100 protein-coding genes and 3 pseudogenes are annotated in these 102496 nt (G+C 61.9%); 50 read left to right on the plus strand and 53 right to left on the minus strand.

Annotated features, from left to right (window positions below; all coding sequences use genetic code 11):
- Window positions 1-227 precede the first annotated feature (227 nt).
- The 6 genes from VC35_RS22865 (at window position 228) to VC35_RS22890 (ending at window position 6933) form a co-directional block, all read left to right on the plus strand.
- Window positions 228-743: a flavin reductase family protein gene (locus tag VC35_RS22865; protein ID WP_046042741.1), complete on the plus strand. Its 516-nt coding sequence runs from the start codon at window positions 228-230 to the stop codon at window positions 741-743.
- A gap of 9 nt (window positions 744-752) precedes the next feature.
- On the plus strand, window positions 753-2432 hold the full coding sequence (locus VC35_RS22870) for an FAD-binding protein (RefSeq protein WP_046042742.1): 1680 nt from the start codon (window positions 753-755) through the stop codon (window positions 2430-2432).
- A complete protein-coding gene (locus VC35_RS22875) occupies window positions 2420-3175 on the plus strand; it encodes a glucose 1-dehydrogenase (protein WP_046042743.1) in 756 nt (251 codons plus the stop codon). Before VC35_RS22870 ends, VC35_RS22875 begins: the two co-directional genes overlap by 13 nt.
- A gap of 13 nt (window positions 3176-3188) precedes the next feature.
- The gene (locus VC35_RS22880) at window positions 3189-4271 is read left to right on the plus strand and encodes a ferredoxin--NADP reductase (protein ID WP_046042744.1); all 1083 of its coding nucleotides are present in this window, start codon (window positions 3189-3191) and stop codon (window positions 4269-4271) included.
- A gap of 262 nt (window positions 4272-4533) precedes the next feature.
- Window positions 4534-5280 carry an SDR family NAD(P)-dependent oxidoreductase gene (locus tag VC35_RS22885; protein WP_046042745.1) on the plus strand — a complete coding sequence of 249 codons (747 nt, stop codon included), beginning with the start codon at window positions 4534-4536 and terminating at the stop codon, window positions 5278-5280.
- A 72-nt stretch (window positions 5281-5352) separates the two neighbouring features.
- Complete coding sequence (locus VC35_RS22890; protein ID WP_046042746.1) at window positions 5353-6933, plus strand: FadD3 family acyl-CoA ligase; 1581 nt, start codon at window positions 5353-5355, stop codon at window positions 6931-6933.
- Window positions 6934-7182: 249 nt separating this feature from the next.
- On the opposite strand, the gene VC35_RS22895 is transcribed toward VC35_RS22890, so the two are convergent.
- On the minus strand, window positions 7183-8061 hold the full coding sequence (locus VC35_RS22895; RefSeq protein ID WP_046042747.1) for an SDR family NAD(P)-dependent oxidoreductase: 879 nt from the start codon (window positions 8059-8061) through the stop codon (window positions 7183-7185).
- Window positions 8058-9800 (minus strand): FAD-binding protein, encoded by a 1743-nt coding sequence (locus tag VC35_RS22900; RefSeq protein ID WP_046042748.1) that lies wholly within the window; start codon window positions 9798-9800, stop codon window positions 8058-8060. The genes VC35_RS22895 and VC35_RS22900 overlap by 4 nt, the downstream gene beginning before the upstream one ends.
- A 326-nt stretch (window positions 9801-10126) precedes the next feature.
- Between VC35_RS22900 and VC35_RS22905 the strand changes: the two genes are divergently transcribed.
- The 3 genes from VC35_RS22905 (at window position 10127) to surE (ending at window position 14103) form a co-directional block, all read left to right on the plus strand.
- Entirely contained in the window at window positions 10127-11644 is a 1518-nt protein-coding gene (locus VC35_RS22905; RefSeq protein WP_311132823.1) for a DUF1302 domain-containing protein, read from the plus strand.
- A gap of 23 nt (window positions 11645-11667) precedes the next feature.
- Entirely contained in the window at window positions 11668-13047 is a 1380-nt protein-coding gene (locus VC35_RS22910; protein WP_046042750.1) for a DUF1329 domain-containing protein, read from the plus strand.
- Between the two features lie 78 nt (window positions 13048-13125).
- Window positions 13126-14103 (plus strand): 5'/3'-nucleotidase SurE, encoded by a 978-nt coding sequence (gene surE / locus VC35_RS22915; RefSeq protein ID WP_046042751.1) that lies wholly within the window; start codon window positions 13126-13128, stop codon window positions 14101-14103.
- A 144-nt stretch (window positions 14104-14247) separates the two neighbouring features.
- Here surE and VC35_RS22920 read toward each other — a convergent pair whose 3' ends face one another.
- The 3 genes from VC35_RS22920 to VC35_RS22930 are packed head-to-tail and all read right to left on the minus strand — an operon-like array spanning window position 14248 to window position 17106.
- Complete coding sequence (locus VC35_RS22920) at window positions 14248-15357, minus strand: 3,4-dihydroxy-2-butanone-4-phosphate synthase (protein WP_046042753.1); 1110 nt, start codon at window positions 15355-15357, stop codon at window positions 14248-14250.
- Entirely contained in the window at window positions 15354-16280 is a 927-nt protein-coding gene (locus VC35_RS22925) for an alpha/beta hydrolase (protein ID WP_046042754.1), read from the minus strand. The genes VC35_RS22920 and VC35_RS22925 overlap by 4 nt, the downstream gene beginning before the upstream one ends.
- On the minus strand, window positions 16267-17106 hold the full coding sequence (locus VC35_RS22930; protein WP_046042755.1) for an SDR family NAD(P)-dependent oxidoreductase: 840 nt from the start codon (window positions 17104-17106) through the stop codon (window positions 16267-16269). The genes VC35_RS22925 and VC35_RS22930 overlap by 14 nt, the downstream gene beginning before the upstream one ends.
- A gap of 146 nt (window positions 17107-17252) precedes the next feature.
- Here VC35_RS22930 and VC35_RS22935 point away from each other — a divergent pair, with 146 nt between their 5' ends.
- The 4 genes from VC35_RS22935 (at window position 17253) to VC35_RS29635 (ending at window position 20501) form a co-directional block, all read left to right on the plus strand.
- Window positions 17253-18296, plus strand: a complete 1044-nt coding sequence (locus VC35_RS22935) for a 3-ketosteroid-9-alpha-monooxygenase, oxygenase component (RefSeq protein WP_046042756.1) — start codon at window positions 17253-17255, stop codon at window positions 18294-18296.
- A 135-nt stretch (window positions 18297-18431) separates the two neighbouring features.
- Window positions 18432-19562, plus strand: coding sequence for a helix-turn-helix transcriptional regulator (locus VC35_RS22940; protein ID WP_008048786.1), 1131 nt, complete (start codon window positions 18432-18434; stop codon window positions 19560-19562).
- Window positions 19563-19649: 87 nt separating this feature from the next.
- Window positions 19650-20198, plus strand: coding sequence for an ADP compounds hydrolase NudE (gene nudE / locus VC35_RS22945; protein ID WP_046042758.1), 549 nt, complete (start codon window positions 19650-19652; stop codon window positions 20196-20198).
- 135 nt (window positions 20199-20333) lie between these two features.
- Window positions 20334-20501: a hypothetical protein gene (locus VC35_RS29635; RefSeq protein WP_185754840.1), complete on the plus strand. Its 168-nt coding sequence runs from the start codon at window positions 20334-20336 to the stop codon at window positions 20499-20501.
- A 62-nt stretch (window positions 20502-20563) separates the two neighbouring features.
- Here the strand turns inward: VC35_RS29635 and dmpG are convergent, their stop codons facing one another.
- The 4 genes from dmpG to VC35_RS22965 are packed head-to-tail and all read right to left on the minus strand — an operon-like array spanning window position 20564 to window position 24170.
- Complete coding sequence (gene dmpG, locus VC35_RS22950; RefSeq protein ID WP_046042759.1) at window positions 20564-21598, minus strand: 4-hydroxy-2-oxovalerate aldolase; 1035 nt, start codon at window positions 21596-21598, stop codon at window positions 20564-20566.
- A gap of 13 nt (window positions 21599-21611) precedes the next feature.
- Entirely contained in the window at window positions 21612-22520 is a 909-nt protein-coding gene (locus VC35_RS22955; protein WP_046042760.1) for an acetaldehyde dehydrogenase (acetylating), read from the minus strand.
- A gap of 19 nt (window positions 22521-22539) precedes the next feature.
- The gene (locus VC35_RS22960) at window positions 22540-23331 is read right to left on the minus strand and encodes a fumarylacetoacetate hydrolase family protein (RefSeq protein ID WP_046042761.1); all 792 of its coding nucleotides are present in this window, start codon (window positions 23329-23331) and stop codon (window positions 22540-22542) included.
- The gene (locus VC35_RS22965) at window positions 23328-24170 is read right to left on the minus strand and encodes an alpha/beta fold hydrolase (RefSeq protein ID WP_046042762.1); all 843 of its coding nucleotides are present in this window, start codon (window positions 24168-24170) and stop codon (window positions 23328-23330) included. Before VC35_RS22965 ends, VC35_RS22960 begins: the two co-directional genes overlap by 4 nt.
- A 266-nt stretch (window positions 24171-24436) precedes the next feature.
- On the opposite strand from VC35_RS22965, the gene VC35_RS22970 reads away from it, so the two are divergent.
- Both VC35_RS22970 and VC35_RS22975 read left to right on the plus strand, forming a co-directional pair.
- Window positions 24437-25213: an SDR family oxidoreductase gene (locus VC35_RS22970; RefSeq protein ID WP_046042763.1), complete on the plus strand. Its 777-nt coding sequence runs from the start codon at window positions 24437-24439 to the stop codon at window positions 25211-25213.
- Window positions 25214-25226: 13 nt separating this feature from the next.
- Window positions 25227-25727, plus strand: coding sequence for an SRPBCC family protein (locus tag VC35_RS22975; protein ID WP_046042764.1), 501 nt, complete (start codon window positions 25227-25229; stop codon window positions 25725-25727).
- Here the strand turns inward: VC35_RS22975 and VC35_RS22980 are convergent.
- The 10 genes from VC35_RS22980 to VC35_RS23025 form a co-directional block, all read right to left on the minus strand.
- Window positions 25703-26137 (minus strand): nuclear transport factor 2 family protein, encoded by a 435-nt coding sequence (locus tag VC35_RS22980; protein WP_046042765.1) that lies wholly within the window; start codon window positions 26135-26137, stop codon window positions 25703-25705. The genes VC35_RS22975 and VC35_RS22980 overlap by 25 nt on opposite strands.
- Window positions 26134-26523, minus strand: coding sequence for a nuclear transport factor 2 family protein (locus tag VC35_RS22985; protein WP_046042766.1), 390 nt, complete (start codon window positions 26521-26523; stop codon window positions 26134-26136). The genes VC35_RS22980 and VC35_RS22985 overlap by 4 nt, the downstream gene beginning before the upstream one ends.
- Entirely contained in the window at window positions 26524-27726 is a 1203-nt protein-coding gene (locus tag VC35_RS22990) for an acetyl-CoA C-acyltransferase (protein ID WP_046042767.1), read from the minus strand. It lies immediately after the preceding gene.
- Window positions 27727-27755: 29 nt separating this feature from the next.
- Complete coding sequence (locus VC35_RS22995) at window positions 27756-28214, minus strand: MaoC family dehydratase (RefSeq protein ID WP_046042768.1); 459 nt, start codon at window positions 28212-28214, stop codon at window positions 27756-27758.
- A 2-nt stretch (window positions 28215-28216) separates the two neighbouring features.
- Window positions 28217-28999, minus strand: a complete 783-nt coding sequence (locus VC35_RS23000; protein WP_046042769.1) for an SDR family oxidoreductase — start codon at window positions 28997-28999, stop codon at window positions 28217-28219.
- A gap of 13 nt (window positions 29000-29012) precedes the next feature.
- Window positions 29013-30206 (minus strand): acyl-CoA dehydrogenase family protein, encoded by a 1194-nt coding sequence (locus VC35_RS23005; protein ID WP_046042770.1) that lies wholly within the window; start codon window positions 30204-30206, stop codon window positions 29013-29015.
- Window positions 30203-31375 (minus strand): acyl-CoA dehydrogenase family protein, encoded by a 1173-nt coding sequence (locus VC35_RS23010; RefSeq protein ID WP_046042861.1) that lies wholly within the window; start codon window positions 31373-31375, stop codon window positions 30203-30205. The genes VC35_RS23005 and VC35_RS23010 overlap by 4 nt, the downstream gene beginning before the upstream one ends.
- A gap of 150 nt (window positions 31376-31525) precedes the next feature.
- Window positions 31526-32935: an ArnT family glycosyltransferase gene (locus VC35_RS23015; protein ID WP_046042771.1), complete on the minus strand. Its 1410-nt coding sequence runs from the start codon at window positions 32933-32935 to the stop codon at window positions 31526-31528.
- A gap of 3 nt (window positions 32936-32938) precedes the next feature.
- Entirely contained in the window at window positions 32939-33217 is a 279-nt protein-coding gene (locus tag VC35_RS23020; protein ID WP_046042772.1) for a lipid-A-disaccharide synthase N-terminal domain-containing protein, read from the minus strand.
- A complete protein-coding gene (locus VC35_RS23025; protein ID WP_046042774.1) occupies window positions 33214-33954 on the minus strand; it encodes a glycosyltransferase family 2 protein in 741 nt (246 codons plus the stop codon). Before VC35_RS23025 ends, VC35_RS23020 begins: the two co-directional genes overlap by 4 nt.
- Before the next feature lie 304 nt (window positions 33955-34258).
- Between VC35_RS23025 and VC35_RS23030 the strand changes: the two genes are divergently transcribed.
- Window positions 34259-34903: a YceH family protein gene (locus tag VC35_RS23030; protein ID WP_046042775.1), complete on the plus strand. Its 645-nt coding sequence runs from the start codon at window positions 34259-34261 to the stop codon at window positions 34901-34903.
- Between the two features lie 140 nt (window positions 34904-35043).
- Here VC35_RS23030 and VC35_RS23035 read toward each other — a convergent pair whose 3' ends face one another.
- Window positions 35044-35562: a cupin domain-containing protein gene (locus VC35_RS23035; protein ID WP_008052993.1), complete on the minus strand. Its 519-nt coding sequence runs from the start codon at window positions 35560-35562 to the stop codon at window positions 35044-35046.
- 9 nt (window positions 35563-35571) lie between these two features.
- The gene (locus VC35_RS23040; RefSeq protein ID WP_046042776.1) at window positions 35572-36390 is read right to left on the minus strand and encodes a shikimate 5-dehydrogenase; all 819 of its coding nucleotides are present in this window, start codon (window positions 36388-36390) and stop codon (window positions 35572-35574) included.
- A 246-nt stretch (window positions 36391-36636) separates the two neighbouring features.
- Here VC35_RS23040 and VC35_RS23045 point away from each other — a divergent pair, with 246 nt between their 5' ends.
- The 3 genes from VC35_RS23045 (at window position 36637) to VC35_RS23055 (ending at window position 37732) form a co-directional block, all read left to right on the plus strand.
- The gene (locus VC35_RS23045) at window positions 36637-36996 is read left to right on the plus strand and encodes a hypothetical protein (RefSeq protein WP_046042778.1); all 360 of its coding nucleotides are present in this window, start codon (window positions 36637-36639) and stop codon (window positions 36994-36996) included.
- Between the two features lie 234 nt (window positions 36997-37230).
- Entirely contained in the window at window positions 37231-37425 is a 195-nt protein-coding gene (locus VC35_RS23050; RefSeq protein ID WP_008052996.1) for a hypothetical protein, read from the plus strand.
- Window positions 37426-37540: 115 nt separating this feature from the next.
- Window positions 37541-37732, plus strand: a complete 192-nt coding sequence (locus VC35_RS23055) for a hypothetical protein (RefSeq protein ID WP_046042862.1) — start codon at window positions 37541-37543, stop codon at window positions 37730-37732.
- Here the strand turns inward: VC35_RS23055 and VC35_RS23060 are convergent.
- The gene (locus VC35_RS23060) at window positions 37729-38790 is read right to left on the minus strand and encodes an AI-2E family transporter (RefSeq protein WP_046042779.1); all 1062 of its coding nucleotides are present in this window, start codon (window positions 38788-38790) and stop codon (window positions 37729-37731) included. The two genes, VC35_RS23055 and VC35_RS23060, sit on opposite strands and share 4 nt — an antisense overlap.
- A gap of 160 nt (window positions 38791-38950) precedes the next feature.
- On the opposite strand from VC35_RS23060, the gene trhP reads away from it, so the two are divergent.
- Window positions 38951-40276: a prephenate-dependent tRNA uridine(34) hydroxylase TrhP gene (trhP, locus tag VC35_RS23065; RefSeq protein ID WP_046042780.1), complete on the plus strand. Its 1326-nt coding sequence runs from the start codon at window positions 38951-38953 to the stop codon at window positions 40274-40276.
- Between the two features lie 35 nt (window positions 40277-40311).
- Here the strand turns inward: trhP and VC35_RS23070 are convergent, their stop codons facing one another.
- Complete coding sequence (locus VC35_RS23070; protein WP_046042781.1) at window positions 40312-41175, minus strand: LysR family transcriptional regulator; 864 nt, start codon at window positions 41173-41175, stop codon at window positions 40312-40314.
- A 96-nt stretch (window positions 41176-41271) separates the two neighbouring features.
- On the opposite strand from VC35_RS23070, the gene VC35_RS23075 reads away from it, so the two are divergent.
- Window positions 41272-42183 (plus strand): DMT family transporter, encoded by a 912-nt coding sequence (locus VC35_RS23075; RefSeq protein ID WP_046042782.1) that lies wholly within the window; start codon window positions 41272-41274, stop codon window positions 42181-42183.
- A 147-nt stretch (window positions 42184-42330) separates the two neighbouring features.
- Here VC35_RS23075 and VC35_RS23080 read toward each other — a convergent pair whose 3' ends face one another.
- Entirely contained in the window at window positions 42331-43041 is a 711-nt protein-coding gene (locus tag VC35_RS23080; protein WP_046042783.1) for a FadR/GntR family transcriptional regulator, read from the minus strand.
- A 279-nt stretch (window positions 43042-43320) separates the two neighbouring features.
- Here VC35_RS23080 and VC35_RS23085 point away from each other — a divergent pair, with 279 nt between their 5' ends.
- The 3 genes from VC35_RS23085 to ampC all read left to right on the plus strand — a co-directional run bounded on the left by VC35_RS23085 (window position 43321) and on the right by ampC (window position 47288).
- On the plus strand, window positions 43321-44667 hold the full coding sequence (locus VC35_RS23085) for an MFS transporter (protein WP_046042784.1): 1347 nt from the start codon (window positions 43321-43323) through the stop codon (window positions 44665-44667).
- A 24-nt stretch (window positions 44668-44691) separates the two neighbouring features.
- Window positions 44692-46035, plus strand: coding sequence for a glucarate dehydratase (gene gudD, locus VC35_RS23090; RefSeq protein ID WP_046042785.1), 1344 nt, complete (start codon window positions 44692-44694; stop codon window positions 46033-46035).
- 143 nt (window positions 46036-46178) lie between these two features.
- On the plus strand, window positions 46179-47288 hold the full coding sequence (gene ampC, locus VC35_RS23095) for a class C beta-lactamase (RefSeq protein WP_404942370.1): 1110 nt from the start codon (window positions 46179-46181) through the stop codon (window positions 47286-47288).
- A gap of 134 nt (window positions 47289-47422) precedes the next feature.
- On the opposite strand, the gene VC35_RS23100 is transcribed toward ampC, so the two are convergent.
- Window positions 47423-47974 carry a DUF4174 domain-containing protein gene (locus VC35_RS23100; RefSeq protein WP_046042787.1) on the minus strand — a complete coding sequence of 184 codons (552 nt, stop codon included), beginning with the start codon at window positions 47972-47974 and terminating at the stop codon, window positions 47423-47425.
- Window positions 47975-48154: 180 nt separating this feature from the next.
- Between VC35_RS23100 and VC35_RS23105 the strand changes: the two genes are divergently transcribed.
- Window positions 48155-48523, plus strand: coding sequence for a VOC family protein (locus VC35_RS23105; RefSeq protein WP_046042788.1), 369 nt, complete (start codon window positions 48155-48157; stop codon window positions 48521-48523).
- A gap of 20 nt (window positions 48524-48543) precedes the next feature.
- Here the strand turns inward: VC35_RS23105 and VC35_RS23110 are convergent, their stop codons facing one another.
- Window positions 48544-49329 (minus strand): sulfite exporter TauE/SafE family protein, encoded by a 786-nt coding sequence (locus VC35_RS23110; protein ID WP_007988000.1) that lies wholly within the window; start codon window positions 49327-49329, stop codon window positions 48544-48546.
- A gap of 128 nt (window positions 49330-49457) precedes the next feature.
- A complete protein-coding gene (locus tag VC35_RS23115; RefSeq protein WP_046042863.1) occupies window positions 49458-50207 on the minus strand; it encodes a hypothetical protein in 750 nt (249 codons plus the stop codon).
- A gap of 208 nt (window positions 50208-50415) precedes the next feature.
- Here VC35_RS23115 and VC35_RS23120 point away from each other — a divergent pair, with 208 nt between their 5' ends.
- The gene (locus tag VC35_RS23120; protein ID WP_046042789.1) at window positions 50416-51237 is read left to right on the plus strand and encodes an aldo/keto reductase; all 822 of its coding nucleotides are present in this window, start codon (window positions 50416-50418) and stop codon (window positions 51235-51237) included.
- A gap of 29 nt (window positions 51238-51266) precedes the next feature.
- Entirely contained in the window at window positions 51267-51737 is a 471-nt protein-coding gene (locus VC35_RS23125; RefSeq protein WP_046042790.1) for a DUF1810 domain-containing protein, read from the plus strand.
- Here the strand turns inward: VC35_RS23125 and VC35_RS23130 are convergent.
- Window positions 51702-54062 (minus strand): DNA polymerase II, encoded by a 2361-nt coding sequence (locus VC35_RS23130; protein WP_185754841.1) that lies wholly within the window; start codon window positions 54060-54062, stop codon window positions 51702-51704. The two genes, VC35_RS23125 and VC35_RS23130, sit on opposite strands and share 36 nt — an antisense overlap.
- A gap of 234 nt (window positions 54063-54296) precedes the next feature.
- Between VC35_RS23130 and VC35_RS23135 the strand changes: the two genes are divergently transcribed.
- Window positions 54297-54737, plus strand: coding sequence for a CBS domain-containing protein (locus VC35_RS23135; protein WP_046042792.1), 441 nt, complete (start codon window positions 54297-54299; stop codon window positions 54735-54737).
- Window positions 54738-54797: 60 nt separating this feature from the next.
- Here VC35_RS23135 and VC35_RS23140 read toward each other — a convergent pair whose 3' ends face one another.
- Complete coding sequence (locus VC35_RS23140; RefSeq protein WP_046042793.1) at window positions 54798-55421, minus strand: glutathione S-transferase; 624 nt, start codon at window positions 55419-55421, stop codon at window positions 54798-54800.
- Window positions 55422-55682: 261 nt separating this feature from the next.
- Between VC35_RS23140 and VC35_RS23145 the strand changes: the two genes are divergently transcribed.
- Entirely contained in the window at window positions 55683-56045 is a 363-nt protein-coding gene (locus VC35_RS23145; RefSeq protein ID WP_046042795.1) for a hypothetical protein, read from the plus strand.
- Window positions 56046-56123: 78 nt separating this feature from the next.
- Here the strand turns inward: VC35_RS23145 and VC35_RS23150 are convergent, their stop codons facing one another.
- Window positions 56124-57215 (minus strand): DUF1615 domain-containing protein, encoded by a 1092-nt coding sequence (locus tag VC35_RS23150; RefSeq protein ID WP_046042796.1) that lies wholly within the window; start codon window positions 57213-57215, stop codon window positions 56124-56126.
- Between the two features lie 136 nt (window positions 57216-57351).
- Between VC35_RS23150 and VC35_RS23155 the strand changes: the two genes are divergently transcribed.
- Window positions 57352-58887 (plus strand): FAD-dependent oxidoreductase, encoded by a 1536-nt coding sequence (locus tag VC35_RS23155; RefSeq protein WP_046042797.1) that lies wholly within the window; start codon window positions 57352-57354, stop codon window positions 58885-58887.
- A 122-nt stretch (window positions 58888-59009) separates the two neighbouring features.
- Here the strand turns inward: VC35_RS23155 and hemB are convergent, their stop codons facing one another.
- Both hemB and VC35_RS23165 read right to left on the minus strand, forming a co-directional pair.
- Window positions 59010-59984, minus strand: coding sequence for a porphobilinogen synthase (gene hemB, locus VC35_RS23160; protein ID WP_046042798.1), 975 nt, complete (start codon window positions 59982-59984; stop codon window positions 59010-59012).
- 157 nt (window positions 59985-60141) lie between these two features.
- On the minus strand, window positions 60142-60852 hold the full coding sequence (locus VC35_RS23165) for a glutathione S-transferase family protein (RefSeq protein ID WP_046042799.1): 711 nt from the start codon (window positions 60850-60852) through the stop codon (window positions 60142-60144).
- A 368-nt stretch (window positions 60853-61220) separates the two neighbouring features.
- On the opposite strand from VC35_RS23165, the gene VC35_RS23170 reads away from it, so the two are divergent.
- Window positions 61221-61892 (plus strand): hypothetical protein, encoded by a 672-nt coding sequence (locus VC35_RS23170; RefSeq protein WP_046042800.1) that lies wholly within the window; start codon window positions 61221-61223, stop codon window positions 61890-61892.
- Between the two features lie 136 nt (window positions 61893-62028).
- Here VC35_RS23170 and mnmH read toward each other — a convergent pair whose 3' ends face one another.
- From mnmH to VC35_RS23190, 5 genes are all read right to left on the minus strand, one after another.
- Window positions 62029-63132, minus strand: coding sequence for a tRNA 2-selenouridine(34) synthase MnmH (gene mnmH, locus VC35_RS23175; RefSeq protein WP_046042801.1), 1104 nt, complete (start codon window positions 63130-63132; stop codon window positions 62029-62031).
- On the minus strand, window positions 63132-64166 hold the full coding sequence (gene selD, locus VC35_RS23180; protein WP_046042802.1) for a selenide, water dikinase SelD: 1035 nt from the start codon (window positions 64164-64166) through the stop codon (window positions 63132-63134). The genes mnmH and selD overlap by 1 nt, the downstream gene beginning before the upstream one ends.
- Window positions 64167-64264: 98 nt before the next feature.
- Window positions 64265-65221, minus strand: a complete 957-nt coding sequence (locus VC35_RS23185) for a quinone oxidoreductase family protein (RefSeq protein ID WP_046042803.1) — start codon at window positions 65219-65221, stop codon at window positions 64265-64267.
- A gap of 27 nt (window positions 65222-65248) precedes the next feature.
- A complete protein-coding gene (locus VC35_RS29185) occupies window positions 65249-65422 on the minus strand; it encodes a DUF1427 family protein (RefSeq protein WP_008049832.1) in 174 nt (57 codons plus the stop codon).
- A gap of 106 nt (window positions 65423-65528) precedes the next feature.
- A complete protein-coding gene (locus tag VC35_RS23190; protein WP_046042804.1) occupies window positions 65529-66308 on the minus strand; it encodes an AraC family transcriptional regulator in 780 nt (259 codons plus the stop codon).
- Window positions 66309-66455: 147 nt separating this feature from the next.
- On the opposite strand from VC35_RS23190, the gene VC35_RS23195 reads away from it, so the two are divergent.
- A complete protein-coding gene (locus VC35_RS23195; protein WP_046042806.1) occupies window positions 66456-66683 on the plus strand; it encodes a DUF6555 family protein in 228 nt (75 codons plus the stop codon).
- A gap of 33 nt (window positions 66684-66716) precedes the next feature.
- The gene (locus tag VC35_RS23200) at window positions 66717-66995 is read left to right on the plus strand and encodes a hypothetical protein (RefSeq protein WP_046042807.1); all 279 of its coding nucleotides are present in this window, start codon (window positions 66717-66719) and stop codon (window positions 66993-66995) included.
- Window positions 66996-67018: 23 nt separating this feature from the next.
- On the opposite strand, the gene VC35_RS29190 is transcribed toward VC35_RS23200, so the two are convergent.
- From VC35_RS29190 to VC35_RS23210, 4 genes and pseudogenes are all read right to left on the minus strand, one after another.
- The gene (locus VC35_RS29190; protein ID WP_080925374.1) at window positions 67019-67183 is read right to left on the minus strand and encodes a metallothionein; all 165 of its coding nucleotides are present in this window, start codon (window positions 67181-67183) and stop codon (window positions 67019-67021) included.
- 101 nt (window positions 67184-67284) lie between these two features.
- Window positions 67285-68106: a methyl-accepting chemotaxis protein gene (locus VC35_RS30375; RefSeq protein ID WP_404942371.1), complete on the minus strand. Its 822-nt coding sequence runs from the start codon at window positions 68104-68106 to the stop codon at window positions 67285-67287.
- A gap of 36 nt (window positions 68107-68142) precedes the next feature.
- Window positions 68143-68967 (minus strand): annotated as a pseudogene (locus VC35_RS30380) (cache domain-containing protein); the annotation flags it as partial.
- Window positions 68968-69078: 111 nt separating this feature from the next.
- On the minus strand, window positions 69079-70395 hold the full coding sequence (locus tag VC35_RS23210; RefSeq protein ID WP_008049824.1) for a Na+/H+ antiporter family protein: 1317 nt from the start codon (window positions 70393-70395) through the stop codon (window positions 69079-69081).
- Between the two features lie 459 nt (window positions 70396-70854).
- Between VC35_RS23210 and VC35_RS30385 the strand changes: the two are divergent.
- The 3 genes and pseudogenes from VC35_RS30385 to VC35_RS23220 all read left to right on the plus strand — a co-directional run.
- Window positions 70855-71925, plus strand: a pseudogene (locus tag VC35_RS30385) (methyl-accepting chemotaxis protein); the annotation flags it as partial.
- Between the two features lie 264 nt (window positions 71926-72189).
- A pseudogene (locus VC35_RS30390) lies at window positions 72190-72783 on the plus strand (methyl-accepting chemotaxis protein); the annotation flags it as partial.
- A 261-nt stretch (window positions 72784-73044) separates the two neighbouring features.
- The gene (locus VC35_RS23220) at window positions 73045-74721 is read left to right on the plus strand and encodes an MFS transporter (protein ID WP_046042810.1); all 1677 of its coding nucleotides are present in this window, start codon (window positions 73045-73047) and stop codon (window positions 74719-74721) included.
- 120 nt (window positions 74722-74841) lie between these two features.
- Here the strand turns inward: VC35_RS23220 and VC35_RS23225 are convergent, their stop codons facing one another.
- Genes VC35_RS23225 through VC35_RS23235 form a run of 3 tightly spaced genes read right to left on the minus strand, consistent with a single transcriptional unit; the run spans window position 74842 to window position 77147 of the window.
- A complete protein-coding gene (locus tag VC35_RS23225; protein WP_046042812.1) occupies window positions 74842-76158 on the minus strand; it encodes a sensor histidine kinase in 1317 nt (438 codons plus the stop codon).
- The gene (locus tag VC35_RS23230; RefSeq protein WP_046042814.1) at window positions 76155-76823 is read right to left on the minus strand and encodes a response regulator transcription factor; all 669 of its coding nucleotides are present in this window, start codon (window positions 76821-76823) and stop codon (window positions 76155-76157) included. The genes VC35_RS23225 and VC35_RS23230 overlap by 4 nt, the downstream gene beginning before the upstream one ends.
- Before the next feature lie 3 nt (window positions 76824-76826).
- Window positions 76827-77147, minus strand: coding sequence for a PepSY domain-containing protein (locus VC35_RS23235; protein WP_046042816.1), 321 nt, complete (start codon window positions 77145-77147; stop codon window positions 76827-76829).
- A 250-nt stretch (window positions 77148-77397) separates the two neighbouring features.
- Between VC35_RS23235 and VC35_RS23240 the strand changes: the two genes are divergently transcribed.
- The 4 genes from VC35_RS23240 (at window position 77398) to codA (ending at window position 81208) form a co-directional block, all read left to right on the plus strand.
- Entirely contained in the window at window positions 77398-78477 is a 1080-nt protein-coding gene (locus tag VC35_RS23240; RefSeq protein ID WP_046042817.1) for a patatin-like phospholipase family protein, read from the plus strand.
- A 75-nt stretch (window positions 78478-78552) separates the two neighbouring features.
- A complete protein-coding gene (gene queD / locus VC35_RS23245) occupies window positions 78553-78909 on the plus strand; it encodes a 6-carboxytetrahydropterin synthase QueD (protein WP_046042818.1) in 357 nt (118 codons plus the stop codon).
- Between the two features lie 128 nt (window positions 78910-79037).
- Window positions 79038-79868 (plus strand): alpha/beta fold hydrolase, encoded by an 831-nt coding sequence (locus VC35_RS23250; RefSeq protein ID WP_046042819.1) that lies wholly within the window; start codon window positions 79038-79040, stop codon window positions 79866-79868.
- 95 nt (window positions 79869-79963) lie between these two features.
- Window positions 79964-81208 (plus strand): cytosine deaminase, encoded by a 1245-nt coding sequence (gene codA, locus VC35_RS23255; protein ID WP_046042820.1) that lies wholly within the window; start codon window positions 79964-79966, stop codon window positions 81206-81208.
- Between the two features lie 111 nt (window positions 81209-81319).
- Here codA and VC35_RS23260 read toward each other — a convergent pair whose 3' ends face one another.
- Window positions 81320-82312 (minus strand): DeoR family transcriptional regulator, encoded by a 993-nt coding sequence (locus VC35_RS23260; protein WP_046042822.1) that lies wholly within the window; start codon window positions 82310-82312, stop codon window positions 81320-81322.
- Window positions 82313-82477: 165 nt separating this feature from the next.
- Here VC35_RS23260 and VC35_RS23265 point away from each other — a divergent pair, with 165 nt between their 5' ends.
- Complete coding sequence (locus VC35_RS23265; protein WP_046042823.1) at window positions 82478-83629, plus strand: MFS transporter; 1152 nt, start codon at window positions 82478-82480, stop codon at window positions 83627-83629.
- A 38-nt stretch (window positions 83630-83667) separates the two neighbouring features.
- Here the strand turns inward: VC35_RS23265 and VC35_RS23270 are convergent, their stop codons facing one another.
- The 3 genes from VC35_RS23270 to VC35_RS23280 form a co-directional block, all read right to left on the minus strand.
- Window positions 83668-86091: a TonB-dependent siderophore receptor gene (locus VC35_RS23270; RefSeq protein WP_046042824.1), complete on the minus strand. Its 2424-nt coding sequence runs from the start codon at window positions 86089-86091 to the stop codon at window positions 83668-83670.
- A gap of 98 nt (window positions 86092-86189) precedes the next feature.
- A complete protein-coding gene (locus tag VC35_RS23275) occupies window positions 86190-87173 on the minus strand; it encodes a FecR family protein (RefSeq protein WP_046042825.1) in 984 nt (327 codons plus the stop codon).
- A gap of 40 nt (window positions 87174-87213) precedes the next feature.
- Complete coding sequence (locus VC35_RS23280) at window positions 87214-87714, minus strand: sigma-70 family RNA polymerase sigma factor (protein WP_046042826.1); 501 nt, start codon at window positions 87712-87714, stop codon at window positions 87214-87216.
- A 233-nt stretch (window positions 87715-87947) separates the two neighbouring features.
- Here VC35_RS23280 and tynA point away from each other — a divergent pair, with 233 nt between their 5' ends.
- Window positions 87948-90236, plus strand: a complete 2289-nt coding sequence (gene tynA / locus VC35_RS23285; RefSeq protein WP_046042827.1) for a primary-amine oxidase — start codon at window positions 87948-87950, stop codon at window positions 90234-90236.
- Between the two features lie 79 nt (window positions 90237-90315).
- Here the strand turns inward: tynA and VC35_RS23290 are convergent, their stop codons facing one another.
- Both VC35_RS23290 and VC35_RS23295 read right to left on the minus strand, forming a co-directional pair.
- Complete coding sequence (locus VC35_RS23290; RefSeq protein WP_046042828.1) at window positions 90316-90624, minus strand: cupredoxin domain-containing protein; 309 nt, start codon at window positions 90622-90624, stop codon at window positions 90316-90318.
- Between the two features lie 14 nt (window positions 90625-90638).
- A complete protein-coding gene (locus VC35_RS23295; protein ID WP_046042829.1) occupies window positions 90639-91607 on the minus strand; it encodes a metallophosphoesterase family protein in 969 nt (322 codons plus the stop codon).
- A 155-nt stretch (window positions 91608-91762) separates the two neighbouring features.
- Between VC35_RS23295 and VC35_RS23300 the strand changes: the two genes are divergently transcribed.
- On the plus strand, window positions 91763-92275 hold the full coding sequence (locus tag VC35_RS23300; RefSeq protein ID WP_046042830.1) for a sigma-70 family RNA polymerase sigma factor: 513 nt from the start codon (window positions 91763-91765) through the stop codon (window positions 92273-92275).
- Window positions 92268-93005 carry an anti-sigma factor family protein gene (locus tag VC35_RS23305; protein WP_046042831.1) on the plus strand — a complete coding sequence of 246 codons (738 nt, stop codon included), beginning with the start codon at window positions 92268-92270 and terminating at the stop codon, window positions 93003-93005. The genes VC35_RS23300 and VC35_RS23305 overlap by 8 nt, the downstream gene beginning before the upstream one ends.
- 32 nt (window positions 93006-93037) lie before the next feature.
- Here VC35_RS23305 and feaR read toward each other — a convergent pair whose 3' ends face one another.
- The 3 genes from feaR to paaY all read right to left on the minus strand — a co-directional run bounded on the left by feaR (window position 93038) and on the right by paaY (window position 95641).
- A complete protein-coding gene (gene feaR, locus VC35_RS23310) occupies window positions 93038-93952 on the minus strand; it encodes a transcriptional regulator FeaR (protein WP_046042832.1) in 915 nt (304 codons plus the stop codon).
- A gap of 101 nt (window positions 93953-94053) precedes the next feature.
- On the minus strand, window positions 94054-94977 hold the full coding sequence (gene paaX, locus VC35_RS23315; RefSeq protein WP_008003007.1) for a phenylacetic acid degradation operon negative regulatory protein PaaX: 924 nt from the start codon (window positions 94975-94977) through the stop codon (window positions 94054-94056).
- Window positions 94978-95044: 67 nt separating this feature from the next.
- Window positions 95045-95641 carry a phenylacetic acid degradation protein PaaY gene (gene paaY / locus VC35_RS23320; protein ID WP_046042833.1) on the minus strand — a complete coding sequence of 199 codons (597 nt, stop codon included), beginning with the start codon at window positions 95639-95641 and terminating at the stop codon, window positions 95045-95047.
- Between the two features lie 348 nt (window positions 95642-95989).
- Between paaY and paaF the strand changes: the two genes are divergently transcribed.
- The 6 genes from paaF to paaK all read left to right on the plus strand — a co-directional run bounded on the left by paaF (window position 95990) and on the right by paaK (window position 102198).
- Complete coding sequence (gene paaF / locus VC35_RS23325; RefSeq protein WP_046042834.1) at window positions 95990-96763, plus strand: 2,3-dehydroadipyl-CoA hydratase PaaF; 774 nt, start codon at window positions 95990-95992, stop codon at window positions 96761-96763.
- A 51-nt stretch (window positions 96764-96814) separates the two neighbouring features.
- Window positions 96815-97606, plus strand: coding sequence for a 2-(1,2-epoxy-1,2-dihydrophenyl)acetyl-CoA isomerase PaaG (paaG, locus tag VC35_RS23330; protein WP_046042835.1), 792 nt, complete (start codon window positions 96815-96817; stop codon window positions 97604-97606).
- A gap of 3 nt (window positions 97607-97609) precedes the next feature.
- A complete protein-coding gene (paaH, locus tag VC35_RS23335; protein WP_046042836.1) occupies window positions 97610-99127 on the plus strand; it encodes a 3-hydroxyacyl-CoA dehydrogenase PaaH in 1518 nt (505 codons plus the stop codon).
- Window positions 99120-99569, plus strand: coding sequence for a hydroxyphenylacetyl-CoA thioesterase PaaI (paaI, locus tag VC35_RS23340; RefSeq protein ID WP_046042837.1), 450 nt, complete (start codon window positions 99120-99122; stop codon window positions 99567-99569). Before paaH ends, paaI begins: the two co-directional genes overlap by 8 nt.
- Window positions 99562-100773, plus strand: coding sequence for a 3-oxoadipyl-CoA thiolase (pcaF, locus tag VC35_RS23345; RefSeq protein WP_046042839.1), 1212 nt, complete (start codon window positions 99562-99564; stop codon window positions 100771-100773). The genes paaI and pcaF overlap by 8 nt, the downstream gene beginning before the upstream one ends.
- A 99-nt stretch (window positions 100774-100872) precedes the next feature.
- Window positions 100873-102198, plus strand: coding sequence for a phenylacetate--CoA ligase PaaK (paaK, locus tag VC35_RS23350; protein ID WP_046042841.1), 1326 nt, complete (start codon window positions 100873-100875; stop codon window positions 102196-102198).
- Window positions 102199-102496 lie beyond the last annotated feature (298 nt).

The following is a 102496-nucleotide window of genomic DNA, read 5'->3' on the forward strand; positions in this document are numbered from 1 at the left end:
AAGGGGCGAGACCTTTTGGTTACTTTTGGGGCGTTTGCCAAAAGTGACCCGCTGTAAGAGCGGAACCGTAAGCCGCCATTACCGCAGAAATGGATATGTACTCAACCCAAACCACCAGCCTGGTCGGCCCAGAGGCCGCCAAGGCCTAGTCCCCTCGGACGATGTGACGACTGGACGTCAGAGCAAGAATCCATCGCACTCCCCAACCAACAAAAAGGCCCAGTGCGATGAACGACGTCAATCTCAAAGCCGACATGCTCCAGGCCATGCGCCGCCTGGCCAAGTCAGTCACCATTATCAGCACCAGCAACGGCTCCGAACGCTTCGCCATGGCCGCCACGGCCGTCGACTCGCTGAGCACCGAGCCGCCATCGCTGCTGATCTGCGTGAACAAGACCGCCTCGCCCCACGCCGCACTGGCGACCGGCGCCGACTTCTGCGTCAACATCCTCGGCGTCGAGCAACAAGACCTCGCCAACCTGTGCAGCGGCGCGATCAAGGGCGAAGCACGCTTCGACCGGGGCAACTGGCTGACCAGCCCCGGCGGCATTCCTTACCTGGGTGACGCGCAGTCGGCGATCCTCTGCCGCCAGGACGGCCACTTCAGCTACGGCACCCACACCGTGTTCATCGGGCGCATCCTGCAGATTCACACCACCGACGCCATCACCCCGCTGGTCTACCTCGACGGCAGCTACACCACCACCGCCAAACCCGCACCTTCTCTCGCTGCTGCTGGCTGAGGCCCGAACATGGACAGCCTGAACCGGTTGACGGCGTTGCGAGTGAACAGCGCCGACCAGTTGCCATGGGATGACCGCTGCGATTTGCTGATCATCGGGTTTGGCGGTGCCGGCGCCTGTGCCGCCATCGAAGCCAGCACTCGCGGCCTGTCGGTGCTCGCACTGGATCGCTTCGAAGGCGGCGGCGCCACGGCGCTCAGCGGTGGCGTGGTGTATGCCGGCGGTGGTACGCCGTATCAGCGTCAGGCTGGCTATGAAGACAGCAGCGAAGCCATGTTCAATTACCTGCGTCAGGAAGTCGGCGAAGCCGTCAGCCACGAGACATTGCGCAATTTCTGCGACGACAGCCGCGAGCAACTGGCCTGGCTGGAGCGACAAGGCGCGGCCTTCGAGGCCAGCGTGCCACCGCACAAAACCTCGTACCCGAGTGACCAGTACTACCTCTATTACTCCGGCAACGAAGCCGTGCCGGCCTATGCCGCCAGCGCCAAACCGGCGCCCCGCGGTCATCGCACCAAAGGTCCGGGCATGTCCGGCGCCAGTCTGTTCGCCCCGCTCAAGGCCAGCGCCTTGCGTCATGGCGCACGCCTGCGCAGCCAGTGCGAAGTGCGGCGACTGGTGCTCGACCTCGACGACAAGGTCATTGGCGTCGAAGCCTGGCAGTTGCCGTCGGGTAGCCGCGCGGCCAAACAACATGCGCGTCTGTCACGCTGGGCCGCCGCCATTCATATGTACGCTCCGGCGCTGGCCGACCGCTTGCGCGCCCGTCAGCGCCGCATCGAACAGACCAGCGCCATTCGGCAATTGATTCGCGCCGAACAGGCGGTGTTGCTGAGCAGCGGTGGTTTTATCTTCAATCGCGAGCTGGTGCGCCAGTACGCGCCGCAGTACCTGGCCGGTCTGCCGCTGGGCGCCACCGGGTGCAATGGCAGCGGCATCGCCCTGGGCCAGAGCGTCGGTGGCAGCGTGGCGCGGATGGACAAGGTCAGCGCCTGGCGTTTCATCAATCCGCCACTGGCCTGGGCGCGCGGGCTGATCGTCAATGCCCGCGGACAACGTTATGCCAACGAAGAAATCTACGGCGCAACCCTCGGCCACGCCATGGTCGAAGAACAGGATGGTCGCGCCATTCTGATTCTCAATCGGGCGCTGGTTCGAGAAGCACTCAGTCAGGTCGGTCCCGGCAAGGTGTGGAATTTCCAGCGCCTGCCGGTACTGCTCAATCTGGTATTCAACGCCAAACGCAGCACCAGCCTGGCCGGCTTGGCCAAGCGCTGCAATCTGCCGCCCGAACTGCTGCGCCAGAGTGTCGAACGCTATTCCCGTGCGGCACGGGGTGAGGTCGCCGACGAGTTCGGCAAGTCCGCCGCGATGCTCGCCAACCTCGACCAGGGTCCGTGGTACGCCCTCGACCTGTCTTTCGACAGCAAACTCTTCCCCTGCCCGGTCATCACCCTGGGCGGGCTGAAGGTCTGCGAGGACAGCGGGCGTGTGCTGGACCACGCCGGCCAGCCAATAAACGGTCTCTACAGCGCCGGCCGCAATGCGGTCGGGGTCGCCTCCAACCTGTATGTCTCCGGCCTGTCCCTGGCCGATTGCATTTACTCCGGTCGCCGGGCTGCCGCCCACGTGGCCGACCAATTCGCACTTCAAACCGCACGATCAGGAGAACAACAATGCAACGTGTAGAAGGCAAAGTCTGCATCATCACCGGCGCCGCCAGCGGCATCGGTCGCGAAGACGCCCTGCTGCTGGCCCGTGAAGGTGCCAAAGTGGTACTGACCGACCTCAATGAAGAGGCCGGTCGCCAGGTGGCTGCAGAAATCGGCGCCAACGCGCTGTTCATCCGCCATGACATCGCCAACGAAAGCGACTGGCAACACGTGGTCAAGACCACCGTCGAACACTTCGGCCGTCTCGACGTGCTGGTCAACAACGCCGCGATCCTGGCGCTGGGCAGCATCGAAGACACCACCCTGGAGCTGTGGCAGAAGGTGCAGAAGATCAACGGCGAAGGCTACTTCCTCGGCTGCAAGTATGCGATCCAGGCCATGAAGGAAACCGGTGGCGGTTCGATCATCAACATGTCGTCGGTCGCCGCGTTGGGCGCGATGCCGATGTTCTGCGCTTACTCGGCGTCCAAAGGCGCGGTGGCGGCGATGACCCGTTCCATTGCGCTGCACTGCAAGCAGCAGGGTTACCGCATCCGCTGCAACAGCGTGCACCCCGATGGCGTGAACACACCGATGACCCAGGCCCTGGCCGGTGGTCAGCCAATCCCGCAGGAAGCGCTGGACCAGGACCCGATGAACCGCATGGCCGCGCCACGGGACATTGCCAACGTGGTGCTGTTCCTCGCCACCGACGAGTCGCGATTCGTCAACGGTGCCGAGATCCGCGTCGACAACGCCCAGCTGATCAGCGGGCTCTGAGGTCGAGGTGAACATGGGCACGCAACAACAGAACCTGACCCCGGCCGAACACACGACGGGAAGCGTCTCATTGCAAGTGTGCGCGGTGATCGACGAGACCGCCGATGCGCGCTCGCTGGTGCTGGACGTACCGCCAACCCTGCGTGAGCGCTTTCGCTACAAACCGGGCCAGTTCCTGAGTTTTCGCGTGCCCTTGGCCGGCAAACTGTTGACCCGCTGCTACTCCATGGCCAGCTCACCCCTCGCGGATGCGCTGCCCAAGGTCACGGTGAAACGGGTCGATGGCGGCCGAGTGTCGAACTGGATGAACGAAGTGCAGGTCGGCGACTGGCTGGAAGTACTGCCACCGGCCGGACTTTTCTGCCTGGACCCGCAGGCGGACACCGAAAAGCCCCTGGTCCTGTTCGGGGGCGGTTCGGGCATCACCCCGGTGTTTTCCATTCTCAAGTCGGTGCTGCACAGCAGTCGGCGGCCGATCAAGTTGATCTACGCCAACCGCGATGAAGCCTCGGTGATTTTCAAGGACGAGCTGTGCCAGTTGATCAAGGCGCATCCTGATCAACTGCACGTGGTGCACGTCCTCGATTCGGTGCAGGGTTTCCTGACGGACCATCAGGTCCGTCATCTGCTGCGCGGATCGGCCGGCGGCGACTACTTCATCTGCGGGCCGGGACCGTTCATGGACACCGTGGAGCGCACCCTGCTGGCACTGGGCGAAGCGGCCGAGCGGATCCATGTCGAACGTTTCGTCTCGCCACCGGACCCCGACGAACTGTTGGCCGAAGAAGCCCACGCCCGCGAGGCAGCGATGGGGTCGCAGTGCGAAGCGATGATCGTCGAGCTCGATGGCGAACAACACGAAATCGCCTGCCAGCCCGGCGACACCCTGCTGCAAAGTTGCAAGGCCGCCGGCCTCGACGTGCCTTCGTCCTGTGAAGAAGGTTTCTGCGGGGCCTGCATGTGCGTGGTCAAGGAAGGAGAGGTTCAGTTGGCGCGCAACGATGTGCTGACGCCCAAGGAACTCGCCGACGGTTGGACGCTGGCCTGCCAGAGCCGACCGACGGGTGCCCGGGTACACCTGAAATTCCCTGACTGAAGTTCACTCAAGGACAAACACTGCACCTGTGGCGAGGGAGCTTGCTCCCGTTGGGCCGCGAGCGGCCCCAAAAAACCTGAAAGCGACGACTGCTTCGCAGCCGAGCGGGAGCAAGCTCCCTCGCCACAGGTGAGTTATGACTGAACGACTTTGCCGGACTGAGGGGCTTTGTCGCCTTAGTCTCAACGGACGATCACTCGGGCCCGGTCTGCGGTTAGACTCGGCCCCAGCATTAGCCCACAACAATAAAAGAGGTGCAGTTATGGCTCGTTTGCAGAATAAGGTCGCGGTGGTCACCGGCGGCGCTTCGGGTATCGGTCTGGCCTGTGTGCGCCGTTTCGCTGCCGAAGGTGCGCAAGTGGTCGGGCTCGACATCGGCAGTGCACCGGCAGACTTTCCCGGCCTGTTCATGACCCTGGACGTGCGCGACGAGGCGCAGGTGCAGCAGGTCATGCAAGAAGTCATCAGCCGCTTCGGGCGCATCGATGTACTGGTCAATGCCGCCGGTGTCGCCGACCAGGGCAGCGTGACCCAGACCACCACCGCCAACTGGCAACGGGTGATGGACATCAACCTGACCGGCAGCATGCTCACCAGCAAATACGCGCTGGAATCGATGGTGTCGCAACGCGGAGGCTCGATCATCAACGTCGGTTCGATCTTCGGCCTGCAAGGCTGCGACGGCAACGTGGCGTACAACGTGTCCAAGGGCGGCATCAATCAGCTGACCCGCTCGATGGCCATCGACTACGGCTACGCTAACGTTCGCGTCAACGGCCTGTGCCCGGGCCTGATCGAAACGCCGATGACCAGCATGGTCCGTGACAATGACGCGTTCCACGCGTTTTTCGCCTCGCAGCACATGCTCAGCCGCTCCGGGCAACCGGAAGAAGTGGCCAACGTCGCGCTGTTCCTGGCCTCGGACGAAGCGTCCTTTGTCAGCGGCCAGATGATCGCCGTGGACGGTGGTTTCTCCGCCGGTCGCCGTTTCGCCCCGCCTGCCCAGTAATTCGCAATCCGGCCGGGCGCCCTGCCCGGCCTACTCCCTTTTTCGTACTTGTCTTCTAACCGGGGAGGCCCCATGCCGCCTGTCGCCACCGCACTGACCATCGCTCAACTGTTCGCCAACGCTGCCCAGGCCTACGGCGACCGCCCGGCCATCGAGGACGCGGGCCACGTCATCAGCTATCGACAACTGGACCAACTGCGTCGCCAGGCTGCCCGCGCACTGCTGGCCCTCGACGTACAGGTCGGGGACCGCGTGGCAATCTGGGCGCCCAACGTGTGGGAATGGATCGTTGCCGCCGGCGCCCTGCAAAGTGTCGGCGCCGCTCTGGTACCGCTCAATACCCGGATGAAGGGCAGCGAGGCCGGCTACATCCTGCGCGAAAGCGGCACCTGCGTACTGTTTGCCATCGGCGAATTCCTCGGCACGGACTACCCCGGCATGCTGGCGTCGGAAGACCTGCCTGAGCTGCGTCACATCGTCAGCGTGCGTGGCGCCAATTCGGGCACCCTGGCCTGGGAACGGTTTATGGACCTGGGCGTCGACGTGCCGCACCTGGCCTTGCGCACCCGCGAACAAAGCGTAACTCCGCAGGCCCTCTCCGACGTGCTGTTCACCTCGGGCACCACCGGCAAGCCCAAAGGCGTGATGACCAGCCACGGCCAGAACCTGCGAATCGTTCGGGACTGGAGCGATATCGTCGGCTTGCGCGAAAGCGATCGCTACCTGATCGTCAATCCGTTCTTCCACTCTTTCGGCTACAAGGCCGGTTGGCTGGCCGCCTTGATGCGTGGCTGCACCCTCCTGCCCCAGCAAGTGTTCGATGTGCAGGCCGTGCTCGAATGCGTGCAACGGGAACGCATCACCGTGTTACCGGGGCCACCCACGTTGTATCAGTCACTGCTGGCCCATCCGCAACGCAGTGACTTCGACCTGAGTTCCCTGCGTGTGGCGGTGACCGGGGCGGCGGCGATCCCGGTGGAGATGATCCACCGCATGCGCGACGAACTCGGCTTCGCCACCATCGTCACCGCGTATGGCCTGACGGAAGTCTGCGGTTTCGCCACGATCTGCCGCGCCGGCGACTCCGCGGAACTGGTCGCCAACACCAGTGGCCGGGCGATGCCGGGGGTAGAAGTACGCTGTGTCGGCAACAACGGCCGCAGCCAGCCAGCGAACATTCCCGGTGAAGTGCAGATTCGTGGCTACAACCTGATGCAGGGTTATCTCAACAACCCCGAAGCCAGCGAGGAGATTCTCGACGCCGATGGCTGGCTGCACACCGGCGACATCGGCATGCTCGACGAACAGGGTTACCTGCGCATCACCGACCGCCTCAAGGACATGTTCATCACTGGCGGCTTCAATGTGTACCCGGCGGAGATCGAACAGTGTCTGCTGACCTATCCGGGTGTGGCCCAGGCAGCGGTGATCGGGATTCCCGATGAGCGCATGGGTGAGGTGGCGATGGCGTTCCTGCTGCCCGCGCCGGGGATGGAAATCGAACAGGCACGGTTCCTCGCCTGGTGCCGTGAGCAGATGGCCAACTACAAGGTTCCGCGCCGGGTGCAGGTGCTGCAGAAGATGCCGATCAATGCGGCGGGGAAAGTGACGAAGAATGTGTTGCGCGAGTGGGCATTGCAGCCCGCCGACTAAACGCAATCCCTGTAGGAGCGAGCCTGCTCGCGATGGTGTGTCAGTCGACATCAATGCAACTGATAGACCATCGCGAGCAGGCTCGCTCCTACAGGGTTCGGGGGTGCACAAAAATTTCCCGCCCGACACAGTTCAACTGTAGGAGTGAGCCTGCTCGCGATAGCGGTAGAACATTCAACATCACTGTTGTCTGATCTGGCCCAATCGCGAGCAAGCTCGCTCCCACAGGTTTTGAGTTTTACCGACGAGTCAGACCACCCGCGCCGGATGCTGCTGGCGCGGGTCGCCGAGCATGGCGCGGTGGGATGGTGGCTGGCGACCTTCGGCTTCGCTGATGCCGTAGCCTGGGGCGATTTCGGCGGTGATCAGGGTCTGCCCGGACAACGCCATCAACTGCGGATCATTGAGCAAGGCATGGATCACCCGCCCGTTGAATTGCGGGGTTTCGGCGTGGGCGAGAAACGCCTGGTACTGCTCGCCATGCTGCTCACCGGCAATCTTCGTGCGTTCGGTCAGTTGCGGGCCAAGCCACAGCGACAACGCCGCCACGCCCTGCCCTTCGAAATCGATCGCCATGTCCGCCGCCAGCTTGTCGACGCCGGCCTTTTGCGCGCCGTACGCCGGGCCATGCATGTAGCAGCCGGCACCGAACGACGAGGTGAAGCAAATCAGCCCCTGGGCACTCTTCAGCAACAGCGGCGCGGCGTAGAAGCTGGCGATGTAGGCCGAGCGCAGACCGACGTCAAGAATGCGCACCAGGTCCAGCGGTTTGGCCCAGAACGGCCCCGGCTCGATCAACTGGTCATGGATGAACGCAGCGTTGTTCACCAGCAGATCCAGATGCCCGCACTCTGCTTCTACTCGGGCAAACAGCGCCTGAACCTGCGCGTCATCGGCGTGATCACAAACCACCGCGATACCACGCCCACCGGCAGCGGTGATCGCGGCGGCGGTGTCCTCCAGCGAGCCGCGCAAGGCATGCCCGTACAAATTCGATCCGCCCTGCGTCGGGGCGCGACCGGTGACATACACCGTCATGCCCGCCGCCCCGAGGGCCAGGGCAATACCCTGCCCGACTCCGCGACTGGCGCCGGTCACTACGGCGATCTGTGGATGCTGGTTGTTCATTCGACACTCCCGAACAAGGTTTTCGCCGAAGCGGTTTCGCTCTGGCGCTTGATGTGATTGGCGGCCAGGTAACCGAAGGTCATGGCCGGGCCGATGGTCGAACCGGCGCCCGGATAGGTGCGGCCCATCATCGAGGCCGCGCTGTTGCCGATGGCGTACAGGCCGTTGATCGGTTCGCCGTCTTCATGCAGCACGCGGGCGTGCACGTCGGTCAGCAGGCCACCCTTGGTGCCGATGTCGCCAGCGTCGATGCGCACGGCGTAGAACGGCCCCTTGAGCAACGGCGCCAGGCACGGATTGGGTTGCACGTTCGGGTCGCCGTAGTAGCGATCGAACAGCGATTCACCCTTGTGGAAATCCTCGTCGACACCCTGCACGGCCATGCCGTTGAAGCGCTGCACGGTGCGCACCAGCCCGTCGGCGTCGACGCCGATTTTCGTCGCCAGTTCTTCCAGGCTCGACGCCTTGTGGAAGTAGTCGCGCAGGTGCTCGGGCAATTGCCAATCGCGCTGGGCATAACCCGGCAGCAAGGCGCCGCAAGGGTATTTGCGGCGGAACTCGGCGTCGAACACCATCCAGCACGGCACGCTCGCGGCGCCTTCGCGGTTGTTGGCGTACATCGCGTAAACGATATCGGTATAGGGCGCGGCCTCGTTGACGAAACGCTCCCCCGCCGCGTTGACCATCACACACCCCGGCAGGGTGCGTTCAACGAACAGCGCGCGCTGTTTTTCTTCGCCCTTGACGTAGGTGGTCGGCGCCCACCAGCTGTGCTCCATCAGCGCGGTCCGCGCGCCAAGGGCCTGGCCGGCGCGGATGCCGTCGCCGGTATTGTTGGGCGGCGTGGCGCTCCAGTTGGCCCGGGACGGCTGCGGCAGGTACTGCTCGCGCATCGCCTGGTTACGCTCGAAACCACCGGCGGCGATGATCACCCCGTAGCGCGCCTTGACGTTGAGCAACTGACCGTTGCGATTGACCCGCGCCCCGCCGACCCGGTCGCCGACCAGCAGCAGCTCTTCGAGCGCACAGTTGAGCCACAGCGACTTGCCGCGATCCTGCAACGAACAGCGCAAGGCACCGATCAAGGCATTGCCCAGGGTCAGGAAACGGTCGCGACGGGACAAGCGCCGCCCCTCGCGATCACGCCAGTAGCGCCACATCACCCGCAAGGTCAGGCGCAACCAGCCGGGGCCACGGCACAGCAGCACCTGCGCCTCTTTCATGGTCATCGCCATGCGCCCCATCATCAGGGTGCCGGGGGACGGAGCGCGCATGCGCAAAAATTCTTCACCGAGTTCAGCGGCATCGAACGGTTGTGGATCCATCGAGCGATAGCCCGGTTTTCCACCCTCGACCTCCGGATAGTAATCGGCGTAGCGCGGTTGCGCTTCGAAGCGCACGCGGGTGTGTTGTTCCAGGTACTCGACCATCTCCCGGCCGTGCTCGACATAGGCTTCGATGCGCCCGTCGTCGATCTCGCCATGGGTCACGGCGCGGATGTAGGCAATCGCTTCGGCCGCCGAATCACTGCCGCCTATCGCATTGATCCGGTGGTTGTTGGGGATCCAGATGCCGCCGCCGGACACTGCCGAGGTGCCGCCGTACTCGCCGCTCTTTTCGATCAACAGCGCATTCAGGCCCAGGTCGTGAGCGCGCAGCGCAGCGGTCATGCCCCCGGCTCCCGAGCCAATCACCAACACATCACAGCACTCGTCCCATTTGATCCCGGCAGCGTTCATGCGATCACCCTTGTTCAGCGCCCATCAGGCAGAAACCGCCACCGCCGGATCTTCGCCCGGTGCAGTCGGTCTCGGGATTGTTCGCCGCGCGCGCCGGGTGTTCATCGTCCGATAAGACTAAGGCCAGGACGGCTGCCGCCCTGTACAAATCGCTTAGTCCGCTTGGACGATGTTGCGCGCAAGTCGTGACTCCATAGTCGCCCACAGCACCAATCACCCCCCTGAAATGCAGGTCGGGCAGGTCTGACCTGGGCCATGAGGACGACATGATAAAAACAATAATCGCCCCACCAACACAGCACCCTCGCACACAGCTTGTTCTATTGATGCTGGCTGGCGGACTTAGCGCTCACGTTAACGCCATGAGCTTTCAGCCAAGCGAAGACTTGAGCATCGACTGGGACACCACACTGACGTACAGCCTCGCCTGGCGGACCGAGTCACGCGATCACAAACTGACCGCCAATGCCAACGGCAACGACGGCGACAACGCGTTCGACAAAGGCAGCCTGATCAACAACCGCAGCGGTTTTCTCACCGAAGCCAACATCAAGTGGCAAGACGACTACGGCGTGTTTGTCCGGGCGACGGGCTTCTACGACAACGTCTACGATCAGGACAACGACAACACCACCGGCACTTCCAACTGCTTCGCCGGCGGCCATTGCAGTCAGCCTGACCGCTTCTCCCAGGACACCATCGACCAGCACCGCAATGAACTGCGCATGCTCGATTACTATGCCTATGGCACCTGGGACGTGGGCGGCCATGCCTTCAACGCGCGCCTGGGTAACCAGGTGGTGAGCTGGGGTGAGAGCCTGTTCTATCCGGGTATTTCCGCGGCCCAGAGCCCGGTGGACGCGACCAAGGCGACCACCCCCGGCGTCGAGGTCAAGGAAATTCTGCTGCCGGTCGGCCAACTGTTCACCCAGTTTGCCCTGACCGAAAGCCTGGGTATCCAGGCCTACTACCAATACAAGTGGGAAAAGACCGAGCTGTTCGGCGTGGGTAGCTACTTCTCCACCACCGACTTCATCGATGAGGGCGGCTTCAACGACGCCTCCGGTTTCGTCACCCGTCTGAAGGACGACAAACCGAGCGACAGCGGCCAGTACGGTGTCGCCTTCACCTACGCCGCCGAGTCGCTGAACAACACCGAGTTCGGCCTCTTCTACTCGCGCTATCACGACAAGACGCCGTCGCTGGATTTCGCGACGAACCTGGGCCGCTACCAGGTGCGCTACTTCGACAACATCGACCTGTTCGGCGCGAGCTTCGCCACCGTGCTGGGCGACGTCAGTTGGGCTGGTGAAGTCAGCTACCGCGACGGCACGCCGGTGATGGTCAACAACGGTTTCTCCAGCCCCGTGCGTGGCAAGACCGTACAAGCGCAGACGTCGATGATCTATGTGCTCGGCCCGACCGCCTTCGCCGACAACACCAGCCTGACTGGCGAGGTGGTCTACAACACCGTGGTCAGCAACGACAAGTCGCAACCGGTGACCTTGGCGCCGGGCTTCGCGCTGCCGGGAACCGACAGCCTGGTCTATGACCGCGATGCCTGGGGCTACACGGTGCAGGCGAACTTTGACTACAACGACGTGTTCAGCGGATGGGACATGTCGGTGCCTGTCACTTTCAGCGCCGCCGCTCACGGCGACAGCTCGATGGTCGGCTCGATCAACGCCGGCCAGAACGATAACCGCGCCAGCATCGGCAGTTCGTGGCGCTACCTGGGCAACTTCACCGTCGAGGCCCGCTACAACGCCTACCTCGGCAATGCCAACAACAGCCCGTTGGCCGACCGCGACAACGTCGCGCTCAACTTCAAGTACCGGTTCTGATTCCCCTGTCGGAGGAGCACAGCATGTCCAGATTCACCCAAACCATATTGAGCACGGCGCTGACCGTCGGCCTGCTCGGCAGTGGCCTGGCCTACGCCAAGGTCAGCCCCGAAGAAGCCAACCGCCTTGGCCAGGACCTGACCCCGATGGGCGCCGAAAAAGCCGGCAACGCCGACGGCAGCATCCCGGCCTGGTCCGGCAAATGGCGCGGTCTGCCACCTGGTCTCAAATACGCCGGTCCCGGCACGCCGTACCCGGATCCGTACGCGGCGGAAAAACCGCTGTTCGTGATTGATTCGAAGAACATGGACAAGTACGCCGACAACCTGACCGATGGCCAGAAAGCGCTGCTCAAGCGTTACCCTGACACCTTCAAGATCCCGGTGTACCCAAGCCATCGCGACTTCCGCCTTGATCAGAAGATGGAAGACCTGATCAAGAAAAACGCCGTCACTGCCGAACTCGACAATGACAACAACGACACGAAAAACGCCTGGGGTGCCTCGCCGTTCCCGATCCCGAAGAACGGCAGCGAGTTGATGTTCAACCACACCTTGCAGGGGCGTGCCAACACCGAAGAAGCCAACTACGGCCAGGCGGTGATCTACTCCAACAAGGAAAAGGTACTCGAAGAGGTCAACTACAAGATCTTCTCGATCTGGTCGAGCCCGGACAAGACCCTGGAGACCGCTGACGGCGTGCTCACCAACTTCCTGATCACCACCCTGGAACCGGTGCGCAAGAAAGGCGAGATCGTGGTCGGTCACGAATTCATCAACCCGACCGCCTCCCCGCGCCAGGCCTGGCAGTACAGCCCGGGCCAACGCCGGGTACGTCGCGCGCCGACCGTGGGCTATGACTCGCCGACCGGTGCGGGAGGTTTTCGTGTGTACGACGAAGACCGTTTGTTCAACGGTGCGCCAGACCGCTACAACTGGACCATCGTCGGTAAAAAAGAGATCTACATTCCGTACCACAACTACAAGATCGACGACCCGAGCGTGACCTCCGACCAGATCCTGGCCACCACCGGTCACGTCGATCCGCAGTACATGCGCTACGAGAAACACCGCGTCTGGGTGTTGCAGGCCAACCTCAAGGAAGGTGCCCGCCACGTGTACGCCAAGCGCGTGCTGTACCTCGACGAGGACACCTGGTCCGCGACCATGGCCGACAACTACGACAGCCGTGGCCAGTTGTGGCGCACCAACATGCAGACCTCGATCTACGCCTACGAGATACAGCGCTACCACGCTCGCCTCGGGATCTACCACGACCTGATCGCCGGCTCCTACCTGGTTGACCGCATGCTGATCGATCAGAAACCGGCCAAGCTCAATGCCACCGCCTTCACCGAAGACGAATTCACCCCTGGCAACCTGCGCAAACTCGGCACCCGCTAAACTCACCGCGCCCCGACCGAATCATTCGGTCGGGGCGTTGTGCTTTGTAAAATCCGCGCCTCCCACGGAAGACTCCCCATGAACAAACTCCTCACCGGCATCATCGCCATGGCCAGCGTTGGCCTGTCGATGCAAGCCAACGCCCTGAACATCCTGCTGACCAACGACGATGGCTGCCGCGCACCCGGCATCGATGCGATGTACCGCGCCCTGACCACTGCCGGGCACAAGGTCACCCTGGTCGGCCCGTTGAACGACAGCAGCGGCATCAGCGCCGCCAGCGTGGTCGTACCCGGCCAGGCCCTGGCGGTGACCGAACTGGCGCCGGGCCGGTTTTGCGTCGGGCCGCCAGAGGGCTACAGCCCACCTGCCGGCAAGACCTCCGCCATTGGCACGCCTGTGGATGCGGTCAATGTCGGCCTCGATGTGATCCTCAAGGATTCGCCGCCAGACCTGGTGGTGTCCGGCAGCAACTTCGGTGAAAACGTCGGCCCGCTGACGCAGATGTCCGGCACCCTCAACGCCGCCGTGCGCGCCATGTTCAAGGGGATTCCGGCGGTGGCGGTGTCCACGGCCATCGACATGGACCTGATCATCCGCGACCAGCAGGCCGGCTACCGCAAGACCCTCGGCGCCATGGACGACACGGCGCGCTTTGCCGTGAAGGTCATCGAACAGGCGAGCCTGGCCGGTACAGAAGCCAGACAGGCCTGCGCCAGGAACAAACATCAGTGTGATTTGAACGTGCTCGGCCTGCCGGGTGCCAGCGGCCTGAACCTCAACTACCCGCCCCTGAAACCCGATGAAGTCAAAGGCGTGAGCTTTGCGCCTATCGGCAACTGGGACCGCGTGAACTTCACCTCACAGCGCGGCGCCGATGGCGTGGTCCACGTCAACCTGGCCCCGCCGTCGACACCGACCGAAGCCCAGCAAAAGGCCGATGCCTATCAACTGTGGCAAGGCCACGCGGTGATCACCGTGATCGACGGCAACATGACCGCGCCGCAGGCGGTGCAGGATCAGGCGAAGAAGATGTTGCGCGGGATCAAGCCTTAAGCCAACACGGAACCTGTGGAAAATACAAACATGTGGCGAGGGAGCTTGCTCCCGCTCGGGCGCGAAGCGGCCGTAAGATTTTTACGACTGCTGCGCAGCCGAACGGGAGCAAGCTCCCTCGCCACAGGTGTATGTCAATTCAAGTCACGGTTGAAACGGCACGAATTCCGTCACTTCCAGGTCAAACCCGGAAACGGCGGTGTACGGCACCGGCGAACTCATCAGGCGCATTTTGCGCACGTTCTGGTCCCGCAGGATCTGCGCGCCGATGCCCAAAGTCCGTTGCGGAAACTGTGGCGCCCGGTGTTTGCCTCCACTGCGCTGACGCAGTTGTTCGAGCACGCCCTCGGCCGATTCCTTTTGCGCCAGCAGCACCAGCACACCGCTACCGGCCGCCGCGATACTGGCCAGCGAACGTTCCAGGGTCCACTGTTGCGGCCCGCCTTCGCTTTCACAGCCCAGTACGTCACGCAACGTCTCGATGCTTTGCACCCGCACCAGCGCCGGTTGCGTGCAGTCGATCCGGCCCTTGACCAGCGCCAGGTGCAACGAGCCCTGGTAGGTGTCCTGATAGGTGGTCACCTGGAACTCGCCGTGACGGGTTTGCAACGGATATTCGCCGCCGCGCTCGATCGTGCCTTCATGCAGGATGCGGTAGTGAATCAGGTCGGCAATGGTGCCGATCCGCAAGCCATGGCGCTGGGCGAATTCATGCAGCTCGGCACCACGGGCCAGTTCACCGTCCTCGTTGAGAATGCCCACCAGGGTTGCCGCCGGTTGCAGCCCCGCCAGTCGTGTCAGGTCGCAAGCGGCCTCGACATGGCCGGCCCGCTGCATCACGCCACCGGGCAAGGCCTGCACCGGGAAGATATGCCCCGGTTGCACCAGGTCCGTCGGAACGCTGGCCGGGTCGACCGCCACCTGGATCGACCGCGCCCGGTCCGCCGCCGAGATGCCGGTGGACACCCCGGTGGCGGCTTCGATCGAGCGGGTAAAACCCACGCCATGTTGCGCCCGGGAGTTGGGCACCATCAGGTCCAGGCCCAGCGCGCGGCAGCGCTGCTCGGTCAGGGCCAGGCAAATCAGCCCGCGTGCCTGCACTGCCATGAAGGTGACAGCCTCGGCCCCGGCCTGTTCGGCGGCCATCAGTAGCGAGCCTTCGCCGTTGTGCTCGTCGTCGGTGATCACCACCATCCGACCGGCGCCGATGGCCTCGATCAGTTGCGGCACCGTGTTGAAAACCAGGCCGCTCATTTGAGTGCCCCGCGCAAATCGGCGCAAGCTTCTGTCAACGCTTGTGCTGCTGCTTCAACAAACGGCGCCATGCTGATAAAGCCGTGAATCATGCCTTCGTAACGCTGCACGCGCACCGCCACACCGGCTTCGCGCAGGTACTCGGCCAATGCCTCGCCCTCGTCCCGCAGCGGATCGAACCCGGCGGTGAACAATGTGGTCGGCGGCAAGCCTGCCAGGCTCTCGGCGCGCAATGGCGAGGCCAAAGGATCATCCGCCTGCCCGACATCTTGCAGGTACTGCTGCCAGAACCAGCGCATCATCCCGGCGGAAAGCAGATAGCTCTCGGCGAAGTCTTCGAAGGACTGACTGTCGCAACCCGCATCGGTGACCGGGTAAAACAGGCACTGATAACTGATCTTCGGCCCCCCGCGCTGTACCGCCAACTGACTGACCGCCAGCGCCAGATTGCCTCCGGCGCTGTCCCCGGCCACAGCCAGTCGACTGCCATCGACGCGCAGTTCAGCCGCGTGCTCGACCAGCCAGCAGGTCGCCGCATAACAATCGAGGGGTGCCGCCGGGAACGGGTTTTCCGGGGCCAGTCGGTACGCGACCGACACCACCGCCGCTTCGGTCTGGCGAGCCAATGAGCGGCAGAGATTGTCGTGGGTATCGAGATTGCCCATGACAAAGCCGCCGCCATGGAAAAACACCAGCAACGGCAGGTTGGGTTCTTCCGATGGCCGGTACAGCCGTGCGTCCAGTTCACCGTCCGCGCCGGCCACCCGTAGGTCGCGCACCTCGCTCATCGGTTCGCCGGGGATGGCCGGCAGCATATTGTCGGAGAACTGCCGGTACTGAGCGGCATCGACCTGACTGAAATCGGGCTCCGGGATGTCGCGAAACTGCTGGAGAACCCCAGCGATCTGCTTATCGAGCGGCATGGGCATCGTCCTCTACGTCGGCCATTTGAAACTGCGGATTGGTCTCGCCCAGGATGCTTTGTACCCGGCGCTCAAGGGCCGGCTTGAAACCCTTGTGGGGCAGGATCCAGAAGCGTTTTTGCGCGACGGCGGCGAACACTTGCGCGGCCAGTTCCGCCGGGGTCATGCCCTGGCGAATGGTGCTGTCGAGCAGTTGGCTGAAGTCGGATCCGGCGGTGTCCACCACCTGGTTCGACGCCATGATTTCACTGGCCACCGGCCCCGGGCACAGCACCGAAACCGATACCGGCGCACCGATCATGGCGAGTTCGTAATGCAGGGTTTCCGAGAGCGCAACCACGGCCTGCTTGGTCACGTTGTACGGCGCCATCAGCGGGCTGCTGACCAGCCCGGCAAGGGACGCCGTGTTGATCACATGGGCGGCCCGGCCCTGGCTGAGCAACAGCGGCACAAAGGTGCGAATGCCGTTGATCACGCCATTGAGGTTGACGTCCAGCATGCGCTGCCATTGCGCCTCGGTGATTTCCCAGCTGAAGCCGGTTTGCATCACCCCGGCGTTGTTGAACAGCAGGTCGACCCCGCCAAAGTGCTCCACAGCCCGGTCACGCAAGCGCTCGACCTGCGTTACATCACCGACATCGGTAACGCAGGCAATCGCTTGCACACCGCTGGCCTGCAATTCGTCGCACAGGGCTTGCAGGCCCGCTGCATCCCGATCCGCCAGCACCAGGCGAATGCCCAGCGTCGCCGCGTGTTCGGCCAGGCCGCGGCCAATACCACTGGCGGCCCCGGTAATCACCGCTACCGGCCCTTGTTCATTACTCATCGCCAACTCCTGCCATGGGTCCAATGGCGCCAGTAGAGCGGGCCTACTTGAAGCGGCCATCGTCCATTCAGACGATGCCCGCTTTTACAGGGGCGGCAGAATCCCTTACATGCGCCAAACCCGTGATCCCTTGGGAGAATAATAAGATGAGTACCCTGCACCGCATCGAAGCCAAACTGCTGGAAGACCGCTACGCCCGCGGCTGGCATTGCCTGGGCCTGGCCGCGCAATACCGCGACGGCAAGGCCCATCGCCTGGAGGTGTTCGGCACCCGTCTGGTGGCGTTCCAGGGTGAAGACGGCGATCTGCATATTCTTGATGGCTACTGCCCGCACATGGGCGCCGACCTGAGCACCGGTTGCGTTGAAGGCAACTCGATCCGCTGCCCGTTCCACGCCTGGCGCTGGGGCGCCGATGGCGTATGCGATGACATCCCTTATGCCAAGCGCATCCCGCCACGGGCCAAGATCAAAAGCTGGCCGATCATGGAAGAAAACCAGCTGCTGTTCGTCTGGAATGATCCCGAAGGCAACCCGCCACTGCCGGAACAACGCATTCCGCGCATCGACGCCTGCTACAACGACAAATGGGCGGCGTGGGAAGTCGCCGAGCTGCAGATTGGCACCAACTGCCGCGAACTGATCGACAACATCGCCGACATGGCGCACTTCGGCACTGTGCACGGTGCGCCGGTCGAAGAGTTCATCAACATTTTCCAGGGCCACCTGGCCACCCAGATCATGCGCGCCCGCAGTGAGCGCCTGTCCGGCGACAGCGTGTTGACCACCGAAGCCACCTACTTCGGCCCGGCCTATCAGATCACCGAAATGAACGGCGCCATGAACGGCCAGCCGATTCACTCGATCCTGCTCAACTGCCACGTGCCGATCGATCTGGACAGCTTCACCCTGCGCTACGGCGTGCTGGTGAAGAAGATCCCGGGGCTCAGCGAAGAGCAGAACCAGGCGATGGCCAAGGCCTACGTCGCGCAGGCCCAGGCAGCCTTCTACGAGGACGTGGCCATCTGGCACAGCAAGACCCGCGTCGATAACCCGCTGCTGTGTGACGGCGACGGTCCGGTCTACCAGTTGCGTCGTTGGTACGAGCAGTTCTATACCGATGTGGAAGCGCTGTCGGCCGACGTTGCCGAACACAAGAAGTTTGTCGTGCGCGCCAGCGAACGGGTCTGACGCCAGCGGCTTTTCGCCCGCCCCGGGCCTGATCGGCAGCCGCCTGTCAGGCCCTGAGCCCAAGCGTTGCAAGGAGTCGATACCGGCGCTTATTCTCGGCCACCGCCAATGCTAATAATAAAAACGGTTTTCCCTATGCAGCAGAGCCTCAGCCTCGATACGTTCAGTGATTTGATCGGCAACCTCTATCAGGGTCCGCTGGAAACCATTCCCTGGGCGACTTTTCTCAATCAGCTCAATGTGCATCTGAACAGCAAGTACGTGACCTTCATCCTGCGTCCGCCCAGCGCCCACGTGGACGGTCTGATGGTCAACACCACCGGCACTTCGACCGAGGCGACCGCGTCGTACAACAAACACTTTTTCAGCCTTGACCCGTTCGTCGACCTGCCCAACCGCCAGGTCGTGACCCTCGCCGAGTTCGTCTCCAACGACGACTGGCAGAATTCCGAGTTCTACAAGAACTTCCTTGAACCTGTGGACGTGTTCCACATCCTCGGTGCCGACATCAACACCGTCGACGGCGCCCAGTGCCGCATTCGTATCAGTCGCGGACGTGACGACAAGCCTTTCGGCAATGAAGAAAAGGCCATGCTCACGCATTTCATTGCGCACCTGGAACGTTCGATCAAGATCCACATGCAACTCAACCGCATCGAAGCCGAACGCAATCTGTACGCCGGCGCGGTGAACCAGATGGCGGTCGGCACGATCATCCTCGACGAGTCCGGCAAGGTCCTGCAGACCAACCAGGTCGCCGACCGGCTGATCCAGGAAAAGGACGGCATCAAACTGGTCAACGATGGCCTGCAGGTCGGTACGGCCCGGGACACCCAAGAGTTCCGACGCCTGGTCAAACAGTCGCTGCTGTCGCAAAAGAGCAGCAACCCGTCGGTGGTCGAAGCCCTGCGCGTGCAGCGGCCGTCCGGCAAAGCGGACCTGGGGATCATCGTGCGCTCGGTGCCATTGACCGACTGGAGCGAAGGCAAACAGTGCCCGACCGTGGTGATTTTCATCAGCGATCCGGAGCAACAGTCCACCGCACCGCAGGAAATCGTCCGCGCACTGTTCGACTTCACCCCGGCGGAAACCCAGCTGGCGATGCTGCTGGCCAACGGCTTGACCCTCGACGAAGCGTCGGAAGAGCTGGGGATCAGCCGCAACACCTCGCGGGCACACCTGCGCTCGACCTTCTCCAAGACCGGCGTGACCCGCCAGACCATGCTCGTGCGCCTGATCCTGCGCAGCGTGGCGACCCTCGGTTAACCCTCAGTGCCGCCCTCGTCCGCTCGGACGATGGCGGCTCCCGTTGTACAGCGCACAGTGTCTTTATCCCAAAGAGGGGACTGCCCCATGCGCAACTGCCCAACCATCCTCAAGACTGAACTGCTGGCGCAAAGCGGCCACTTTCAGATCGAAGCCCTGCACCTGCAATTCAGCAACGGCCAACAGCGGGTCTACGAACGCCTGCGCGGCACCGGTTATCGCTCGGTGATGCTGGTGGCGATGCCTGATCCTGCGCATGTGCTGCTGGTGCGCGAATACGCGGTCGGTGTGGAAAAAACCATTCTCGGCCTGCCCAAGGGCGGCGCCGAGCCCGATGAAGACTATTTGCAGGCGGCGCAGCGCGAACTGAGCGAAGAAGTCGGAATGCGCGCAGCACGCCTCACCGAGCTGGGCGAGCTGACACTGGCACCCGGGCACTTGTGCCATCGCTACCGAGTGGTGCTGGCCGAAGAGCTGAGCCCCTGCCAACTGCAAGGCGACGAACCCGAACCCCTGGAATGCCTGCGCGTGCCTCTGGCACAGATCCCCGAACTGGTGGCCCGTGGTGAACTGCATGAAGCCCGGGCGATTGCGGCGCTGTTCATGGCCATGGGCGCCCTCGCCCGCCGCGACTGATGCCAGTCTCGAATGACTCGCCACAATTGATCACAGAACAATGGAATGTCATCAGCTAGTCCATTCGGACGAAGTCAGTCGCGAACCGCCGCCATAACCTGTTTCTACAACAATAAAACCGTGTCGAGACTCATCATGCGCAAAACTACTTGTGCTCTGTTCATCATCCTCTGTGCGGGTGCTTCCACCAGTCTGTGCCAGCTGTTCAAGAACGAAGCCTACCGACCGACCACCGCCTACTTCAGCTGTTCGAGCACGGCGATCAATTGCTATCCGCCCGTGGTGCGCAACCTGCTGCCTTGAGCACAGTTTCCACCGGCCATAAAAAAACCACCGGATCGGTGGTTTTTTTATGGCCGCAATAATCAGGTAGGCAGTACACCCCTGGCCCGCGACAGGGTCAGCGCCAGGTCTTCGATCATGTCCTCCTGGCCACCCACGGTTCCGCGTCGGCCCAGCTCCACCAGCAGCTCGCGAGCAGCGATGCCGTACTTCTGCTCGGCACGTTTGGCGAACAGCAGGAACGAGCTGTAGACCCCGGCGTAACCGAGGGTCAGTGCATCGCGGTCGAGGCGGATCGGCTGGTCCATCATCGGCACCACCAGGTCTTCGGCCACGTCCATGATCTTGTACAGGTCAACACCGCTGTTGACGCCCATGCGCTCCAGCACCGCGACAAACACTTCCAGCGGCGTATTGCCCGCCCCCGCGCCAAGACCCGCAACCGAGCCGTCGATGCGCGCAGCACCGGCCTCGATGGCGGCCAGGGAGTTGGCGATGGCCATACCCATGTTGTGGTGGCCGTGGAAACCGACTTCGGTCCCGGCGTTCAGGCCGGCACGCAGGGCCCCGATCTTTTGCGTCACTTCATCGGGCAGCATGTAGCCGGCCGAGTCGGTGCAGTAGATGCAATTGGCGCCGTAGCTTTCCATCAGACGCGCCTGCTCCAGCAGCTTCTCCGGGCTGACCATGTGCGCCATCATCAGGAAGCCGACGGTGTCCAGGCCCATCTTCGCCGACATGCCGATGTGCTGGCCGGACACGTCCGCTTCGGTGCAGTGGGTCGCCACACGAATGGTCGACACGCCGTGTTCATGGGCCATTTTCAGGTGATCGAGGGTACCGATCCCCGGCAACAACAGGGCCGAGACCTTGGCCTGTTTCATCTGCGGGATCACCGCGGAGAAATACTCCTCGTCACTGTGGGCCGGGAAGCCGTAGTTCAGGGAAGCGCCGCCCAGGCCATCGCCGTGGGTGATTTCGATCAGCGGCACACCGGCCGCATCGAGGCCGGTGGCCACCGAAACCATTTGTTCAATGCTGATCTGGTGCTGTTTGGCGTGCATGCCGTCGCGCAGGCTCATGTCATGCAGACGGATGCTCTTACCTTGCAAATTCATCGGGATTCTCCACTCAACGGGCAGGCAGTTGCAGGGTGCCCTTGTGGGCTTCTTCGGCGAACATCTCGGCTGTGCGCAAACCGGCGGCAGTCATGATGTCGAGGTTGCCGGCGGACTTGGGCAGGAAATCGCCGAGGCCTTCGACCTCAATGAAAATCGACACCTTGCGCCCGTCGAACACCGGCCCGTTGATCAACTTGTAGCCCGGCACATAGCGCTGAACTTCGCGGACCATCTCCAGCACCGAGGTGCGGATCGCATCCTGGTTCGGCTCGTCATCGGTCAGGCAGTGGATGGTGTCGCGCATCATCAACGGCGGCTCGGCCGGGTTGATCACGATGATCGCCTTGCCGCGTCGGGCGCCGCCGATCTTCTCCACCGCACCGGCGGTGGTGCGGGTGAACTCGTCGATGTTCTGCCGTGTGCCCGGACCAACCGAACCGGAGGACACCGTGGCGACGATTTCGCCGTAGCTCACCGGTTGCACCCGCGAAACCGCCGCCACCATCGGGATGGTCGCCTGGCCACCGCAGGTGACCATGTTGACGTTCATCGCCAGGCTCGACGCGTGCTCCTTGAGGTTGACCGGCGGCACGCAGAACGGGCCGATGGCCGCTGGCGTGAGGTCGATCATGATCACCCCCAGCTCGTTGAGCTTGCGGCTGTTTTCCGCATGCACGTAGGCCGAGGTGGCATCGAAGGCGATGCGAATGTCATCGTCGAGCACGTGGGGCAGCAAGCCGTCGACACCACCGGCGGTGGTTTTGATGCCCATTTCCCGAGCACGTTTCAGTCCTTCGGATTCAGGGTCGACACCCACCATCCACACCGGCTCGATCCATTCCGATCGGCACATTTTCATCAGCAGATCGGTGCCGATGTTGCCCGGGCCGATAATGGCCGCTCTGAGTTTTTTGCTCATTAGGTTAAAACTCCAAAAGTCAGGCGCAGAAAGACACCCGGGCACTGCCCAGGCCATCAATGGTCAGTTCAAAACGGTCGCCGGCACGAGCCGGTTCCAGCGGCACCAGCGAGCCGGACAGAATGATTTCCCCGGCCTTGAACGGAATGCCGAAGGCGCCCAGGGTGTTGGCCAGCCAGGCCACGGCGGTCAGCGGATTGCCCTGCACCGCCGAACCCAGGCCTTCGCTCAAGGGCTCGCCATTCTTGAACACACGCATGCGCAAGTTCGGCAGGTCCAGCTCGCGCGGGTCGACCTGGCTGTCGCCCAGCACGAACACACCGCAGGAGGCGTTGTCAGCGACGGTGTCCTGGATGCGAATGCGCCAGTCGTGAATCCGCGAGTCGACGATCTCGAAGCACGGCATCACGTACTCAGTGGCGGCCAGCACGTCGGCTTCAGTGATACCGGGGCCGACCAGATCATGCTTGAGCTTGAAGGCGATCTCGCCTTCGGCACGGGGCTGGATCAGTTTGTTGGCGGACAGGGAAATTTGCGCATCGTCATCGAACGACATCTGTCGCGTGATGAAGCCGAAATCCGGCTGATGCACGTTGAGCATCTGCTGCACCGCCGCCGAGGTCACGCCGATTTTCTTGCCGACGATCTGGTCACCGGCCGCCACCCGACGCTCAATGGCGTACAGGGAAATGTGATAGGCGTCTTCGATGCTGATCGACGGCCAACGCTCGGTCAGCGGCGCCAGGGTGGAGCCGCTGAGCAGCGCCTGATAAAGCTCTTCGCCGAACTCACGGCGCAATTGCACGCTCATCCGCGGGCCTCCTGAAGAAACGCCAGGCACTGGCGGTTGAAAAAGTCACGGTGTTCGACCTGGACCCAATGCCCGCACTCGCTGAGCATCACGAAACGGATGCCGGAGCAGTTTTCAAGCATGGTCTGGGCACCGGAGGACGGGCAGAACTTGTCGTTCATGCCCCAGAAACCGAGGATTGGGCACTGCAACTCGCCCAGGCGCGACGTCATGTTCGGCACCTGCATGGTCGACAGCACGCACACCGGCTGCTGTTGCACCACGGCCACGCGCTCGTTGACCGTTTCATCGCTGATCAGGCTTTCATCGAACAGTTGCAGGGCCAGCAGGCGACGCATGCCCGCTGCGTCGTTCAGTTCACCTTTGGCGAACGCCGCGCCCATTTTCTGGATGCCTTCCATCTGTAGGTAATACTGTTCCTTTTCCATCAGGCCACCGGGCGCCATCAGCACCAGACGGCTGACACGCTGCGGTTGGTCGAGGGCCAGTTTGATCGCGATCGCGCCGCCCAGGGAGTTGCCGACCAGCACACAACGCTGGATGTCGAGGGCATCGAGCAAACCGCTCAACGCTGCGACAAAGAAGTCCAGGGTGTAGAGGGTGTCGGGCTTGTCCGAAGCGCCGTAGCCCGGCAGATCCGGGACGATCACCCGGTAACCGGCCTCGGCGAACACCGGGTAGTTCTGCTTGAAGTTGCTGTGACCGCTGGCGCCTGGCCCGCTGCCATGGATGAAAATCACCGGCTCGCCGTTGCCGGTGTCTTGCCCGCCGATGTCTTTGTAGTGCAGCTGCAAACCATCCGGCAGCGTAACGAAGTGCCCTTGCGCTGAAGCGCCCATAAGGTGTCCTCCCGGCCTGTTGTTGTAGCGGGATTATTCCGAGGGGCCGAGTCGCCAACATCGTCCGACAGGACTACGCCCCTGCAGGAGCGAGCTTGCTCGCGAAAAACGTCAGGACACCGCAGGGCATCAGGTTTTACGCATTATCGTTGACGTCCATCGCGAGCAAGCTCGCTCCTACAGTTTCTAGTCTCATCGGACGTTGGCCTACAAAGACGGTCGACCTAGCATCGATAGCATTCCCGAGCGACAAAAAGAGAATTCCCATGCTTGATCCGATGGACTTTCGCGGCAAAGTGGTACTGGTCACCGGCGGTGGCAAAGGTGTGGGTCGCGGCATCAGCCAGCGCTTCCTGGACTGTGGCGCCGAGGTGGTGATTTGCGGTCGCGAAGCCCCACAAACCTTGCCTGCCAGCGCCGGGCGCGAGGCGCTGTTCGTGCCCTGCGACCTGCGGGATGTCGAGCAATCCGGGCGCTTGATCACACAAATCGTCGAGCGCTTCGGTCGTCTCGACGTGCTGATCAACAACGCCGGCGGTTCGCCGAATGCCGACGCCGCGACAGCCTCACCGCGTTTCAGCGAGGCAATCATCCGATTAAACCTGATCGCGCCACTGAACCTGTGCCAGCAGGCCAACCAGGTGATGCAGGCCCAGGCCGACGGCGGTGCGATCATCAACATCTGCAGCGTCAGCGCCACCCGCCCTTCCCCCGGCACCGCCGCTTACGGCGCGGCCAAGGCCGGTCTGCTGAACCTGACCACCTCGCTGGCGGTGGAATGGGCGCCGAAGGTGCGGGTCAACGCAGTGACCGCCGGGCTGATTCTCACCGAGCAGTCGGCCATGCATTATGGTGACGACGCGGGCATAGCCCGGGTGGCAGCGACCATTCCATTGCAACGTCTGGCGACCCCGGAAGATATTGGCGACACCTGCCTGTACCTGGCCTCGAAGCTGGCCCGTTACGTCAGCGGTGCGGACATCGCGGTGCATGGCGCGGGCGAACGCCCGGCGTTTCTCGACGCGGCCCAATCCCATTCATAAGAGGAGCTTTGACATGCCCGTAGCCAGCCACAGCGTTGTACTGAACCTCACGCAACAAGCCGCCTGGGCCAAACTGCGCGACCTGAGCCTGGCCCCGCACTACGTGCCGGGCCTGACCGGTTGCCAGTTTCATCCCGGCGTGCAGGAAGGCCTGGGCGCCAGCCGCCGGGTGTTGCGCAAGGGCGGTCAGTATCTGGATGAAAGCGTGGTGCAGTGGCGGGAAGGCACGGGGTTCGTGCTGCGGTTGCACAAGGGCGGCAATGACTCGCCCTTTCCGTTTCGCGAGGCGAGTTTCAGTTATGCCTTGCAGCCGGAGGGGGATGTGACCCGCATCACCCTGCAAATGAGATACAGCCTGCGCGGTGGCAGGCTGTTTGAAAGGTTGCTGGCCAAGGCCTTCAACAAGGTCGTGCAGCAGATTGCCGAGAACCTCAAGGCCTTCTACGAAACCGGCCGGACACAGAATCCCGACCGGATCGAAACCCGCCTTCAGGAGCGCGCCACTTCCGAGTGAGCGGTAAAACGGGTGGCGACGATCTTCCATTGGCCGGCGATACGCTGGTAACGGTCCTGATAGAACCCACCCAACTGCCGCGTCGCCCCGCTCTCGCCATCCAGGTTGAAATACCACAGGGCCCAACGGCCCTGGGCCTGATCCTCGTTCAGCACTTCGATTTCCGGGTTGGCGCCGTGATGCAGGTCGATCACCCGCTGATGGCAAGCCAGTTCGCGATACAGCGCGACAAAACTGTCGCGCTCGCGAAAGACCCCCAACGGTCCGTAATCGATCAGCACTTCACCTTCGGCAAAGCAGTCGGCGATCACCTCGACCTGCTTGAGATCGCAGGCGTTGAGGTAGCGATGCTTGAGCTGGCGGATCTCCTCCAGCGCTTCCAGGCGGGCGATCCGCTGCTCCAGATTCATACTGCACCTCGCGCTGTCACGTTGACCTCACTCCAGAAGGCTTTCATCGAACGGACTTTGCCGTCGGCATCGAACTCCATCACGTCGATCACATGCAGCGAGCACGGTTGCCCGCCCCACTCCATGTCGACCCGGAACGGCATCGCGCCGCAACCGTTGAGTGTCGCGCGCACCGGGCCGGTCTGGGTTGCGGAGACTTTCATCGCCCCCAGCCCTTCACGGTAAAAGCGCGCGATGGCGTCGATGCCCTGCAACGGCGCGTGGCCGACCGGGTCTTCAACGGTGGCGTCCTTGGCGTAAAGCGCGAGGATGCCCTCGATGTCGCTGGCATCCACCAGCTCCACATAACGCGCCATGGTCGCCTGAATCTGTTGAGCGCTGATCATTCAGACCACCTCGAACAGCGCAGCAGCGCCCATGCCGCCACCGATGCACATGCTCACCACCACATAACGCAAACCGCGACGCTGGCCTTCGACCAACGCGTGGCCGACCATCCGCGCACCGGACATGCCGAACGGATGGCCGATGGAGATCGCCCCGCCGTTGACGTTCAGGCGCTCGGCCGGAATACCCAGGGTGTCGCGGCAGTACAGCACCTGACAGGCGAACGCTTCGTTCAACTCCCAGAGGCCGATGTGGTCCATGGTCAGGCCGTGGCGCTTGAGCAGCTTGGGGATGGCGTACACCGGGCCGATGCCCATCTCGTCGGAATTGCAGCCGGCGACAGCCATGCCGCGATAGATCCCCAGCGGTTCCAGGCCACGCTTCTCGGCCATTTTGGCGCTCATCAACACCGAGGCCGATGCACCGTCGGACAACTGCGAGGCATTGCCGGCGGTGATGAAACGCCCCTTGTCGCTCCACTGACCGCCCGGCCACACCGGCTCCAGCGCCTTCAGGCTCTGGAGGGTGGTGTCGATACGGTTGCACTCGTCGCGCAGCAAGGTGACGGTTTCATAACTGGTTTCGCCGGTGGCCTTGTCGAACAGTGCCTTGCGGCTGGCCAGCGGCGCCAGTTCACGGTCGAAGCGCCCGGCACTCTGGGCCTGCGCGGTGCGCAGCTGGCTCTGGTAGCTGTATTCGTCCTGCTCGTCGCGGGAGATGCCGTAGCGCGCGGAAACGATCTCGGCGGTTTCGATCATCGGGATATAGGCGTGCGGATCCAGCTCGATCACCGAACCCGACTGGTTGCGATACAGGTTCTTGTGCTTGTTCTGCACCAGGGAAATCGACTCCAGGCCACCGGCCACGGCGATGTCGATTTCGTCGCACATGATGCCTTTGGCGGCCATGGCGATACTCATCAGGCCCGACGAACACTGGCGCTCGACAGCCATCCCGGCAACCGACGCCGGCAAGCCGCCGGCAATCGCGCACAGGCGACCCAGGTTATAGGACTGGGTGCCCTGCTGCGCCGCGGCGCCGATGATCACGTCGTCCACTTCACCCGGCTCGATGCCGGCACGGCGCACGGCTTCGCGCACCACATGGCCGCCCAGTTGCGGCGCTTCGGTGTCATTGAACGCACCGCGAAAGGCTTTGCCGATCGGAGTGCGGGCGGTGGAAACGATGACGGCTTCTTTCATGCTGGATTCCTCGAAAATGCTGTTGAAGGTCAGGCCGGGTAATAGCGACTGATGGTGTCGACCACACAGCCGGGACGTTCCTCGCCGTCGATTTCCACGCTGACGCGGATGGTCGCCTGTACGCCGCCCTTCACTTCCTCGACCGCGATCAGTTGCGCACTGCCGCGCACCCGCGAACCGACGCGCACCACCGAGGGGAAGCGCACCCGCTCACAGCCGTAATTGACGCCCATGGCCAGGCCACGGACTTCGACGATCTGCGGCAAGAACAGATTGACCAGCGACAGGCTCAAGTAGCCATGGGCAATGCAGGTGCCGAACGGGCCGCTGGCAGCCTTGACCGGATCGACGTGAATCCACTGGTGATCACCGGTGGCGTCGGCAAACAGATTGATTCGGTCCTGTTCCAGCAGCAGCCAGTCACTGGCGCCAAGCGATTCGCCCACGGCGTCGAACAAGGCCATAGGCGTGTCGAAAATACGTGGCATGGTCACGCCCTCTGGCTGGACACCGACAACACTTCGCCGGTCATGTAGGAGCTGTAGTCGCTGGCCAGGAACATCATCACGTTGGCCACTTCCCAGACTTCGGCGGCACGACCGAACGCTTCGTTGGCGGCCAGTTGATCGAGCACCGCCTGGGGCGCGGATTTGCGCAGGAAATCGTGCAGGGCAATGCTCGGGCTGACCGCGTTGATGCGAATGCCGTAGTCGGCGGCTTCGACCGCTGCGCAGCGGGTCAGCGCCATCACGCCAGCCTTGGCGGCGGCGTAGTGCGCCTGCTCTTTCTGCGCACGCCAGCCCAGTACCGAGGCGTTGTTGACGATGACTCCAGCACGACGCTCCATCATTTTCGGCAGCATGGCGCGGGTCATGCGCATGGTGCCGGTGAGCGTCACGTCGATGACCCGATTCCACTCTTCGTCGGCCATGTCCACCAGCAACCGCGAGCCGCCAAGGCCGGCGTTGTTGATCAGCACATCGACGCCTTGCAGGTCACGCTCGGCGCAGGCGATCAGTTGCTGCACCTGAGCTTCGTCGGCAACGTTGCAGACCTGGCCGAAGACCTGCTGCAGCCCGGTGGTTTCGCGGATTTTCAGCACCGCTTCGGCCAACCGGCCTTCATGGATATCGCTGATCATCAGCGCACGACAGCCTTCTTCGGCGGCACGTACGGCGGCGGAAAAACCGATCCCGGCACCGGCGGCGGCGGTGATCAGTACCGACTTGCCGCGCAGCAGACCGCGACCTTCAACATATTGAGGTACAGACATGAACTCTCTCCTTTCAGGCGCGCGGACGCGGCTCTTTGGGCATGCCCAAGGCACGCTCGGCGATGATGTTGCGCTGGATTTCGTTGCTGCCGCCGTAGAGGGTGTCGGCGCGGCTGAACAGGTACAGCGACTGCAAACGGGTCAGTTGGTAAGGTCCGGCTTCGAGCAATTCCGCCTCGGCGCCGAGGACGTCCATCGCCAACTTGCCGAGGCTGGCGTGCCAGGTCGACCAGAACAGCTTGTAGATGGTTGCCTCTTTGCGCAGCGAACCGTCCTGGCTACCCGAGAGCATGCGCAACGAGTTGTAGCGCATGATCCGCAGCCCGCTCCAGGCTTCGGCCAGGCGCTGACGCAGGATCGGGTCGCGGTCGGCGCCGTTGGCCTTGGCGATGGCGATGATTTCGTTGAGTTCGTTCTGAAACTGCATCTGCTGGCCGAGGGTGGAGACACCCCGCTCGAAGCCCAGCAGCGCCATGGCGATCTTCCAGCCTTCGCCCGGCGCGCCGATGATGTTGGTGGCGTCGGTTCGGGCATCGTCGAAGAACACTTCGTTGAATTCCGAGGTGCCGGTGAGTTGTTCGATGGGGCGTACGGTGATTTCCGTCTGGGCCATCGGCACCAGCAGGAACGACAGACCGCGATGGCCGACGCTGCCCGGTTCGGTGCGGGCGATGACAAAGCACCAATCCGATTCGTGGGCCAGGGACGTCCAGACTTTCTGGCCATTGATGATCCAACTGCCGGTGGCTTCATCCAGCGTTGCGCGGGTCTTGACGTTGGCCAGGTCGGAACCGGCGCCCGGCTCTGAATAGCCCTGGCACCAGAACGACGTACCGCTGACGATCCCCGGCAAAAAGCGCTGCTGCTGTTCGACCGTACCGAACGCGGCGATGGTCGGCCCGGCCAGGCCTTCGCCGATGTGCCCCATGCGGCCGGGACCGCCCGCGCGGGCGTATTCCTCGTTGAAGATCACCTGTTCGGTGATCGACAAGCCGCGCCCGCCATGCTCCGGCGCCCAGCCGACGCAGGTCCAGCCACCTTCGGCGAGCTTGCGCTCCCAGGCTTTGCGCTCTTCGGGAAACATGTGCTCATCGCCCGGTCCACCGCGAAAACGCAAGGCTTCGAACTCGCCGCAGAGGTTGGCGCTCATCCAGTCGGCGACTTCCCGACGGAAGCGTTCGTCCTGCTCGCTGAAACTGATTTTCATGGCTGCTCTCCCAGAATCACCGAAGCAATGCGCTCGCGATGCCAGGCCGGTAGCCCGAGGAAACTCTCGCTGGCACGGGCGCGTTTGAAGTAGAGGTGCGGGTCGTATTCCCAGGTGAAACCGACGCCACCATGCAACTGGATCGATTCGGACGCGCAATGGAAGTAGGTCTCGGAGCACTGCGCCTTGGCCAGCGCCGCCGCCAGCGGCAGTTCGGCCGCGACCTGGGGATCACCCTGGGGATCGAGGACTTCCTGGGCCACGCACGCGGCGTAATAACTGGCCGAACGGGCGCATTCGACTTGCAGCATCATGTCGGCGGCGCGGTGCTTGAGGGCCTGGAAACTGGCAATCGGGCGACCGAACTGCTGGCGCTCCTGCATGTAGGCCACGCTGAGGTCGAGCACCTGCTGCGCGCCGCCGGTCTGTTCGGCAGCCAGGCCGATGCAGGCCAGTTGCAGAACTCGCTCAAGGTGCGACCAGCCGTTGCCGAACTCACCCAGCAGGCAGTCGGCTTCAAGGTACAGGCCCTTGAGCTGGATCCGCGCCTGACGCCGGGTCTGGTCCATGGTCGGCAACATCTGCCGTTCGATGCCTGCGCGGACGGCGCTCACGGCAAACAGGCTGATGCCCGTTTCGCCAGTGGTTCCGGGTTGTCGTGCGGCAATGATCAACAGGTCGGCGCCATGGCCGTCGAGCACATGCTTGAGGGTACCGTCGAGGACGAACCCGTCGCCTTCAGCCACCACCGTTGCCTGGACATCGTCGGCGGACCAGCCGTTGGCACTGCTGAACGCCAGGGTCGCGGTCACGCTGCCGTCGGCAATCGACGGCAACCAACGCTGCTTCTGTTCATCATTGGCCGCCAGCAACAGCGCAGGGGTGGCCATGCAGGCGGTGGCGAAAAACGGCGAGCACAGCAAACGCCGGCCCATCTGTTCCAGCAGGATCGTCAGCTCGACAAAGCCGAGGCCCAGGCCACCATAGGTTTCGGGGATATGAATCGCTGGCCAGTACATTTCCTGGCACAGACGCTGCCAGAGGGCTTCGTCGAAACCCCGCTCACTGACCATTGCCGCGCGCACGGCGGCAGAATCCGAGACATCGGCGAGGAAGCCCTCGGCCGATGCGCGGATCATTTCCTGTTCGTCGCTGAATGCAAACTCCATCGCGGCGCCTTCTGCTCGTTTGGCGGGGCGCGCGTGGCGCAACACCCCTTTGAGCATGAAGTTTGGCGCCGGCCGGACGCGGCAGAATCGTTAGCCCTGCCTAGTCCGAACGGGTGATGTGCTGCGGTGACTGTTCGGCCGGGAAGCCGATCAGCGGCAATCTCCACCCATGCGCACCAGCAGCGCCGCACGGTGCGGTTTGAGGTACGGGTTGACTTCACCGACCTGGCACGACGCCAGGTTCTGTAGTTCCGGTGCGAGGGGTTCTTGCACAAACAGCAACCCCGCCGGACGGGACTCGGACTGCAACTGCGCCACTGTCAGTGGCGCCACTGGCCGGCCCATGTAGTAGACCAGACGGATATCCGGCTCACCGAGGGTATAAGCCTTCTGACCCGGTTGCCCATTAGCCAGCGTGGCGACCTGCTCAAGACCACCGAACCGGTGCGACAATACCCGCGCTTCGACGAACATGTAGAACACCACAAAACCGGCCAGCATCACGTAGGGCACAACGGCCAGGACCGTGCGCCAGCGCCCCTTCAGGTCGTCGAGCAGCGCCGACCAGTGCATCGCCAGCAGCAACGCCATGGACGGATAGACTGGCAACAGGTATTTGCCGTGTTTTTCAGTAAACAAGGAAAACACCAGCAGCGGCAGCAAACTGCAAATCAGCAACATGCCCGCCTCGCGGCGCGAGCGGATCATTGCCCAGAACTTGCGCGGTTGCACGAATGCGATCAGCCAGAACGGGAAGAAATCCCCGGCCAGGTACAACAGGTACGCATACCAGGCCTCGGCACCCTGCCCGTCGATCTTCTTCACGATGTCTTCGCTGATGATCGAGGCCCAGATGCCCCAGCCCTGGTTCACAGACACCGCCACGTACCAGGAACCGCCCAGCACCAGGGCAATCAGCCAGCCCCAACCGTCGCACAGATAAGCCTTGGCCCGGGCATCGCGGTAGATCAAGGCATAGGCCAGGATCGGCGCCGTCACCCACAACAGGCAAACCGGCCCTTTGGTCAGCAACGCGCAACCCAGCAGCACGTAGCTCAACCGACTCCACAAGACCCGACCTTGCAGGAAGATGAACTGCCAGGCCGCCAGCAGCGCACCGAAGCACAGCAGGGTCAGCAACATCTCGATTTCCGAGCGTCGTGCGAACAGGCTGAAGGCGCCGTTCGCGGCCAGGAACACCACGGCGAACAGTCCGACCTGCCGCCCCGCCTGCCGAACGCCGTACAGATAGGTGCCAACACAGCACAAGGCGGCAGCCAGCGCCGAAGGCAGGCGCACGCTCCACTCGGACAAGCTGCCCAGCACCGCCGTTGAAACCAGACCGGCCCAATAGAAAAACGGCGGCTTGGACAAGTACAAGTCGCCGTTCATGTAAGGCAGCAGCCAATTGCCTGCCTCTCGCATTTCGCGCACGGTAACGGCGCGGCGGGCCTCGTTGACACTGAGGAACGGCACGCTGCCCAGCCCCCAGAAAAACAGCAACGCAACCGCGATGGCCACGAGCAACGTAATGTATCGGGTCGATAACGATCCGGGCATGACCTACTCCTTCAGGTGTTTGCTTTTTGCGATCAGCTGCAAGTTGCGAAAATAAACGAGAGAGCCAAAGGCCTGTCCGGCGATGAACACCGGGTCTTCACGGTAAATGGCATAGGCGAGCAACAAGGTGCTGCCGACGATGCTCAGGTACCAGAAGCTCACCGGGATCACGCTGCGTTTCTTGTATTCGCTGTACAGCCACTGCAGGACAAACCGCCCGGTAAAGGCGATCTGCCCGACAAAACCGACGATCAGCCAAAGGGCTTCGCGGGAGAGATTCATCCTTTGATCTCCTGGGCGATGGTGTTCAGCCGCGTGCGCTTGATCAGCCACCAGACACCGAACAAATCGAGAATGCCGACCAGCGCGCGGTCGATGTTGCCGTATTTCGAGACCCCGGCCGTGCGCGGTCGGTGGTTGACCGGGTGCACGATCATGCGCCCGTTATGGCGCTGGATCAGCGCCGGAATGTAGCGATGCATGTGGTCGAAGTACGGCAGGCGCAAGAACGCCGCGCGCTCGATCAGCTTCAGGCCGCAACCGGTGTCCGGGGTGGCGTCCTTGAGCAGGCGGCGGCGCAGGTTGTTGGCGAACCGCGAGGCGTAGCGTTTGCTTGCGGTGTCGCGGCGATTGACCCGATGCCCGGCGACCAGTTGCACATCGACCTTGCCCGGTTCGCCGCGCACCAGCGCCAGCATGCCGGGAATGTCCGCCGGGTCGTTCTGGCCGTCGCCATCGAGGGTCGCCAGCCACTGTCCGCGGGCCTCACGGGCGGCGTGGTACAGCGAGGTGCTCTGCCCCAGCGAACGTTCGTGATGCAGGATGCGCAGGGTGTTCAAGCCGTCGTGGCGGATCTGCCGCAATTCCTGCAGGGTTGCGTCGGTGCTGCCATCGTCGACGACGATGATTTCGTACGATTCAGCGGCCAATGCGACGCGAATTTCCTCAAGCAGCGGCTTGAGGTTGTTCGCTTCATTCTTGGCGGGGATCAGTACGGATACAAAAATGTCTTGGCTCATGGAGTCACTCTCGCCTTTATTGGATTTCTTTTATCAGAGGCGAATCAAGGTGTCGTACACCGGCCGACTCGATGCAGGGTTCAGCTATTCAGGACGATGGCGCCAACAATACCCCGCCCTTTGGACGCACTCGCGCGCGCCCCGCATACGGTGCCCGGCCATTTGTAAAAATGGCGTTAAGATTTCATACACTTTTTGTCATCATTCACTTGATGGCGCAACGAATTCGGTTGCCATTGGCGCTTGCCCATCTAAAGTGCACTCACGCGAGTGAAAAACATGAATCGGGTAAGGATGCAGAACCATGAGCACTGAGCAAGAGACGACTTTAGACGAGCAGCGGCTCGACAGTACGGAAATCCGCATTCTGGGCTCGTTGATCGAGAAACAGGCCACCAGCCCGGAAACCTATCCCCTGACCCTCAATGCCCTGGTGATTGCCTGCAACCAGAAAACCAGCCGCGAGCCGGTGATGAACCTCACACCAGGCCAGGTCGGCCATAGCCTGCGCGTCCTCGAAGGACACGGTTTCGCCAGACTGGTGATGGGCAGCCGCGCCGACCGCTGGGAACACAAGGTCGACAAGGCTCTGGAACTGGTGCCGGCGCAGGTCATCCTGACCGGGCTGATGTTTCTGCGCGGCCCGCAGACCGTCAATGAACTGCTGACCCGCAGCGGCCGCATGCATGAGTTCGAAGATGCCGAACAGGTGGTGCATCAACTCGAACGCCTGATTGCCCGGGGCCTGGCCGTACTGATTCCGCGTCAGGCCGGCCAGCGCGAAGATCGTTACACGCACGCCCTGGGCGACCCGGCGGATATCGAAGCGATCATGGCTGCAAGGAACAACCCGGCCGAACGTGGCAGCAGCGGGGTTTCGGTTGAACGGATCGAAGAGCTGGAAGCGCGGATTGCGGCGCTGGAAGAGCGTTTGGCACGACTGGAATGACTTCTTAACTTTCAAAGATGCCCACTGTGGCGAGGGAGCTTGCTCCCGCTGGGCTGCGAAGCGGCCCCGAAAAGGGGACTGCTTCGCACTCCAGCGGGAGCAAGCTCCCTCGCCACAAAAGTATCCGTCATCCTGTACCGCTACTCGCCGTCCCAGTAATCCACCCCATCGGCTTGCCGGGCAACGGCAACAAAGCCTGACGCATTACCCTCGGCATCCACCTTGAAGTCATCCATCACGGCGTATTTACCGGAATCCGGGTATTCACAGATCTCCGGCGATTGCTGGGTGCTGACGGCCAGGTACCGCAACTCGCCGTTACTGGTATTGATGATCTGATGCGCCTTTTCAGGCCCGCCCGGTGGACAAGCGATCACATCACCGGCGCGGATCGGAAAACGTTCGGTTCCCAGGCGAACCTCCCCTTCCCCGGCCACGACGTAGAACATTTCCTCATTGACCCGATGACTGTGGAACGGGCTGCCGCGCATGCCTGGCTCCAGCACATACAGGCGATAACCCAGCTTTTGTGCCCCCAGTTGCTGACCGACGCGGGCCAGGCGCTGTTGGTAGCGACCGGCGGTTTCACCGCTCGGCGCAAACGCTTCGGGCAGCGGTTCAAGTTCGACTGAATTCAGGTTGAGAATGGGGGGATGCATGGACACCTCCTAGCTGCGGGCAAACGCCACGGCCTTCTGGAATTGCTCATCCGTTGGCCGCACGCCGGTATAGAGCACAAATTGCTCCAATGCCTGGATCGCGATCACTTCCAGCCCGGTGATGACCCGCTTGCCTTCGGCACGAGCACGCATGATCAGCGGAGTTTCGGAGGGAATCGCCACCACATCGAAGACAGTGTCCGCTTTTTCGATCACGTCAGGCTCAAAGGCCAGTTGCTCGGCCTCCGGCCCCCCCGTCATGCCGATCGGGGTGACGTTGACCAGCATTTGCGGGCGACGACTCCCCAGCTCGGCCTGCCACTCATACCCCAACGACTGCGCCAGTGCCTGTCCGGCGCGCTCGTTGCGGGCCACGATCAGGCCGCTTTCATAGCCGCCATCGCGCAAGGCGCTCGCCACGGCCTTGGCCATGCCGCCACTGCCGCGCAAGGCAAAGGTCGAGTCCTTGGGCACCTGGTGTTTTTCCAGCAACTGGGCAACGGCGATGTAGTCGGTGTTGTAGGCTTTGAGATGACCGTCGGTGTTGACGATGGTGTTGATCGATTGAATGGCGGCGGCCGATGCGTCGAGTTCATCCACCAGGGCAATGCAGGCTTCCTTGAACGGCATCGACACGCCACAGCCACGAATGCGCAGGGCGCGAATGCCGACAACGGCACCCGGCAGGTCCTGGCTGGCAAAGGCCTTGTAGTAGAAATTCAGGCCCAGCTGTTCATACAGATGATTGTGAAAACGCAGACCAAAGTTCCCGGGGCGTCCTGAAAGGGACATGCACAGCTGGGTGTCTTTGTTGGGGTTCATCTGCACGGGCAAGCTCCTTCAAATGCACTTTTCGGATGGACGGGATTAGCCCTCCATCGGGTTCTGATCGATCATATAAGTGTGTTAACACGGCCTTACACGGGTCGGTAAGAAAGTCGGTACAGACCTTACACAAAATTTACCTAACGGCCGTGCTGTTTTTCAGAAAAACGCTGTCTTAGAAGTATCCCCGCGACAATCCTTGGGTCTATTGCAGACACAAGCGCCGGGCTGAAGAACCGAGGAACTATCATGATCCGTAAAGTCCCCACAGTAGCCTTGCTGATCGGCGCCCTCGCTATCGCAGGACAGGCGCAAGCCCATGGTGGTGGTAATTACTGGCAGGGCCCGGCGGTGTTTGGCGCGATCGTCGGTACTGCCATCGTCGGCTCGGCTCTGATCAACGCCAACCGCCCGGTTTATGTCGCACCGCAACCGGTCTACTACCAGCCCGCGCCGGTTTATTACGCACCACCGCCTCCGGTTTACTACCAACCGGCCCCGGTCTACGTGCAACAACCGATCTACTACCGCCCGGCCCCGGTGTACTACGGACCACCCCATGGTTACTACGGCCCGCCACGCGGCTACTACGGCCACGGCCGCTGGTAACGAACTCATCCAGCCCCGCTGATAAAGCGGGGCTTTTTTATGCCCGTTTGTCGGTACAGGTCTGGATAAATCTCGCCAAGGTCGCTATCGGGACAGTACCCGTGGCAAAAATGGGCAAGATGGACTCGACCCGATTTCTGCCGTGCGGCAAAAAACGGTCATATTTTTGTCATGACAGTTCCGCAAGCTCGGTGCTGTCCGTCGATAACAGTTGAAAACAACAAGGACGACCACATGCCAACGCAAAACCCGCACCGCATCGTCGGTCTGTGCACCTCCAGCAAGGTGTACAACGCACTGACCGAACTCAAGCACCTGGAAGGTCATCGCAGCGCCAAATTTCTCTCGCTGCTGACGCAAAGCCTGGTACGCAAGGGCCTGCTCAACGAGCAGGAAGTGGTTCATATGCTCGATCAGGTGGTCAGCTGACCGACCAACGGTCGTTTGCCCCCTCTGGCATCAATGACCACTATCGAAAGCGTTGATTACCCCTAAAGGCACCCTGACCTTAAAGTAACTCCACAGATTGATGGAGGTACTTGTCGTGTCCAAGGTTCAGATCATGTCCGTTATCGGCAGCGCCGTCCCCGCACAGCTCAGAGAGCTGGGCATGCTCGCCTGCTGGTATCTGGTGCAGGATGGCGTGCAGATCAGCGGCCCGCTTACTTCGCTACCCGCCGCCAAGGAGCTGTCGCAACGCATCGGCACCGGCCAGTCCGGCAGGCTCAACGCCTAAGGCAACTGCACCCGCGGTTTGGTTTCAATGAAAATGGCCCAGCTCGACATGAACAGGGCCGCGATCAGCGGGCCGATGACAAAGCCGTTGAGTCCGAAAATCGCCAGGCCGCCGAGGGTAGAGATCAGGATCATGTAGTCCGGCATCCTGGTGTCCTTGCCCACCAGAATCGGTCGAAGCACGTTATCCACCAGGCCGATCACGAAAACCCCAAACAACCCCAGCACTATGCCCTGCCAGATCGCCCCGGTGAGCAGGAAAAACACCGCCACCGGCGCCCAGACTATTCCCGCCCCCACCGCTGGCAGCAGTGACAGAAACGCCATCAACACCGCCCAGAGCAATACGCTGGGGATGTCCAGAAACCAGAAAATCAGACCGCCCAGTGCGCCTTGCGTGATGGCCACCAGCAGGTTGCCCTTCACCGTGGCCCGCACCACACGATTGAACTTGAGCTGCAAACGACGTTTCTGCTGTTCCTGCAACGGCACCGCCGCACGCACCTTGCGCGCCAGTTCCGCACCGTCGCGCAGGAAGAAAAACAGCAGGTACAGCATGATGAAAAAACTGACGACGAACTCGAAGGTGCCCTGACCAAAAATGAAGGCCTGCGCCGCCAGCTCCTGACCGCCGGTCATCGCGCTTTTGACGATTTTCTCTCGCAGCCCGTTCAACTCACCCATGCCGAAGCGATCCAGCAGATGCTGGAAATACGGCGGCAGGCTGTGCTTGAACTGCGACACGTACCCGGCAATATCGAGTTCGCCGCTCTCGACGCTTTTGTAGAGCGACGCACCCTCTTGAACCAGCAAGGCGCTGATGATGATCACCGGCAGAATCGCAATCACCAGGCAAATGCTCAATGTGCACAGCGACGTGAGGTTGCGTTGCCAGCCGAACTTCTCTTGCAGCCGGCGCTGCAGTGGCGCAAAGACGATGCCAAGGATCACCGCCCAGAACACCGCGCCGTAAAACGGCAGCAGGATCCAGATGAACGCAGCGCTCACCAGCACCAGCAAAACCGTCAGTGATTTGTCTTGTAGGGGCGCTTCGTTCATGTCCGATCCGTGCCAGAGAGGACGAAAAACTTCCGCCCTGATGTTTAGTCCACTACGGCTCGCGCGAGTGCCATCGGTTTGTTGAACAAGCATAGATCCAGGTCAATAATCCCTCGCCACCGAACGTTTACCCTGCGCGGCTTTTGCGACCGACACTGCCATGAACTTCACCGCGCCAGAACTGCTCGCCCCCGCCGGCACCCTGAAAAACATGCGTTACGCCTTCGCCTACGGCGCCGATGCCGTGTACGCCGGCCAGCCGCGCTACAGCCTGCGGGTGCGCAACAACGAATTCGACCACGCCAACCTGGCCCTCGGCATTCGCGAGGCCCAGGCCCAGGGCAAGCGCTTCTACGTGGTGGTGAACATCGCGCCGCACAACGCCAAGCTCAAGACCTTCCTCAAGGACCTTGAACCGGTGATTGCCATGGCCCCGGATGCGCTGATCATGTCCGACCCCGGCCTGATCATGCTGGTACGCCGGCACTATCCGCAGATGCCGATCCACCTTTCGGTGCAAGCCAATACGGTGAACTGGGCGAGCGTCGAGTTCTGGCAGCAGCAAGGCTTGAGCCGGATAATCCTGTCCCGGGAGCTGTCCCTGGAGGAAATCGCCGAGATCCGCGAGCAAGTGCCGGCCATGGAACTGGAAGTGTTCGTGCACGGCGCGTTGTGCATGGCCTATTCCGGGCGCTGCCTGCTGTCGGGCTACATGAACAAGCGTGACGCCAATCAGGGCAGTTGCACCAATGCCTGTCGCTGGAAATATTCGGCGCAACCGGCCACGGAAAACAATCTCGGCGAGATCGTGCAACAGTATCAGCCGGAACCCACCCTGGGCATCGGCGCGCCGACCGAGCAGGTGTTCCTGTTGCAGGAAGCCAATCGTCCCGGCGAACAGATGCCGGCCTTCGAAGACGAACACGGCACCTACATCATGAACGCCAAGGACCTGCGCGCCGTGCAGCACGTCGAACGCCTGACCCACATGGGCGTGCACTCCCTGAAAATCGAAGGCCGGACCAAATCGCACTTTTATTGCGCGCGCACCACCCAGGTTTATCGCCGAGCCATCGACGATGCGGTGGCGGGCCGGGCCTTCGACCGCGACCTTATGACCGATCTGGAATCCCTCGCCCAGCGCGGCTACACCGAAGGCTTTCTACGCCGCCATGTGCATGACGAATACCAGAACTACCAGAACGGCAGCTCCGTCTCGGAGCGCCAGCAGTTTGTCGGTGAATTGACCGGGCAGCGCCGAGATCGCCTGGCCGAGGTCAAGGTGAAGAACCGCTTCGGCCTGGGCGATCACATGGAGCTGATGACGCCCAAGGGCAACTTCCACTTCGATCTGCATCAGTTGCAAAACGCCAAGGGTGAAGCGATCGAGGTTGCACCGGGAGATGGGCATACGGTGTATTTGCCGATACCGGATGCAGTGGATCTGGAGTTTGGGTTGTTGATGCGGGATATCAGCGTGACCTGACCTGCAAATCCACCCAATTCCTACAGGGAAATGTGTCAGGCAAACTCTTCGCGGAGCATCGCCACAAACGCCTCCCGCGCCGGGTGCACCCCGGCGTTTTCGTGCCAGTAGAACAGGCTCTCGATTGCCGTCAGTTCGGGAAACTCGAACGCCACGCACCCGGCACCCTTGGCGTATTGATCGAAAACCCCTTTAGTCACCAGCGCCACGCCGGCCCCGGCGCTGACGCAACCGACAATCGCGCCATAGCTGGCCAGGCTGACAATCGGCAGCGCCAACCCATTGCGCAATAACCAATGCTCCATCGCTGCCCGGTAAGGACAGCCCTGAGGCCAAAGGAACATCGTCTTGTCATGCAGGTCCGTCACGTTGCGCAACGGCCCGAGGGAGGTTGAGGCGATCAACAGCAACTCTTCGCGGTACATCGGCGTGCGCTTGAGGTGCGCACGCTCGACGTCGACCGCGACGATTGCACCGTCGAGCTTGTGATTGAGCGTGTCGTCGAGCAACTGGGCCCAGGTGCCGGTGGTCAGCTCCAGCGCCACCTGCGGGAAACGCTTGTGGAATTTCGCCAGCAACCGCGGCAATCGCCCGGTGGCCGACGACTCGATGGCCCCGATGCGCAGCGGCCCCGAGGGTTCGGCCGAAGGATCGACCGCGCGCTTGGCCTCGGCGGTGAGGGCAAGAATTTTCGAGGCGTAGGCCAGGAAGGTTTGCCCCGAAGGGCTGATGCGCAGCCCTCGCCCCTCGCGCAGGAACAGCGCGACACCCAATTCGGCCTCCAGGGCCTTGATCCGTGCCGTGATGTTCGACGGTACGCAATGCAACAGCTCGGCCGCGCGGGCGATGCTGCCGACATCGGCCACGGTCTTGAACATGCGAATCTGTGCCAGCTCCATACATCACCAAAAGTGAACGGTTAGCGCAGTATAAGTCAGTTGTGGCGAACGATCCGCTTTCTGATACTCGGTGCATCCGCCCACAGGTGCACGACCATGACGCCGCTCACACCCTCCCCCGTTTCCCCCTGGAAAATCATCCTGGCCATGGCGTTTGTCGTGGCGTGCTGGGGCTATTCGCCGACCGGCATCCATATCGGCTTGCTGGCCTATGACCCGGTGCACCTGGCACTGCTGCGCTTCCTGCTGGCTTCCGTGTTCATGGCCGTGGTCGCGATGTTCAAGGGCATTCGCCGGCCGAGCCTGCGCGATCTGCCGTTGATGTTCGGCCTGGGTTTCTTTGCCGTGAGCCTGCACCACGTGGCGATCAACTTCGGGCAGCAAGGTGTCAGTGCTGGCGCTTCGAGCGTTCTGGCCCAGACCACGCCCCTGTTCAGTACGCTGATCGCGCGCTTCGTGTTCAAGGATCAGGTGAGCCTGTGGCGCTGGGGTTGTGTGCTGCTCGGGTTGTTGGGCGTGGTGATTGTGGTGGCGGGCGATCATGGCCTGGGCAGCCTTGATGCCCACGGCTTGCTGATCCTGTTGGCGGCGGTGTCCTGGAGCCTCTACTTTGCCCTGCAAAAGCATCACACCGGGCGTTACGACGGGCTGACGCTGGTGTGTTACACGGTGTGGTCCGGGACGGCGCTGTTGCTGGTTTTCTTGCCCGGCCTGGCGGATCAAGTCGCCCTGGCGCCGCTGCGTGTGCAATTTGCGGTGATTGCCCTGGGGATATTCCCCAGCGCCCTGGCGTACCTGGCCTGGGCCTATGTACTGGCGCATGTCGATTTGAGCCGGGCGACGATGACGCTGTATCTGACGCCGCCGACGGCGATGGTCATTGCGTCTTATGCGCTTGGCGAACGGCCGACATTGATGATTGTGGTCGGCGGGCTGGTGGTGTTGGTGAGTGTGCTGGCGTTGAATCTGGAGCGGCGGGCTGTGGTTGTTCAGGCTGTCAGGGTCTGATTCAGGTTTTTCGCTGACAGGCCTGACGCTATCGCGAGCAAGCTCGCTCCCACAGGGTTTTATGGTTGCCGCGGTTCTTGAGCACGCCCCAGAACCTGTGGGAGCGTGGCTTGCCCGCGATGAACGATGACGCGGTATCACTGACCATCAACTGGGAGAAAACCGGTCACGGCTGTTGGTCAGGTGCAACCACATCGCCGCCCGCGCCGCATCCGGATCCTGGCGCTTGATGGCATTGAGAATCGCCTCGTGTTCAAGATTGGCCAACTGGCCAAGCTTGCTCAAGTCCACCGCGCCACGCTCGGCGGCATTGACGCGGGTGCGCGGGATCATGGCACTGCCCAGGTGCTGCATGATTTCGGTAAAGCATACGTTGCCGGTGGCTTCGGCGATCAGCAGATGAAAACGCCGGTCCGCTTCGACACAGCTGTCGTTGTTGGCCAGCAGGCTTTGATAGTCATCCAGTGCTTCACGCATCTGCGCCAGTTGCAGATCGCTGCGGCGCGTTGCCGCCAGCGCCGCCGCCTGGGTTTCCAGGCCCATGCGCAATTCCAGAATGCTGCGCACCCCCAACGCGGTATCGACATTCAGCCGCAGCCCCTGCTCCGGTGCGCGCTCGATCACGAACGTGCCAATGCCGTGCCGGGTCTCCACCAGCCCCGAAGCCTGCAACTTCGAGATCGCCTCACGCACCACCGTGCGACTGACCCCGTGTTCCTGAACGATAGTGTTTTCCGACGGCAGCTTGTCGCCGGGCAACATCTGGCCGAGCAGGATGCGCTGGGTCAGTTTCTCCACCAGGTCATGGGCCAGGTTATGGCTGCGCTTGCGGGCGGGTACTTCGAGGTCTTCTTGCATCGGGGTGTCCGGAAATCAGGGCTATCGAATCGTAGCACCGCGTCGGGCGGGAATCCTGAAAAATCTCGCTCAACTTGTATGACAACACTCAACAACAAGCCGATATTGGTTCGTTTTAAAGGCCATCAGCCACCGCCAATAGAATCAAAATCTCCGACAATGCGCCATTTCATTGAGCAAGCGTGGTTGCAAGATCAAAAAATGTAGTTGTATGATGTCTATCAACAACGCAGCACTCAGCTTCACCCCGCATAAAAATAACGAGTGGGAGAAAACGCAGTGAATACATCCATCTCCGGGATGCACGACGACGCCAATTCAGCGCTGAAGTCCGCCATCGCCAAAGTCAAACGTCACGTCTTGCCGCTGTTCGTCATCATGTTCATCGTCAATTACATTGATCGCGTGAACATCGGTTTCGTCCGCGCCCACATGGAACACGACCTGGGCATTGGCGCGGCCGCCTACGGCCTGGGTGCCGGTCTGTTCTTCATCGGTTATGCACTGTTCGAAGTGCCCTCCAACATCCTTCTGCAAAAAGTCGGCGCACGCATCTGGCTGACGCGGATCATGTTGACCTGGGGCCTGGTCGCCGCGGGCATGGCGTTCATCCAGAACGAAACCCACTTCTACATCCTGCGTTTTCTGCTGGGCGTGGCCGAAGCCGGGTTCTTTCCCGGGGTGATCTACTACTTCACCCGCTGGTTGCCCGGCGTGGAGCGCGGCAAGGCGATTGCCATCTTCCTCAGTGGCTCGGCGTTCGCTTCGCTGATCTCAGGCCCCCTGTCCGGCTTGCTCCTGCAAATCGAAGGGCTGGGCCTGCACGGCTGGCAGTGGATGTACTTCATCGAGGGCATGTTTTCGGTGGGGTTGTGCGTGTTCGTCTGGTTCTGGCTGGACTCCAGGCCCCACGACGCCAAATGGCTGAGCCGCGAAGAACAGGACGCGCTGGTCAAGGCCATCGATGACGAACAACTGGCCCGGGAAGCCGCCACGCCGATCAAGCCGTCGCTGGGCAAATTGCTCAAGGATCGCCAGATCATTCTGTTCTGCCTGATCTACTTCTTTATCCAGTTGACCATCTACGCCGCGACCTTCTGGCTGCCGAGCATCATCAAGAAGATGGGCGACCTGAGCGATGTCCAGGTCGGGCTGTTCAACTCGATTCCGTGGTTGCTGTCGATTGTCGGCATGTACGCCTTCGCTTCCCTGTCGGGCAAATGGAAACACCAGCAAGCCTGGGTCGCCACCGCCCTGCTGATCGCTGCGGCCGGAATGTTCATGTCCACCACCGGCGGGCCGATCTTCGCCTTTGTCGCCATCTGCTTTGCCGCACTGGGCTTCAAATCGGCCTCGTCGCTGTTCTGGCCGATTCCCCAGGCCTACCTGGATGCGCGCATTGCCGCTGGCGTCATCGCGTTGATCAACTCAGTAGGCAATCTCGGAGGTTTCGTTGCGCCGACCACTTTCGGCCTGCTGGAAGAACGCACCGGTTCGATTCAGGGCGGGCTGTACGGCCTGGCCGCGACCTCGATCATCGCCGCCATCATCGTGTTTGCCGCCCGCAACACACCGAAACCCGCATCTGCCGTGGCGCTGGGCAAACCTGCACCCAACCACGCCTGAATTGTGCTTTTTAAGGATTGGAATATGAACCCACAAGACACCGCAAAAGCCCCGGTCATCACCAGCATGCAAGTGGTTCCGGTCGCCGGCCACGATGGCATGCTGCTCAACCTGAGCGGCGCCCACGGCCCGTTTTTCACTCGCAACATCGTGATTCTCAAGGACAACGCCGGCCACACCGGTGTCGGCGAAGTACCGGGGGGCGAGCGCATCCGCCAGACCCTCGAAGACGCACGCAGCCTGGTGGTCGGCAGCCCGATTGGCACTTATCAGAAGATCCTTAATCAGGTACGCCAGACCTTCGCCGACCGCGATGCCGGTGGCCGCGGCTTACAGACCTTCGACCTGCGCATCACCATTCACGCCGTCACCGGACTGGAAGCCGCATTGCTCGACTTGCTCGGCCAGCACCTGGACGTGCCGGTAGCCGCCCTGCTCGGCGAAGGCCAGCAGCGCGATGAAGTGAAGATGCTCGGCTATCTGTTTTATGTCGGCGATCGCAACGCAACCGACCTCGCCTACCGCCGCGAACCGGACGCCGACAACGACTGGTTCCGCGTGCGGCACGAGAAAGCCATGACCGCCGACGCTGTGGTGCGCCTCGCCGTCGCCGCGCACGCAAAGTATGGTTTCAAGGATTTCAAACTCAAGGGCGGCGTGCTCAGCGGCGACGCGGAAATCGAAGCGGTCACGGCCCTCGCCGAACGCTTCCCCGATGCGCGCATCACCCTCGACCCGAATGGCGCCTGGTCACTGAAAGAAGCCATCCGTCTGTGCCGCGACCAGCACCGCGTGCTGGCCTATGCCGAAGACCCGTGCGGGGCGGAAAACGGTTACTCGGGTCGCGAAGTCATGGCCGAGTTCCGCCGGGCCACGGGCCTGAAAACCGCGACCAATATGATCGCCACCGACTGGCGGGAAATGGGCCACGCGATCCAGTTGCAGTCGGTCGACATTCCCCTGGCCGACCCGCACTTCTGGACCATGCAAGGCTCGGTGCGCGTGGCGCAGATGTGCCACGAGTGGGGCCTGACCTGGGGCTCGCACTCCAACAACCACTTCGACATTTCCCTGGCGATGTTCACCCATGTCGCAGCGGCCGCGCCGGGCGAGATCACCGCCATCGACACCCACTGGATCTGGCAGGACGGCCAGCGCCTGACCAAGTCCCCGCTGCAAATCGTCGACGGCTGTGTGCAGGTGCCGCAGAAACCGGGGCTGGGGGTGGAGCTGGACATGGATCAGGTCGCCAAAGCTCACGAACTGTACAAAGGCATGGGCCTGGGGGCGCGGGATGACAGCGTGGCAATGCAGTTCCTGATTCCCGGCTGGAAGTTCGATAACAAGCGGCCGTGCCTGGTGCGTTGAGTTGACGGTTGCGCGTGGCCGCCTGTTGGCGGCCTATTTTAAAAAGCGCTCGGAGCATGGCGCTTCACGCCCTAAAATGGCGCGCAACTGAATCAACGACGGATGAAACCAACATGGACAGGCTGAAAACCATCGCCGCTTGCATGGCGATATTCGCCGCGGGCCAATGCGTGGCACAGGATCAAATCGAGACAGTGGTGAACGCCGCTGTACAACCGGTGATGCAAGCCGAGGGCATTCACGGCATGGCCGTGGCAGTCACCGTCAACGGCCAAGCGCATTACTTCAACTATGGCGTCGCCTCGAAAGAAACCGGCAACCCCGTCACGCAAGACACCCTGTTCGAAATCGGCTCCGTCAGCAAAACCTTCACCGCCACCCTCGCCGCCTACGCCCAGACCACGGGCAAGCTGTCCCTGTCGGACAAGGCCAGCCAGGTCCTGCCGGCCTTGCGCGGCAGTGCGTTCGACCACATCAGCGTGCTGCAACTGGGTACCTACAGCGCTGGCGGCCTGCCCCTGCAATTTCCTGCCGAATATGATTCGGCCGACAAGATGCTCGGCTACTACAAACAATGGAAACCGCTCTACGCCCCCGGCAGCCACCGACTGTATTCGAACCCCAGCCTTGGCCTGTTCGGCTACCTCGCCGCCCAAAGCATGGGCCAGCCGTTCGATAACCTGATGGAGAAAACCCTGCTGCCGAAACTGGGCCTCAAGCACACCTATGTGCATGTGCCGCAGGATCAGATGGCGCTTTACGCCCAGGGCTACGACAAGGACGGCAAACCGGTACGGGTCACTCCGGGTGCGCTGGATTCCGAGGCGTACGGGGTGAAAACCAGCGCCGCGGACTTGCTGGCCTACGTCGGTGCAAACATGAAACCAGCGTCCCTGGAAAAGCCGTTGCAGCAAGCCATCGCCCTGACTCATAGCGGTTACTACACCGTAGGCGATATGACCCAGGGCCTGGGTTGGGAGTTGTATCGCTACCCGATCACACTGGATCGTTTGCTGGACGGCAACTCCACGCCAATGGCCATGCAAGCCCATGAAGTCCAGTGGCTAAACCCGCCACAAGCGCAGCCAGAGAACGTGCTGATCAACAAGACAGGCTCAACTGGTGGCTTTGGTGCTTACGTGGCGTACGTGCCATCGAAGGGCATCGGCATTGTGATGCTGGCCAACAAGAATTATCCCAATGCAGAGCGGGTCAGGATTGCTCATCAGATTCTGAGCGCCCTTTCCCAATAGCGACTGATCCATCTGTGGGAGCGAGCTTGCTCGCGATGGCGTCGTAACAGTCGATACAATGGTTGAATGTCAGGCCGTCATCGCGAGCAAGCTCGCTCCCACAGAAAAACCTTCCATCGCCACAAGATTGAGGTTCAATCATCCGGCATTTCAGGCGGCTTGGAGGGCTTGGCCGGTTTGCTGTTTTTTCCGGGTTTGGCGCCTTTGACCGCAGGCTCCGCTTCAGCGACGGGTGCAGCCACGGTCGCGGTAAATTCTTTCTCGGCCGCGGGCAACTGATCGACAGCGCTGAAAATCTCGTCCAGCTTGAAGGCGTCCGATTGCTCAAGTTTCTTTTCGCCGTCCTTGCCGACCAGGATCACCTTGGTCTTGGCGCCAGCACCCAGCTTGAGCGAGCGGATCAGCGCCGCCGTGTCCTGTGGCCCCAGGTCTTTGCCGTCGCGCTGGCCCATCAGGTTGAGCACGGTGTAGAGCACCATGTTGCGGTCGGTGAAACCCTTGCGGTTGGCTGGCTCATCCAGAGACTTTTTCAGGCCGACCCAGTTCGGATCAACCGTGCTCGGAGCGATGACAATCAGTGGCCGAGCCCTGCCCTTGTCCATGTCCAGCGGTGAGTCGCCATCGGCGGCGAACGAGGTGCCGGCAATCGCCAGCAAAGTAGCCAGGGTCAGTGACCTGATGAGCATGCGCATCTCCTTCTGATATCCACGCTCTAATGATTGCGCATCGCGGCGATCGTTCCGGGTGACGTACCGCAAATATTTTTCGCCTTGCCCCAAGCTTAGGTCAGGGCGGTCATTGCGCAACAGGCTGGGCTAATCTGAAGGCTCATGACAACCCGCCTGATCCGTCGTGAGGACTTGCCCATGAGCACTCAGTTGAATCACACCATCGTCTGGTGCCGGGACAAGCAGGTTTCGGCGAATTTCCTGGCCAGCCTCCTTGGCCTGCCCGCCCCGCAGCCCTTTGGGCCCATGCTGATCGTCAAACTGGATAACGACGTGTCACTGGATTTCTACGACAACGACCCGCCGATAGCGTCCCAGCACTACGCATTCTTGATGGGCGACGAGGATTTCGATGCGGCCTTCGCACGCCTGCAAGCCAACGGTCAGCCGTGGTGGGCCGACCCGGGCAAGCAGCGACTGAGGGAGATCAATGATTACGCGGGAGGACGGCGGGTGTATTTCGATGACCCGGACGGGCATCTGCTGGAAATATTCACCCGCGAATGAAGCTTTCGTGGCGGCTTGAATCAGAACGCCAGTTTGTAGCCGATCAACAACAGCATGGTCGCCAGGCAAGGGCGCAGCAATTCGTCGGAGATGCGCCCGGTCAGGTGGCTGCCCAGGTAAATCCCCGGCAACGAGCCCACCAGCAAGTAACCCAGGACGTGCCAATCCATGTTGCCCATGCTGGCATGGCCAAGCCCCGCGACCAGGGTCAGCGGCACGGCGTGGGCGATTTCAGTCCCCACCAGGCGGCGGGTCGGCAGCATCGGATAGAGGATGAACAGTGCCACGGTGCCCAGTGCACCGGCGCCGATGGACGTCAGCGCGACCATGGTGCCAAGGACCAGCCCGGTGATGACCGTCATCACATTCAAGCGCAATCCGCTGGGGTTGTAGTTGCCGCCCGCACGTTTGTGGGCGAAGTCGAGCAGGCGCTTCTTGAACAGGATCGCCAGTGCCGTGGCAAACAACACAAAACCGAGGGCCTGCTTGATGATCGCGTTCATCGCCTCGGGGGCGCTGTGCAGGGTGCTGAGAAACCACAGCGTCAACGCCACCGCAGGCACGCTGCCCAAGGTCAACCAGCCGGTAATCGCCCAGTCGATGTTGTTGTTCTTGCGGTGAACCAGTACACCGCTGGATTTGGTGATGGCGGCGTATAGCAGATCGGTACCGACGGCCGTCGCCGGGTTGATGCCGAACCCTAGCAGGATCGGCGTCATAAGCGACCCGCCACCCACGCCAGTCATGCCGACGATGAAGCCGACGACCAGCCCGGCAACGACCAACCCGATGTTCACTAAATCCATGAATACGTCCACAAAGATCACAAGGGAAATCTGGCCCGCAGCATAGCGATATTTCTTATAACCAGTTATATCGATGCGATCTATCTTTATACCCTGAATTCAATTCCCACAAGGAATATGTGTCGTGCTCACTGAACCGGCAGGAAATTCAGGAACAGCAGGCTCTGGGCATAGTTCAGGCCGATGCGCCGGTAGCGTTCGTCGAGCATCTGGGTCAGCAGGTCCAGCCGGGCGACGATCTTGCCGAACTCGACGGCGAAGCTCAGGTTGCTGCCCTCCTCCGAGATTTCGTTGGAGAACAGCAAGGGCAGGCCCTCTTTGTTCTGTCGCTGGCTGAGGATCCAGGTGGCGATCTCGATGTTGCGCGCGGCATTGCTGACGAACACCGGGTTGATCGTATCGGTCATGTAGAACTCGAGGCGATTGCCATGGGCGGTCACCAGCATGCTGCCGATGGCATAGATGAACGCCCCGACCCGGTCGCCGAGAAACTCCGGGCTCATGGCAAACCTCAGGGCCGCAAGGTCCTTTTTGCCGCCCAGGGTCGGTAATGGCTGCTGCAGCTCAATGGCCATGCGCACTTGCTTGCCGGCGGTGCGGGCATCGAGGAAACCGGATTTTTTCAACTCATCGGGGTTACGCAGGTAGAGCTTGCTCATCAACAGGTAAAGGCTGTCGAGGTTGTCGCGCATGGTCAGGGTGGCCATACGGTCGACGCTGGTTTGCAGGAACTCCTGGGGTTTGCCTTCGCGCATCTGGTTGATGATGTCGCCGCCCTGCTGTTGGCTGCAACCGGTGACGAAGAACATCGACAGACCTGCCAGCAGTAGGCAATGACGGCGGATTTTAGTGGTGATCGCGGGTGAAACTCGAGCCATGGGTTCTTGGACTTGGGCATGGGCCGGCGGTGGGGATCGCCGCTGGCTGCCATGGATAGAGCCGGACATTTCGAAAAAGTGCAGTATCGGCACAGAGCAATCGATCACCGGCAGGGTGCAGTTCAAGAGATCACAGCCTGTGGCGGAACCGATGGACTATTCTGCTGCCCACTGAAACAACCATCGGCATTCATAAAGGAGGTTTTGCATGCGCACGCTTGAACTGGCCGGCACCCGGGTTCCGGTCATCGGCCAGGGGACCTGGCAGATGGGCGAAGACCGTTCACGGCACACGGAAGAAGTCGCGGCACTGCGCCTGGGCATCGAACTGGGCATGACCCTGATCGACACCGCTGAGATGTACGCCGAAGGCGGCGCCGAGGAAGTGGTCCGCGATGCCATCGCCGGTCAGCGCGACAGCGTCTTTCTGGTCAGCAAGGTGTACCCGCACAACGCCAGCCGCCAGGGCATTCCCCTGGCTTGCGAGCGCAGCCTGCGCAGGCTTGGCACCGATTATATCGACCTGTACCTGTTGCATTGGCGCGGCCAGTATCCCCTGGAAGAAACCGTCGACGCCTTCGAGCGCTTGCGCGAAGCCGGCAAGATCGGCCGTTGGGGCGTGTCCAACTTCGACCTCGACGACCTGCTGGAACTGGAAGCTCCGGCCTGTACCACCAATCAGGTGCTCTACAACCTGGAACAACGGGGCATAGAATTTGATTTGCTGCCCTGGAGCCAGCAACGGCGGCTGCCGGTCATGGCTTACTGCCCGATTGGCCAGGGCGGTAAAATGCTCGCCAATACTACGCTCAGGCAAGTGTCCGCCCGTCACGGCGTCACACCGGCACAGGTGGCACTGGCATGGATACTGCGTCAGGAGGGAGTGATCGCCATCCCCAAGGCGGTCCGACTCGAACATGTACGCTTCAACGCCCAGGCCGCCATGTTGCAGCTTGAGCCCGGGGATCTGGAGGCGCTGGACCAAGCGTTTCACGCGCCACAACGCAAACAGCGGCTGGCCATGGTCTGAACCACCGCAGTCTGTCAGAGAGCTTCGTCATGAGAAGCACCGACCACCTGGACCCGTTCAATCTGCAACGTTTTCTCCAGGCTCAGGAACCGGTATTCGAGCGGGTTCAAAACGAGCTGAACAACGGACACAAGCGCAGTCACTGGATGTGGTTCATTTTTCCGCAGTTTGCCGGGCTCGGCGGCAGCGAGATGTCGCGCCGCTTTGCCATCCGCTCGCGGGAGGAAGCCCTGGCCTACCTTGAGCATCCGTTACTGGGCGCCCGGCTGCGCACCTGTACCCAGGAAGTGCTGAACATCCGGGAGCGCTCGGTAGCGGGGATTTTCGGTCATCCCGACGACCTGAAGTTTCACTCCTCGATGACCCTGTTTGCCCAGGTCGCCGACGCCGACAGCCTTTTCCAGCAAGCCTTGAACCAGTACTTCCACGGCATCCTGGATGACTGGACCCTGTCGCTGATGGACTCAAAACAGGCCCAGTTGCCCACCAATCAGGGTTGAGAAGTCGTCGTCGACAAACGGCAGTATCGCGTCCGCCACCGGTTGCAGCTGCCGGGTGATGTAGTGGTCGTAATCGATGGGCGCGCTACGCACTTCCAGCGGTTCGGGGCCGGCGACGGTGATCACGTAGCTGATCCAGCCGCCGTTCTGGTACTGGCGCGGGCGGCCCTGCCGGTCGTTGTACTCGTCGGCCAGGCGCGCCGCGCGCACATGGGGCGGTACGTTGCGCTGATAGTCATCGAGGGTGCGGCGCAGGCGTTTGCGGTAGATCAGCCGGTCATCGAATTCGCCGGCCAGGGTCTTGCGCACGTAGTCACGCACATAGTCCTGGTAGGGCTTGCGCAGGAAGATCCGCGAATACAGCTCTTGCTGGAATTGCCGGGCCAGCAGCGACCAGTCGGTGCGCACGGTTTCCAGGCCTTTGTAGACCATTTCGTCGCTGCCGTCGTCCCGGGTGACCAGCCCGGCGTAGCGCTTCTTGCTGCCTTCTTCGGCGCCGCGAATGGTCGGCATCAAAAAACGCTTGTAGTGGGTTTCGAACTGCAATTCGAGAACGCTCTGCAGGCCGTATTCCTGCTGCACGTGCTCGCGCCACCACTGATTGACGTGCGCCACCAGCGCATGGCCGATCTGCGCCGCCTCCTGCTGGCCATGAGCGCGACGCAGCCAGACGAAGGTCGAGTCGGTGTCGCCGTAAATCACCGCATGCCCCTGGGCCTCGATCAACTGGCGGGTGCGCAGCATGATTTCGTGTCCGCGCAAGGTGATGGACGACGCCAGGCGCGTGTCGAAGAAGCGACAACCGCTGGAGCCGAGCACACCGTAAAAGGCGTTCATGATGATTTTCAGCGCCTGGGACAGCGGTGCGTTGTGTTCGCGCTTGGCAGTTTCCCGGCCTTCGGCCACCCGGGCGACGATGGATGGCAGGCAATGTCGGGTGCGAGAAAAGCGCGCGCCACGAAAACCCGGCACCGACTCGCTGTCGTCCGGATGCTTGAGCCCTTCAATCAGCCCCACGGGGTCAATCAGGAAGGTGCGGATGATCGACGGATAGAGGCTTTTGTAGTCGAGCACCAGCACCGACTCGTACAACCCCGGTTGCGAATCCATGACAAACCCGCCGGGACTGGCTTGCGGTGGCTTGCCGCCGAGGTTGGGTGCAACGAAACCCTGACGGTGCATCAGCGGCATGTACAGGTGCGTGAACGCCGCCACCGAACCGCCCATGCGATCGGCCGGCAAACCGGTGACGCTGGCCCGCTCCAGCAGGAAGGTGAGCAACTCGGTCCTGGCGAAAATCCGCGTGACCAGTTCGCAGTCCTTGAGGTTGTATGTGGCCAGCGCCGGTTTGTCCTCGGCGAACATACGATTGATTTCGTCCATGCGCTGGTACGGGTTGTCGATGGACTTGCCCTCGCCGAGCAAGGTTTGCGCGACGTTTTCCAGGCTGAACGAGGGGAAGCTCCAGGTCGCCGAACGCAGGGCCTCGATACCGTCGATAATCAAGCGGCCAGCGGCTGAAGCGAAGTAATGGTTGCCGCTGCCGTGTTCACGCCACTGCATTTCCTCGCCGCCACGCCCCAGTTTCAACGGCACCGCCAGGCGTCGGGCGTGTTCGTGGAGCACCCGCAAGTCGAACTGCACAACGTTCCAGCCGATGATCACGTCGGGGTCGAACCGGGCAAACCAGTCGTTGAGCTTTTTCAGCAACAGGGTCCGCGAATCGCAGTATTCGAGCTGGAAATCCACCTGGCTAGCGTCGCCGTTGGGCGGACCGAGCATGTACACCTGACGCTCGCCGCAGCCTTCCAATGCGATGGAATACAACTCGCCCTGGGCGGTGGTCTCGATGTCCAGGGACACCAGTTTCAGGCTTGGCCGGTAATCGGGGTCGGGTTTCATCTGCGCGTCGAGCAGCAGGCCCTCGGAATTCGGCGTGCCACTGAAGCGCACCGGTGCGGTGATGAAACGTTCCATCATGTAGCGTTCCGGCGGGCGCACGTCGGCTTCGAACACCTCGACACCGGCCCGGCGCAGCGCGGTTTCCAGGCGCATCAACTGGCCATGTTGCTGGCAGTAAAGACCGAGGACCGGGCGATGTTCGAAATCCTGCAGGGCCAGGGGCTTGAGCTCGACGTTCTTCTCGTCATGCAAAACGCTTTCGGCGGGCTGACGCTGCGCAGCGGGGATGAACGCCACCGATGGTTGGTGAGGCAGGCGGATACGCCGGGGACCGCTGTCGGTCGCCAGCCAGAATTCGACTTCCGTACCGGCCGGGGTGTCGCGCCAATGCCGGGTCAGGACGAAGCCCTGCTGTAGATCCACCACTGCAAACCTCGAAACTGATTCAGAGGGGGATTCTACCCGTCATCAGTCGCGATAGCGCGTATGGCCCCGGTATCTCTGGCCCACAAGTAATCTATTGGCCTGAAATGTGTGGTTTGCCAAAGAAAAACCGTCGAATGACGTTTTTTACGTGTTAACTGCCGCTTTCGCCCTTGCCCTGAACGCTCGCGTCTACGATTCTTCAAGAACAACGACAACACCCGAGTAACCACCATGAAAACCGTCGCCCAACTGCTCAAGCTCAAAGATCAGAAGAATCAGGAAGTGCACCAGATCAAACCCGACCACATGGTGCTCGAAGCATTGATGAAGATGGCCGAGAAAAACGTCGGCGCCTTGCTGGTGGTGGAGAATGATGAAGTGCTGGGCATTATCAGCGAACGGGACTACGCGCGAAAACTGGTGCTGCACGGCCGCTCTTCGGTGGGCACGCCGGTGCGCGACATCATGGTTTCGCCGGTGATTACCGTCGACACCCACCAAACCGTGGATACCTGTCTGGGCATCATGTCCGATAGACGCCTGCGTCACTTGCCGGTGGTCGAAGGCGGCAAATTGATCGGCCTGCTGTCGATTGGCGACCTGGTCAAGGAAGCGATTGCCGAACAGGCTGAACTGATCAAGCAGCTGGAACAGTACATTCGCGGGGAATAAGTCGACACACCGAAGATCCCTTGTAGGAGCAGGCGTGCTCCCACAAGGGATCTTCGGTGTTCAGACCGGCCAATGCCGGGCGAACACCGGTGCCAGTGCCGGGTGGCGGTCGATGCGTTCCAGCCAGGCGAAAAACCCCGGCCGGGCGTTGCGCAAATGTTCCCGACTGCCCGCCCATCGCGAGATCACTGCCGCCAGCACATCCAGGCCCCCGGGTTTCTCGCTGCCCAGGTACAACTCGCCCGAGAACTGATCGGCAAACACCTCCCAACTCCAGTGCAGGCGCCGGCGGGCGCCCTCCATGAGGTTCTGCCTGGACGACTCATCCGCCTCGGCCAACCAGCGTTCGGGGTAATCAATGATGCCGATGGCCGCATAGCAATTGCTGACGATGTACGCCATGCCGCGAATGGCCTGGTCCCGCTCGGCCGGATCCTGCGGCAACAATCCCGATGCGGGAAAGCTCAGCCCGAGGTGGATCAGGATCGCCGCGCTCTCGGTCAGGACACTGCCATCGGGTAGCTGCAAGGTCGGAATCTGTTTGAGCGGGTTGAGTTTTTCCAGCGCCTGGGCCGCCTCCGCGGACGTCTCGACATCGATGAAGCGATAAGGAACATCGCAGAGCTCAAGGGCTGCTTCGATAGCCGCCGCTCCGGAGTTCAGATGGCCGTAGAGCTGGTGCATAAACGTCTCCTTGCATACCGCGACCTCTGCCGGGCCACATCGACCGTCGCGGCAGAGGAACGCGCCAGCTAACCAGTGTAGAAGCCGCCGCCCGCCACACAGTGGCCATCCGACGATCGCACCATCACGCTCACAAGAGGTGTGGCGTCGGACCTATCATTGCCGTCGATGTTCACCATCACTTCAATGAAGTTCTCTTAAAAAATCCCCGGCGTAACATCTGCTCCATACCAACCCATAAGCACCCCGGAGCACACGATCATGAAACGCCAGACCCTCCTCAGCATCGCTTTCTCGGTTTTCGCAGTTAACGCTTTCGCCGCAAACTCTGCTCAACCTGTGGTCGCTGAAGGCGGCTCGGATCGTCTGATTGAAAGCCGTGTGGCCGAGGGTGGTTCGGATCGCCTGCTGGAAAAACGTGTTGCCGAAGGCGGTTCCGACAAGCTGCTGCAAAACCGTGTCGCTGAAGGCGGTTCCGACAAGCTCCTGCAAAACCGCGTCGCTGAAGGTGGTTCCGACAAACTGCTGCAAAACCGCGTCGCTGAAGGCGGTTCCGACAAGCTCCTGCAAAACCGTGTCGCTGAAGGTGGCTCGGACCGTCTGATCGAAAGCCGCGCTGTCTGAATGCAGTGCTTGACCGCAGAACTCAATGAAAACCCGGCCTCACCCGCCGGGTTTTTTATGCTTTTTTATACGTCGCGATTACTGCACTGCCCGCGCCATGCAGCGCTGGTAGCGTTCATCGACTCGCTTGGCGAACCACGCGGTGGTGAGTTTGCGGGTGATTTTCGGGCTTTGCAGCACGATCCCGGGCAACACTTCACGGGGTAACGGCCGGCCCTCGGCCCGTTCGGCCAGTTCGAAAACCCGCCGATAGAGTTTGCTGTCTTCGAACCCCAGGGTTTTCCCCTCTTCCAGTTGCTCACGGATCGTCGGATTGCGCATGTCCAGTTGCTTGCCGAGGCTGCGCACAGCCAGTTCCGTGGTGCCGGGCATGATCGAACCGTAGTTCACCAGGTCGCCATCCAGCGCCAACGGGATACCGGAAGCCCGGCTCACCGCGTTCTGGAACGCGGCGTTACGGCTGGCGTACCAACCCGCGTTGAAGTCCGCAAAGCGGTACAGCGGCTGTGGGTAACTCACCGGATACCCGAGCAGATGCGCGATGCCGAAATACATGCCGCCGCGCCGGGTGAACACTTCATGGCGAATCGAGCCCTTCACCGGGTACGGATAGCCCTTGGCCTGCTGCTCGGCAAAGTCAATGCTGACCTGCATCGGCCCGCCGGTATGCACCGGGTTGAAGCCGCCGAACAGCTTCTTGCCCATCGGCACCATGCCGATGAAGTCGTCGAAAATGGCGCTCAGTTCCTTTTCACTGCGCGCGGCATTCAGGCGGCTGCTGTAGCTTTTGCCGTTGGGCGAATCGAGCATTAACGCACCGCTCACCAGCAGGCCGGGAATATGTGCCTTGGCGGCACGGCGGTCGATCTCGTCGCGGGCGATCTTGCCCAGGCCCGGTACGCTCGGATCGACCTGAAAGGTCGACTCCTGTTCCGTCACCGCGAGCACCGAGCACAGGTTTTGCGTGGTCGCCGAGATGTCTTGCGCGGTAAACGCCACCTGGATATCCGTGGCCCAACCCTGGGGATCGGCAGCCTTGGTCGGCAGCAAACGCATAATCTCGGCCTTCACTTCGGCCGGGCTGCGCGCCGCCGGTTCCTGGGTCCGTTGGCTGCCGCAACCGGCCAATACCAGCAACACGGCGACGCTTGTGATCAATCTGATTTGCATGTCGTTCCATCTAATCCGTTGGTCCGGGCCAACCATACGACCAATGGCAGGTCAGCGGCTACGTCCGTGGCAGTCTGACGGTTGCCGCCCTCCCCGACTGGACCATACTTGATTCACACAGCGAGGAGGACAGGTCATGCACCGCAGCGACGTGTTGATCATCGGCGCCGGCCCGACCGGGCTGGTCCTGGCGTTGTGGCTGAGCAAGCTGGGCGTGCGCGTGCGGATCGTCGACAAAACCTCGGCCCCCGGCACCACCTCCCGGGCGCTGGCCGTCCAGGCACGGACGCTGGAGTTGTATCGCCAGCTCGGACTGGACGACGCCGTGGTGCAACACGGCCATCAAGTAAAGGCCGGCAACTTCTGGGTCAAGGGTGAGCCCGTGGCGCGCCTGCCCCTGTCTCAGATCGGTGAAGGCCTGACGCCCTACTCGTTTCTCGAGATATTCCCCCAGGACGAACACGAACGGCTGCTGATCGAGCGTCTGGAAGCCTTCGGCATTACGGTGGAACGCAACACTGAACTGGCAGGCTTCGAGCAAACCGCAGACGGCATCACGGCCACGCTGAACCTGCCCGACGGTCAGCAGGAAACCTGCCAGGCCTGTTACCTGGCCGGGTGCGACGGTGCCCGGTCGATTGTGCGCAAGACCCTGGATACCGGGTTTCCCGGCGGGACCTACCAGCAGATTTTCTACGTCGCCGACGTGCAGGCCAGCGGCCCGACATTCAACGGCGAACTGCATGTGGATCTCGACGAGGCGGACTTCCTCGCCGTGTTCCCACTGGGCGACAGTGGTCGTGCCCGGCTGATCGGCACGGTGCGCGACGAGCGCGCCGAACACGCCGAGACCCTGCGCTTCGAGGACGTCAGCAGCCGGGCCATCGAGCACATGAAGGTGAAGATCGAGCAACTGAATTGGTTCTCGACCTACCGCGTGCATCATCGGGTGGCGGATCACTTCCGCAACGGCCGGGCGTTTTTGCTGGGTGATGCCGCCCATGTGCACAGCCCGGCGGGCGGCCAGGGCATGAACACCGGGATTGGCGATGCCATCAACCTGGCCTGGAAACTGGCGGCCGTGTTGAGCGGCGGTGCCGAGGCCAGGCTGCTCGACACCTATGAAACCGAGCGCATCGCGTTTGCGCGCAAACTGGTGGCGACCACCGACCGGGTCTTCACGTTCGTCACCGCCGACGGGCCGATTGCCGATTTGCTGCGTACGCGCCTGGCGCCGTTCTTGTTACCGAAAATGACCTCGTTCGAAGCCTCCCGCCAGTTCCTGTTTCGCACGGTGTCGCAGATCACCCTGAATTATCGTGGCATGCCGTTGAGCACGGGCGTTGCCGGGCGTGTGCATGGCGGTGATCGCCTGCCCTGGGCCCATGACGGTGAGGGGGATAATTTCGAGTCGCTCAAGTGCCTGACCTGGCAGGTGCATGTCTATGGCGACACCAGCGACGAGATGATCGCCTGGTGCCACGAGCACCATCTGCCGCTGCATGTGTTCGACTGGCGACCGGCGTTCGAAGCGGCGGGCCTGGGGCGCAACGGCTTTTATCTGCTGCGGCCCGATACCTATGTGGCGATTGCCGAAACCTGCTCGGATCCGAAAGTGATCGAACGGTACTTCCGCGATCACGGGATCCGGACGTTTTTTGGCGCGACCTGAAAACACCACATTCCCCTGTGGGAGCGAGCCTGCTCGCGATAGCGGTGGATCAGTCAGAATCATGTTGACTGACACTCCGCTTTCGCGAGCAGGCTCGCTCCTACAGGGTTATAGAGTGATTATCAGATCCCGGCCAAGGCCAGATCCATCGCAAAATAGGTAAAGATCAGGTCTGCCCCGGCCCGCTTGATCGCCCCCAGGCTCTCGCGCACCACACGGTCTTCATCGATGGCCCCGGCCTGGGCGGCAAACTTGATCATCGCGTACTCACCGCTCACCTGATAGGCCGACAGCGGCAGGCGCGAGGCTTCGCGGATGTCGCGGATGATGTCCAGATACGCACCGGCCGGCTTGACCATCAGCGCATCGGCGCCTTCCTGTTCGTCGAGCAACGATTCGCGCACCGCTTCGCGGCGGTTCATCGGGTTCATCTGGTAGCTTTTACGGTCGCCCTTGAGCGCACTGCCACCCGCCTCGCGGAACGGGCCATAAAGCGCCGAGGCGAATTTGGTCGAATAGGCCATGATCGCCGTCTGGGTAAACCCGGCGTCATCGAGGGCCCGGCGAATCGCCTGGACCTGCCCGTCCATCGCTGCCGAGGGGGCGATCACATCGGCACCGGCACGGGCTGCCGCGACGGCTTGCCTGCCGAGGTTGATCAGGGTCTGGTCGTTGTCGACCTCATGGTTGTGCAGCACGCCGCAATGGCCGTGGTCGGTGTACTCGCAAAAGCAGGTGTCGGACATCACGATCATGTCCGGCACTGCGTCCTTGGCGATGCGCGACATGCGCGAGACCAGGCCGTCATCGCGCCAGGTGTCGCTGCCGCTGCTGTCCAGGTGATGGGACACGCCGAAGGTCATCACCGACTTGATCCCGGCACGGGCGTAGCGCTCGATCTCGCCGGCCAGTTTCGACTCGGGAATGCGCATCACGCCCGGCATGCTTTTGATCGGCACGAAGTCGTCGATTTCTTCTTCGACGAAAATCGGCAGCACCAGGTCGTTCAGGCTGAACTCGGTCTCCTGGAACAGGCTGCGCAGGCTCGCATTGCGGCGCAGACGGCGTGGGCGTGCTTCGGGGAACTGACTGGACATGGGTATTCCTGGATTTCAGAGGACGAGACGAACGTCGTAGGGAGGCGAAGCTTATGCCCTGCGCGGCGCTGGGCACAAACCCCGGGTGATCAACAAACTCTTGCAGGCTGGGCAACAATACTGGCATCCAGCACTGCCCCTCTGTGGGAGCGGTGTATCAGCTCGCTACCGGGCTCGGAATCTGCAACCCACGCACCACCGCCGGCCGCGCCAGGAAACGCTCCAGCACCCGCGTGACGTTAGGGAAGTTCTGAATGCCCACCAGATCGCCGGCTTCATAGAAGCCGATCAGGTTGCGCACCCACGGGAAGGTGGCGATGTCGGCGATGGTGTAGCGCTCGCCCATGATCCAGTCGCGCCCTTGCAGACGGCCGTCCAGCACCTTAAGCAGGCGCCTGCTTTCCTCGACGTAGCGGTCACGGGGACGCTTGTCTTCGTAGTCCTTGCCGGCGAACTTGTTGAAAAACCCGAGCTGGCCGAACATCGGGCCAATGCCGCCCATCTGGAACATCAGCCACTGGATCGTTTCGTAGCGCGCAGCCGACTCCTGGGCCAGCAGTTGCCCGCTCTTGTCGGCCAGGTAGATCAGAATTGCTCCCGATTCGAACAGCGCCAGCGGCAGGTCGTCCGGACCGTGGGGATCGAGGATCGCCGGGATCTTGTTGTTGGGATTGAGTGAAAGAAATTCCGGGGACATCTGGTCGTTGGTGTCGAAGCCTACCCGGTGAGGCTCATACGGCAGGCCGATCTCTTCAAGCATGATCGAGACCTTGACGCCGTTGGGGGTCGGCAAGGAGTACAGCTGAATCCACTCCGGATACTGGGCAGGCCATTTGCGGGTGATGGGGAAAGCGGACAAATCGGTCATGGGCGGGATCCACGAAGACATTGAGAGTGACGATCATAATGTAGATATCGGCTCAGCGATCCCTTGAAGCCATCGATCTCGCTGATAGGCGAGATCAAAAGAGATCACCACTGTTTCAATACCATCCGGTGTATTGTGTCCACATTTGTGCAACATCCTGTCGATAACCTTGGCTGCAAACCCGTGAAGGTTACCGATACATTGCCGCGCACTCGGCCGGAATCGAACCAAACGGGTTCAGGGGACTCAGAGCACCACCCCTTTGATAAAGGACTGGCTTCAATGACATGGAAAACACCCGACGCAGGACAATCGAGGTGTAAAGGTTTGTCAGCCTTAACCGAATTGCGCTGAAGATCCTTTTATTCATGAATCTGTTCAATTTTGCCAAACGCTTTAAATATCGCGCCTACCTTTTGTTGCCCGCCCTCTTGGTGGTCAGCGCGATGTTCCTGTCGCTGGAGCCCGGCCTGAGTCGCGCCCAACCGATGGATGGCACCCAGACGCTGGTCTTCCTGCGCCACGGGGAAAAACCCGCCGGCGGCCTGGGCCAGCTCAATTGCCGGGGACTGAACCGCGCCATCGACCTGGCCACACTGCTGCCGGAAAAGTTCGGCAAGGCCAACTATGTGTTCGCGGCCAACCCGACCCGTAACGTCGAGGAAGGCGAGCTCGACAATTCCTACAGTTATATCCGCCCACTGATGACCATCAGCCCCAGCGCCATCAAGCTGGGCCTGCCGGTGAACATCAACTTTTCCGCCAATGACACCAGTGACCTGGCCGATGAGCTGCTCCACGACAAGTACCACAACTCGGTCATCTACACGGCCTGGTCCCACGGTTACCTGCCAGAGCTGATCAACACGGTGGCCGGCGAAGCCACCGGCAAGGATGCGAAGATCATCGACGACTGGGAGTCCAGCGACTACGACTCGCTGTATGTACTGACCCTGACCTGGCACAACGGCAAGGCCAGTTTGCAGAGCCATGTGTACAAGCAAGGCCTGGATAACGGCGCAGAAACCTGCCCGACCTGAGTTGTGCATTGCCTGATCGGGCCTCATCGCGAGCAGGCTCGCTCCTACAGTGATCTTCGGTGAACACAGTTTTTGTGTACGGCGCAGATCCAATGTAGGAGCGAGCCTGCTCGCGATGAGGCCGGCACAGGCTACATCACCCTCGCTGGCTGCCCCGCTCGCGCAGATACTCAAGAACCGCCCCTCGCTCCCCGGCAAACTCGATCCGCGCGTCTTTCTTCTCCCGCTGAAACGCATACATCGGATCGTAATACTCGCACAGCAGCCCTTCGATCCAGCCCCGGTGCAGATCCACCGCGCCACTGCGGGCCTGCTCGGCCAACGCATCCTCCATCAAGACCAGCAAGCGTCGATGACGTTCACCACCCAGGCGCTTTTGCACATTGTTCAGGCTTTCCAGCAAGCGTTCGGAAAACAACGCAAAGCCCTCCTCGCCATGCACGTCGATGAATTCGGCGCACAGATCCACCACGTAATCGCGCAGGATCCGCTCGACCCGACCTTCCAGGCTGTCTTCCAGCCACACCATCGGGAACTGCTGCATGCCCTGGTACAGCGGCAACGGCAGCGCACAACTGCCCACCGCACGGCTTTCGTCTTCCAGTACGAACTGCTCGATGCCCCGTGCGCGTTTTTTCAACACGTCTACGGCCAAGCGGTTTTCGAAGTCGATGTTCGAGGGTTGGCCCGTGGCGCGCTTGCCGAAACTGGAGCCGCGATGGTTGGCATGACCTTCAAGGTCCACGGCGTTGCCCAGTTGCGTGAGCACCTCGGTTTTGCCGGTGCCGGTCATCCCGCCCAACAGGACGAAATCACACTGGGTCACAGCTTGATCGAGGGTGTCCAGCAGAAAGGTGCGCATGGCCTTGTAGCCACCGCCCACCCGTGGATAGTCGATGCCGGCCTCGTCCTTGAGCCATTGCTGGACTATCTGCGAGCGCAGACCGCCGCGAAAGCAATACAACAATCCATCCGGATGCGCCCGGGCAAAATCGGCCCAGGCCTGGATGCGTTCGGCCTTGACCGCGCCCGACACCAGTTGATGCCCCAGCACAATGGCCGCTTGCTGGCCGTGCTGCTTGTAGCAGGTGCCGACCCGCTGGCGTTCATGGTCATTCATCAACGGCAGGTTGATCACGCCAGGAAACGCGCCTTTGTTGAATTCGACGGGCGCGCGGGCGTCCATCATTGGCCGGTCGTTGAGGAAGATGTCGCGGTAATCAGTGCAGTCGACGAACATCAAAACACCTCGACCGCGTTGCTCTGTCGCTCGACCAGTTCACCGATCGGTTCCAGGCTAAGGCCCAGTTCGGCGGCCACCGAAAGGAATTGCTCGTTGCCTTGCGGCGTCACGGCAATCAACAGGCCACCGCTGGTCTGCGGGTCGCAGAGCACGCGTTTGTGCAGCTCCTGAAGGCGTCCGAGCTTGCTGGCGTAGCTGTCGAAATTGCGCAGAGTCCCGCCGGGTACGCAGCCCTGTTCCAGGTAATACTCGACCCCCGGCAGGCGCGGTACGCGGTCATATTCAATGCGCGCCGTGAGCTGGCTGCCGTCGGCCATTTCCACCAGGTGCCCGAGCAGGCCGAAACCGGTGACATCGGTCATCGCGGTCACGCCGTCGAGCTTGCCGAAACGGCTGCCGGGTTTGTTCAGGGTGCACATCCAGTCCCGGGCCAGGCCGATGTCGGCATGACGCAACTTGCCCTTTTTCTCGGCAGTCGTAAGGATGCCGATACCCAAGGGCTTGGTGAGATAAAGCAGGCAACCGGCGGTGGCGGTATCGTTGCGCTTCATGTGGCGCTTTTCCACCAGGCCGGTGACAGCCAGGCCAAAGATCGGTTCTGGCGCGTCGATGGAGTGCCCGCCTGCCAGCGGGATGCCCGCCTCGTCACACACCGAACGACCGCCGCGTATCACTTCCCGGGCAACTTCCGGCGCCAACACGTTCACCGGCCAGCCCAGGATCGCAATCGCCATCAACGGATCGCCGCCCATCGCATAGATGTCGCTGATGGCATTGGTGGCGGCAATTCGGCCGAAATCGAAGGGATCGTCGACGATCGGCATGAAAAAGTCCGTGGTCGAGACCACGCCGCGTTCCTCATCGATGGCATACACCGCCGCGTCATCGCGCGAGGCGTTGCCGACCCAAAGCTTCGGGTCGAGGTTCTGCGCCCCGCTGCCGGCCAGGATCACTTCCAGCACTTGGGGGGAGATCTTGCAACCGCAACCGGCGCCGTGGCTGTATTGGGTCAGGCGAATCGGCTCGCTCATGGGGTTACCTCTTGGAGTCTAGGTAACTAATCCTACAGCAAATGCGCCTTTTTCTTTGTAGGAGATGCAGTGGTGAGCCGTGCCTCTGTGGGGGTGGGTTATGGCAACAGAATCACCTTGTCACCGCTGCCTTGATTCACTTCGGCATAGCGCTCCAGCCCTTCGGCCAAAGGCGACTCGAACAAGCCTTGTGGCAGGGGCAACAAATCCTGATCGAAGAACTTGCCAAACTGGTCAAGCATCGCTGCGCACGCTTGCACGCCGTACAGCAGCGAGTTGATCCCCACCACCGAGCCACCCTTGCGATACAACGCCAAGGCCGGCAACTGCACGTGACCGTCCACGGGTGCTGCAATGATCGCGATGCGGCCGAACGTGGCCAGGGCGGGTACCGAGGCCGGCAGCCAGAAACCGGTGGTGTCGAAAATCACGTCGGCGCCGCCGGCATAGACGGCGTTGACCTGAGCCCCGAGGTCTTCGGGTTTATCCAGTTGCAGGGTCTGGTAGCCCTGATCCTGCAAGTCCTTGACCTGTTCCGGACGCCGCGCGGCCGCCAGCACCCGGGCACCGCGCACCTTGGCCAAGGCCAGCGCGGCACTGCCAACTGCCCCGCCACCGATGACCAGCAATCGGGTTTCGGCCGTCACCAGGCTGCGCTCCAGTGCATCCCACGCCGTGGTGTACGGCACGCCGAGGCTGGCGGCCTGGGCAAAGCTCAGGTGCGTGGGTTTGAGCGCCACGCCATTGGCCGGCAGCTTGACGAACTGCGCGTGGGAACCGTCGGCGAAAAAACCCAGTTCCTTGCCCGTGCCCCAGACGTCCTGACCGATCAGCGCCTGCGGGCCGGCCACGACAACTCCGGCAAAGTCTCGACCGGGAATCCGCGGCAAGGTGGTGTAGGGAAAACGCCCCAGCACGTTCTTCACATCGCTGGGGTTGAGGCCGGCGGCCTTGATCTCGACCAGCACTTCATCGACGCCGGGCACGGGCGTAGGCACCTCGACGTAGCGCAGGGCAGAGAGATCACCGGTTTTATCGAATTGCAGAGCTTTCATGGGCGTATCCATCGAGTCGAAAAGGGTTCAGGAGATCCAGCCAGCCACCAGCCCCCGCCCCATCGGCCAGAGCTTTTCGCCGGCGAGCATGCCGAGCAGGCCCACCAGCGCGATGGCCGGGGGTGCGGGGGAACGAAAATCCAGGGCGCCGTAGAGCAGACCGACGCCCAGACCGATGGCCACAGACACGAGGTAGTTCATGGCGGACTCCGGGAGCAATTGAGGTATGCGCTGAGTCTAGGGGGCGACGCCTGCGAGCATCGGCCAAGTGCTTCTGAATTTCGGCCAAAGCCTGGCCTCGACGAGTTCAGTCCTGGCGTTGCGCCGCCGGAAACTGCGAAGGGGCAACGCCCAGCTCACGGCGAAACATGTCGCTGAAGCTGCTCGGCGAATAGCCCAGCTCCCGGGCAATCGCGCTGACCGGTACGCCCTGGATCAACTCGGCCACCGCCGTCGCCAGTTGCACCTGACGCCGCCACTCGGCGAAGCCCATGCCCAAACCGTCCTTGAACAGCCGCGCCAGGGTGCGCACGCTGGCTCCGGCGTTGTCCGCATGTTGTTCGAAAGGAATGTCCAGTGAAGGCGCAGCCATGACCGCCTGACACAAATTCATCAATCGCCGGTCGGAATCGTCCGGCAACGGAATTTTCAACAGCGAACGCCTGGCCCGCTTGAGCTCCAGCAGCGCCAGGCCCACCAGCGCGTCGTAATACTCGGGCGACCCGTCGTTACCCTGCTCCACCAGGCTGACAATCAACTCGCGCAGCAAGCCGCCGACCTCGATCACCTGAACGCTGTCATCCAGGGTCGCGGCCAGGGACGGCCGCAGGTAGATATTGCGCATCTGCAGGTCCGATACCACGCGAATCCCGTGGGGCACGCCGGGCGGCAACCACACCGCCCGCTGCGGTGGCACCACCAGCGCTTCATGCGGCGTCTCGACCCACATCACCCCGCTCATCGCATACAGCAACTGGCCCCAGACGTGCTCATGGGGCTCGATGTACAACCCGCGCGGATAGGTGCGCGCCAGCGGTTGCACAGGCACATTGGTATCACTCAGGTCAGGCGGTGCGGCGAGGGCCATGGTCAATGTTCATTGGGGGTACGGGAAGCTTCCATGGTAACGGGGCGCCGAACTTGTCGCCAGCAACTGCCGCTTTCCGACAAGCCGAGTGAATTTTCCCGATGGCGCGCGATCCTTCTATGTACAGCAGGGAGGAACCGGGGCTTTATGAACAGTGCAAAATTATTCGTCGTCGAGTACACCCTCCATGGCGATCCGAAGTCATTCATCATCCGCCTGGAAAAAATGGATAACGCAGAAGCCTGGCATTGGGCGAGCTGTGACGCGGGGGTGGGGCGAATCCCCCGGTTCGGACGCGAGAAGGTGCAAAAGACCAGCAAGCCGATGGCTGAAAAGTTCGGCGTGGAAAACGTCAAGTGGCGGCCGGCGAACTAATATCCGGTAACCATCAGGTTCGGGGGAAGGGATATGAGCACAACACCCGTCTACAGCCCTGCGCAGCTGGACTACGGTCTGGACACGCCGAACGGTCGCATCACCAAGAGCGCCGAGTGCCGGATCGGCCTGGAACAGGTCGAAAATGACCCATTCTGCTTCGCCATACGCGTCCCGGCGCCACTGCCGGAAGATCTGGAGCAAGCCAGGACCCTGGTGCTACGGGTCGAAGGGCGGCGCTTGCAAGGCACCGTGCGCCACAGCGAACGCCTGGAAGATGACAGCCTCAGGCTGGAAGTGGAGCCGGATTAGGCTCCACTTTTCATTCGCGGTTGTCAGCCATGAGCGCACTTGCACTCTTTATGGGTGCATTCCTCGCCGTGTTCATGGTGCTTGGCGCAGGCCTCACAGCAGTAGTGTTTGCCGTGACGGGCAATCGGATGTTCACCGAGTTTGCAGGAACATTTCGGGCAATCGCAGATACTTTCGCGGTCAATCATGGGGCTGACTCCTCTAGCAAGGTCGTCCAGTGCTCGGATGCACAGAACAAGTGTAGTGGCTGTCGCTCCTGCCAGTCACAACCCTACAGATTGCAAACCAGTCAGATCCGGAACTGCCCGACCAGGCTGCCCAGGCGCTGGCCGAGGTCGGCCAGGCTGCGTGAAGTCTGCGCGCCGAGTTGGGTTTCGTCGGCGACGTTGTCCACCGCCACGGCAATCTGGTGCACGCTGCGGTTGATCTCTTCGGCCACGGCAGTCTGTTCTTCGGCGGCACTGGCGATCTGCGCGTTCATCGAATTGATGGTCGCGATCAGCTGGGCCATGGTGTCCAGCGAAGCCCCCGCCTCGTTGGCCTGGGCCGAGGTGCCGTCGCCGGCCTCGCTGGAGCGGCGCATCGCCTCTACCGCCGACTGGGTGCCGGCCTGCAAACGGTCGATCATGCCCTGGATTTCCTGGGTGCTGATTTGCGTGCGGCTGGCCAGCGCCCGCACTTCATCGGCCACCACCGCAAAACCGCGCCCGGCCTCGCCGGCACGGGCGGCTTCGATGGCCGCGTTAAGCGCCAGCAGGTTGGTCTGCTCGGCAATCGAGCGGATCACCCCGAGCACGCTGACAATCGACGACACGTCTTTTTGCAGGCTGTCCAGGGACACGCCGCTGCTGCGGATGTCGTCCACCAGGGCATGGATCTTCTCGATACTGCCGGCCACCACACGCTTGGCCGCCTGCCCTTCTTCGTCGGTCTGCTGGGCTGCCACCGCGGCGTTCTGCGCGCTCTTGGCCACTTCCTGGGCGGCGGCCGACATTGCGTTGATCGCCGTGGCCACCTGATCGGTTTCGTGACGTTGGCGTTCCATGGCCTGGTCCGAACGGTTGGCCTGGTCGGACACCTGATTCACCAGTCCGGTCAGTTGCGAGGTCATTTCGGTGATCTGCCGTACCAGGCCGTGGATCTTGTCGACGAAACGGTTGAACGAGCCGGCCAGTTCACCGAGTTCGTCCTGGCTGGTGATGGTCAAGCGGCGGGTCAGATCGCCTTCGCCCGCCGCGATGTCGTCGAGGTTGGCCTTCATCAGATGCAGCGGACGCAGAATGGTATTGGCCAGCAGCATCCCGGCAGCGGCGATTACCAGCAGCAGCACGACTGCTACGCCAACGATGCTCAGCACCATGCCTTGCATGCGCTCCTGGACCTTGGCTTCGACCACGGCCACTTGTGCTTCGATGCCGTCGAGGTTGACCGAGGTGCCGACCGCCATGTCCCACTTCGGCAGGTATTCGGTGTAGCCGAGCTTGGGCACCAGTACCTGGGTGTTGCCGGGCAATGGCGAGCTGTATTGCAGGTAGTGCGTACCGTCCTTGGCGACTTTCACCAGGTCGCGGTTGACGTAGACACCGTTCGGGTCGCGGTTGTCCTTGAAACTCTGGCCCACGCCGTCGGGGCTGTTGGCCTTGAACAGGCGCACGGTGTTGGAGTCGTAGCCGAAGAAGTAGCCGTCCTTGCCATAGGTGATGCTCGACAGCAGCTTGATCACCTGGGCCCGCGCCGCCTCATCGCCGGGGGCGGCCGCGTCGTAGAGCGGTTTGATCGTGGTCATGGCCACGGCCACGTAGCTTTGCAGGGTCGCCTTGGCATCGCTGAGCAGGCGCTCGCGGGTCTGCTCGACTTCCTTGCGCGCCTGATCCTGAAGAATGAACAGCGTGGTCAGGCTGATGACCAGCGCAAACAGCAACACCGGGAGGACGGCAAGGGACAGGACTTTGGCCTTGAGGCTCATGCGCATGACGTTCACTCTTTTGATTTTGTTGGCGTGGTTAAAAGCTTAACGGCACGCCGGGTCAAAAGTTGAACGCGGCCGTCAGGTCCGCAGAAGATCCCCTGTGGGATTTCAGTGTTACAGAACCATCGCCGCAACCCAGCCAAACGCCAGCAGCGGCAGGTTGTAGTGCAGGAAGGTCGGGACCACGGTGTCCCAGATGTGATGGTGCTGGCCGTCGATGTTCAGGCCGGAGGTCGGGCCCAGGGTCGAGTCCGAAGCCGGCGAACCGGCGTCGCCCAGGGCACCGGCCGTGCCGACGATGCACACGATGGCCAATGGGCTGAAGCCCAGTTGCACGCACAGCGGCACGAAGATCGCCGCCAGGATCGGCACGGTGGAGAACGACGAGCCGATGCCCATGGTCACCAGCAACCCCACCAGCAACATCAGCAAGGCGCCAATGCCTTTGCTGTGATCGATGTACGACGCCGACGACTCGACCAGCGTCTGCACCTCACCGGTGGCCTTCATCACTTCGGCAAACCCGGAGGCGGCGATCATGATGAAGCCGATCATCGCCATCATTTTCATGCCTTCGGTGAACAGGTCGTCGGTGTCGCGCCATTTGACGATGCCCGACACCGAGAAGATCAGGAAGCCGACCAGTGCGCCGATGATCATCGAATCGAGCAACAACTGAATGATGAACGCCGCCGCGATGGCAACGCCGGCCACCATCAGGCTCAGCGGGTTGTATTGCACCGCCACTTGCTCGACCTGCTCGATCTTCGCCAGGTCGTAGACACGCTTCTTGCGGTAGCTGACAAACGCGATCAGCAAGCCCGCCACCATGCCCAGGGCCGGGATGCCCATGGCGTGGGTCACGTTGATGCCGCTGATGTCCACGCCGCTGCGGGCGACGTTGGCCAACAGGATCTCATTGAGGAAGATGTTACCGAAGCCCACCGGCAGGAACATGTAGGGCGTGATCAGGCCGAAGGTCATGACGCAGGCGATCAGGCGACGGTCCAGCTGCAGTTTGGTCAGCACATAAAGAAGCGGCGGCACCAGCAACGGAATAAACGCGATATGTATCGGCAAGATGTTCTGCGAGGCGATGGCCACGACCCAGAGCAGGCCGATCAGCAGCCATTTGACCTGGCCACCGCCGTTGGCGTGCTGGCGATCGACCATCGCCAGGGCTTTGTCGGCCAGCGCATGGGCCATGCCGGACTTGGCAATGGCCACGGCGAAAGCGCCGAGCAAGGCGTAGGACAACGCCACCGTCGCCCCGCCGCCGAGGCCGCTGTTGAAAGCCTTGAGCGTCGCCTCGATCCCCAGGCCACCGGTCAAGCCACCGACCAGCGCACCGACGATCAGGGCGATCACCACATGCACGCGGGACAGGCTGAGGATCAGCATGATGCCGACCGCGGCAATTACTGCATTCATTGTCATACCTCTGGGCAAGCGAAAAGAGTCCGGCCGGCAGTCTGCGAGAGCCGCCAGCGGATAAAAGGAATGGGTTTTATTAGAGGGCGCGCACTTTGAATGAAGCAGCTTCAAGCTGCAAGCCTCAAGCGACAAGCTTTTACGCTTTTTACCTGAAGCTTGCCGCTTGCGGCTCAAGAACGCTGTTTGTTGGCCGCTACAGTGCAAAGTCTCAGATATTTATCGAATAAGGACGTCTCCATGTCGCTCAGACAACTTTCCATTCAATGGAAAATCACCCTGCTGGCCGGGTTGTGCCTGGCGGGCATCGTGACCCTGCTGGTGGGTCTTTCGCTGTATCGCATGGAGCACAGCTCCGAGCTGGTGAAAGCCTCGAGCATGGAGATGCTGACTGACGCGGCCCAGGCCCGGATCGAGTCCCAGGGGGAAAACCAGGCGCTGGGGATTCGCCAGCAGTTCATGGACGCCTATCAGTACGGCCACGGCTTCTCGCGGCAGGTGCTGTTCCTGCGTGACCAGGCCGAGAAGCGCTTTCTCGATGCCTTCGACCTGCGCGAAGACCTGACCCGCCAGGTCAAGTCGGCCCTGCAAGCCAATCCGGACCTGCTCGGCCTGTCCCTGGTGTTCGAGCCCAATGGGCTGGACGGCAAGGACGAACTGTTCGCAGGTCAGGCCGAGCTTGGCAGCAACGACAAGGGCCGTTTCGCGCTCTACTGGTCACAGCCGACGCCGGGCAAGGTAACGTCCATGGCGCTGCCGGAAAAGGACATGGCCGACACCAGCACCGGCCCCAGCGGCGAAGCGGCCAACGCCTGGTTCACCTGCCCGCGCACCACCCTCAAGCCGTGCGTGATCGAACCCTACTTCTATGAGATCGACGGTCAGAACGTGCTGATGACCAGCATCGTTTTCCCGCTGATGGTCAATGGCAAGGTCATCGCCTCGCTGTCGGTGGACATCAACCTCAACAGCCTGCAAGCGGTCAGCCTGGGCGCGAGCAAGAAGCTCTATGACGGTCAGACCAGCGTCAGCATCATCAGCCCGGCCGGCCTGCTCGCCGGCTACAGCCCGGACGCCAGCAAACTCAGCCAGCGCCTGGACGCCGTGGATCAGGCCAGCGGCGCCGAACTGCTGCGCATGCTCGCCGCCAGCAGCAAAACCGCCAGCCTGCACAGCCAGCAGCAACTGAAGGTGCTGGCGCCTTTCCAGCCGATTCCCGGCGGTAAGTCCTGGGGTGTGTTGCTCGATGTGCCGGAGAAAGTCCTGGTCGGCCCCGCCGAAGCCCTGAAAAAGCAACTCGATGACAGCAACACCGCCGGTACGCTGGTCGAACTCGGCCTGGGTGTGCTCGCCGCGCTGCTCGGCCTGATGCTGGTGTGGCTGATGGCCCGCAGCGTGACCCGACCGATCCTCGGCGTGGCACACATGCTCGAAGACATCGCCAGCGGCGAAGGTGACCTGACCCGCCGCCTGGCCTACGACAAGCAGGATGAGCTGGGCCAGTTGGCCGGCTGGTTCAACCGTTTCCTCGACAAGCTGCAACCGATCATTGCCGAAGTGAAACGCTCGGTGCAGGACGCCCGCAGCACCGCTGACCAGTCGTCCGCCATCGCCGCCCAGACCAGCGCTGGCATGGAGCAGCAATACCGCCAGGTGGACCAGGTGGCGACCGCCTCCCACGAAATGAGCGCCACCGCCCAGGACGTCGCCCGTAGCGCCGCGCAAGCGGCCCATGCCGCCCGCGATGCCGATCAGGCGACCCGTCAGGGTTTGACTGTGATCGACCGCACCACCGCCAGCATCGACAACCTCGCCGCCGACATGAGCGCGGCCATGGTCCAGGTCGAAGGCCTGGCCGCCAACAGCGAGAAGATCGGCACGGTACTGGAAGTGATTCGTGCGATTGCCGAGCAGACCAACCTGCTGGCCCTCAACGCCGCGATCGAAGCGGCCCGTGCCGGTGAGGCCGGACGCGGGTTTGCCGTAGTAGCCGATGAAGTGCGCAACCTGGCCCGGCGTACCCAGGAATCCGTCGAAGAAACCCGTCTGGTGATCGAACAGCTGCAAAACGGTACCCAGGAGGTGGTGGGTTCGATGAATAACAGCCATCGTCAGGCCCAGGGCAGTGTCGAGCAGGTTGGCCAGGCGGTAACGGCGTTGCGCCAGATCGGCGAGGCAGTGACCGTGATCAATGACATGAACATGCAGATCGCCAGTGCCGCCGAAGAGCAAAGCGCGGTGGCCGAGGAGATCAACAACAACGTGGCGACCATCCGCGACGTGACCGAATCACTGTCAGGCCAGGCCAATGAATCGGCGCGGGTCAGCCAGTCGCTCAACAGCCTGGCGAATCAGCAGCAGAGTTTGATGGATCAGTTCCGCGTCTAAGCCTTGCAAGTCGAACAAAATACCTGTGGGAGCAAGCTCGCTCCCACATTTGTTTCCCACATTTTTTCTGCGCGCGGCTCAATCAAATGATGGCGAGTGGATATCTGCCGGACGTTGATTATGCTTCATGGAACCTTGCAGCATTTTCTGACGTCAACCTGAATGCAAGCCACGTAATCCGATGACTTCAGCCCCCGGGCCAGGGTGCGGCAACAATTGAGAGGTGCTCCGGCCTTAAAACAAGAACAACGGAGAAAAATCATGGTGGCAATCGACAGTACAACCACGGGCAGCACGCCCAACCGCGGGATCACCAGGGAGGAGCGCAAGGTCATCTTCGCCTCGTCCCTGGGCACCGTGTTCGAATGGTATGACTTCTACCTGTACGGCTCCCTCGCGGCGATCATCGCCAAGCACTTCTTCGCCGGTGTCAACGAAACGACTTCCTTCATCTTCGCCCTGCTCGCCTTCGCCGCCGGCTTCGCCGTTCGGCCCTTCGGCGCCATCGTGTTCGGTCGGCTGGGCGACATGATCGGGCGCAAACACACGTTCCTCATCACCATCGTGATCATGGGTATTTCCACGGCCGTGGTGGGCTTGCTGCCGGGCTACGCAACCATCGGCGTAGCCGCGCCGATCATTCTGATCAGCCTGCGCCTGCTGCAAGGCCTGGCGCTGGGCGGTGAGTACGGCGGTGCAGCGACCTACGTGGCCGAACACGCACCCAAGGGCAAACGCGGCTACTTCACCTCGTGGATTCAGACGACCGCGACCCTCGGCCTGTTTCTTTCACTGCTGGTGATCCTCGCCTGCCGCACTGCGCTGGGCACTGAAGCCTTCGAAGCCTGGGGCTGGCGGATTCCGTTCCTGCTGTCGATCCTGCTGCTGATCGTCTCGGTCTACATCCGCCTGCAACTGAGCGAGTCACCGGTGTTCCAGAAAATGAAGGCCGAAGGCAAGTCCTCCAAGGCACCGTTGACCGAATCCTTTGCCCGTTGGGACAACCTCAAGATCGTGATCATGGCCCTGCTCGGTGGTACCGCCGGTCAGGCGGTGGTCTGGTACACCGGGCAATTCTATGCGCTGTTCTTCCTGTTGCAGACGCTGAAGATCGACCCGCAGACCGCGAACCTGCTGATTGCCGGCTCGCTGCTGATCGGTACGCCGTTCTTCGTCATTTTCGGCAGCCTGTCCGACCGCATCGGCCGCAAGGGCATCATCATGGCCGGCTGCATCATCGCGGCACTGACTTACTTCCCCATCTTCCATGCGTTGACCCAATACGGTAACCCCGACGTGTTCATTGCGCAGGAGAAGAATCCGGTCACGGTAATCGCCAATCCCGGCCAGTGCTCGTTCCAGTTCGACCCGGTGGGCAAGGCCAAATTCACCAGCTCCTGTGACCTGGCCAAGACCGTACTGGCCAAAAAGGCCATCCCCTACAAGAACGTGAACGCCGAGCCGGGCGCCGTTGCGCAGGTGCGCATTGGCGAGAAAGTGATCGAGAGCTTCGAGGGCACCGGCATACCGGCCGCCGATTTCAAGGCCAAAAACGACGCCTTTACCGCCACCCTCGCCACCGCCCTCAAGGACGCCGGCTACCCCGAGAAGGCCGACCCGACCAAGACCAACTACCCGATGGTGCTGCTACTGCTGACGATCCTGGTGATCTACGTGACCATGGTCTACGGGCCGATTGCCGCCTGGCTGGTGGAACTGTTCCCGGCGCGCATCCGCTACACCTCGATGTCGCTGCCCTATCACATCGGCAATGGCTGGTTCGGTGGCTTCCTGCCGACGGTGGCGTTCGCCATGGTGGCGGCCACGGGGGATATCTACTACGGGCTGTGGTATCCGATTGTCATCGCGGTGATGACAGCCATTCTCGGCACGTTCTTCATGCCGGAAACCAAGGATCGGGAGATTCATCACACCTGACCGGCGCCGTCCCTGTAGGAGCGAGCCTGCTCGCGATAGCGGTGTGTCAGCCACAGTTAATGTTGACTGACATGGCCTCATCGCGAGCAGGCTCGCTCCCACAGGGGGCCTGGTGTGGCTTCAAGTGTGTTTGGGCAACTCGATAACGACCTTCAACCCGCCCCACTCGCTTTCCAGCAACGACAGTTTGCCGCCCCAGCTATCGACGATGTCGCGCACGATACCCAGCCCCAAACCATGCCCATGGGTTTGCTCATCCAGCCGCGTCCCTCGAGCGAACACCTGATCACGACGCTCTTCGGGAATGCCCGGGCCGTCATCTTCCACGCAGAGTTCAAAGCCCTCAGCAGTCTCGGCCACACTCAGGCGAACCTCGGCATCCGCCCATTTACAGGCGTTATCCAGCAGATTGCCCAACAGTTCCAGCAGGTCTTCGCGATCCCAGGGCAATTGCAGGCCGGCGGGTGCACGGTAGCTCAGCGCCAGGTGTTCGCCATGGATCATGTTCAGGGTGGCCAGCAACCCGGGGAGCTCGGCATCGCAATCAAACAGTGCGCCCGGCAACGCATCACCGGACAACCGAGCACGATTGAGTTCCCGATTGAGCCTCTGCTGGACTTGTTCCAGTTGTTCCTTGAGGGTCTTGCGCAGTTGCGGGTGCGCGTCGAGTTGCTCGCTTGAAGCCAGGCTCAACAGAACCGCCAGCGGGGTTTTCAAGGCGTGGCCGAGGTTGCCCAAGGCATTGCGCGAGCGCTTGAGGCTGTCCTCGGTGTGGGCCAGCAAGTGGTTGATCTGCGCCACCAGTGGCTCCAGCTCCACCGGCACCTGATCATCGAGTTGCGAGCGCTGGCCCTGTTGCAACTGCGCAATCTGCTCGCGGGCCTGCTCCAGTGGACGCAAGGCCCGGCGTACGGTAATCCGTTGCAGCAGCAGAATCAGCAACAGCGCTGTCAATCCGAGGCCAATCCCGAGTTGTTGCATGCGCCGGAAGCTTTCGCGGATCGGCGTGTAATCCTCGGCGACGCTGATGGAGATCGGCGCCCCCGAACGTCGATAGTCCGTGCGCAGCACCAGCAACTGCTGCCCTTCCGGACCCAGTTGCAGGTTGCCATGCAGGCCGGGTTGATCGAGCACCGGCAGTTCCTGATCCCATAAGGAGCGGGAACGCCAATGGCCATCGGTGAAATCGATGCGGAAATAATGCCCGGAGAACGGCCGCTGATAGGCCGGTGACAGGCGTCGCTCATCCAGTTGCAAGCCTTGCGGCCCGCGCACCAGCGCCGCCAGCAGGTTCTCGCTGTCATTGCGCAACCCGGCTTCGAGGTAGCGCTGCAACCCCATTTCGAACAGCCACAGGCTGGTTTGCGCCAGCACCAGGCCAACGACCACCATCACGCTGATCAGGCCCAGGCTCAAGCGGCGCTGGATCGATCTCACCGGGCTTGCCCGCCGAACAGGTAACCCTGGCCCCGACGGGTTTCAATCACACTTTTGCCGAGCTTGCGGCGCAAGTGGTTGACGTGGACTTCCAGCACATTGGAGTCGCGCTCGGTTTCACCGTCGTAGAGGTGTTCGGCGAGGTGGCCTTTGGAGAGGATCTGCTCGGGGTGCAGCATGAAATAACGCAACAGGCGAAACTCCGCGGCGGTCAGCTGAATGTCGGCACCGTCGCGCACAACGCACTGGCGACCTTCGTCCAGATGCAGCCCGGCAGCCTTGAGCGTTGGCTGGTTGACCTGGCCATGGGAGCGGCGCAGCAATGCCTGGATGCGCAAAAACAGCTCTTCGGGATGGAATGGCTTGGTCAGGTAATCGTCGGCGCCGGCCTTCAAGCCTTCGATGCGCTCTGCCCAGGAATCCCGGGCCGTCAGGATCAGCACCGGCGTGGCCAGACCCGCCCCGCGCCACTGCGCCAGCACCTCAAGCCCCGGCACGCCCGGCAGACCGAGGTCGAGGACGATCAGGTCGTAAGGCTCGGTGCTGCCCTGATGAACCGCATCGCGACCATCGGCCAGCCAGTCCACCGCGTAACCCTGGCGGTTGAGGCCGGCCAGCAGCTCGTCGGCCAGGGGCACATGGTCTTCCACCAGCAGCAAACGCATGGATCAGTCTTCCTTGTCTTTCAATATTCGGCCGTCAGTCGCATCGATGTGCAGCTCACGGACCACGCCTTCGGGGGTCAGCAACTCGACATCATAAAGGTAGATGTTGTGCTTCTCTTCGAGTTCGGCTTCCAGCAGTTTCGCGCCTGGGTAGCGATCCATCGCCTGCTGCAGCAGTTGCTCCAGTGGCAGGATCACGCCCTGTTGACGCAGGCGCAGGGCTTCATCCTGATCCAGGTCGCGGGCCATCACTGCCGAGCAAAATGCCAGAAGCAGCAGCACCATCCGGCTGCCGGTGCATCGATTGAGTAAAAACACCTTCATTACCAATCCTGATGATCCTTGAGTCACTGCCTGCTGACCGGGTCTAATTCCATGCCCTGTGCCAGTGGTGTGAGCTTCTCGAAAGCCACAATGGTACCAGCGATGCGCTATCCCAGCGTTGCGTCGGGGTCCAGGCGAGCCACCTTAACCCGCTGAACTTAATTGAAACTGAATTGCCATCATTGCTGACACCCTCGCTCCCACAATGATCACGTTTATAATTTCCCGCTTGCCACACTTCGAGACCGCAATGACCGCCATCCACATCAAGTTCCCTTCCCTGACCCTCAAGGCCGGTCCACGCGCCTTTGCGCGCATCCGGGACAACGGCTTGAGCGCCGCCGACGTCGGCACCTTGCCTGGCGCGGCCGGCGGTCCGAAGGCGCTGGGGATTCAGGGTCTGGACCTGGCGCTATTCGGCGAGTGGCTGCCGGCGGCACCGCGAGAACGCTCGCTGATTGGCGCATCGGTGGGTTCCTGGCGCTTCGCCAGCGCCTGCCTGCCGGACGCCGCCGAGGGCATCCGGCGTCTCGGGCAGCTGTACACCGAGCAGCACTTTGCCAAGGGCGTGACCATGGCGCAGATCAGCCAGAGCTCACAGCGCATGCTCAATGACCTGCTCGACGGTCGCGATGCCTCGATCCTCAGCAACAACCATTACCGCCTGAACATCATGGTGGTTAAAAGCCACGGCCTGCTGGCCGACGATCATCGCGGCCGCCTGGGGCTGGGCCTGTCATCGGTCATTGCCGACAACCTGCGCGGTCGGGCGCGGCTGGCACGGCACTTCGAACGCCTGATCATCCACGACCCGCGCCTGGCGCCGCCGGTGAATGCCTTGACTGACTTCCCGTCGCGCTTCGTCGCCCTCAATGCCGGCAACTTGCGCCAGGCCCTGCTGGCTTCGGGCTCGATCCCGATGGTGATGGAAGGCGTGCGCGACCTGCCGGGCGCCGGCGCCGGGACCTTCCGCGACGGCGGTCTGCTGGATTACCACCTGGACCTGCCCTACAGCGGCAACGACATCGTGCTTTACCCGCACTTCACCGACCGGGTGATCCCCGGCTGGTTCGACAAGACCCTGCCATGGCGCCGCGCCTGCCCGGCTCGCTTGCAGAACGTGCTGTTGCTGGCGCCGTCGAAGGAATACCTGGCGCGCCTGCCCTACGGTAAACTGCCGGACCGAAACGACTTCAAGCGCTTCATGGGCGATGCCCCGAGCCGGCAGAAATACTGGCGCACGACCATGGACGAAAGCCGCCGCCTGGGGGACGAATTCCTCGAACTGGCCGCCAACGGTCGCCTCGGCGAGCGCTTGCTGACCCTTTAGTCAGGACAAACTGGTAAACTCGCCGCCTGCCCGAATCGCTGCGGCGAACGCCACCTGAACAGAGCTGAAAACACTGTGGAAATCTTCAAAGAATTTACTTTCGAATCCGCCCACCGCCTGCCCCACGTACCGGACGGCCACAAGTGCGGGCGCCTGCACGGTCACTCGTTCAAAGTGGCAATCCACCTGAGCGGCGACCTCGACCCGCACACCGGCTGGATCCGCGACTTCTCGGAAATCAAGGCGATCTTCAAGCCGCTGTACGAGCGCCTGGACCACAACTACCTGAACGACATTCCCGGCCTGGAAAACCCGACCAGCGAAGTGTTGGCCAAGTTTATCTGGCAGGAATTGAAGCCCCTGCTGCCGGAGCTGAGCGCGATCCGTATCCACGAGACCTGCACCAGCGGTTGCATCTATCGCGGCGAGTAATCTTCAGACAACACTGCTCGCTCCCACAGGGGAACAGCGTTTTGTCAGAGAAAAAGAAAACAGCCTTCATCGGCTGTTTTTTTATGCCTATGCTTTTTGCCTCTTCCCCCCGCCAAGAGGACAAGCCCATGACTGACTGGCCGCTGGATCAGGTCTTCGACTTCAACGGACATCAAGTGCACTACGCCGTGCGCGGCGACGGCCCGCCGCTGGTGTTCGTGCATGGCACACCGTTTTCTTCCTGTGTGTGGCACCGGATCGCGCCGTATTTCACCGCGACTCACCGCGTCTACTACTTCGATCTGCTGGGCTATGGACAATCGGCACAACCCGACGACGATGTCTCGCTCGGTGTGCAAAACCAGTTGTTGGCGCAGTTGCTGGGGCATTGGCGCCTGGACCGCCCCGACGTGGTGGCCCACGACTTCGGCGGTGCGACCGCCCTGCGCGCGCACCTGCTCAATGGCAAGGACTACCGCAGCCTGACGCTGATTGACCCGGTGGCCCTCACGCCCTGGGGTTCGCCGTTCGTGCAGCATGTGCGCCAGCATGAAGCGGCCTTCAGCGGACTGCCCGATTACATCCAGCGCGCCATCGTGCCGACCTATATTCGCGGAGCCATCCAGCGCGAAATTCCCGACGCCGAACTCGCCCCCTACGTTCAGCCGTGGTTGGGGGAGCCGGGGCAAGCGGCGTTCTACCGGCAGATCGCACAGATGGACGAGCGCTATACCCGTGAGGCCGAGGGCCTGTACCCGACGATTCGCTGCCCGGTGCAGATTCTGTGGGGTGAAGACGACCAGTGGATTCCCATCGAACGCGGGCGGGCCTTGCAGCAGATGATTCCTGGATCGCAGTTTTATCCGATTCCCAACGCCGGTCATCTGGTTCAGGAAGATGCACCTGAAGCCATCGTCGCCGCACTTATGCGATTTTTACCCCTGCAACTATCTACCTGAACAAACCCGCTCCCACATTTTGAACTGGCGGGATTCGCCGCAGGCGAGCTAACGTAAAGGTATTGCCTAAACGATTCGCCAAAAGGATCTGCCCGATGCACATCATCAACGCCCGTCTGCGCAATCAGGAAGGCCTGCATGAGTTGAACCTGGAAAACGGTCTGATCAGCAGCATCGGCCGCCAGATCGAAGCCCCGACCCTGGGCCCTGACGATCTGGACGCCGGTGGCAATCTGGTAGTGCCGCCCTTTGTCGAGCCGCACATCCACCTCGACGCCACCCTGACCGCCGGCGAGCCGCGCTGGAACATGAGCGGCACGCTGTTCGAAGGCATCGAGTGCTGGGGCGAACGCAAGGCGACCATCACCCAGGAAGACACCAAGGCCCGGGCCAAAAAAACCATCCAGACCCTCGCCGCCCACGGCATCCAGCATGTACGCACCCACGTCGATGTCACCGACCCGCAACTGACCGCGCTCAAGGCCATGCTCGAAGTGCGCGAGGAAAGCCGGCACCTGGTCGACCTGCAAATCGTCGCGTTCCCTCAGGAAGGCATCGAGTCCTACCGCAATGGCCGCGAATTGATGGAAGAAGCCATCCGCATGGGCGCCGACGTGGTGGGCGGTATACCGCATTTCGAGTACACCCGCGATCAGGGCGTCAGTTCGGTGAAGTTCCTCATGGACCTGGCCGAACGCAGCGGTTGCCTGGTGGATGTGCACTGCGACGAAACCGACGACCCGCATTCACGCTTTCTCGAAGTGCTCGCCGAAGAGGCCCGCAGCCGCGACATGGGTTCGCGGGTCACGGCCAGCCACACCACGGCCATGGGCTCCTACGACAACGCCTACTGCGCCAAGCTGTTTCGCTTGCTCGGGCATTCGGGGATCAGCTTTGTCTCCTGCCCCACCGAAAGCATCCACCTGCAAGGTCGCTTCGACAGTTTCCCGAAACGCCGGGGCGTGACCCGGGTCAACGAGTTGCTGGAAGCGGGCATGAACGTGTGCTTCGGCCAGGACTCCATCGTCGATCCGTGGTATCCGCTGGGCAACGGCAACATTTTGCGGGTGCTCGAAGCCGGCCTGCACATCTGCCACATGCTCGGTTATCGCAACCTGCAAAGTGCGCTGGACCTGGTGACGGACAATAGTGCCAAAGCCATGAACCTCGGCGATCGCTATGGTCTGGAGCGCGGGCGGCCGGCGAACCTGCTGATTCTGTCGGCGGAAAGTGATTACGAGGTGATCCGCAGCCAGGGGTTGCCGCTGTACTCGGTGCGCGATGGCAAGGTGTTGATGAAGCGGACGATGCCGGTGGTGGAGTTCGCTGGTCTGAGCTGAAATTTGCGTTTACCGGATTGGCCCCATCGCGAGCAGGCTCGCTCCTACAGGTTTTGTGAACGACATGTAACCACTGTAGGAGCGAGCCTGCTCGCGATGGCGATATCAAAATCAATCGATAACTCGAGCCGTACCAAACAGGCTGACCCGACTCAACTCCCCCTGCTCCTCCTCCAACAAGATCGGCGCCGTGCCACCCGGCATCGTCACCTTGACCTCCCCGGCGCTCACCCAACCAACCCGCCAGGCCGAACTGGCCACCGCGCTGGCACTGGTCCCCGATGACGCCGTCGGCCCCTCGCCCCGCTCGAATACTCGCGCGGCGATGTGCCCTTCGGACAAACGCATTGCCCATTGCAGATTGATCCCCGCCGGACAAGGTTTGCCTGCACCGACCGGCATGGCGTAAGCAATCCGCGTCAGCCCCTCACCCAGCACCGGCTCGCGCATCTGCTCGTTGCTCGGCAGATCCCCGGCACTTTCCACCAGCGTCACGCAATGGGGATTGCCGACCCGCGCGAACTGACTGCGCGACCATGCGCTATTGAGTGCCGACAACTGTTCAACGTGGCTGAGTTCACGACCGTTGAGCACCGCTGCTTCAACCCCGTGAGCACTGACCGCCGACGGCCCGAATCCCGGCTGGCCCAGATCGAGCCAGAACCCCCTCACGCCCTCGACCTCTGCGGCTTTCACTGAAGTCTGCCCCGGTGACGGCGTGTCAGACTTGTCGTGGTGAACCCTGAGCAGACAGGCTTCGTTCTGCGGCAACAGCCCTTGATCGCTGAGGGCCTGGGAAAAAATCGTCAGCCCGTTGCCACTGCGCTCGGCCAGGGTACCGTCGGTGTTGACGATCAACAGATCAAAGGGAGGCGACGACTGAAACGGTCCGACCAGCAAACCGTCGCTGCGATGATCCTTGCTGCCGGACGGTTGAGTGCCTGGAGCCCAGCTGCAGCAAGCCTCGATCGCGGCTAGCGTCCAGGCTTCGATGGTTTGCGCTGCCTGGCTAGCCTGATCGGGCAGGTCGATGCCCTGGCGGCGCAGTTCTTCTGGCGCTACCACGATGTAAATGTTGCCCCGTGCATCGTACCGCTGCGCCATGGCGCCCTCCGTGTGTCATTGGAATGGCTCAACATATCGCGAAAAACAGCGGCGCTGTGCAAGGATGTCGCCCTGTTTGACCGTAAAACTTTCCGGGCACTGATCGAACCCTCACAGGCCGATCACTGTCCGTTGAGGACGCGACGCTTTTTGCCAAGGATTGTTATGACCAGCCTCAACAGCCAAACCACTTTCGTTCCCGGCCGCCTGGAACAGATGTCCACGCGCATCGCCTTTTTCATCGCCGGGGTCGGCATCGCCGCATGGGCACCGCTGGTGCCCTATGCCAAGGCCCGGGCCGGACTGGATGAAGGCACCCTGGGATTGTTGCTGCTGTGCCTGGGGGTAGGTTCGATCCTGGCGATGCCGGTGGCCGGGATCCTGTCCACACGTTTCGGCTGTCGGCGGGTGACGGCTGGCGGGACCCTGCTGATCTGTGCCGCCCTGCCGCTGCTGGCAACGGTGTCGTCGATTCCGGCCCTGATCGCCGCGTTGTTCATGTTCGGCGCGGGGCTCGGCACCGTGGATTCGACGGTCAACCTGCAAGCGGTGATCGTCGAGCGCGCCAGCGGCAAAAACATGATGTCGGGTTTCCATGGCCTGTTCAGCCTGGGCGGGATTGTCGGTGCGGCAGGTGTCAGCGGATTGCTTGGCCTGGGGATTTCACCCCTGGGGGCCACGCTGGTGGTGATTGTGTTGCTGCTGATCGCACTGGCCAAGGCCGTGCCGCATCTGTTGCCCTACGGCAGCGAGAGTTCGGGACCGGCGTTTGCGGTGCCCCATGGCATCGTCCTGTTCATCGGCGGCATGTGCTTCATCGTGTTTCTCGCCGAAGGCGCGGCGCTGGACTGGAGCGCGGTGTTCCTGACGCAGGAACGTGGCATCGACACGGCGTATGCGGGGCTTGGTTATGCGGCGTTTGCCCTGACCATGACGGCCGGGCGTTTGACCGGTGACAAAATCGTGCGACGCCTGGGTGCGACACGGGTGATTGTGTTCGGCGGGCTGACAGCCGCCGCAGGCTTGTTTCTGGCGACGTTCGCACCGAGCTGGGAGGCGGCGCTGGTGGGTTATGCGTTGCTGGGTGCCGGTTGCTCGAACATTGTGCCGGTGCTGTACACCGCGGTCGGCAAACAGACGGTCATGCCCGAAAGCATCGCCGTGCCGGCCATTACCACCCTGGGTTATGCAGGAATCCTGGCAGGCCCCGCCGTCATCGGCTTCGTCGCCCATGGCAGCAGCTTGAGCTTTGCCTTTGCCTTGATGGCGGTGTTGCTGGTGGCGGTGGCCGTTGGCGGGAAGGTGTTGAAAGTCTGAATTGTGGCGAGGGGGCAAGCCCCCTCGCCACAGGTGGGTTAGAACCCGACACTGGCCTGCACAAAGAACGTGCGCGGCGCACCGACGTACATCCCCGAGTTGTTGTCGCTGGAACGGGTGAAGTACTGCTTGTCGAAGATGTTTTTCACCCGCGCCCCCAGTTTCAGGTTCGACACCTGCGGACCGAAGTCATAGCCGCCACGCACGTTCCAGGTCACGTAACCCGGAATGTCACCGAACTGCCCGTCGGCGGTGCCTTCGGTGATGTAGTTGCCGTTGAAGCTGCCATCGGCGTTCACGCCGGTGCCCGGCGAGCGCTGCTTGGACTGGGCGAACGCATCGACGTTATAAGTCCAGCGGTTGATGTCGTAACGCAGGCCGGCAGTGGCCACCTGACGGGAATAGAACGGCAGGTCACGCCCCTTGAAGCCCGGGATCTCGCCTTCGTAGGTGGCGCGGGTGTAGGTGAAGCCGGCGTTGGCGGTCAGGCCGTCAAGGCGTGGGTCCAGCGCGGCCAGATCGTAGTGCACCGAGGTTTCGATGCCCTGGTGCTTGGTCGCGCCGAGGTTGGTCCAGCCCACATCGTTGCTGATGTATTGCAGTTCGTCGTCGAAGTCGATGTAGAACAGCGTCACCTCCCCGCCCCACACGTCATCGTTGTAGCGCGTACCGATTTCGTAGGTCTTGGCCTTTTCCGGCTCCAGGCCGTTGGCGGGCTCATTACCGATACCGCCCTGCCCCAATTGGAAATACTGCAGCGCGCCGAACGAGGTTTCGTAGTTGGCGAACAGTTTCCACGCATCGGACATGTGATACATCACGCTCAAGGCCGGCAGCGGTTCGTTACTTTCGATGCTGCGTTTTTTCTCCGGCACCCGTTTACCGGCGTTATCGAGCACCGGGCGGTCGTGCCAGTCGGTGCTGATGTGCTCGAAGCGAATGCCCGGGGTGACGGTCCAGTTGCCAACGTCGATCTTGTTGTCGACGTAGACCGAATTGGCCTCGGTTCCACCGGTGCGGTCCTGATAGACATGGCCGTCCGCCCCCGGACGCACGACCGGCTGGTTGTTGACCAGCGCCACTCGGCTGGCCTCTTCGTGCATGGCCTCTTTCAGATAGCGATAACCGACGCTGACTTCCTGGGTGGTCGGGCCGACATCGAAGACATGGGACACCCGTGGCTCGATGCCGAAGGTGTAGTAGCTGCGCGGATAGGAGTTGAGTGTGCTCAGGTCCCGCGAGGCGATGGTGCTGCCACGGAAACTGTCGGTGTAGTAGGTCAGCACTTCGGCCTGGGTGCGATCGTCGATCTGCCGCGCCCACTTGAACGACACATCCTTGCGGCGGCCGCTGAAGTTGTCGTAGTCGCGCACCGACTGGAACGGGTCGGCGTCGTATTGCGCCTGGTTCAGGCCGCCGGGCATGTCGGCCTTGGCGTCGTAGTAGTGGAAATTGAGGCTGAAATCGTCGACATCGGTCGGCGCCCAATGGGTCTTGAGGATCACATCGTCGATGTCGTTGCCGTTGTTGCTTTCACGGTAACCGTTGCCGTTCACCCCGGAGTACAACAGCGCCACGCCCATGCCGTTGTCGGCGGTGCCGCCCATGAACGCAGTGTCGATGTGCTTCCAGCCACCGTGCTGCGAGGTTTCCAGGGTGGTGCCGATTTCAGCCGAGGCTTTTTCCGGGATCGCACGGGTCACGAAGTTGATCACGCCGCCGACGTTTTGTGGTCCGTAGCGAACGGAGCCAGCACCGCGTACCACGTCGATGCTGTCGAGGTTGCCGGAGGAAATCGGCGCCATGGACAGTTGTGGCTGACCGTAAGGAGCGAACGCCGCCGGGATGCCGTCGATCAGCACAGTGGAGCGTGGCGACAGGCGCGAAGTCAGGCCGCGCACGCCGACGTTGAGGGAAATGTCGCTGCCACCGGTGCCGTTGGCGTCCTGCACTTGCACGCCCGGGACGCGTTTGAGTACATCGCCGACGTTCATCGCGCCCTGCTCGACCATGGCTTCGCGGCGCACCACCGTTCGTGCGCCGGGGTGGTTCTGCACCACGGCGGCATCGGCATCACCGAGCCAGTCGCCGACCACCTTGATGTCAGTCACGCCCAGTTCCAGTGGGCCGTTGGCCGCCGAAGTCGGCGCCGGCATCAATGTCACTGAACCTTCATCGATCTGGTATTGCAGGTCGCTGCCTTGCAGCAACTGGCGCAGCGCGTCTTCCGGGGAAAGGTTGCCATCCACCGCCGGGGCCTGCTTGCCGGCAACCAGTTCAGGGCTGAAGAACACCTGAAGCGAGGTTTGCTGGCCCAACTGACTCAGGGCTTGTCCCAAAGGTTGCGCCGGGATGCGGATGCCGTCGGCGGCAAAGGCCTGGGGCAGCGCAATACTGACCGCCAGCGCGAGGGCCAGCGGCAACCAGGGGAGTTTGTTGTTTTTAGCGGTGGAGTTTTTCACGTCGAACGTAATCCTGAGGATCGCAAGAGTGTGCGCTTGTTAATGCAAACCAGTTGCAGTTGAACAGGAAGACGATGAACTCGAAAAAAACCTGAATTTTATTTTGAAATTATTTCCTGGCTGCCATCGCCAAGGGTGCGCACGGCCACTGGCAGGATGCTCGGCAAGGCCTTGAGCAGCGCGTCGGTGTTGTCGGACTTGAACACGCTGGTCAGGCGCAGATCGCCCACCGCTGCGTTGGCGACCTTGAGCGGCTTATCGCGATAACGCGAGACCTGCTCGGCGACTTCGGCCAGGCTGGCGTTGTTGAACACCAGTTTGCCGCTGCGCCAGGCGGTCATTTCCGCCGGGTTGACGGCGTAGGCGGCGGCAACTTTGCCCTGGGCATCGACGTGGGTGCCAAGGCCTGCCGTGAGATTGATGAAATCGTTATCGGCGGCATCGCGCCCTTGAACCTTGACGGTGCCCTGCTCCACCACCACTCGGGTTTCGCTGGCGCCATGGCGCACGTCGAATCGGGTGCCGGTGACCGTGACCTTGCCGCTGCCCGCCTCGACCACAAAGGGTCGGCTGGTGTCGTGCTCGACGCTGAACATCGCTTCGCCTTCGGTCAGCTCAACGTTGCGTTGATCCTTTTCAAAGCGCACCTGGATCCGGCTGCGGCTATCCAGATCCACCACCGAGCCGTCCGGCAACGCCACATGGCGACGCTCATTCAGGGCCGTTGAAAACTCGGAAGTGTAAGGCGCCGGATGATTCAAGCCGCTGAACCAGCCCAGGCCAAGCGCCACCGCGAGCACGCTGGCGGCCACCGCATAGCGCAACACCGGACGACGCTTTTTCAGGGCTGACGAGGTTTCACACAGGGCCCGCAAACGCGCCGCCGGCACCAGGTCGGCGGCGCTCCACAAGCCCTGGAGCACTTCGAATTCGTTTCGGTGTTGAGGGTGTTCGTCCAGCCAGAGCTGGAACTGGCGCCGCATTTCGACATCCGCAACAGGCTCCTGCAAACGCACAAACCACTGCGCCGCGTCATCGCGAACCCCTGTCTGCCCGCACGCGCAATCACGAGTATCCATCATGGAAGTTCCTGTTTGGCTGGGGAGGAGAAGGCGCGACCGGTCATGACTGCAACCCGTCCAGGCGATCGCGCAGATGCCGAAGCGTGCGGATCATATACTTTTCCACCATGTTCCTGGACAGCCCCAGGCGTTCGGCGATTTCGGCCTGGGTCAGACCCTCGATTTTCTGCCAGACAAACACCTTGCGACAGTTGACCGGCAGCTCGGTGAGCGCCCGCTCGATGGAATCCGCCAGCTGGATCGCGTGCATGAAATGCTCCGGGTCGCCGATCGGCGACTCACTGAGATCGATCGCCTCCGACTCCATGGCCCCCCGCCGGTCCTCGCGCCGATAACCATCCACGGCGATGTTGCGTGCGGTCTGGTGCAAATACGCCCGAGGCTGTTGCACCACCGCCGAATCGGACTCAAGCACCCGCACGAAGGTATCGTGGGCCAGGTCCTCGGCCTGCTGACGATTCCTCAGGCGACGGGTCCAGGTACCAACCAACTCTTCGTAATGCTCGAAAAAGCCGTGTCTGCGGGGCAGCTTGAGGGTCATTGCGGCGTGCTGTGGAGACGGAGCGCGAATAGTAATGCGTCCTATTAACTTGAAGCAATGGTTTGCGTCTCCCGTACCGGGCACTTTGTCCGCTTGCCATTGTGCATTTCGTCAGGAAAGCTGGATTGCGGCACGGAACCAAAGAAATCTGGCAGGCATTCAAATGCAGCCATTGACGGGTTGTAACAAAGTGCAGAAATGCCCGTAACCGGATTTTCCCCAGGAATTCCCACATGTTCAGCCCCAAAGCATCGCCCAAAAGAACACCGCTTGCCCGCCTGGCCCTGGCCATCACCTTGAGCACCCTCGGCCTGCCTTTCTGGGCGAACACTGCCCAGGCCCACGGCGGTCAAGCCGAAATGGTGCCGCTGCAAGCGGGCCTTGAGGAATTTGGCGCCACGGTGAAATGGGACGACTACGCCAATCTGTTCACCATTGCCAAGGACGGGGTCTACCTCAAGGTCAAGCCCGACAGCAAAGTGGCGATGCTCAACGGCAAGCGTATCGAGCTGACGGTGCCGGTGGTGTTCAAGGAACATACGGCGTTCATGTCCACCGACTTCATCAACCAGGTGTTCCAGTCCGGGCTGGACAAGACCTTCGTCGTCGAGACCCGCCCCAGCCCGCTCAACCCGCTGAGCGCAGCCGAAATCACCACGGCCGTGGACATCGTCAAGCAATCGGAAAACTACAAACCCGGTTTCCGCTTCACCGAAGTCTCGGTCAAGGAGCCGCCCAAGGATCAAGTGTGGAACTTCGTGTTCACCGGGCAGAACGTCACCCAGGCGCGTGAGGCCTCGATCGTGGTGCTCGACGGCAAGCACGTGATCGAAGCGCTGGTCGACCTCGACAAGAAAGAACTCAAGTCCTGGAAACCGATCGAAGGCGCCCACGGCATGGTCCTGCTGGACGATTTCGCCACGGTGCAGACGGTTGTGGAAACCAGCCCGGAGTACGCCCAGGCCCTGGCCAAGCGCGGCATCAATGACGTGAAAAAGGTCGTGGCGACGCCGCTGACCGTCGGTTACTTCGACGGCAAGGACGGCCTGGCGCAAGACAAGCGCCTGCTGAAAATCGTCAGCTACCTCAACACCGACGACGGCAACTACTGGGCGCACCCGATCGAGGGCCTGGTGGCGATTGTCGACCTGGAACAGAAGAAGCTGATCAAGATCGAAGACGAAGCGCTCATCCCGGTGCCGATGAAACCGACGCCGTATGACGGTCGCGGCCGCCAGGGCGTCGCCGTCAAACCGCTGGAAATCATCGAGCCCGAGGGCAAGAACTACACCATCAGCGGCAATAGCATTCACTGGCAGAACTGGGACTTCCACGTTCGCCTCGACTCGCGGGTCGGCCCGATCCTGTCCACCGTCACTTACGACGACAAGGGCAAGAAACGCAAGATCATGTACGAAGGCTCGCTGGGCGGCATGATCGTGCCTTACGGCGACCCCGACGTCGGCTGGTACTTCAAGGCCTACCTCGACTCCGGCGACTACGGCATGGGCACCCTGACTTCACCGATTGCCCGTGGCAAAGACGCCCCGCAAAACGCCGTGCTGCTGGACGCCACCATCGCCGACTACACCGGCGCACCGACTGCGATCCCGCGCGCCATGGCGGTGTTCGAACGCTACGCCGGCCCGGAATACAAACACCAGGAAATGGGCCAGCCCAACCTCAGCACCGAGCGTCGTGAACTGGTGGTGCGCTGGATCAGCACCGTGGGCAACTACGACTACATCTTCGACTGGGTCTTCCAGCAGAACGGCACCATCGGCATCGATGCCGGCGCCACCGGCATCGAAGCGGTCAAGGGCGTGAAATCGAAAACCATGCACGAAGACACCGCCAAGGAAGATACGCGCTACGGCACCCTGCTCGATCACAACATCGTCGGCACCACGCACCAGCACATCTACAACTTCCGCCTCGACATGGACGTGGACGGCGAGCAGAACTCACTGGTGGAAGTGAACCCGGTGGTACTGCCCAACGACCGTGGCGGCCCGCGCACCAGCACCATGCAGACCGAAACCAAAGTAGTCGGCACCGAGCAACAGGCGGCGCAGAAATTCGACCCGTCGACCGTGCGCCTGCTGACCAACTTCAGCAAGGAGAACAAGGTCGGCAACCCGGTTTCCTATCAGTTGATCCCGTACGCCGGTGGTACGCACCCGGTGGCCAAGGGCGCCAACTTCGGCCAGGACGAATGGCTCTATCATCGCCTGAGTTTCATGGACAAGCAGTTGTGGGTGACGCAATACAACCCAGAGGAAAAGTACCCGGAAGGCAAGTACCCAAACCGCTCGGACAAAGACTCGGGCCTGGGGCAGTTCACTCAGGACAACCACTCCATCGAGAACACCGACGATGTGGTCTGGCTGACCACCGGCACCACCCACATCGCCCGCGCCGAAGAGTGGCCGATCATGCCGACCGAGTGGGTACATGTGCTGTTGAAGCCGTGGAACTTCTTCGATGAAACGCCGACGCTGAACCTCAGCGCACCGAAGTAAACAGGTCATACACAACCCCTTGTAGGAGCGAGCTTGCTCGCTCCTACGGGGTTACATCGTCTTAAGGTGAACCATCCGCTTATTGGCTGACCACAATCTTCCCCAGCATCTGCGGATGCAGCGCACAAAAATACTCAAACTCCCCCGGCGTATTGAACACCCAGGAATAACTGTCTCCGGTATCCAGCGCCCCGGAGCGAAACAGCTTGTGGGTTTCCGCCACCGTGTGCGGGATCTCGTCGTCGTTTACCCACGTGACTTTGGTGCCCAAGGCCACGGTCAGATCCTTGGGCCCGAACATGAATTCCTTGATATCGATTTTTACCTCATTAGCCCATACAGGCATCGACAGCATCAGGCAGGCAACGGCCAATAATCGCGCTTTCATCCCAGTCCCCTCCGTCAAACCAGTGTCGAATCGATCAGCGCCAGTGGATGATCACCCTGGGTCGCTCGCACTTCGGTGACCCCCAAATAATTGCGCAGTTGATCAGCCGCCACGGTCATCGGCCCCGGCGTCGGCGCCGCGCCTGGTGCGGGTTGTGGATAAGCCGTGCCGCGAGCAGTGTGGAAGGTGATATTGCCTTCGACTTTCTGGATGACCTGATGGATGTGCCCGTTCAACACCGTTACCGAACCGTACTTGCGCAGCATGGCAATCGCCTGATCGCCATCTTCGGTACCCCAGCCCCACGGCTGATAAACCGTCCACAACGGAATATGGGTAAACACCACGATGGGCGTGCTGCTGCTCACGGCTCGCAAGTCATCGGCCAGCCACGCCAGTTGATCGGCACCAAGGGTTGCTTCATGGCCGGCCTGGAAGTTGAAGACATTCACCAACGCAATGAAATGCACGCCGTGGTCATCGAAGCTGTACCAGCCATTGCCTTTGGTGCCCTTGCCGTAACGTTCCAGATAGAGCTTGCCGCCGCCTTCGTCGAGGGTGTCGTGCTCGCCCGGCACGTAGTGCACGGGGGACGGCAAGCCTTTGAGCAACTGGGCGGCGGTGTCGAACTCCTCGGCTTTGGACAGATGGGTAATATCGCCGGTATGCAGGATCAACGACGGCCGTTTCGGCAGGGCAACGACTTTGTCTATAGCCACCTGCAAGGTCTTCAGAGGTTCCGGATTGGCCTCCTTGTTGAAACCAATGTGCGAGTCGCTAATCTGCACAAACTGGAACGTGCTGGCGAGTGCCTTGGGGTCGGTGACGTTACCCGCCTGATCCAGAGCGAAGGCCCTGGGAATACCGCCACTCAAGGCCCAGATCACGCCAGCCCCGGCCCATGCAGAGCACTTGAGCAGCGTTCGACGGTCAGGGTTCAACGGGCCGTCGGTACGTCGTTGGTGTTTTGAATGAATGTCCATCGGTAATCCCTCGCTGGAGAACTACAGTGATGTAGCTGACACGAGGTAAAAACCTGGCGGGACAGGTCTTTATTCCCTGTCGAAAATATATTTTTTCCTCGGGAATAAAACGCAACGCTTCACAGTTATAGGGATGGGACAGTGCGGAAACCACTATGACGCGATTTGAGGAACTGTTTGCGCCCCACCTGGACGCCGCCTACAACCTCGCGCGCTGGCTCACCGGCAACGACAGCGCCGCGCGCGATGTCGTGCAGGAAAGCGCCCTGCGGGCGTTCAGATTTTCGCAGCGCTTCGCCGACGGCAACGCCAAGGCCTGGTTCCTGACCATCGTGCGCAACGAAAGCTACACCTGGCTCAAGGCTTCGGCCGGCCACCATTGGGTCGCCATCGGCGATGAACTCGCCGAAGACGACAAGGCGCTCAGCCACAGCCAGACCCCGGAACTGCTGGCCATCCACAGCGAAAATGCGGCGCTGATCCAGCAAGCCCTGTGCGCCCTGCCGCCGGCGTTTCGCGAGGTGATCGTGCTCAAGGAACTCGAAGACATGCCCTACAAGGACATCGCCCTGGTGGTCGACATCCCCATCGGTACCGTCATGTCGAGGCTGGCCAGGGCTCGCGCCATGCTCACGCTCGAACTACTGAAGTTGTACGATCATGAATGAACTCGACTGCACGGTTTGCCAGACGCTGATACATGGCTATCTGGACAAGGAACTCGATTCGGCGACGGCCGCGAATGTGTCCGGGCATCTGGCCGAGTGCGTTGCGTGTGCGCGATTGCATGATCAGACGAAGCTGCTGATGGCCGGTGTGAAACAACGAGCGCCGTATTACGCAGCGCCGGCGTCATTGACTTCCCGGGTGTTCGCCCCTGAACCCCCATCGGTTGGCGTCGTCGAGCGTTGGCGCAAATGGTTCGCACCGGTTTTTTCAGCGACGGCGCTGGCCTTGGCGATGGTGCTGTATGTGGCGACGCCGGGCAGCGAACAGCCATTGATGGATGAGGCGGTCTCCAGCCATGTGCGTTCGCTGATGGGCGAGCATTTGAACGATGTGGTGTCGTCCGACCGCCACACCGTGAAGCCCTGGTTCACTGGCAAACTCGACTTCTCGCCGCCGGTCTTCGATTACACGGCACAGGGGTTTCCACTGCTGGGAGGACGGCTGGACTATCTGCAACATCAGACCACGGCGGCCCTGAGTTACGGGCGGGCCAAGCACATCATCAATGTTTTTATCTTGCCCACGCCTGAGACGGACAAGCCACGGCAAAGCCTGACGATCCGAGGTTTCAACGTGGTGTCCTGGCAAGAAAACCACATGCGCTTAGTGCTGGTGTCCGACCTGGAGAAAAGTGAGCTGGAGGCGTTCAGCCAGTTACTCAAGCCATAGCATTTTTTCACCGAAGCAAGAGCAAAAAAACCTCAAGCATGCCGCTTGCGATACTCCCCCGGCGCAATGCCGAAGCGTGATTTGAACGCGGTGGAAAAGTAACTGGAATCGGAAAACCCCCACGAGTAACCCAGCACCGACAACTTCTCCTCCTTGCCCGAGCGGCGCAGGGACTCGGCGCACAGGTCCAGGCGACGGTTCTTGATGTAGCGCGCCACCACCAATCCCTTCTTGGCAAACATCCGGTACAGGCCCCGGGTGGACATGCCGACTTCCCGCGCCAGCCATTCCGGGCACAGGTCTTCGGAGCGAATGTTGTCGTCGATGCAGGTGAGCGTCTTGCGGAAGCTCCGCTCGTGGGAGTCGCTGCTGTCGTCGGTCTGGCTGATCGCCGGACGCAGCAGGCTGACAATCGCTTCCAGGGTCGCTTCGCTTTCCTGGCGGGTCAGGTGCTGCTGGCGGGTGGCATCGAGGATCAGCCGGTGCGAGAGCATCGCAATGGGCGAGGTCGCGGCAATCCGGTGGCCGCACTTGACCTGATTGAAGCGCAGGGTTTGCTCGACCAGCTGATACGGCAGGATCAACGACAACTGCCGGGAGTTTTCGCTGTAGGTGAAGTCGCTGGGCCGCGCGGCATCGATCAGCGTGATGTCGCCGGGGGAAAGCAAGACCTTGTCGTCGCCCTGGGCCATGCCCGCCGTGCCGTCGAGCTGGAACACCGCAAAATACTTGCCGCCCTCGCCCGCCGCGACTTCCTGGGGCGTACGGTACAAACGCGCCTGGCACACGTCGACAAAACTGAGCTTGAGCGCATCGCTCTGGTATTCGCGGATGCGCCCGGCAAATTCGCTGCCCAGGGGTTGTGCGTTGAAGGCGCCACAGATCTGGTTGATCTGATGGATCCACTGATCGAACCCATCATGGCGCTGTGCTGTTGTAGAAATCATGTCAGGCCTCACGCAGGCTTATTTTTATTGTCTACGTCAATCCACACGACATCGGATGCTTCGAGTCTCCTGAACCGCACCATTCCCTGAACAATGACGTGCTATTTCAGTCCGCCAAAACGCCGATAGAAGCTTTCACCCACATCCGGCAACGGGCCGTCGGCCGTTTCCAGCGCGGCGTTCAGCCATTCTTCGGCCTTGGCGTAGATCAAACGGTAAATGTTGCGGCACAACTGGCGGGCGGCGCGGCCTTCCCAATCGCCGGGCAACAACTCGTCCGGCAGTTGCGGGTCGCGCAGCAGCAGCTTGCGGTACTCGTGGATCAGCAGTACCCGCGCCAGGAAGCAGTCGGCCGGTTGCAGGTTTTCCTGCTCGCGCAGGGCTTGCCACAGCGGCCGGAACAGCTGGATGAACTCGCTGTAGTGCGCGGCCAGTTCCTCGATGTTCCAGCTCTCTCGCACTTGCAGGCGCAGGGCCTTGGAGGCCAGTACGTCCTGGGCGGTGGTTTCGAAGACGATGGTGTCTTCCTGGACGCCGAGGTCGAGCAGGGTCGCGTTGACGTCGGAACGGTCGCTGCGCGGACAGGCCAGCACCACCGGCGAAATCGCGCCGAAGCCTTGCCACTCCAGTTCCTCGCGCACCTGCTTGCGTTTGTCCTGGGTCAGTTGCGAGAGCATCACCAGGCACCAGGAACCATCCCAGGCTGGCATCGTGGTGCTGTAGACCCGCTTGAAGGCCTTGTCGAAACGCCGGCGACCGGTGCCGGTCAGGCTGTAATAGCTACGGCGACCGACCTTCTCGGCGGTCAGCCAGCCTTCCTTGGTCAAGCGAAAAATCGAGGTGCGGATCAGTCGTTCATTGATGCCGATGGGTTCGAGCAACTGAATCAGGCTGCCCAGCCAGACGGTGCCGCCATGGGGTTCGATGGCATCCCCGTACAACGTGATGATCAAGGAACTGGCGCGGATCGGCGTCTGCTCCTGGAAGCGGGTAATCAGATGGTTCAAGGGAGTCAGGGACGACATGGGCGTTCCGTACGAAAAAAGAAAAGGAATATACCGAATGCCGCAATCCCTGTGGGGAAAGGGGTGATCACAAAGTACTGCCTTTCGGCCGCAACCCACTGTCGCTGATCCGCGGGCGATCCGGCTCCGGTTCGCTCAGCGGTTCGCAGACCTGCATCTGCGTAAGGCAACGCTGGGCCAGTTGCTGATACTCCCGGGTGCCGGCCTGTTTCCACGCCACTTCCTGATCGCTGAGGCTGCGCTTGACGCTGGCCGGTGCGCCCATGACCAGCGACTGTTCCGGGCATTCGAAGCCGGCCTTGACGAACGCCGCCGCCGAAACGAATGAACGCGGGCCAATCCGGGCGTTGTCCATCACCACCGCATTCATGCCCACCAGCGCATCGGCGCCGATCCGGCAACCGTGCAGCACCGCGCCATGGCCGATGTGGCCATTGCGCTCGACCACGGTGTCGCTGTCGGGGAAACCGTGCATCACGCAGGTGTCCTGCAGGTTGGCGCCCTCCTCCAGCACGATCCGCCCGAAGTCTCCGCGCAGGCTGGCCAGCGGACCGACATAGCAATGGGGGCCGATGATCACGTCACCGATCAATACGGCTGACTGGTGCACATAAGCGCTCGGGTCAACCACCGGAGTCAGGCCATCAAGGCTGTAGCAGGTCATGGAAGCTTCCTTCACAAAGCGATGCAATTAATGACTCAATTTGTATCACATCACTTTTAACAGCACAAAGACTAAAAACCGTATCACTTGAAATGCACCTTTCCGACGAATGCCAGCACGCCTCAAAAATCGCCATAAAACCCAATGTTTTCTGGGCAAAACCCGCTATCACCCCCCCTTCACAAGAAAGCCAAAACATCCAAACCAACACCAATAAGACACATTAAATCTATTTTCGTATTGCATTTACGTATCACGTTATAGCTATACTTGGGCAAAACCGGCCCCTGCGGCCGATCCAATAACGAGCCGGCACCACGCCGAGCGTGCACCGTGAGAGCATCCGCCATGCCTCTGACCCTTGCCGTCGAATTGATCGAGCCTGGCGTCCGCCTTATTACCCTGCAGCGCCCGCAAGCCCTGAACGCCTTGACCACCGAGTTACTGGGCGAACTGGCCGCTGAACTGAACATCGCGCAAGCCGACCCCGACACCCGCGCCGTGGTCCTCACCGGCAGCCGCAAGGCCTTCGCCGCCGGCGCCGACATCAAGGAAATGGCCGAACGCAACCTGGTCGGCATCCTCGACGACCCGCGCCAGGCCTCGTGGCAAACCATCACCCGCTTCAGCAAACCGCTGATCGCCGCGGTCAACGGCTTCGCCCTCGGTGGTGGCTGCGAACTGGCGATGCACGCCGACATCATCATTGCCGGCGAAGACGCCCGCTTCGGCCAGCCGGAAATCAACCTCGGGATCATGCCCGGGGCCGGTGGCACCCAACGCCTGCTACGCGCCGTCGGCAAATCCATGGCCATGCAGATGGTGCTGACCGGCGAGCCGATCGACGCCCGTCAGGCCCAGCGCGCCGGCCTGGTCAGTGAAGTCACCCAACCGGAATTCACCGTCGAGCGCGCCCTGCACATCGCCCGCAGCATTGCGGCCAAGGCACCGCTGGCGGTGCGCCTGGCCAAGGAAGCGCTGCTCAAGGCCATGGACACCGACCTGGCCAGCGGCCTGCGCTTCGAGCGTCACGCCTTCACCGTGCTGGCCGGCACCCGCGACCGCGATGAGGGCATTGCAGCCTTCCAGGAAAAGCGCAGCCCGACGTTCACCGGGCAATAAAGCGGCCACTGACATCCGAATTCGAACGACTGCCAAGAGAACGCCAAGACCATGAACTTCGAACACATCCTGTTTTCCATCGACGCCGGCGTCGCCCTGCTCAGCCTCAATCGGCCGGACCAGCTCAACAGCTTCAACACCCAGATGCATGGCGAAGTGAAAGAAGCACTCAAGCTAGTGCGGCAGAACCCGGACGTGCGCGTTTTACTGCTGACCGGTGAAGGCCGCGGCTTCTGCGCAGGGCAAGACCTGAGCGACCGCAATGTCGCGCCGGGCAGCGCCGTACCGGACCTGGGCGAGTCCATCGAAAAGTTCTACAACCCGCTGATTCGCCAGTTGCGTGACCTGCCATTGCCGGTGATCTGCGCGGTCAATGGCGTCGCCGCTGGCGCTGGCGCCAACATTCCGCTGGCCTGCGACCTGGTATTGGCCGCGCGTTCGGCCAGTTTCATCCAGGCGTTCTGCAAGATCGGCCTGATCCCCGATTCCGGCGGCACCTGGACCCTGCCGCGTCTTGTTGGCATGGCTCGGGCCAAGGCTTTGGCACTGCTGGGCAACCGCCTGAGCGCCGAGCAGGCCGAGCAATGGGGCTTGATCTACCAGTGTGTGGACGACGCCGGTTTGCGCGACGAAGCGCTGAAACTGGCCCGCCACCTGGCGACCCAGCCGACCTACGGCCTGGCGCTGATCAAACGCAGCCTCAACGCGAGCCTGAGCAACAGCTTCGACGAACAGCTTGAGCTGGAAAAAGACCTGCAGCGCCTGGCCGGGCGCAGCGAGGACTACCGCGAAGGCGTCGGCGCCTTCATGGAAAAACGCACCCCAGTTTTCAAGGGGCGCTGAGTCATGACAGCACTGAACACCAACGCAAGCATCGCCGTGATCGGCGCCGGGGCCATGGGTGCCGGCATCGCCCAGGTCGCGGCCCAGGCCGGTCATCCGGTATTGCTGCTGGACAATCGTCCCGGCGCTGCTGCTCAAGCGATTGAAGGCATTGATCGGCAACTGGGCAAGCGAGTCGAGAGCGGCAAGCTGTCCGCCGAATCGCGCAGCGCGACGATTGCCCGCCTGCAAGCGGTGGAAGCCATCGAAGTCCTGGCCGACTGCGACCTGATCATCGAAGCCATCGTCGAGAACCTCGAGGTCAAGCGCGCGCTGTTCCGCCAGCTCGAAGGCATCTGCGGCGAGCATTGCATCCTCGCCAGCAACACCTCGTCGCTGTCGATCACCAGCATCGCCGCGCAGCTTGAACATCCACAACGCCTGCTCGGCCTGCACTTCTTCAACCCGGCGCCGGTGATGGCGCTGGTGGAAGTAGTCTCCGGTCTGGCCAGCGATCCGGCACTCGCCGAGTGCCTGTACGACACCGCCAAGGCCTGGGGCAAAAACCCGGTGCACACCCGCTCCACACCGGGTTTTATCGTCAACCGCGTGGCCCGGCCGTTCTATGCCGAAAGCCTGCGGATGCTTCAGGAAGGCGCTGCCGACTGCCCGACCCTGGATGCGCTGATGCGTGAGGCCGGTGGTTTTGCCATGGGCGCGTTCGAACTGACCGACCTGATCGGCCACGACGTCAACTATGCCGTGACCTGCTCGGTGTTCGACGCCTATTACCAGGACACGCGCTTCCTGCCGTCGCTGATCCAGAAAGAACTGGTGGACGGCGGGCGTCTGGGACGCAAGAGCGGCCAGGGTTTCTACAGCTACGCCCAAGGTGCAGAGCGCCCGCTCGCGGCTGAAATCAGCAGCGATGCGAAAGTCGAGGTTTGTGCTGTGGAAGGCGATCTCGGTATCGCTAAAGGCTTGCTCGCACGCTTGCATGAACAAGGCGTCGAGATCGTCCAGCGCGATGGACAAGGTCTACTTCGCGTCGGTGACGCCGTGCTGGCCTTGAGCGACGGGCGCATGGCCTGCCAGCGAGCACGTGAAGACGGATTGCGTAACCTGATCCTGCTGGACCTTGCGTTCGATTACAGCAAAGCCCAACGCATCGCCATCAGCTACTCGAACGGCATTGATCCGCAGGCACTCGAACAAGGCGTTGCCCTGCTGCAACGGGCCGGCCTCAAGGTCAGTCTGCTCAGCGACAGCCCGGCCCTCGCCGTCCTGCGCACCGTGGCGATGCTCGCCAACGAGGCCGCCGACGCCCTGCTGCAAGGCGTGGCCTCGGCCGCCGACATCGACCTGGCTATGCGCGCCGGGGTCAATTATCCGCAAGGGCCGCTGGCCTGGGCCGATGCCATTGGCCTGTCGCACATTCTTGAAACGCTGGAAAACCTGCAAGCCAGTTATGGCGAAGAACGCTACCGGCCGTCGCTGCTGCTGCGCCGTCGCGTCGCCGAAGGGAGAACATTCCATGACTAACCATGAATCCATGACCCTGGCCAGTGAATGCGCGCAATCGCTGTTCCAGCGCGACGCCGCCAGCCAGGGCATGGGCATGCGCCTGCTCTCGGCCGGGCCCGGTTGCTCGCGAGTGGGCATGACCGTGCGCGCCGACATGGTCCAGGGCCACGGCACCTGCCACGGCGGCTACCTGTTCGCGCTGGCTGATTCGGCGTTCGCCTTTGCCTGCAACAGCTACAACGAAGCCACCGTGGCTATCGGTTGCAGCATCGACTACATCGCCCCGGCACGCCTGGGTGACACGCTGAACGCCGACTGCATCGAGCAGAGCCGTTCCGGTCGCACCGGCAACTATGACGTGCGCATCGAAAACCAGCAGGGCCAGTTGATCGCCCTGTTCCACGGCAAATCCTACAAAGTGCGCGGCCCGGTGCTGACGCAGGAGACCCCCAATGAATGACGCCTTGATCATCGACGCAGTCCGGACCCCGATTGGCCGTTACGCCGGCGTCCTGAGCAGCGTGCGCGCCGACGACCTCGGTGCGGTGCCCCTGCGCGAACTGCTGCGCCGTCACCCGCAAGTGGACTGGAACACGGTCGATGATGTGATCTACGGCTGCGCCAACCAGGCCGGCGAAGACAACCGCAACGTCGCGCGCATGTCGGCGTTGCTGGCCGGGTTGCCGGTCAGCGTGCCGGGCACCACCCTCAATCGCCTGTGCGGCTCCGGACTCGATGCCATCGGCACCGCCGCCCGGGCCATTCGCAGCGGCGAAACCGGGCTGATGCTGGTCGGTGGCGTCGAATCCATGTCCCGCGCGCCGCTGGTGATGGGCAAGGCCGAGCAAGCGTTTTCCCGTGCAGCGGAGATCTTCGATACCACCATCGGCTGGCGTTTCGTCAATCCGCTGATGAAAAAGGCCTACGGCATCGACTCCATGCCGGAAACGGCAGAGAACGTCGCCGAACAGTTCAACATCTCCCGGGCCGACCAGGACGCCTTCGCCCTGCGCAGCCAGCAACGCGCCGCAGCCGCCCAAGCCAACGGACGTCTGGCCAAGGAAATCGTTGCTGTGGAAATTCCCCAGCGCAAAGGCCCGGCCAAAGTGGTCGAGCACGACGAACACCCGCGCGGCGACACCACCCTTGAACAGCTGGCCAAACTCGGCACGCCGTTCCGCGAAGGCGGCAGCGTCACCGCCGGCAACGCCTCCGGGGTCAACGATGGGGCCTGCGCCTTGCTGCTGGCCAGCCCGGAAGTCGCCAAGCGCCACGGCCTGATCGCCCGTGGCCGGGTCGTGGCCATGGCCACCGCCGGCGTTGAACCACGGATCATGGGCATCGGCCCGGTGCCCGCCACCCGCAAGGTGCTGGAGGTGGCCAACCTGAGCCTCGCCGACATGGACGTGATCGAGCTCAACGAAGCCTTCGCCGCACAGGGTCTGGCGGTGCTGCGTGAACTGGGCCTGAGCGACACCGACCCACGGGTCAACCCCAACGGCGGCGCCATCGCCCTGGGCCATCCACTGGGCATGAGCGGCGCACGCTTGGTCACCACCGCCCTGCACGAGCTGGAAGAACGTAACGGCCGCTACGCCCTGTGCACCATGTGCATCGGTGTCGGCCAAGGGATCGCGCTGATCATCGAGCGTCTATCCCACTAAAGAATCGCGATTCCCAAGGAGCCGAGAGGTATCCTTGGGGCATGCACTCAAAGCCCTTGTGCAAAAGGGCTGGAACACAAAAACAATTCGAGTGAACACATGAACATGCCAATAGCCAAATCCGTTCTGGATCCTGTGCTGGACCCGCTGGAAACCGCCAGCATCGACGAGCTGCGCCAGCATCAGCTGGAGCGCCTGCGCTGGAGCCTGAACCACGCCTACAACAACGTGCCGCTGTACCGTCAGCGTTTCGATGCGCTGGGCGTGCACCCGGACGACATCAAGTCCCTGGACGACCTGGCGAAATTCCCTTTCACCACCAAGTCCGACCTGCGGGACAACTACCCCTACGGCATGTTTGCCGTGCCGATGCACGACATCGTGCGCCTGCACGCGTCCAGCGGCACCACCGGCAAACCGACCGTGGTCGGCTACACCCAGAACGACATCGACACCTGGGCCAACGTGGTGGCGCGCTCGATCCGCGCCGGCGGTGGCCGCCGTGGCGACAAAGTGCACATTTCCTATGGCTACGGCCTGTTCACCGGCGGCCTCGGCGCGCACTACGGCGCCGAACGCCTGGGCTGCACGGTGATCCCGATGTCCGGTGGCCAGACTGAAAAACAAGTGCAACTGATCAAGGATTTCCAGCCGGACATCATCATGGTCACGCCGTCCTACATGCTCAACATCGCCGACGAAATCGAGCGCCAGGGCATCGACCCGCACAAACTGGCCCTGCGCCTGGGCATCTTCGGCGCCGAGCCATGGACCGCCGAACTGCGCAGCGCCATCGAGCAACGCCTGGGCATCACCGCCCTGGACATCTACGGCCTCTCGGAAATCATGGGGCCAGGTGTCGCTATGGAGTGCGCCGAAACCAAGGACGGCCCGACCATCTGGGAAGACCATTTCTACCCGGAAATCATCGACCCGGTCACCGGCGAAGTGCTGCCGGACGGTCAGATGGGCGAACTGGTGTTCACCTCATTGAGCAAAGAAGCCCTGCCGATGATCCGCTACCGCACCCGCGACCTGACGCGCCTGCTGCCGGGCACCGCACGGCCGATGCGCCGCATCGACAAGATCACCGGGCGCAGCGATGACATGCTGATCATTCGCGGGGTCAACGTGTTCCCGACGCAGATCGAGGAGCAGGTTCTCAAAGTTAAACAGCTTGCCGAGTGTTATGAGATCCATCTGTATCGCAACGGCAACCTGGACAGCGTGGATGTGCATGTCGAGCTCAAGGCTGAGCACCAGCACCTGAGCGAGGAACAGCAGAAGGCTGTTTGCGGGGAGTTGAGCAAGCACATCAAGACGTATATCGGGATCAGTTCGCGGATTGTCTTGCAGCCGTTTCATTCGATCAAGCGGTCGGAGGGCAAGGCTTGCCACGTGCTGGATAAACGTCCTAAAGCATGACTGCTGCACCCTTTATGGCCCCGCTTTTTGCGGGGTTTTTTTTTGGCCGGGGATTTACTGACTCTGGAGCCGAGCCCTATTCCTGTAGGAGCGAGCCTGCTCGCGAAGGCTTTGTGTCAGGCGGCATGGATTTTTGAGGGTGTACATATCCGTTGCTGCGGTAACGGCCACCTACGGTTCCGCTCTTACAGAGGGTCACTTTGGAAAAGCCCCAAAGTAACCAAAGGGCTCTTGCCCCTGACATTCGGTGCCTCGCTGTGGCTCGGCATTCCCTCGTTCCGGTCCTGCTCCGTGGGCC

It is taken from the genome of Pseudomonas fluorescens, assembly GCF_000967965.1.
Taxonomy (GTDB): Bacteria; Pseudomonadota; Gammaproteobacteria; order Pseudomonadales; family Pseudomonadaceae; genus Aquipseudomonas; species Aquipseudomonas grandcourensis.

What these genes read in the sequence shown, in the direction of transcription:
- VC35_RS23210 (WP_008049824.1), bottom strand. Translation starts at nt 70,395, where the DNA reads ATGAATGCAGTAATTGCCGCGGTCGGCATCATGCTGATCCTCAGCCTG.
- VC35_RS23165 (WP_046042799.1), bottom strand. Translation starts at nt 60,852, where the DNA reads ATGACCGATTTGTCCGCTTTCCCCATCACCCGCAAATGGCCTGCCCAG.
- VC35_RS23140 (WP_046042793.1), bottom strand. Translation starts at nt 55,421, where the DNA reads ATGCACCAGCTCTACGGCCATCTGAACTCCGGAGCGGCGGCTATCGAA.
- VC35_RS23300 (WP_046042830.1), top strand. Translation starts at nt 91,763, where the DNA reads ATGACGCGATTTGAGGAACTGTTTGCGCCCCACCTGGACGCCGCCTAC.
- VC35_RS23250 (WP_046042819.1), top strand. Translation starts at nt 79,038, where the DNA reads ATGACTGACTGGCCGCTGGATCAGGTCTTCGACTTCAACGGACATCAA.
- ampC (WP_404942370.1), top strand. Translation starts at nt 46,179, where the DNA reads ATGGCGATATTCGCCGCGGGCCAATGCGTGGCACAGGATCAAATCGAG.
- VC35_RS22905 (WP_311132823.1), top strand. Translation starts at nt 10,127, where the DNA reads ATGCTGGCTGGCGGACTTAGCGCTCACGTTAACGCCATGAGCTTTCAG.
- VC35_RS23060 (WP_046042779.1), bottom strand. Translation starts at nt 38,790, where the DNA reads ATGAACGAAGCGCCCCTACAAGACAAATCACTGACGGTTTTGCTGGTG.
- VC35_RS22930 (WP_046042755.1), bottom strand. Translation starts at nt 17,106, where the DNA reads ATGAGTAATGAACAAGGGCCGGTAGCGGTGATTACCGGGGCCGCCAGT.
- VC35_RS22975 (WP_046042764.1), top strand. Translation starts at nt 25,227, where the DNA reads ATGCCCGTAGCCAGCCACAGCGTTGTACTGAACCTCACGCAACAAGCC.
- VC35_RS29185 (WP_008049832.1), bottom strand. Translation starts at nt 65,422, where the DNA reads ATGAACTACCTCGTGTCTGTGGCCATCGGTCTGGGCGTCGGTCTGCTC.
- VC35_RS22940 (WP_008048786.1), top strand. Translation starts at nt 18,432, where the DNA reads ATGCAGCAGAGCCTCAGCCTCGATACGTTCAGTGATTTGATCGGCAAC.
- VC35_RS22955 (WP_046042760.1), bottom strand. Translation starts at nt 22,520, where the DNA reads ATGAGCAAAAAACTCAGAGCGGCCATTATCGGCCCGGGCAACATCGGC.
- VC35_RS23265 (WP_046042823.1), top strand. Translation starts at nt 82,478, where the DNA reads ATGACCAGCCTCAACAGCCAAACCACTTTCGTTCCCGGCCGCCTGGAA.
- VC35_RS22985 (WP_046042766.1), bottom strand. Translation starts at nt 26,523, where the DNA reads ATGATCAGCGCTCAACAGATTCAGGCGACCATGGCGCGTTATGTGGAG.
- VC35_RS23015 (WP_046042771.1), bottom strand. Translation starts at nt 32,935, where the DNA reads ATGCCCGGATCGTTATCGACCCGATACATTACGTTGCTCGTGGCCATC.
- VC35_RS22875 (WP_046042743.1), top strand. Translation starts at nt 2,420, where the DNA reads ATGCAACGTGTAGAAGGCAAAGTCTGCATCATCACCGGCGCCGCCAGC.
- VC35_RS22990 (WP_046042767.1), bottom strand. Translation starts at nt 27,726, where the DNA reads ATGAAAGAAGCCGTCATCGTTTCCACCGCCCGCACTCCGATCGGCAAA.
- VC35_RS23120 (WP_046042789.1), top strand. Translation starts at nt 50,416, where the DNA reads ATGCGCACGCTTGAACTGGCCGGCACCCGGGTTCCGGTCATCGGCCAG.
- VC35_RS22900 (WP_046042748.1), bottom strand. Translation starts at nt 9,800, where the DNA reads ATGAACGCTGCCGGGATCAAATGGGACGAGTGCTGTGATGTGTTGGTG.
- dmpG (WP_046042759.1), bottom strand. Translation starts at nt 21,598, where the DNA reads ATGAATTTGCAAGGTAAGAGCATCCGTCTGCATGACATGAGCCTGCGC.
- VC35_RS23260 (WP_046042822.1), bottom strand. Translation starts at nt 82,312, where the DNA reads ATGGCGCAGCGGTACGATGCACGGGGCAACATTTACATCGTGGTAGCG.
- VC35_RS23005 (WP_046042770.1), bottom strand. Translation starts at nt 30,206, where the DNA reads ATGAAAATCAGTTTCAGCGAGCAGGACGAACGCTTCCGTCGGGAAGTC.
- VC35_RS23150 (WP_046042796.1), bottom strand. Translation starts at nt 57,215, where the DNA reads ATGCAAATCAGATTGATCACAAGCGTCGCCGTGTTGCTGGTATTGGCC.
- VC35_RS23200 (WP_046042807.1), top strand. Translation starts at nt 66,717, where the DNA reads ATGAGCACAACACCCGTCTACAGCCCTGCGCAGCTGGACTACGGTCTG.
- VC35_RS22865 (WP_046042741.1), top strand. Translation starts at nt 228, where the DNA reads ATGAACGACGTCAATCTCAAAGCCGACATGCTCCAGGCCATGCGCCGC.
- paaI (WP_046042837.1), top strand. Translation starts at nt 99,120, where the DNA reads ATGACTAACCATGAATCCATGACCCTGGCCAGTGAATGCGCGCAATCG.
- feaR (WP_046042832.1), bottom strand. Translation starts at nt 93,952, where the DNA reads ATGATTTCTACAACAGCACAGCGCCATGATGGGTTCGATCAGTGGATC.
- VC35_RS23115 (WP_046042863.1), bottom strand. Translation starts at nt 50,207, where the DNA reads ATGGCTCGAGTTTCACCCGCGATCACCACTAAAATCCGCCGTCATTGC.
- VC35_RS22885 (WP_046042745.1), top strand. Translation starts at nt 4,534, where the DNA reads ATGGCTCGTTTGCAGAATAAGGTCGCGGTGGTCACCGGCGGCGCTTCG.
- tynA (WP_046042827.1), top strand. Translation starts at nt 87,948, where the DNA reads ATGTTCAGCCCCAAAGCATCGCCCAAAAGAACACCGCTTGCCCGCCTG.
- VC35_RS23000 (WP_046042769.1), bottom strand. Translation starts at nt 28,999, where the DNA reads ATGTCTGTACCTCAATATGTTGAAGGTCGCGGTCTGCTGCGCGGCAAG.
- VC35_RS22995 (WP_046042768.1), bottom strand. Translation starts at nt 28,214, where the DNA reads ATGCCACGTATTTTCGACACGCCTATGGCCTTGTTCGACGCCGTGGGC.
- VC35_RS22920 (WP_046042753.1), bottom strand. Translation starts at nt 15,357, where the DNA reads ATGAGCGGCCTGGTTTTCAACACGGTGCCGCAACTGATCGAGGCCATC.
- VC35_RS22890 (WP_046042746.1), top strand. Translation starts at nt 5,353, where the DNA reads ATGCCGCCTGTCGCCACCGCACTGACCATCGCTCAACTGTTCGCCAAC.
- VC35_RS23030 (WP_046042775.1), top strand. Translation starts at nt 34,259, where the DNA reads ATGAGCACTGAGCAAGAGACGACTTTAGACGAGCAGCGGCTCGACAGT.
- VC35_RS23155 (WP_046042797.1), top strand. Translation starts at nt 57,352, where the DNA reads ATGCACCGCAGCGACGTGTTGATCATCGGCGCCGGCCCGACCGGGCTG.
- VC35_RS23235 (WP_046042816.1), bottom strand. Translation starts at nt 77,147, where the DNA reads ATGAAGGTGTTTTTACTCAATCGATGCACCGGCAGCCGGATGGTGCTG.
- VC35_RS30375 (WP_404942371.1), bottom strand. Translation starts at nt 68,106, where the DNA reads ATGACCTCGCAACTGACCGGACTGGTGAATCAGGTGTCCGACCAGGCC.
- VC35_RS23305 (WP_046042831.1), top strand. Translation starts at nt 92,268, where the DNA reads ATGAATGAACTCGACTGCACGGTTTGCCAGACGCTGATACATGGCTAT.
- VC35_RS23280 (WP_046042826.1), bottom strand. Translation starts at nt 87,714, where the DNA reads ATGACCCTCAAGCTGCCCCGCAGACACGGCTTTTTCGAGCATTACGAA.
- VC35_RS23190 (WP_046042804.1), bottom strand. Translation starts at nt 66,308, where the DNA reads ATGGCCCTCGCCGCACCGCCTGACCTGAGTGATACCAATGTGCCTGTG.
- mnmH (WP_046042801.1), bottom strand. Translation starts at nt 63,132, where the DNA reads ATGTTCGTCGACTGCACTGATTACCGCGACATCTTCCTCAACGACCGG.
- VC35_RS22925 (WP_046042754.1), bottom strand. Translation starts at nt 16,280, where the DNA reads ATGCCGCTCGATAAGCAGATCGCTGGGGTTCTCCAGCAGTTTCGCGAC.
- gudD (WP_046042785.1), top strand. Translation starts at nt 44,692, where the DNA reads ATGAACCCACAAGACACCGCAAAAGCCCCGGTCATCACCAGCATGCAA.
- VC35_RS23290 (WP_046042828.1), bottom strand. Translation starts at nt 90,624, where the DNA reads ATGAAAGCGCGATTATTGGCCGTTGCCTGCCTGATGCTGTCGATGCCT.
- VC35_RS23185 (WP_046042803.1), bottom strand. Translation starts at nt 65,221, where the DNA reads ATGAAAGCTCTGCAATTCGATAAAACCGGTGATCTCTCTGCCCTGCGC.
- VC35_RS22910 (WP_046042750.1), top strand. Translation starts at nt 11,668, where the DNA reads ATGTCCAGATTCACCCAAACCATATTGAGCACGGCGCTGACCGTCGGC.
- VC35_RS23135 (WP_046042792.1), top strand. Translation starts at nt 54,297, where the DNA reads ATGAAAACCGTCGCCCAACTGCTCAAGCTCAAAGATCAGAAGAATCAG.
- selD (WP_046042802.1), bottom strand. Translation starts at nt 64,166, where the DNA reads ATGAGCGAGCCGATTCGCCTGACCCAATACAGCCACGGCGCCGGTTGC.
- VC35_RS23080 (WP_046042783.1), bottom strand. Translation starts at nt 43,041, where the DNA reads ATGCAAGAAGACCTCGAAGTACCCGCCCGCAAGCGCAGCCATAACCTG.
- VC35_RS22960 (WP_046042761.1), bottom strand. Translation starts at nt 23,331, where the DNA reads ATGAGCGTGCAATTGCGCCGTGAGTTCGGCGAAGAGCTTTATCAGGCG.
- hemB (WP_046042798.1), bottom strand. Translation starts at nt 59,984, where the DNA reads ATGTCCAGTCAGTTCCCCGAAGCACGCCCACGCCGTCTGCGCCGCAAT.
- paaH (WP_046042836.1), top strand. Translation starts at nt 97,610, where the DNA reads ATGACAGCACTGAACACCAACGCAAGCATCGCCGTGATCGGCGCCGGG.
- paaF (WP_046042834.1), top strand. Translation starts at nt 95,990, where the DNA reads ATGCCTCTGACCCTTGCCGTCGAATTGATCGAGCCTGGCGTCCGCCTT.
- VC35_RS23020 (WP_046042772.1), bottom strand. Translation starts at nt 33,217, where the DNA reads ATGAATCTCTCCCGCGAAGCCCTTTGGCTGATCGTCGGTTTTGTCGGG.
- VC35_RS23070 (WP_046042781.1), bottom strand. Translation starts at nt 41,175, where the DNA reads ATGGAGCTGGCACAGATTCGCATGTTCAAGACCGTGGCCGATGTCGGC.
- pcaF (WP_046042839.1), top strand. Translation starts at nt 99,562, where the DNA reads ATGAATGACGCCTTGATCATCGACGCAGTCCGGACCCCGATTGGCCGT.
- VC35_RS23035 (WP_008052993.1), bottom strand. Translation starts at nt 35,562, where the DNA reads ATGCATCCCCCCATTCTCAACCTGAATTCAGTCGAACTTGAACCGCTG.
- VC35_RS22935 (WP_046042756.1), top strand. Translation starts at nt 17,253, where the DNA reads ATGAGTACCCTGCACCGCATCGAAGCCAAACTGCTGGAAGACCGCTAC.
- VC35_RS29635 (WP_185754840.1), top strand. Translation starts at nt 20,334, where the DNA reads ATGCGCAAAACTACTTGTGCTCTGTTCATCATCCTCTGTGCGGGTGCT.
- nudE (WP_046042758.1), top strand. Translation starts at nt 19,650, where the DNA reads ATGCGCAACTGCCCAACCATCCTCAAGACTGAACTGCTGGCGCAAAGC.
- VC35_RS22970 (WP_046042763.1), top strand. Translation starts at nt 24,437, where the DNA reads ATGCTTGATCCGATGGACTTTCGCGGCAAAGTGGTACTGGTCACCGGC.
- VC35_RS22965 (WP_046042762.1), bottom strand. Translation starts at nt 24,170, where the DNA reads ATGGGCGCTTCAGCGCAAGGGCACTTCGTTACGCTGCCGGATGGTTTG.
- paaG (WP_046042835.1), top strand. Translation starts at nt 96,815, where the DNA reads ATGAACTTCGAACACATCCTGTTTTCCATCGACGCCGGCGTCGCCCTG.
- VC35_RS23105 (WP_046042788.1), top strand. Translation starts at nt 48,155, where the DNA reads ATGAGCACTCAGTTGAATCACACCATCGTCTGGTGCCGGGACAAGCAG.
- VC35_RS23170 (WP_046042800.1), top strand. Translation starts at nt 61,221, where the DNA reads ATGAATCTGTTCAATTTTGCCAAACGCTTTAAATATCGCGCCTACCTT.
- VC35_RS23195 (WP_046042806.1), top strand. Translation starts at nt 66,456, where the DNA reads ATGAACAGTGCAAAATTATTCGTCGTCGAGTACACCCTCCATGGCGAT.
- VC35_RS23275 (WP_046042825.1), bottom strand. Translation starts at nt 87,173, where the DNA reads ATGATGGATACTCGTGATTGCGCGTGCGGGCAGACAGGGGTTCGCGAT.
- VC35_RS23100 (WP_046042787.1), bottom strand. Translation starts at nt 47,974, where the DNA reads ATGCTCATCAGGTCACTGACCCTGGCTACTTTGCTGGCGATTGCCGGC.
- VC35_RS23125 (WP_046042790.1), top strand. Translation starts at nt 51,267, where the DNA reads ATGAGAAGCACCGACCACCTGGACCCGTTCAATCTGCAACGTTTTCTC.
- paaX (WP_008003007.1), bottom strand. Translation starts at nt 94,977, where the DNA reads ATGTCGTCCCTGACTCCCTTGAACCATCTGATTACCCGCTTCCAGGAG.
- paaK (WP_046042841.1), top strand. Translation starts at nt 100,873, where the DNA reads ATGAACATGCCAATAGCCAAATCCGTTCTGGATCCTGTGCTGGACCCG.
- VC35_RS23110 (WP_007988000.1), bottom strand. Translation starts at nt 49,329, where the DNA reads ATGGATTTAGTGAACATCGGGTTGGTCGTTGCCGGGCTGGTCGTCGGC.
- VC35_RS22870 (WP_046042742.1), top strand. Translation starts at nt 753, where the DNA reads ATGGACAGCCTGAACCGGTTGACGGCGTTGCGAGTGAACAGCGCCGAC.
- VC35_RS22895 (WP_046042747.1), bottom strand. Translation starts at nt 8,061, where the DNA reads ATGAACAACCAGCATCCACAGATCGCCGTAGTGACCGGCGCCAGTCGC.
- VC35_RS22980 (WP_046042765.1), bottom strand. Translation starts at nt 26,137, where the DNA reads ATGAATCTGGAGCAGCGGATCGCCCGCCTGGAAGCGCTGGAGGAGATC.
- codA (WP_046042820.1), top strand. Translation starts at nt 79,964, where the DNA reads ATGCACATCATCAACGCCCGTCTGCGCAATCAGGAAGGCCTGCATGAG.
- VC35_RS23075 (WP_046042782.1), top strand. Translation starts at nt 41,272, where the DNA reads ATGACGCCGCTCACACCCTCCCCCGTTTCCCCCTGGAAAATCATCCTG.
- trhP (WP_046042780.1), top strand. Translation starts at nt 38,951, where the DNA reads ATGAACTTCACCGCGCCAGAACTGCTCGCCCCCGCCGGCACCCTGAAA.
- VC35_RS23045 (WP_046042778.1), top strand. Translation starts at nt 36,637, where the DNA reads ATGATCCGTAAAGTCCCCACAGTAGCCTTGCTGATCGGCGCCCTCGCT.
- paaY (WP_046042833.1), bottom strand. Translation starts at nt 95,641, where the DNA reads ATGACCTGCTACAGCCTTGATGGCCTGACTCCGGTGGTTGACCCGAGC.
- VC35_RS23050 (WP_008052996.1), top strand. Translation starts at nt 37,231, where the DNA reads ATGCCAACGCAAAACCCGCACCGCATCGTCGGTCTGTGCACCTCCAGC.
- VC35_RS29190 (WP_080925374.1), bottom strand. Translation starts at nt 67,183, where the DNA reads ATGATTGACCGCGAAAGTATCTGCGATTGCCCGAAATGTTCCTGCAAA.
- surE (WP_046042751.1), top strand. Translation starts at nt 13,126, where the DNA reads ATGAACAAACTCCTCACCGGCATCATCGCCATGGCCAGCGTTGGCCTG.
- VC35_RS22880 (WP_046042744.1), top strand. Translation starts at nt 3,189, where the DNA reads ATGGGCACGCAACAACAGAACCTGACCCCGGCCGAACACACGACGGGA.
- VC35_RS23220 (WP_046042810.1), top strand. Translation starts at nt 73,045, where the DNA reads ATGGTGGCAATCGACAGTACAACCACGGGCAGCACGCCCAACCGCGGG.
- VC35_RS23025 (WP_046042774.1), bottom strand. Translation starts at nt 33,954, where the DNA reads ATGAGCCAAGACATTTTTGTATCCGTACTGATCCCCGCCAAGAATGAA.
- VC35_RS23230 (WP_046042814.1), bottom strand. Translation starts at nt 76,823, where the DNA reads ATGCGTTTGCTGCTGGTGGAAGACCATGTGCCCCTGGCCGACGAGCTG.
- VC35_RS23240 (WP_046042817.1), top strand. Translation starts at nt 77,398, where the DNA reads ATGACCGCCATCCACATCAAGTTCCCTTCCCTGACCCTCAAGGCCGGT.
- VC35_RS23145 (WP_046042795.1), top strand. Translation starts at nt 55,683, where the DNA reads ATGAAACGCCAGACCCTCCTCAGCATCGCTTTCTCGGTTTTCGCAGTT.
- VC35_RS23010 (WP_046042861.1), bottom strand. Translation starts at nt 31,375, where the DNA reads ATGGAGTTTGCATTCAGCGACGAACAGGAAATGATCCGCGCATCGGCC.
- VC35_RS23295 (WP_046042829.1), bottom strand. Translation starts at nt 91,607, where the DNA reads ATGGACATTCATTCAAAACACCAACGACGTACCGACGGCCCGTTGAAC.